Source organism: Vibrio sp. 2-1-2a (assembly GCF_032648565.1).
GTDB classification, from domain to species: Bacteria; Pseudomonadota; Gammaproteobacteria; order Enterobacterales; family Vibrionaceae; genus Vibrio; species Vibrio diabolicus.
On the sequence record NZ_WBOH01000001.1, the window covers coordinates 57672 to 171218 of the forward strand.

Below are 113547 nucleotides of genomic sequence, written 5' to 3' on the forward strand. Positions count from 1 at the left end.
AGCCTTGGACTGTGATTTCTCACACCACGTCATCATTGCCATAAACGGGTCAGACTGGCCGTCTGCCGCGTTTTGAAAATCGATATCCATCCCTTTCGGAATAATGCCGCCCGCATTATGGCCGATGCTCATGACCGCACGAAGCAGTGTTGCCTTTTCTTTCTCGGTTGCTCCCTCTGGGTATTTGCCCAAACGAATAGGCAATCCATAAATTTCGAGAAACTCAGCCAAGTCTCGCACACTGTAGTTTTTAAACAGAAACGGCCACGCCAGAACACGCACCAAACCTCTTCGTGACAAATAGCCACTCTTTGCTTTTGCAGCATGGCTAATCCAACCGAAAGGCTGAAGCGCTGCGCCTTCATAGCTGCCATCGATGAGGCGCAGCTCATCGCGGTTTTCTGGGTGCGTCTTAAACCAAGATGGATCGCGATAGTGCACATTCTCGATGTAATGCGTGCCTTGCTGATAATCCCATTCAATCTCAAGATTGGAGAAACTTTTTAAGGTCGCATCACTAAGATCAAAAATTGCATCCTCAAGCCAAGTGGCATCTTCGAGAACTTCTTGAATCATGTCCGCGTCTCGCTGCTCTGTTGCGGTAGCGTTGCGCGGCGGTTTCACATTCCACTCCACACCCTGCAAGGCCATGCGGCGCTTGCCTATTTCGCTCTGGATATGAGCATCTTTTTCTTCCATATCTTCGGCGAGCTCGCACTGAGCCTTAAGATCGCCTTGTTCGGCATCTCGCATAATGGACGCCAAACGCGCAGGCGTTAGCCCTGATGAAGGGTGGTCGGCGTATTGTCGATGCAGCTGGCCCAACTTAGCATCTGATTTCGTTTGAGGCTCAACAAAAACATCTGATTCAATCGGACGCCCCCAAATATCTACAATGGTTGAGATTCGTTTATTCATAGTCACCATGCCCCGCGTTCAAATGCGTGGTATTCGTCATCTTCGTCAATATCGGCTTTGGCAGGGATAGGGGTAAACTCGATGGCACTGCCTTCCATCCAGCTGGCACGCTCTGCCATTGCCAGAGCAACAGCGAAATCGCCATGCCTCTGCTTACCATCAGAACCCTTTGTTTTGCCTTTATCAATTTTCGGTACGCCGTTGATTACTTGAATTTGGCATAAGTCATCGCGCACATTCTCGTGCCTTGGAATTTCAATATTCTGGCTTTCAAACTGCGCCTTAAGTTTTGGCATCCACTCACGATACCAAGGTTCGTTTAAGTTAACTTGCGCCACCATTTCGGTGCCGTATCTCAAAGCCGCTGACTCTGCCAAATAGCCACCATTGCCCGTTGCATCGAACGCCATGCCACGCTTGCGAGGCAACCTATCCAACAAATAAAAAAGCACTTGCTCTTGGGATTTGTAGGGCATATTTCTCAGCTCTACAAAAAATGGTACGTACTTGGTTAAATCCTTGCGCTGAGCGAGAGGTACAAACTGAGACAAGTCACCCTTGCGCGCAAAGTCTTCGCCGAACGAGTGACTATGACGCGAGTCAAGCCTGTCAATTTCCGGTTGGAGAACAGTGGTGCACCAGTGCTGAATAAAGATATGTCGCGCACCTTCTGGCCACTCCATAAAACCATCTGGCGCCTCTATCTCTAAAATAGGCGCGCCTAGCTTCATTGCAGCCTCAATCAAAACCATAGGGATATATTGACCGCTTGAGGCTTTAGGTACGCAATAATATTCTTCCAGAGCATCCTCTTTTGTTGCCGTGTCTTTGAGCAAGTTCGCCTTCCACTCATCCTCTTTCTCTTGCGTCCATTCCACCTTCTGTATCTGACAAATGCGCTTATACAACCCCTCAGCACAGGCATCGTCGAGCGTTATTGTATGAATGGAGTAGCGCTTACGTCCTGCGCGGCTATCTAGAATGAGTTGATTGAAAAGGTTACCAACGCCGTTATGGGTTGAGATAAGTCGAACTTTAGCACCCCACATCGTGAGTGCGAGCGCCGCTTTTAGCACCTCTGCGAGGCGATCATGAAACGCCGCCTCATCGATGATAACTGTGCCCTGCATACCACGAAGGTTGGAAGGGTTACTTGATAACGCCTGAACCTTAAAGCCCGATTCGAAGTAAATAACAAAGGTGAGGATGTCCTTGTCTTCATTGTTGATAACTTCTTCCTGAACCTCTCCAGCGGCCTTATCAAATATCTTGGCCCAGAGGCCAACTGCATCAATAAATTCGCGCGCCATTTCTTTGTTCGAACCGACATAGAAAACGTTAGAGCCGCCTTCGCCCTTGGCCGCTCCCGCAGTGAGAGATGAGTCCGCCGCCTCGGCAAACGTCAAACCTGTACGCCGCGACTTCTCAGCAATCTTGAGTACAGAGTCATCCGCTATCCAACGCTTTTGATAGCCAAGCAAAAGCTCATCCTTGTCGAACTCAACAAGGATGCCTTCGGTCACTTTGTTTGCATCAGATAACTCAGTCATTAGGCAATCCCTAACAGCTCTGCTTTCAGCATCTTCACTGTGTCAGCCGTCAATCCTGCCTTCTTGGCAACCGCTTCCGTTTTCTCTGCCGCCTCTGCCGCATAGGCAGCGCGGATTTCTTTCTCAACTTTATGACTGGTCATGGAAGCCTGCTCGATACGCTGAACAACAAGAGCTAACTGGTTAAGCGCTTTTGGTGGGATCACTTCTTGTTTCTCATCCGCGTCTTCCATCAAACGCATCGAGGTTTCGAACGCCATCGTGCGCACAAACTCTTGCAGTAACTTACCCACATCAGAGGTTGGTGCTTCTCCAAGTTTTGTGATCCACACTTCCGCAACTTCGCGAGACTGGCGTAATCGTTGGCCCATATCCTCCATGCGCTTTGCATAGCGGTTAAATCCGGTTCGACTGAGTTTGGCATCGTCGGGAAGCCCGGCTTCCTCAATCATCTGATTGACAGCGTCTCGGATATCCTTCTGGGTCATATCACCACTGCGAATAAGCACATTCAGTTGCGCACGAATATCTTCTGGCAGCAGCTCTATTTTTGACTTTCGGTTAACGGACTTCTTCATGGCGGATCCTTACTTAGCGCGAGGGCGTTTTACACCAGGAACGCGAGCTTGTCCGGTTGCGACATCTTCACCACGACCTGTTAGTGTTGCGATTTGGCACTCCGCTACCGTTCGGATCGTGATTAGGCTTTGCTCTTCTAGCCACGCCAAGTGAGTGCGCACAGCATCACGACTAATCTTATGGCCATAAGCATCAAGGCATGAATCAAGGATTGACTCGTTCGCTTCATAGCCGTCCATCTCATGGAGAGAGCGCAAGATCACAAGTCGCTGGTCTTCTTTTAATACATCTTTAAAGGACATATGAACCTCTATTTATCATCGTTTAAACGTTGCTCTAAAAGCAGTTGTGCCAGATGCTCGATGGGTTGGATTTGAGCGCGAAGCTCTTTCATTTCTCCGCGCGCTTCGGAAAGCTCCAGCGTCAGTTTTGTGATCTCTTCTCTGGTAGGCAGTGCATCAACCTGTGCTTTTAACTCGTCCATGTTTCTTTTCACTTGCTCTACATCTTCGCGTTTGGCGTAGGTTTTAGAGAGCAAGATCTGAATGACCTGAACCACAGACAAAACGCCAGCCCACACGATAGGCCACCATGTCTTTACCCAATCGTATTCCATCACAGCTCCTTTCTTGACTGACAACTGACGCAACGAACTGCATTGGGTAATGCTTCGATTCGCTTTGGTGGAACAACACTGCCACAACTTAAGCAGTAACGATTGCCGTCCTCATCTTCGTCTGGCTTTTCTTCAGCCTGGATAGGTCGGTTGGAAATGGCAGCATTTCTAAATAACGTTTCAAGCTCTTGGGCTCTATCAAACTGGTCAGTCATCAGCGCCCCTTGATCATGCTTTTGATAACACCGGACACTTTGTCACCGCTGGATTTCGAGTAAGGCGCAAAACCATCGACGGTTCGCAGGCCAAAATAGGCATACGCGAACGCGCCAATCGTTAATGCGACATAGATGTCAGCGCCATCACCAAAGCCTTTTGCACTTAAAGCCTCAAAGGCAAATACATATAGACACATCATCCAAAAAGAACTTCGAGCAATATCAGGTCGAGTTCGACGAACCCTTTCATCCGTTGCATTATCACCGTTACGAATGGTTAACTGAGTTTGCTCATGTTCTTTCTGCCTATCCTGAAGTGAAAGCTCCTGGCGTCGAGTCACTTCCTTTTGCATTTCCGACTTGATGCGCTCTAACTCAACAAGGCTTTCAGGCGGCAGCTTTTGCATCTCATTAATGAGCGACATTTCCTTTTGCTCTTTGCTCATTCCCAAAGCGCCGTCTACCTGCTCAACCATATCTGCGACTTTGTCTGCGGTTTCACTGCCACCGAACAAAGACGAGATACCACGAATAGCCGCGGGGCCGACTTCCATCGCGAGCTTCGCCGCACCTAAAATTAACGAAAGTGACATGCTTTAAAATTCCTTATCTTAGAAACTAAATCAGCACCTTCCGTTGTTTTTGTTTCCCTCAGGTGCATTGAAATATCGCATGGCGTGACACTATTCCAAGCGGCATTAAAATAGCTTTGTAGTGTCGCGTCATGGCTAAAAAGTGGCGGTTGAGAAGGGACTGGCACACCATCTTGATGCGCTTTCTTCTCAGCATCGAGACGCTTTTCACGACCTCGGATGCTGGCATATTCGCTATTCTTCAACCGCTTAGTCATTACTGAAGCCCCCAAGCCGCGTCGGTTAGGTGAACCAAGCGATTGTGCCAGCCTTCGATAAAGGCAGTTTGGGAGTAATTGTTTTTGAGGATACGCGCATAGAATCGAGCGCGGCGCAGACCGTATCGAGCGCAGAGATATTCAACATCACCACTGTGAACTGCCGCACGAGTATTCGGGCCGACTTTACCATCTGGCTTCGTTCCGCTGATTTCTTGCAGCATACGAATGGCATTAGTCGCACCATGCTGCACTGCCGAATCAAGCGCATACAAAGCGATAGCGCCAGACCATTCAGGACAGTAGGCAGGCTTCCAGTAGTTGGTGTAATAAATTCGGACAATCTTATCGAGCGTAAGAGAAGCGATATCGACACCAGGGAAAGCACGCTTACTGATACCACCCTTAGTTTCACCACCTGGGTCTTTCGGGTTGTTGACGTAGCCCAAATCTGGCTTTGGCGTGCCATCTCGATAAAGTGCGCCTTCCTCGATAAGGATAAAGCGCACTGCATGGCAGAACTCAGGCGTGTAGCCTTTGGTAGAAAACGGAAAGTTTGAAGACATAAAAAAGCACAACCATTAACTGTGACATTAAGAGGATTGTGCTTTTTATTAGATGAAGTGGTGAATTAAGCTGAATTTAGAAAAGCTCTGGTTGCCTTTTCTTTTGCTCTTCGTGGCGCATTATCTTGAGCACATGATAAACATGAAAAACAGAAACGTCATATTTTTTTGCCAGCTCCTCCACGTTCTTGCCGTTAAAGTCATTCCAGATGCTGATTTTTTTAATCTCCGCCTCTAGCTTGCGTCCTTTTGGGACGTAGATAGGGAATCCGCCAAAGTGCTTACAGAACTCACCAAGCAGCTTAACCGCGGATTCTTGGCCCAACTCTCTACGAAACAGTGAATAGATTTGCTTTAGCGTCTCTGGGCTTTTTTTATCATCTTCAATCACGCTTTCAACGGCGTTTAAATCGACATTGTTAAAGCCGAACATATCTAGGTTTTCATCTTCGCTACTCATACCACCCTCCAGATACAAAAACACCCCGCAGAGCGAGGTGTTTGTAGTATAAATCAGGTATCTCCAAGGGCGCATGTTAACACGGACATGGACAATGCAAGCAGAACGCATATACTCAGGATTAATCATTAAGCACCTAACAGCATATCGAGGTCATCATGGCAAAAGTCAAAGTACACACCGCTAGCTTCCCTTATGTAGATATCACAGCCACCAGTGGTAGCCTGTTCATTAAAACGACCCCATTTCAAACAACCGGAGAATGTGTTCTTGGCAGTCGAATCAAAAGCATTGATGCCGCAAGCGAGGAAAGTGTAAAGAAAATTGGTGGAACACTTGGGTGGAGCGTGGTTGGCGGCGCTATTGCTGGCCCTGTAGGGCTTCTTGCAGGCGCTCTGCTGGGCGGAAAAGGAAAGGACGTTACCTTTGTCGCAGAGTTGGATGACGGGCGTAAATTTATGGGGACCGTTGACAATAAGTCATTCACAAAACTGAAAGCTGAATCAATGAGATTCTGAATTGAGAAAAGCCCGCTAGATCGCGGGCTTTTCGTTATTGAGAATCAGGTTTTTTAATAAAGTCATTTTCATAAAACCACGCCAACTTATCGTAACCTGCTGGTCCTGTGCAGTTGTCGTTTGGCGGAACGCGACCGCCAGCAGCAATAATCGCATCACGCATTAGGCGATAGTGCCATTTCTTTAAAGCCTCTAGCACGTAGGTCGCTTGCTCTGAATTAATCCACGCTAACTTTGCCACGCCTTTGCCGTTGATTTGGCTAGTCATGCGTTTTACGTAAGCATCGAGCGCCATGTCGTTGCCATTGCGCAAGAAGCCTTGCTTATTCATAGCTATCCAGATGGCAAGGATCTTCTCGGACTCACAGGCTCTGAATTTCTTTGCCTCCACTTTGTTTTTGTTTACTGGCACAAAGCCCATTTGCTTCATGCGGTCAACCATTTTGCTTAACTTGAAATCGTTCAGGCCTCGCGAACTACGCTGACCTGTGACTTCCTCAAGTAAATCTCGATAAGCTTGATCGCTAAGTTGCAATTCGCGCTTACCGATTTGGACGAGTTTAAGGAGTTTAGACATAGATTAACCCTCAACCATCACAAACCCATTTTCCGAGTCGTTAACACCAGTAATAACCTTGCCATCCTCAGTACGAATAAGTCCGAATCGCTCTGCGTTTTGGATGGCATCTCTAAGCACTTCAAGCGCATGCTCTCTTTCATCCATTTTGAAGCTACCTCTCATTATGCCGACTTTCGGCTTTGCTTATAATCCAACTGACAAGCCTTGCACCAGGTTTGCAGGCCATCGGCTTCACGCGGTGAGAGTGACCAAAACAACGTATCTTGCGGCCAAAACTCCTCGCAGCACGGACAGCGCTTCTGCAATCCAAGCTCTGGATCAACCATTGCTTTTCCTGCATTCAATCGGCGCTCTAGCAAACCCGCTTTCATTAGCGGCGTGTATTCACCGAACATAACAAAACCCCCTTGGCTGCTCATCAGTGCCTAGCAACCACGCTAGACAGACAAGCAAGGCGAACCTTGCTTGTTTCGCTTATTGGTCAGAATTCCAACCGAGTTCTTTTAGCTTGTCGGCAATAGTGCTTTTCTCACCAAGTGGGTCTTGGCCTAGCGACTGCATTCGCTTCGCTTGCTCGAAGTACCAAGCGCTGTTGTCTGGTTTGGTGGTGACTTCCGCTTGCTTGCCTTTGTGCTTGTGCTCATCAACGTGCACGTTATTACGCACGGCAATCGTCTTATAAACCTGTTTTAAATAGTTGTGGTTTGCCAAAGGTTTCGTGTCGTTGTACTGCGCACGCTTCTCACGCAGCTTGCCAACACACTCGACCAAAGCAGACGCCAACACATGATCCGCTTTGTACTCTTCTGTCACTTCACGCAGCAGGCGCAACGTGCGACTTAAAGACAAGTCAGACTTAGCAGGACGGAACAAACTTAAGTAAGCCAACATAGGGCGAGCAACAAAATCGGGTAGGCTCGCCACTTCGCCTAACAGCTCCTTGCCAGACTGGTCTTGAATCAGCGCATCCAAATGGAGATTGGTATGGCAAACCGGGCAACGGGTTAGTTTCATAGTGACGCTCCTAGCTTTGCTGTTTCCGAACCATTTACACCGTGGTTTAGCGTCACGTTCTTAGCTGCTGCATAACCTTTCATTTTTGATTCATTAGCCGCTACACCAGAGCCTTTTGCCTCACGGGCTGAGCATGATGAAAGGCCATCTATATGCTTCTTGAATATTTGAAGCTCTTGTTGTTCTTTATCTGATAGAGCGAACTGTTCAATCTTTCTATAAACACCAATACACCAACCTTCACAAAACTGGTCAGCACGCTTGGTTTTGTTTTGTTTCTTCATTCTTGAACTCAGACTTTCAATGAATTCCTTGCGAGCCTTCATTAACTGGCGTTCTAGAACACAAAAAACATATCCCGCGATTTTTGGTCGCTCATCATGACCAATAAAGACAACTTCCATATTTGTGAATGTAGGTTGTAGGTAATACTCACAGCCAAAGGCTTTAGCTACCGAATGAGCTAACAAACCAAAATATTTGGTTGGTGTTTTAGCTTTCGACTTCGCATCGATAACGTGGTCATTAACACCTGCTAGCTCTGGTGAGTCGCTTTGTATTCCATGTTCTTGCATAAGCTTTTGAGCACGAGATAATGCCAATGCAGCTTCATTTGGATTACTCGATGCAGCGAGCCTCAGAAGCTTTTTGATTTTGTCTAATACCTTTTCTTTCATTCTTCCCATTCCTTCTCATTTCTCGATATTGATTCAATTCTTTTGGCTCTCGGTAGCGGGGTATTTCGCCAATCCCCGCAATACCTATCAGCCCATGCTTCAGCCTCATCTTGACTGCACCGACGGTGCGCCATGATGTATTTAATTAACTTATTAGGCCGCTTCCTCGCTGTCTCGCTCATTGACCATGTCCTCGTACTCTTCACGAACATTGGAACCAAGACGGCCTTGAACAAACTTGAGCGCAGCGATGTAGCCATCTTCAAATGTGTTCTCTGGAAAGGCTGTACCATCGTTCTCGATAAGCGCTTCGGCCATTTCGATTTCGCGCTCTAATGCGTTGTAGCTGTGTGGCGTAGTAAAACAACGTTGCAGTTCGTTACCCATTGATAGCCTCCGATTCCCATGACAATGTTCGCATCATGCGTTGTTGATATTGGCAAAAGTCCGCTCTTGCTTGTGACCAACGGCGGTTAGAACCACTCAGCGCAGCATAAGATGCGCTTTCCCAAAGCTGACTTGCGTAAGAAAACTCGCCAGCCTTTTCTGCTTCTGCGGCCTTAGTCGCAGCATCCATATAGAAACTTGATTCAGGCATGGTGTTCGCCTCCAATTTTCTTTTCATAAACCGTCACGATGTGATTGTTTTTGACAAGGAAGTAAGCGTGCTCACATACGAGAATTCGTTTTGGTCGCCAGCCGTATTCCTTTTTCATGATTCGACGCAATTGGTTTTTGGTTGGGCGGCGCGCCTTTAGCACCGCCCCAATCAAATCCCACTCGTTGCGTCCCGTTCTTTGTTTCCAACGCTCGATAGCGTGAAGGGTGACTCTGATACGTCCATAACGAGTTGGAATTTCCATATTCCGCCTCCGTTATAGCTTCGCGATATCGAGTGCAATCTGCTTATATTGACCGTCGCTTTGTCGCTCATAGACGCGAAGGTATGGCGTTTTACCCACGACCTTGATGGAATCGGCAATCGCATCCATCGCTTCTATCCAGTCTGAATCGTTGATATTGAGCTGGCGTAAAGACAACACCTGGTTGACGTCGATGTTGCCTTGCTTATCCACTCGGAACGCGAGATCAACTAACGCTTTGATTTGATCGCTAGAACCTTCCGACCAACGCTTGATGCACTCATCAATCTTGGCCTTGGCCGCTTGAATGCGTTCGTCAAATACGCGGTGTTCGCCAATGCTGCGCTGCACTTTGTACTTACCGTCGAACGATAGAAGCGTGACGTTTCCTTTGGTCCCGCCATATTTCACATCAAACTCTTGTGCGCTTAGGTCTACGAAGTCTGCAACCTGAGCCATTGAAGAGGCTTTAAACTCAGCCATAACGGTTTGCAGCTGCTTTGCCGCCTCGACGATGTTCGAAACAACATCATCACGCAGAAGGTCGATCTCTTTGATTTGGCTAAGAGGCACCAAGTGACCTTGGGCATTAGTGCGAAAATCGGTTTGTTGGTTTTGGTTAGTGGATGTCATTTTTAAATTCCTGTTTTAACTTTTCATCGAATTCTTTTTTCATTTGGCTTTCATATAGCAATTGCATTGCGTCTTGCATTTTTTCGTAGACCAAATCCTTTACTAAAGAGGCCATCTCGTTCATATCCTCGTTAGTGCATTTTTCGATTTGAAATCCAACAAAGACTCTAGGACCTCTTTCATCACGCTCTTCTTTAAACGTGAAAGTTAGCTTTGCCATTTTCCATTACTCCAAAAAAATAGGTTTGAAAGTAAATGTGCCGTTGTTTTCTATAACTTCGACTCGTTCGAAATTCGCTGTCTTCGAGTCTTCGTATGCAGCAACAATGCTTTCTAAATCCTCTGGGTGTACCTCTTCCTTTTGGTTTAGATAATCAAGCTGCGTTAAAAGAACGCCCTGGTATTCTTTCTTACTGATAGTTCTCATCTTCTTTTCCTTAAAAATTTGCAGGCCGTTGAGCAATCAGCTCTGGCGCGTATGGGTTTAGGTTTTGGGTGATTTGGTAAGCTTCTGGCAGTCCGTTAGATAGCCAACGCACAATGCATCCACTTAAGCGAGCAACGCAGATATCTTCCATCTGACCATTCACACGCTCACGCATCGGAATCGCCTTATGCAGCAACCAAGTTGGCGGCATTTCGATAGTGATGACAGGAATGGCAAGCCCTTTCATCGCAAAGCCAATAATCTCCGAACCTTCACGATTCAAGCGTTCAACGGCATTACTCAACGCGCGGCGCTTTTCTGTTTGATTAAGCATGTGAACCTCCGATGCCAAGAGCCAACCTCCAAAGCCGATCGACTTTGGTCTCTGCTTTGCCACTGCAAACTCGGTGCTGAATAGGCTTAGTTAATGCTTCTTCTATCGACATCCCCATTTGGATAACTCGACTTTCAAGCGTGCCAACCGGAAAGTTATGCGCTTTGGCAATTTGCTTTAATCCGTGAACACCTTTGTAGATGTGTTTGCAACCCGTTGCTTTGGCAGGCCCCTCTGCGACGGCTTGGTCGATGTTCATCTTGAGCGTATGGACTCGGTAGCTCAGACAAGAGAAAGGGATCCCAGTGTGTTTAGAAATGGCAGGCAACCCTTGGATTCCTTTGTAAACGTAAACTGCTTTTCTCATAAATCACCTCATTGCTTTTCATAGCGGTGGCATATCGCAATATGCTCATCCAATTGCTTGCTTTCCGTAGCTGAAAGCGTTCGTTCCTGAGCCACTTTGAGTAATCCAACAACCTTCTCAAATGCCGCTCGATATTCTTGATTAAGCGGAAGCTTTTTCATGGGCTATCCAACCATGGTTGGGTAAATACCTGTTGGCAGCTGGTTCTCTTCTTCCAGCTCTTGTTTGGCCTGTATCGCATGTGCAGGGCAGTAGTGATTACAGTTCGGTACATCAGCAAACCAACCAGTTTCATCCGACTTGTCGAATACCGCATCTTCAGCATCCGCAGGGTCAAAGCACTCCAGCTCAACTTCATTCGCACAGCCGCAGGCATCGCATTTCAACATCGCTTTAAAGGTCATAACCCACCTCACTCATTGGTTTCTAATTCAGCAAATGCCTTACGAAGGACTTGCTCACTAATGCTTCCACCTTTGGCAAACATCGCTGCTAGCTTCAGCGTTTTACTCAGAAGTCGAAGACCACCAGGTCGCTCACTGATTTGCACCATTAATCCGCGTTCGGCTTCACCGTCTACTCGCCATGCATCCGCAATTGCGCGAACGTCAGCCAGTTTGGTTTTATGGATACCGCGTTTCTTCGCGATACGGGAGAACAAGCGAGCAAAGTCTTCATTTCTACGGCCACCCGTAAGCTGCGTATAAACCCTGTTGTTACCGACTAGAACCATGCCAATGCCAGTCTCTTCTTGTAGAATTCGCAGCTCTTCTAGCGTTGGGTAATCAAGGTGATCGGCTTCATCAATAATCACCAAGCCTTCACTACCGACTAAGCGGTTTCGGATAACGCGAGACAACATACCTTTGCGGCGAGGGGCATCATCCAAACCAAGTTCTAACGCCAGTTCATAAAGACACTCGGTGAGGCTTGAACGGCTTGGGCTTGCAGTCACCATCCACACGTTATTGTTGTTGCGCTTGTATTCACGCAGCGTTTCAGACTTACCAACACCAGACGCCCCAAAAATAACCACGATGGATTCAGTCACTTGCGCATAAGTCATATCGTCTGTGATTTGCTTTGCGGTCTGCGTCATCACAAAGCCTGGGTTTACGCTTGGTGTGTTATTGCGTTGCTCTCGCATTCGTAGCCAATTCGCCAACTTTTCAATCATCTTTGATGGGTCAGCCTTGTATGTGCCGCTGAATATTTGGCTTAGCGTTGCTGGCGACACGCTGATCTCTTTTGCCAATTGAGAGTTTGAAATAACTTTCGCTTCGGTTAGCGCGCGTACTTGCATCAATACGTCGGTATGTTTCGCTTCTGCTGCGCCTAGCGTTACAACGTTGTTGTCCATAGTTATTCTCCGTTTATTGAAGGTTTAAATTAGGTTTAAAGGCGGCTCTTCTTACGCTGCTCCATCAAGTAGGCAACGCTCTCGCTAAAGTTCTGTTCGTAATCATCTTCGGCTTCTTCCTCTACCTGAACGCGCGCAACGGTATTGCCAATCGCAACAGGTCGGAAAGGTTCGACGACTTTGGTTTCTGGAATCACTTCTTCTTCAAGCGGCTTCATCATTGCTGCCACTTCTAACGCATCCATTTCGGTTTGCGCTTCTGCCGCAATCTTGTTCGCCTTGGTGAACTGAGTGCGCTTGCGTTTGTGTTCGCGAGCCGCTTGCGTATCGCCAAATCCGACTTTTTCTAAACATTCAGCCGTGCAAACTCGCACACCATTCAACGTGTAGATTTCAATAGCTTCATGCAGTTTTAGAGGATCGAATCGTGCAACGAGCTTTTGCCCGATGTAGTTCATCATTGCGTCTGCGTAGTAACGGTTCTTACGGCCTTTTAAGCTACCGCCAGCATCAAGCGATACGGTGCCATGTCGAGATACGCGAACCGCTTCGGCTTGCAGCATCATCATGTGCAGCTGCTCTTCTGTTGCCTTACGAATTGGTGCAACCTCATAACTGGCATTGAATGCCTGGTTAAAGCTCATGAACCCCTTACAAACTTCGGTATTGCGATTCTCTTTGGCGTTGTACATCTCGACGCCTTTTGCAATGGCAATCAGGAAGTCTTCTGCTTCAATCGCTTTGCTTCCGTAGTTGTCTGGCTTCGCCATTGGGTTTGGACCCGTGTAAGCGCCACGACAAAGAGGGTGCTTATCCACGTACTCTTCTAAACCGCCAACACCAAACGCACGTTCGATAGGCTTCGCCTGACCATGACCTTTTCCAAGAATGACGCTAGACCAGTGCAGCTCTATTCCCATCATTGGGATGATGCCAAGCGGGTCATCTTCTTTAACTTTGAATCGGTAACGGTTTGGCACGCCACCTGTCATCCATTTGTTCGCTGCCGCTCGCGTGTTATCGAGCGTAATTTCTTTAGGAATTCCGTACTTCTCGCATACATCCATCAGTGATAAGCGAATGCTGTCTGTGTTTTCACTGATGTCGCAGCGCCACCCTACGATCTTGCGGCTGTAGACGTCGGCCCAGAACCATGTTTTAGGGCGAATAATTTCGCCATTAAACCAACGCACAAAGACGTTGTGTTGGTAGCCGTCACCGTTGATCCATTCAAGGGCATGCAAACCTTCGACGGAACGTTCCTGCGGTGGGAACATTTGGTGCAGTGCGTGTTGACCTTCGCGCAACATCACACGTTGTTGAATAGGTACTTCATGCTCAAGACGACGGCTCAAACTCTTCAGGCTAGGAATGCTCCAACCGTGGTGCTTGGCTGCGTCTTTTAGTCGTTCATAACTTACTGACATGCTTGGCTGCTCTAGGCATAGGTAGTCAGCTTTGAAAAACTCCCACGCTTCAGGTGTGATAAAAGCAAACTGCTTTGCCTTCTTAACCTGAGCAACTTCGAAGTGCTTCGGCAAAAGAGCTGGGGCCCAATCGCACACGTCAATATCTTTTACCTTTGCCACAGAGCGACGAACGGTTGATAAAGACATATCAAACTGCTCTGCAACATAGTGGTAAGCATCAAGCTTTTTAGTGCCGTTCTTAACCAAAGCATTTACAGCTTGAACCGCTTTCAGTGCTTTCTTGGCTTTCTCTTTGGCTTCGTTATTGGTTTTATCCCAACGCGCCCATAGCGCTTCGCGACAATATTTTTTAGCACCAGTATCTTTTGGCAGTTCAAGAACCTGATCGCCAACTCGTACCTTGCCTTCACGTTTGTAGATGGCTGCTTGGGTAGCAGGAGGAAGAATGCTTATGTGATATTCAATACCTCTTGTTCCCTGTCTTTTTCTCGCTAGCTCTGGTTTGTCCGTTGCTAACTTCTTCAGACACTCACGAGTATTTCGTTCTGTGCTTGGAAGCCCAACGACACCAGCTAGTTCACTTGCGATAAACCACATAGAAAAACCTCCTAGCTTACAGCTCGAAGTGAACGGTAACGGCTAGGCCATAAATCCTCTGGCTTCATGCCAATGGCTTCTGCAATGATTCGTTCACCTTTAGGCCAAGGTGAACGCAACGCATTTGAAAGAGTGTTTTCTCCAAGACCAGCTTCGCGAGAAAGCTGACGGACAGAAAGACCACGTTTCTTAAGAGCAGCAACGATGTCTGCTCGATGCCAATCACTTCCTTCTTGGTTGTTTTTCTGAGAGACTGTTTCGTTATTCATGTTAGTTACTCCAATGAGTTGCCCTGCTTAGTAACTACATTATTTGATCAAAAGGATGAAACGGTCAATAGCAACGGATGATAATTTTTCCCTTGCGTCCGTTAGTCTAGTTGCTTTACTGAGGTTTAATTATGAATAAGAACAATGAAAACAATAACTTAAATGAAACGGATGCAGAAAACACACAAACGGACAAAACATCCGTTTGTGATCGTGATCAACGGATGCTTTGGTTTATAGCTTCTGAAGTCGCTGGGCACGGAGATTTTCCGACGTCTCCAAGATGGACAAGAGAGCACTTAGCTAAACTTGCTGAGGGAAAAGAGCACTTAAAGCGCAGAAGAAAAGGGACGAAAGCGACGGAATATCACATTAGCTTGCTTTCACCAAAGACGCAGAAAAGCCTTGGAGCCAATCATATAACCGAGCTTGAAGAAGATACTTCCGCTTCTTATCTCGATATAAATCTATATAGAGATTTTACTGAGGAGTTCGCCTTAATACCTGGTTATAGAATACAAGTATCAGCAGGGCATGGAGCACTTAACCCAGACCAACTAGAGCCAACCAGACATTTAGCATTTAGACGCAAGTGGCTGAAATACAGAGGTTTTACAGAAAAAGATTTAGCGATAGTTTGGGCAAAAGGTGACAGCATGGAACCAACGATCCACAATAACGATACGTTAGTTGTTCACCTAGGAAGAAACAAACCATCAGATGGTCACATCTACATCTTCAGAAACGGGGATGAGCTATTTGTAAAGCGCTACCAAAGCGCTTTAGGCAGTTGGAGATTGATAAGTGATAACCCGATGTATGAGACAATATCTATTCCTAAAGAGGAACAGCACCAGTTTGAGGTAGTAGGCCAAGTAGTCCACATCGCAAAGGACATCGGCGATTAGAATTTAAATATTTAAACGTTTTTTAAACGCCGAGAAAAGTAAAGTCGTTAGTGTTCAATTTAGTAGGGTAAAACGCATCGAATCAGATTTTATGTTCATTTTGTCCAGTCAGAGACAAAAACAAAGAAGGGCGCAAATTGCGCCCTTCTTTCATTCCATGAGATCCCGTATCTGTTCCAGTAACTCAGCTCGCCTAAATTCCAGCTCACCAAGTTCTTGGTAAAGAGAAGCAAGCTCACCACCTGGCACCGACGACCTTACGGTAGCGCCAAGCGAGCCAGCGGCCTCTTTGACTCCATCTCTTTCCTTCAAAACCTTTTCATACCTTGCTACAGCGCTTCTGCTGGTCTTTATACCAATACTCTTTAGCCAATCAGATATCTCTGTGCATCGACCATACGCATGTTTTCTGATACGATCATCAAGTTCCTCTCTAACCTCATTAGGTAAAGACAGCACAAAATTTTTAGACCCCGTCATACTCTTTCTCCTTTTCAACAAATCCCATTATATCCCGAATTATGGAAAAGTAAAAAATCCGAGTTGATCCGCCAAAATCCCGCCCGATCCATAGGTTCTCATTTTGTTCATTTATCTAGTCTCTATACAACGGGTCTAACGCCAAGTAGCTCCCTGCAGAGGTTTGACGAATACCGCTGCGTATTGTGTCTTCGAGGCTTTGATCCAATAAGTAAGCGGGCAACATGTTTTGTCCGCTCGCGTATTTGTAGCAAATGTAACGTTTTAAGCTGGAACGAATGTACTCTGTCAGCTGTACAACATCTTTCTCTTTTTGGCCCCACTCAACCATGGCTTCCAAGATCACGCGAAGGTTTCGGATGGAAATGTCTTCAGAAACCAAGCGTTGCAAGATTTCCGTCATTTTTTGTAACGGGACAATGCGTTGAGCCTCTTTAACAAGCTCCGAATAACTACCTTCCATCTGCTCCAACAGATAACGCGTCTCCTGAATACCAATAAAGTCTTGTGCGTACTCCTTGAGAACATGAGACAAGTGGTACGTTAAGATTCTGTCGGGTGTGAGAAAGCCGACATGGCTGGTCGTGAGTTTTTGCTCGTAACTTTGTGCCACCCAAATGCTAGAAATACCGGGTAGAAAATCTTCATCTTGCTCATAAGGCACGCCTAATAAATCGATCTGCTCATTCCCTTCTGTCACCAAGAGTTGGTCTTTTACAATTCGTCCTCGTGCAACCGGAACTTCTTGTAACTGAATTAAATATTCGCCATTTTGCATCCCCTCGTTAAAACGCAGGTGGATACCCGGGAAAGGCACGCCGAGGTCGAGATATAGTGCGCGCCTCACCCTTGCTAGCTCTTCATTCAATGCGACCGCTTCCAAGCTTTCCTGAAGGCTCGCGTCAAGATCAATCAAGAGTGGGACCGTCATAGCGAACTCTTCTTGCTCACCTAACTTGCCTTTACTGTTTCTAGATGGGGTTGGTTTGCTTGGCTTCGCTGCTGGTGAACCCGCCCCTTGCGAAACAAAGCTTGATAAGTCGGTACTATCTGATTCAGCCTGTTTTTTCTGTTGATAGAAAAGGAAGAAACCACCACCACCAACCACTGTGGCCAAGACCAGAAAAGTAATTTTTGGAAAACCAGGAATCAGTGCGAACAGCACCAAAAGCACACCGCCAATGAGGAGTGCACGCGGCTGAGCAATGACCTGACCACCAATGTCCGAGCCGAGATCAGAAGAATCTTCATGAGAAACACGCGTCACGATAATACCGGCCGTAATCGCGATAAACAGCGCCGGAATTTGCGATACCAAACCATCGCCAACGGTCAAAATAGCAAACAGCTCAAGCGCTTCAGAAGCACTCATGCCTTTTTGCGTAACCCCGATAGTGACGCCACCTAAGATGTTGACCACAATGATGACCAAACCAGCAATGGAGTCGCCTTTAACGAACTTCATCGCGCCATCCATCGAGCCATACATTTGGCTTTCTTTTTCAATCAGTGATCGTCGGTGCCGTGCTTCGTGTACGTCAATCACCCCAGCGCGCATGTCACCGTCAATACTCATCTGCTTACCAGGCATCGCATCAAGTGAGAATCGCGCACTAACTTCTGCAACCCTCTCCGAGCCTTTGGTGATCACCATAAACTGGACAATAGTAATGATCAGGAAAACAACAATACCGACCACTAAGTTACCGCCCACGACAAAGTTACCGAAGGTATAAACGATTTGACCAGCATCGCCTTGCAGCAAGATCAAACGGGTTGTCGTGATAGATAAAGACAGACGAAACAATGTCGTGATCAGTAGCACCGCGGGAAACGCAGAGAACTCAAGCGGCGTAGTGATGTAAATCGCTAACATAAGCAGCACCACCGCAATACTCATGTTGGTGCCAATCAGCACATCCACCAGCGCGGTAGGCAGTGGCAATATCATCATAAAGACGATCGCGAGCAACATCACAGCAAGCATAATGTCTTTACGTTGCCCTACCTTGTTTAAAATATCGATCAACTTATTCATGTGATTCACTATTTAAAGATTGCAGATAGCGTCGGTGCGCTTGGCGTGCCCCATCGACGTCATTTTGTTTCCAACGAGCTTGGCTTAAGCAAAACCAAAGTCCTGCCGAATCAGGTTTAAGGTCGGATTTTAATAAGTGCTCACATACCTCAACCGCACGGGCATATCGACCACTTTGTAAACACGCCACTGCGAGCGTTTGCATCGCCTCTTTGTGTTGCGGGTCTATCTCTAAAACCGCATCGAGAATAGAGATAGCATGCTCTGGCTTTTGGTATTGAACTTGTAGTGCAGCGTGAACAAGCAACAGTTCAATGTCTTTGGATCTCAACATGTTGGTTAGACCTGGATAAGGAGATTGAGCGCCATAGTGAGGTAACGCTGATCAAGTTGCGTACTTTGTAGAGTTTCGGATGCTTTGATAAAAGAAGCGGAGCCTGAATCCTGTGCAAGAACTTGCAACTGAGCCAACGTTTCATCGAACTGTTGGCGGTACTTTTCTGGACGCAACAATTCTGAGTGCAACAATTTTGGCTTGGTTAACGCGATTAGGTATTGGTCTGAAGGCCTGAGGTCATAGAGCTTCTCTAAATGCGTAGCGACCGCCTGCCCATCAGGAAGTAATTGAAACCGTTCAGGGAAATCGGCCTTAACCTCACTATGAGTAACATGCGTGAAGGCTTCTATGCCTACGTTTAAAGTGCTTACTCGAGTCATGAGGTTGCCACATCGTTATGTAGACGAACCAAAAGCGTAAACGCTTGTTCTAAAGTCGGAAGCGTGACCTCTTCTCCGTTTAACCGCGCGGAAAAAACCAAAGTTTGCTCATCTAACAAACCAGTTTTAATTTCGAAAGGCCAGCCTTGATCGGCATGACACAAACTGAGTGCGCTTTGAATGATGTCACTGGTTTGATGCCAAGATAACGCTTGAGACAACATCAAGAATAGCTGTTCCCCGTGTCGCTCAATATGTAGTGTACCGCTTTGCTCAAAATCCAGCTGCACCCGTCCAGCTGATGAGAAATCGACGGCATCGAGCCCCATTCCTCGGCAAAATTCATTGACGGATGCATCAATCCAACTCATCTTCCCACGCTTCCTCTTCTTCTATATCAATGGCTTCGTCTAGCGCCTTTTGTACCGCTTGTATTAAATTCTGTCGTTGTTCTTCATCGGCGAATACGTCAATAGGGATCGCGCGAACTAACTTGTGGAACTCCCGAAAAAAATCGATTTTTTGTTGTACCGCCGTCAATTCCATTGCGTTAGCGACTTTCCAAATCTCATCACTGCTTACCCATCGCTGCTCTACCAACGCAATCACATCAGCCATCAAATTAGAAACTTGATAAGCCATAACTCGTCCTTTCCGGTTTAAACATTTGGAACAGCTGACTCACGCGATCTTGCAACGTATTCAGAGTTTTGAGTTTTTGCATATCGGACATCAACCACTGCAACTTAACCGAGTCGATACTGCTGCCTTGAACACTAAGATCTGCACTCATGCCTTGCAGCATAAACTCAACAGCGGTCGATACCTCCTGCTCACCAAAGCGCGCCACTACGTCTTGATAAGCGGCGCCGAGCCCTTGATAGCTATGAACGGTATCGCGATAGAAACCGCGCAGCTGGTGCAAAGAGCTAAACTCTTGTTCTTGGCTGTATTCATCAGCAAAGTTTGAGACGCGAATTTCCGTATCAATTTGAGCCCAAGAATCTGGGTTTTGCTCGATTCTCAGAATCGCTTGGTCAATCAGCGCTAGTAGATGTTTACTTTCTGGGCTCGCACTCAAAAACTTTTTAACGGCTTTTAACGCAAGGTATTGATGGCTTTTCTCCTCTGAAAATCCATTCAAATAAGCTTGCAATTGAGCGATGGTCGAGATATTTCCTCCCGCCATTTTTGCAGCCAGATCTTTGATCTTTTGGTTCTTTTCAAGATCAGGGACTTTTCGCAGATAGTCAGAAACGAGTTCGTGCGCTTCATTAACTCGAACGCCACTGTCTTTCACTTTACGCTTGGTCAAATCTTTTTCTGCTTTTTCGGAACCGAGTGAAGTGAGCTCTTCCATCGCATCAAAAAGTGATTGTGTGGCATTGTGAACACGGACCGTTTCACCGCGGTAATTGCCTTTTCGTGAAGCGTCGGTACGAGACGATTCCAACCCGTTTTGGATAGACGCATCAAACTTTGGGTTTGTTGCGATATGATTGTTGATAATACTCATTCACTTGCACTCCTTCCGTACAATACAGGCGAATTATAGGAAGTGCGCTTTCTCGAAGCTGTCAAAATCAGACGTGTTTTTTTAGTGCGTTTTCAGTTTTCTAAAAACTCCCGACTGATATTCACTATAAATACCCCCTCATCCTTTCTATCCTCCCAACATCAATCATTGCGCATATTTTTACCTTGAACGATTTCTCATACATCACTGATATCCAACAATCTGCGATCAGGCAAACTCGTCTGATCCAAATTCGCGGGCGCGTTACGCAAGTAACCGGCACCATCATCAAGGCCGTTGTCCCCGGCGTTCGTGTTGGTGAGCTGTGTGAGTTGCGTAATCCTGATCAAACTCTGTCTTTATTAGCGGAAGTCGTTGGCTTTCAACAGCATCACGCTCTGCTCACACCGTTAGGAAACATGTTTGGGATTTCCTCAAATACAGAAGTTAGCCCAATGGGAAAAATGCATGAAGTCGGTGTTGGCGATCACCTGTTAGGTACAACGCTTGATGGGCTTGGGCGTCCTTTCGATGGTACGCAAAGCCAGGAACCAAGTGCTTGGTATCCGGTTTATCGCGATGCGCCACCACCAATGCAACGTAAACTGATTGAAAAGCCAATCTCTCTTGGGGTTCGATCCATTGATGGACTACTGACCTGTGGTGAAGGTCAGCGCATGGGCATTTTTGCAGCGGCGGGCGGTGGTAAAAGTACCCTACTGGCAAAACTGATTCGATCCGCAGACGTCGACGTGACCGTTCTCGCCTTGATTGGTGAACGCGGACGCGAAGTACGAGAGTTTATTGAGCATGACTTGGGCGAAGAAGGAATGGCCAAATCGGTTTTAGTGGTCGCGACATCCGATCGCCCGGCCATGGAACGTGCCAAAGCCGCTTTTGTTGCCACTTCTATTGCTGAATATTTTCGTGACCAAGGTAAACGCGTGTTACTGCTGATGGATTCTGTAACGCGTTTCGCCCGCGCACAGAGAGAAATTGGACTAGCCGCAGGCGAGCCACCAACACGACGTGGCTATCCGCCTTCCGTCTTTGCCGCTTTGCCAAAGCTGATGGAACGAGCCGGTCAATCTGACAAAGGGTCAATTACAGCGCTGTACACCGTGTTGGTTGAAGGCGACGACATGACAGAGCCTGTCGCCGATGAAACTCGCTCAATTTTAGATGGGCACATCATTCTCTCGCGCAAACTTGCGGCAATGAACCATTATCCCGCCATTGATGTACTTCGATCAGCAAGCCGCGTGATGAATCAAATCGTTGAACCTGATCATCAGGCGTCTGCTGCTCACCTTCGCGAAATGTTAGCCAAGTACGAAGAAGTTGAGCTACTGATCAAAATTGGCGAGTACCAGCATGGGACAGATAGCCGAGCAGATATGGCGATTGCACAAAGTGATGATATACGCGCCTTTTTACGTCAAGGAACGCATGAGCCAAGTGATCTTGATGGTGCTATCGCTCAACTAAAAGGGATGGCGAACCAATGATCGAACGGTTATTAGAAATCAAACAAATTCGAGCTGAACGTGCGGATAAAGCCGTTAAGCGCCAAGAATACCGAGTATCAAATTCGGCAGCACAGGTTCAAAAGGCCGAACGTTCCGTAGCGGACTATCACGTTTGGCGTCAGGAAGAAGAAGAACGACGTTTTGCCAAAGCAAAGCAACACACACTCGTTCTCAAAGAGTTGGAAACATTGAGACAAGAAATCGCGTTGTTGAGAGAGCGAGAAGCCGAGCTTAAACAGCGTGTTGCCGAAGCAAAAAAAGCGCTTGAGTACGAACGTTCGGTACTTAAAGAAAAACAAAAAGAGGCACGGCAAGCCCATAAAACCAAAGAAAAATTCGTTCAGTTGCAACAACAAGAACTCGCGGAACAGTCGCGAGCAAGACAATACCAAGAAGAACTCGAACAAGAAGAGTTTCGCACTGTCGATATTATTTAAAGGTTCATTATGCGCATTACTCCAACAGAAGAAACACCGAATACGCTGTACAAATCAACGCCAGAAAAAAAGCCCTTGGAACGAGAGGTTGAGCTTCAATCACAGTTCGAGCGTGCAATGACGGAGAAACCTAGCAAGGGAAAGGAGTCTATCGTTGCGAATCCCCAAAAAAATCATAGTGGCGAAGAAGACCTACCTCTAAGGCATAAGACATCTCAAGGTCTAGATAAGAAACCTAACCTATCGCACCAAGAAGCCAACGCTGACAAAAACATCCCCACTTTAATAGCTAAAAGTGACGTCGTCACTAAGAGAGACGTAGAGAAATCTCAAGACGACGCAGCAAATAGAGAAGAAATCATTTGCGAAAACAATAAATTGCTTAAACATGATGGAAAACACGAGGGCGACTCAGTTCTAAGCTTTCCTTCTACCAAGCGTGTTGATCCTCACTTTCAAGCTCAAACTTATTTGAAAAATGATAAACCGACGCCGATGGATAAACGTACCTCGCCGGATTATCTCTCTACGCTTGAATCTGGCTTGCTCCCTCAAAGTGCGACAGAGAAAGAGCTCGCTCAAGATGCGATTAACATTGTTGGCTTAACGAAAAAGCAAACTGAAACAGCGCATAATAAACGCGCAACACAGCCGCTACAGAATACAGGCAAACGACCAGACCAAACTGATGGCCTGCCTGAAACCAAGCCTCTTGAAAAAATCGAGACGAAAGTGCCTTCTCAACCCTTTGCAAGTGCAGCAACACAAGGCGATGTCACCCTAAAAAGTTTTGCTCCTCACTCTCAAGCTCATTTGAAAGATGATAAACCGACGCCGATGGATAAACGTACCTCGCCGAATTGTCTCCCTAAGCTTGAATTTGGCTTGCTCCCCCAAAGTGCGACAGAGAAAGAGCTCGCTCAAGATGCAATTAACAATGCTAACTTCACGACGAAACAAACCGAAACGACACACAATAAGCGTGCAACTCAGCGACTACAAGACACAGGCAAACTAACAGACAAAACCGATAGTCGTTCTGAAACTAAATCGCTTGAGAAAATCGAGACGAAAAGCGCAACACTGTCCGGTAAAGCGGATGACGAAAAAGCAGAACCTCAACACCTTGCGAGCGCGGCAACACAAGGCGATGTCATTTTAAAGAGTGTCGCTTCACAGGCTCAGCCGGCCCCTGTACGAGAAGTAAACACGTTACTCCAACAATTGGTGGACAAAATCTATGTTTCTCTGCCAACCGCATCGGACAACAAAGAGGTTCGGCTGTTTCTGAGTGAAGGACAATTAAAAGGTGGCGAAATCCACATCAAGTTGGACGCGCAAGGTTATAGCGTGACGATTCGACAAGAGCATGCCCTTTCCATTATTAGCCAACAAGCTAGACAAGATCTTGCCGAACGCCTAAATCGATTTGGCGGTGATCAGCCACTTCGTCTAGCGATCAGCGAACAAACTCAACAGCTCGATCAACAACAACATGAACAACAACACTCACGCCAGAAACGTAGCGTGTATGAAGAATGGCAAGCGGAGAATGACCTATGACGCCGTTAACGATACCCAAAGTCGATTCAGACAGTATTGCGCTCAGTAATCAACTTTGTGCAAAGCAATGCCATTTCCAAGGGGCTGATGGTCAGAGCGTATCGATTACTGTTTCTCAAATCCCTTCATTTGAAGGATTCCGTTTAACCACGTTGATTGGAGGGCAAACGATCCAAGTGGATTTTTGTCGTGCGCAACTCCAGAAATGGCTTGAGTCTACTCTGAATGCCACTGCATTCGAGTCACTGCCCAACTCGCTCCAGTTAGCACTTTTGAGTTCTCAGATTGAACCGCATAGTGAGGCATTCAAAGCACTATTTGGTCAGTTGCCCATTCTTAGCCAGTTACAACCGTTAGAGTCGAGCCAAGTTCAAGAGCATACCTTGATGTTAACCCTCAATAAACCTAACGGCTCTCTTTGTTTGTGGGTTAGCGAAGGAGCAAACGTGCTGTTGGATGCACTACCAAACAGCGCTGCTCTTCAGGCGCGACATCTCGCTTTACCTGTGTGGTTAAGCCTTGGAAAGACCCATTTAATGTTAAGCGAATTTAATTCGCTCGAACTGGGAGATGTGATCTTTTTTGACGATTGTTATATCGCCCAACAACAAGCCATTTTTCAAGTATCTAACCAGAATCTCTGGCGCTGCCAACTGGATGACCAAATTCTTCACATTATTGAAAAAGAAACCAATATGAATGACGTAAACACTTCAGAAATGTTAACCGACCACCAGCAACTGCCCGTGGAACTCACGTTTGATATCGGCCATCAAACCATCACTCTAGAACAGCTTAACCAGCTTCAGCCTGGGTACGTATTCGAGCTAAACCAACCTGTATCTAAGCCGGTAACATTGCGTGCCAACGGCAAAATCGTCGGTGAGTGTGAACTGGTTAATGTTAATGAGCATTTAGGTGTGCGCGTACTGGAACTGTTTGGTGGCACGCAGGAGCCAGCATGATCCAGTTACCTGACGAGCTCAATCTCATTGTCAGCTTAGCACTGCTGGCACTGATCCCATTTATCGCGATGATGGCGACGTCGTTTGTAAAACTCGCCGTTGTATTCTCACTGCTGCGTAACGCTCTCGGTGTACAGCAAATTCCACCGAACATGGCGCTGTACGGATTGGCGATCATTTTGTCTATTTTCATCATGGCTCCCGTCGGTTTTGAAACCTACGACTACGTAAAGCAGCATGATATCTCCCTCGAAGATTCTGCAAGTGTAGAAGGCCTCATTGAAAGCGGTTTACAGCCTTATCGAGAGTTTTTGAAAAAACATATTCGGGAAACCGAAGCCATATTCTTTACCGATGCTGCGCGCACATTATGGCCTCAAAAGTACGTGGACCGTTTAGAGTCAGATAGCTTGTTGCTGTTGCTGCCAGCGTTTACGGTCAGTGAGCTTACCCGTGCTTTTGAAATTGGCTTTCTATTGTACTTACCGTTCATCGCTATCGACCTAATTGTATCGAATATCTTGCTCGCCATGGGCATGATGATGGTATCGCCAATGACGATTTCCCTCCCCTTCAAATTGTTACTCTTTGTCTTGCTTGACGGCTGGACGAAACTCACTCACGGCTTAGTGCTGAGTTACGGTTAATCACGGAGAAAGTATGCATTCTGCAGAAATCATTCATTTCACGACTCAAGCATTAACCCTAGTTTTGTACTTGTCGTTACCGCCGATTTTAGTCGCAGCGTTGGTTGGTACATTGGTGTCGCTTATTCAGGCGTTAACTCAGGTCCAAGAACAAACGTTGGGGTTTGTGGTCAAGCTTATCGCGGTCATTATTACGCTGTTCATCACAACACAGTGGTTAGGGGCAGAGCTCCACGCCTTCGCCTCGCTTGCCATGGATAAAATTCCTCAAATACGATGAGTTATCACGACTTACACCAGGCTTTATTTTTGTATAGCCTGACGTTACCTCGGTTAATGGCATGCTTCATCTTTTTGCCTATTTTGAGCAAGCAAATGCTAGGCGGCACCATGGTGAGAAATGGTGTGCTTTGCTCACTCGCACTGTTTATATTTCCGATGATTAATCAGCAAAGCTTGCCCGCAGAAACCGACGGTATTTGGCTGATAGTGATTTTGGGTAAAGAGGTATTAATTGGGCTATTGATCGGGTTTGTTGCTGCTATCCCCTTTTGGGCAATAGAAGCGGCTGGCTTTCTGGTCGACAACCAACGTGGTGCTGCCATGGCAAGTATGTTTAATCCAACGCTAGGCTCGCAATCGACGCCAACCGCAGTGTTGCTGACCCAAACGTTGATTACCCTGTTCTTCTCTGGCGGGGGCTTTGTCACTTTTATCTATGCGTTATTCAAAAGCTACACATCTTGGCCGATCGTGGACTTTTTCCCAACCGTTAGTGATGCATGGGTGAGCTTCTTCTACGCACAATTTGAACAGCTTATGTGGCTTGGTGTGCTGATGTCTGCCCCATTAGTGTTGGCAATGTTTCTTGCTGAGTTTGGTCTGGCTCTTATCAGTCGTTTTGCACCGCAATTGAATGTTTTTTTCCTTGCCATGCCAATAAAAAGTGCCATCGCGAGTGTTTTACTGATCGTGTATCTCGGAATAATGATGGATCACTTTGAAGTACAGTTTTACGGCATTACCCGATTCGCAGAACAACTCAATACCATTTGGCAATAACGCTTAGGATTCTTTATGAGCGCAGAAAAAACAGAGCAACCCACCGCAAAAAAATTACGCGATGCTCGGCAGAAAGGTCAGGTAGCCAAAAGCCAAGAAATCGTATCGTCTGCATTAATTTTGGCGCTCATAATTGTACTGTTTGCGTTCGCCGATTATTACATGTCGCACATCTCCGCGCTTATTCTCCTACCAAGTAAGCTTGCTTATCAGGGCTTCCAAGATGCGCTAGTCGATGTCGCTATTGCCATCGCAAAAGAAATTGCCTATCTACTCGCCCCGATTATTCTGGTTGCTGCACTCGTCGCCATCTTTTCCAATATGGGGCAGTTCGGCTTTCTATTTAGTGGTGAATCCGTTAAACCCGACATCAAAAAGATCAATCCCGTCGAAGGTGCCAAACGCATTTTTTCGCTTAAGAGTGTGATTGAGTTTATCAAGTCGATCCTTAAAGTCTCTCTTCTTTCCTGCATTATCTGGGTGACATTACGCGGTAACATCAACGCTTTAATGCAAATTCCAACTTGTGGGTTAGAATGTGTTCCGACCATTACTGGCGTCATGATTAAACAATTAATGATTATCTCTTCGGTAGGTTTCATCGTCATCGCTGCAGCTGATTTTGCGTACCAAAAATTTGACCACACGAAGAAACTCAAAATGAGCAAGGACGAAGTGAAACGTGAATACAAAGAGATGGAAGGCAGTCCAGAAATAAAAAGCAAACGTCGTCAGTTGCACCAAGAGCTACAAGCCTCCAATCAACGCGAAAACGTTAAACGTTCTAATGTATTAGTTACAAACCCAACACATATCGCGGTTGGTCTTTATTACAAGAAAGGCGAAACGCCCCTGCCCGTCATTACCTTGATGGAAACCGATGCGGTGGCCAAACGTATGATCGCAATCGCCAAAGAGGAAGGTGTGCCTGTGATGCAAAAAGTCCCTCTTGCTCGCGCACTATACGCGGACGGCAACGTCGACCAGTACATCCCAAGTGATCTTATTGAAGCAACCGCCGAAGTACTTCGTTGGTTGGCATCATTGGAGTCAGATAAGACGCTGAACTAACATGATTTCGATAGTAAAGGCTATCGTACGAAGAACGGTTATCACTTTTCTATACGTAATGAGATTTTTAAATGTGTCATCCTTCGCTATAGGTTTCAGCATATCGAATTTGCCTACTTTTGCTTGTCTCAATGAAGCACTTGGTTCATGAAAAGTCGTGTTTACTAACGTCAATAGTGGTACTGTACTGGACAGTTTTACTTTCATCTCTAAACCACCTAAAGCTCGGTAAGAAACCACGCCAGCCACAACAAAGGTGGATTTTTGCTTAGGTTGATTTATTTATGCGCATATCTACCGAAAAGAAACGAACTCGAATCATCAAAGTTGCCACTGACCTTTTTATAAAACAAGGTTACAAAGACACATCACTCGATCAAATCGTCGCGATTTGTGGAGGCTCAAAGCAGACGTTATATCGCTATTTTTCGAACAAAGAAGGGTTATTTGTTGAAGTTTTAGCATACAATACCAAAACCAGCTTAGAGTCCGTCTTCCAGCTTGCCGACAAGCAATCGGCGCCTTTACAAGAAACATTGAATGACTTCGCCAAGAAGTACCTAAAAGGTGTATGCTCCAATCCTATGCTATCACTTTATCGGATCGTTTCGGCTGACTTCAACAAACATGATTCCGTACCAAATCAATTCTGGCAGACAGGGCCGCATCGCATTCATCAATACCTCATCGACTTTTTAAAGAGTGAAACTGTCAGCTCACAACTCGATGTTGAAAATGCCGACCTCGCTTGTGAGCAACTACTTGCATTAATTAAACTTGATTACCAGAACATGGCACTAATTGGCTTCGATTTTCCGACAGATGAAGAGTTAGATGCACATACGAAAAAAGCGGTCACCGCCTTCCTAAATCTATACCAAAGATAAACTCACTGAATATAAAAGGGAGCATCATCGCTCCCTTCTTGTTTCTATGGCTTAGTGAATCTCTCGCTTCGCCGCCAGTTTTTTACCGATTATTAAGATTGGCGCGAGAGCAAAGACCGAGATAATAAACATCAATAATGAATTACTCAGTGCGAGAGTGGTCGCCTGCTCTTTGACAACAGAACTAATTTGGCTCATTCCTAATGCCGAATTTGGCAAGTGTCCATGAGTCAGAATCGTACTGCTCAACGCATTTTTATAAACACCAAAAGCATGATTCACATCATCTAGCGTTCGGCCAATCTCTCCAGCAGCTTGTGCACTATGGCTTTGTATTACCCGTGAGAACACGGCACCAGCGATCACACCGCCAATGGTACGAAAGAGGTAGAAATTGGCAATACCTTCTAAGCGCTGCCCGACATTGAAGTACATCAATACTGCAATGGTCACAGACACATTCAATAAGCCGACACCAAACCCACGCAACATCATCGGAACGGACAAAGATTCCGTACCAGCAAAGCTAGGTAACTGACTAAACATATGTACCGAAAGTATAATCATCACCACACCAAACGGGACGACTGCATCCGCTAATGGACGGCGGAAGTAATACACCAGCACACTGACTAGCATACCACCTAGCATGACATAAAATGCCGGTAATTGGGCATATCCAGCATTAAGGTTGTTGTACTGCAACGCCATTTTCAAAAAGCTAGTAAACAACACATTGCTCGCCATAACAGCAAAACCTGCCAAAAAAGCGTTGTACATAAAAACATTAGTTTTCAACTTACTATGCAGCTGTATTGATGCTGTATTTAAAGGACTGGTTTTCACAAAGTAATACACCACTAATAAAGTCAGAGCTGCGGCAATCGAAGAGGCTTTAACAAACCATTCCGAGTCAAACCAGTTGTAATAACTGCCTCTCATCAATAGAAATACAACGATACTTATTGTCAGGGCAAAAACTAAATAAAACCAACAGCCCGACTTAGCTTCGGCCTCGATTTGAATCGACTTAGGATTGTAGATGCATGCAATTACCAAGGCAGAGAAGTACAGCCAAGCCGACACGACACACAACAGTGACCAATCAAAGATTTCGACAATATTGGCCACTACCCAAGGGTAAGCGCCGATCGGTAGCAAGGTTGAAAATACTAGCGTTAAAGCAATAATGGCAGGTAGCCAACGCTGTTCAAAGAAGTGGAGCAAGTAAAGGTTTAATACCACAATTAACATGCTCATAAAAAAGCCACTCGAGAGCCAAGTCAGAGTGAACACCAGTTCTTGCTGTCCGCCCCAGTAAAGTACAAGATTGCTCGCTAGACCTACCAATAAAATGGCATGTAAGAGAATTAACGTACCCAATCTACGCACCAATATTGGTGTGAATATAAAACCTAATACCTGGGTAATCATAAAGCCGACTTTAACCAGAGCAACTTCATCGACAGATAAGCCTGACGTTGCCGCCATCTCATACGATAACTCGGTAAACATCACGGAGTTAATACCAAAAGCAGCAATCGCAAAAAGCGTCAAAATCAGCAGCGGTGAACGTTTTTCCATTGCAGTTAACCTTGTGCCGCGGTCTCGATCGTTACTTCTGCAGACAACCCCGGATAGACTCGTTGACTCAACTCTTGAGGGATCTCTAGCTCAATACGTACTGGTACACGTTGTACTACTTTTACGAAATTGCCTGTCGCATTTTGAGGTGGCAATAAACTAAACTGTGCACCAGTCGCCGGGGTTATCGAAGAAACACGGCCGTGCAATGGATGGTTTGGAAACATATCCAATACTACTTCAACCTCTTGCCCAGGCACAACGTTCTCAAGTTGTGTTTCTTTAAAGTTTGCCTCTATCCAAACATAATCTGGCACCATCACGATGAGCCCCATTCCTGGTTGTACAAACTTGCCGACTTGCACTTGTCTATCTGCCACATAGCCATCGAATGGTGCACGCACCGTGGTTCTTTCCAGTGAAATATTAGCTAGTCGTAAGTTTGCTTCTGCTTTTTTACGCTGTGCTGTCAGTTGCAACTTCTCAGTCATCAATGTGTCGAGCTGTTTTTGCTCAGCAGCTAAGCCCAATTTAGCGGTTTCAAGATTACTGCTTGCTTCAATAGATCGTGTTTTTTGTGCTTCAAACTGATTTTTGCTCACAGATTGCTTTTGTACCAAACGAGAAAGACGTTGAAACTCCGCCGCTTGGTGTTCGGCATTTGCACTCGCGCGGCGAATACCTTGCTTCGCCTGCTCAATTTTCATTAACTGCATATCCGTTTTGATTTGATTTGCAGTAAGCTCAGATTTCGCAACATCTAGTGCTGCTCGAGCAATTTCTTGGTTGGCAATAAAGTCTTCATCATCAATGACAAACAAAGGAGTTCCTTCTCTTACCCACTGGTTATCTTTGACAAAGATTTCGCTTACTTGCCCCCCAACCTCAGGTGAAATGGCCGTAACGTCTGAATGAACATATGCGTTATCCGTCATTACAGTATTCGGCTGGTATAAGGCACAGCCAGCAGCAAATAACGAACCAACAACAAGCGACAAGGCGATAACTTTCTTCTTCATGTTTGAAACCCATTTTATGATTTTTACAAACTGTACTGTACCGTACAGTTTTAGTAAAGACACATTTGATCATTGCCAATCAAAAAGATCAATCTCATTGATTTATCATGAACTTCTTGAGAAAAGTGTTTCGAATGAAAAGAATTAAAATCTAACCATTTGTAATGTAAACAAAAAACACATTTAAACTGAATAAGTAAAGAGAGGACTGCAACTCCCCTACCTTTAATGATGCTTGCTCCCCAACTCGGTGCATCAGGCGCAAACATTTGACTGGCCGAAGTTTTCGAAGCTACCTCACCAATTTTCATTAGCACCTCAATCTGACACATCAACCCAACGATAAGCACAAGCTAGTAGCATTTTCTTCAAACGAATTTGACATCGCCCAATATAGTTGTGTATACAACCATATTGTTCGTTCATGTTATTTGGTGAAATTTTCCATGTCCCAATACAACCATCATCAGTCTCTCGGTCACCTTACGGGGCTTGCTAGTCGTCTGTTTAACCGATTACTCACTACCCGTTTCAAAGATGCTGGTATTGATATGACAGCAGAACAATGGGGTGTCGTGTTGCTGTTACGAAACAACGGTGCCCTTTCTCAAAGTCAGATTTGTGAACTGTTGTACTTAGAAAAATCGAGCGTCAGTCGATCAATTGATGGGCTTGAAAAGCGCGGTTGGACAGAGAGGAAACCTTCGCCAACGGATAGTCGAAGTAAGTTAGTCGTGCTAACAGAAAAATCTTTAGACACCGTTGATACATGTGCAAATATCGCTTCGCTAGTACTGCAAGAAGCCCAACAGAACCTTGCTGATGCCGACCTAGATAACAGCAAACAGCAACTTTCTAGCGTGGTAGCGAACTTACGCAAGCTTAACGGACAAATTTAACTTATCAGCGTACGTTGCGACAGAAGCTGGTTTAACAGTCAGGCTCAACCTTGGAGAAATACGATGACAAAACGCAATGCTTTAATTACAGGTGGCGCTCGCGGAATTGGTGCAGCAACAGCAAAAGCACTCGCTGCAGATGGTTACCGAGTTTTTATCAACTACGTAAATAGTGCTGCGGTCGCGGAAGCGTTAGCTCTAGAAATTCAAGACGCCGGTGGTGAGGCGTACACTTTAAAAGCTGACGTTCGAGATGACGCACAAATACAAGGGATGTTCGACAGCATCGCAAATGAACATGGTGGCGTTGATGTTCTTGTCTCAAACGCAAACATGAGCTTTACCGCTAAACCTTTCACTGAGCAGTCGTGGGAAGAGTTTGCACAAAAGCTAAATGACGAAATGCACGCTGCATATCAAACGGCAAAATTGGCGGTAGAAAACATGAAAGCCAACCAGTTTGGGCGCTTAATTTTTATCTCTAGCACCTTATCAGAAGCTCCTGCACCAAGCTTTATTGCTCATGGTAGTGCAAAAGGTGCACTTGATAGCTTTAGTAAATACCTCGCTCAAGAACTTGGTCCTTTCGGGATTACGTCTAATGTCGTTGCTCCGGGCCTTGTAGAAACAGACGCAACAAAAGGTGCTCCTGAAGAGTTTAAAGAAACCATTCGAATGTTCACACCAACGCAGAAAATTGCCACACCTGAAGACGTAGCAAACACCGTGAGCTACTTGGCAAGTGAAAAAAGCGGACATATCACGGGCACATACAATCCAGTATGTGGCGGCGCCTACCTACCATAGCGCCAAGTGTGCCTCGCACACATACAAAGGCATGTACGCATGCCTTTGTATCTTTAGGTATTGCTTTGCAACGCGCAAGCTTCCTTCATGGGCGGTTTTGTCTGAAGAAAAATAGAAAGTCCTATCTATTTCTTATAATCGGTGTATAGTGAGCTCAGCTCCTAACCGTGAGCTATTGATGAAATATTTAGTTCGAGTCTCTTCTTAGTTTTCTTTCGAGTCATTTCGTTACTCAACTCCTGTAGCAACTTATTCTTTATCTTCCATTAAATAGCCTCAGTTTTGATTTAAATACGAACGAGAGTTAGCTCTCTTAGCATGGTTATCACAACGCGCTGTCTTTACATCGATAGGTTTATAAGGAATTTAACCTTATAAAAACAATCATTAAGCGTCAAAATAAGACATAACGCTGCATAGCCACTTCGTGTATATATCATCACTATTTAGGAATAGTCATTAGCGGTGAAATATATTAATCAGCGCGATGACAATGGAATATTTAGACTTAATTTAAACCATTTTGACTTCGTTATTCCTATAAAAGTAGAGGTTAATTAGATTAACCTTTAATAAACACGCTCTAGAGGAATAAAAATGAGAAAAAAACGAGATAGCTTTCAAAAAAAGAATAAAAAAAGCAATTATGAAGATAAGTTTGAGTTGATGGTAAAAGAATACCACAGCGCAAAAGAAGTATTAGACGCAATGCCAGAAGGTTCGGCTGACTACGACAAGCAAAAAAAGCACTGTGAATCTCTATTTGCTAATGCCGAGCGCTTTTTTAAGCGAAATCAGTAGGCCAATTTAACGCCTAGATAAACATCCGGCAAAACACCATATACGGTAAGGGAGCACCTGCTCCCTTACTTTCAATTAAACCCAACCTTCCGCTAAGTACATCAGTCGCAATTGACTTGGTGAGCCCAGTTTATCTAATGCATCCAACTGAGCGTCACTCAGGTTTGGGCATTTATCAAGGTATACTCGTCCATTTTCGGCATCAAGTGGCAGTTTGTAAGTCAGCTTTTCATTGATTTGACTCGCCTCACCTTTATCGATCGCTCGAACTGCAGGCATGAGCCAATCCCAATCTTCGCCCAACAGCTTTTTAAACGCACTATGAGCAGTTGCCTCAGTTTTACTTGGCGCATCTTCTGGACTTAGCTTCAAGATAGAATCAACGTCAGGGACTAAGTGTTCACCTGGCTCTGATCCCAACATCTTTTTCAACGTTAAGCGAGCAGCTTCCATCTCTTGTGCTTCTTTAGGCGCTTGAGGTGATGTCATCGCCGTGTTCTCTTTAGGTCCAAGGTACGCCATCAATGCGCGTACAGAAGCTGGATCTTGCATGCTGAAGGTAAAGTCTCCTTTGGCATTAGAAACTTCAAGCCTTGGTAAAACACCAGACATCTCACCTTGCATGAGTTGCTCTTTGACTTCCGTATTTAACCCGTATGCTCCAGCTTGGTTCGCAACAAAGCCACCACCACTGATGATGCCAGTCGTGGCAGCCGAACCAATGGCTTCTTTTGCTATCGGCGTAACACCCGCTGTCGCTACGGAGCTCACACCAAAAGTACCCAAACTACCTGTCGCCATGCCCAATGTCGCCCCAACTGCGCCTTCAGCTGATAACATTGCATGACCTTGGGCTAATGTTTGTTGCATCGGCATAGAGAGACGTTGGTCTCGCCCTGGAAGCTGCGAAATTTGCTCCAGCTGATGGTGGTAAGCTTCAGCATCGCCATTGACTGCCGCTTTGTGCAGCTCACGTCCTGTTGAAATTAATAGCCCTACGCCAGGCAAAGCTAGGTTGATGACAGCATTAACGCCAGAACCTTTCAGTTTTTCTTTGCCCACCTGTAACAGTTCGGCGCCAAAACCATCCATTTTCCCCGGGTACTGAGCCTCTAAACTCACCTGCATACGCGGATCTTTGCTGATCGCATCAAACGTATTTTTAAGCTGCTGGTACGTATCGCTGCTCACCTTGACTTCATCCAACAAGCTGACAACTTCTAAGATTTTGCGCTCAGTAAGCGGCTCACCGCGATAACCAGAAGGGCTAACTAATGAGTAAGCTAGCAAGGCAACCTCAGGCTTTTCTTGTTTAAGTAGCGCCTGTTTCAAATCAAGGTGAGTTTTGATGTTTTCTTGGAAAAACTTAGTGTATTTGCTTCTCAACACGCCTTCGTGGATAGAAGCAAACTTGTGACCTTTGTGGAACGTTGAAGGTTCTTTTACCTCACCTCTTTTACTGATCACTCGGTCATCTTTTTGCGCAGCGACTGCACGAAACTGTTCTAGATCAGGTACTGGGCTTTGACTGATTTTTTGCGTTGTATTGACCATTTTTCTCTCCTACACACGAAGTGATTGAACATGAGCTTGTTCATGATTAGGGGTGGTTGGAATCGCTTGATCCAACATTGCAAAACGCGCTTGCCACAATTCAGTCTGTTCAATAACCTCATGAAACCAAGCAGTAAGATTCGTCGTGTTTAGGTGCTCAACGGGTTTACGTCCCGCTAAGACAAGCTGTCGACCATTTGGGGCTAAAGCAAGTGCCAGACTGCCACTACCGATGCCCTGATAATTAGCATGAGCAAGCAGCTCTAAACCTTTTAGTCGTTGTTCGCCCGACTTTTCTAATCCTCCGAAAGTCACGGACAACATTAAATCATCCGTATCTGTCGCGATGAAATACAGCATGTAGCGGTCGTCGACCAGTAGCTGACAGCGTTCATTGTCTTCAAAATTCAGTTCGGGTAACTCATTGAGTTGGCAAAACTCCAAGAGCAGTTGTTGAATCGTGTTCATAACTTTTTCCTTTTGTTTCAATAACTCTATTGAACAACGATTGCAGATTGAACGATGTCGGTAATGGCTTTATTTTTGTCACTTTCTCGTCTTCATTGTGAGGTTTTCCGCAGAAATCTCGCTGTAAAAATGAGTTGTCAGAGTAATAAAAAAGAGCAGCTCAGGGCTGCTCTTTTAATCAAGGTTAGCTGATTAGCATTATGTGGTTTCTCACTTCTTTTGCAGAGTGACTAACCCAGTTTATGGCTATCAAAAATGACTTCTGTTGGCGGGAACATATTCGAAACAGGTGGTCGTTGCGCATCTCCAAACATTGGTGCACCGAATGCGGATGTTGCCCAAGGATCAACAATTTTCACATCCTTACTCCATGTTGATGGATCTTTAATATCACTCCCCTCTTGTCGACCAACCAGTACATAAAGGTGTGTACCTGAATGGCCCTTTTTAAACGCAACCACTTCTACTTTAGGCTCACCTTCAGGTGTGCCTGACATGCCTTGAATCATCTCAGCAGCGGCAGCAAAGGCAAATGTAGTACAGCAGCCGGCTTTCGCGTTTTGTACTGCCTTAGCAATGTTCTGTAGAGTGCTTAATTGCGGTGCGGTTCCTCTTTGTGCTGCAGCTTGAACTCCGTTTGCGGACATAGTCGCTCGTTGATCTTGCATGATTCGCGCTTGATTCGCGTGAAGCGCTTCTAATCTAGGCTTTCCTTTGGTTTCATAAAACTGCGAACCTTTTACACCAAATGTATTTAAGTCTGTGCAGGCAAAATCACCAAGCTTTTGAAGGTTAGTTTTATGTTCGTTGATCAGCGCTACACTCGATGAGGTTTTATTCGCTTTAGAAGAAGAGGCCGCCGTTTGTGGGGCTGGCCAATGTGAGCTCGGACCAGACGACAATCTCTCAAGATTTTTCAGACTACCAAGCGTTAACTTGTTTTCACCGTTCAACACATTTTGCAGCATCAGCTTCGCAACGTCTTTAGGAATGCCCTGCTTCGTGAGCAGATTCACCACAATGTCTTTCGCTTTATTCTGGTGGCTAATACGCGCGCTGACGCTTTTGTTTTTAGGCGCCCCTTCTTTAACAAAAATATCTTTGCCATTATGCGCTCGAACCTCTTTATCGTCAGCTTGATTTTGTGTCGCCAAATGGGACGTTAACTGACTCAACGAATGCATGTGTGATGTATTAATATTGACCATGTTTGATGCCTTAAACCTGAATAAATGCGTGTACGTCTGTTTGGCTAAAATCTACGACCGTATTGTTCTGAAATAACTGAGCCCAAGTATCCACTAGCTCATTCAGTTGAATCATCAAGTTAGCAATGTTGGTGAGTTCACTTTCGGCCGCAATGGCAACCTGAAGAACCACATCTTTAGTGGTTGGATTAACGCAAAACTGCACACCGCCGGTTTCTCGATATAAGAAGTTGTATTCAAGTAAAACTTGAAGTTTGTCTAACGTAATATCCTCTTGTTCTATGTGCAGGTTTTTAGAAATCAACAACTCGCCTTTTTCCTCCACAAGCAGAACATCGACACTGTTATTTTCAGCAAAATGCAGTGACCACATTTGATCGTCATACGCTGTCACGCGCTCAAGGTTCAGCACTTCTCCCAGTTCAGAGAGAAGCATATTAATCTTTCCTGTATCCATGTTGTGTCCTGTCTAATTTAATATACCTAAGTAGCCTCGAAATATATGATGCAGCGAGACGACTTGGGTATAACGGCTTATTTAAATAAGCTCATAAGGATAAGAGCGATTTTATGGCGTGATAGACACAGGAGCTTTATTTAAACGTCTCAATTTTATTGCTATTAGCCGTTTTAGCGAGGTAGAAAAATGAAGAGTAAGTTGGATAAAGAAATAAGAAAAGAGCGGCAATCGCCGCTCTAAAATTTGAATAGAAGAGAAAAATTACTTGATGCCGTGAAGGCTGTTCTCTGCGTTCATAGCTAAAGGATTGAATGAGTCGTTACGAAGTTCTGCTATCGCGTATAGCATGCGTCCCATGCGACCGTTTCCATCGGTGAACCCGTGATACCCAATGACTCCTGCAAACAAGTGTTTACCCAGATCTTTATCCGCCACTGGGTTTTCTTTCAAAAATCCTTCAATGTGCTGCTTTAGCATCCCCTCACCGCCAATACTTGAAGGCAAAGTACCACCCGAAATATTTGGCCCTCGGTAGTCACGTTCAACATCAGGTACCAATCGAGCGTGTAGCTCTTTTAAGTTGTCCATATTCAATAAGTCTTTCCCATTAGACGCGTATTCTTTAAGTAAAGACGTAATGTTTTCGGCATCATTCCCTTTAGAGTTAGAAGCATTAATGATCCACGCCGCAGCTCGTTCGACATTATCGGTGACGCCACTTTTGTTAAACGCGTCCTCTGCCAGTCCTTCAGCGTATACACCTTGGCTTAGATCGGTGCTTGCTAGACCTTCGATATGGCGTTGCGCCGATTTAAGATGCATCACCTCCATATCAAACACCGCTTGCATTTGAGTGATGCTACCTGCTGGATTTTTTTGCGCTGCAGACACACCACCGCCATAGTCTTTTACTACACGTCCAGCAAGCGACTTCGCTGCACTTTCGCCAATCAGTGATGTGAGGTTTTTACCAGAATCGGTTTCTAGCATTGATTCTGTCATTGCTCGCTCCGCTAACTGGTTTAGCTCAGCAGAGTGCGATTGGACCGTTTTGCTATCCAATTTTGCGAATGCATTTAATACATCTGATGCGGTTTTTATGTTTCCATCTTTGAAGAACATTTGTCCATGCTCAACAGAAGAAGCAGCTCGTAAACGCTGAGCTTGGCCTTGCTCATTATCAAATACGGCTTTTGTTAGGGCTTTCGCAACCGATTGTGGGCTGCCTTCGCGAAACAGTTTTCCTGTCGCTTCAAAAAATCGTGCTACCGCACCATTAATAGGATTGGTACGAGTAAATTCTTGGGTCGCTGCGTTGATTTGGTATTCTTTGCCACCAATACTCAGCTTGCCTTCGTTTAGTATCTCGTTGCGAGCTTGCGGCATGGCAGTCTGCAATGCGCTAACACTTCCAAAACTGATCATGTTTTAAACCCTTAATGTGGAAAAATGAGTAGTACTCGTTACCGGTACTTCGGTTGTTTTATTGGTTACTTTTTGCGTGTTCGCACTTTTTAACCATTCGATGAAATTCGCCAATGATTCATCAAGAAAAGAAGCAGTTAACAGTTGCTGGTGCAGGTGTATGAAACCGATGTATCCCGTTTCTGCCTCCCAGAATACCGCTGGAGAGCCTTGCGTTAAGGCATCTTTCATATGTTGATGCAAAACATCATCACTCGGCTTATCGCCTGAAATCAGCCCAATAAGTGTCAGGCGATCTTCTTGTGCGCGAATTGTGATTGCTGTGTTTTGGTCAATGAGTAGATGACAACAATCATCCTCATCAAAAACCAGCGACTCCAGTTGGCAGCGGCTGGCAAAATCTGTCAGTAAAGAAGTTATAAATCCATTAGCCATTCGACTAAATAATCCTATTTTTGTTGTTTTAGAGGCGCTGCTTGGTTGCAACACTTATCACCTAAGCAGCTTTCTTAGGTGTATTCTTAAGGATTTATGGCAGTGAATATTTTAGAAATGGTCGGATTTTTTTTGTTTAAAGGCATTAAAATGAAAAAACTCAGCAAGTACTGAGTTTTTTAAGATTTATTCATGAATCGTAATTTTACGCTCGCTGAGTTGCTTCACCATCGCTTGCTTTAATGCATGCAGCTGTCCATCAATACTGGCGTCGATGATCCCGACTTCAGTTTCCAGAATGCAGCCTCCATTTTTCAAGCGAGCGTCTGCTACCACGTCAACGTAACCGACTTCAGGGTAATCACTCAATACACCAGCCACCTTTTCCCTCACATCAACAACCTGCTCTGGATGGACATGTAAAATGACCTGCTTTTGGTTGCTCACCAATTGCAACGCTTCTCGCACGACGCTCACCGTGGTATCGACATCATCAAAGGTATCGATGATCTTACGTACCGCTTCTAACACCACGCCTGTCATTTTTTCTTCGACTTGCTGATAGTAATCATTACAACGCGCTAGGGTTTCAATCATCGTTTGCGCATTTTCAATCTTGGCTTGTGCGAGACCATCTTGATAACCACGTTGTTTTTCAGTTTCGTAGGCTTGTTGGGCATTAGCAATTATGCTTTCAGCTTTGGAGTTCGCGGCTTCAACTAAGTGTTGCGAATCAAGATAACTGGCATAATCTTTCGCTTTCAGCACCTTTAAGCCAGGTGCCAGCTGCAAGTTGTCTGTTTTTATTTCAACAAATGAAACCATTGGGGAATAACCTGTTTTGCGATTTTTTTTGTGAGTCGATACGCTAGATCTCGCTGATCTTTTGCCAACCAGCTAGCCATTTCCGTACTCTCGCTGAGCTGCTGTTCTAGTTTGAATTGCCAACGCAGGACAATGTCTTCTGGCGAGTTAACTAAAACAAACCTTATCCAGGAGTATCCAAGCGCTTGCATTTTTGCTTCAACAGACCGCTCATCCAATGATTCTGGCAACGGATGTTGCCAACCTTGCGGCCAACTGGATAACAACATCGGCCCGTTTTGAATCAAGAACCGAGCGCCTTCCAATCCAAAGACGTTGTTCAGAACCTGTTTCGGATGTTTTAAAACAACGCCTCGCATTGCCACACAATGTAAAGCTCCGCCCACCATCAATACGAGTTGATTCAACGCATCCGCTGGGAGCAACGCCAAGCTATGGCAAGGTTTGTTAAAAGCCGTCTCTGGAACTGGAGATAACGCCCACTCATTTATGCACCATTGGTTAAACATGGGGTTATCTCTCCAACCTTCAATATTTAATAACCAAGGCTGTTTCTGTTCTATCCAACTTTTATGGATGTATTGGCAAGGCGCGTAGTTAAATTGATGTTGTACCTGCGCGAGTGGTGTTTCTGGTTTAACCACGCTTTGTGTTCCTGCGGCACCAAGTAAAAGTAGCGATATTTGAACCGATAAGCGCAGCTACCAAGAACACCAAAATGGCGATAAGATTATTCGCCGTCTCTTTGGTGACCTGAACCGACAAAATGCTTTTAAATTGATTGTTTTGAGTAGCAACTCGTACCTCTGATGAGGGTACCATCACTACGCTGATTCGATCGTAATTCAACCCCTCAATACTGTTGTTCACCAATAGTTTGATCTGTGGAACATACGAATCAAGCGCAATGTCCGCCGCGTGTTTAATAAACACAGAGGCAGATGCAGGAGTTGGACGCTCTCCTGGACGTAGATCTTGATCTTCCAAAACAACATGAACACGTGCCACCAGCACGCCATCAATCTGTGATAAGGTTGAAGAAAGTTCTTGAGATTTCGCGTACACCAAACGTGCTCGTTCTGCTAATGGCGACGAGATCAAATCGTCTTTGGGAAACACCTCTTTCAATGTAGAAAACTGCTCTCTTGGATACCCTTTTCGCTTCAGCGCGTCTACAGCGAAGGCGATTTGAGAACTGTCTACCATTAACTTGACGGTGTTGTCTTTGTCAGGTTCTTTTGTTGCAACGACACCTTCGGATAATAAGATCGATAACATCTCATTCCCCTCTTTCTGAGTTACGTTGGTGTACAGCTCGGTCTGACAACCCACCAGAAACAACGTGAGCATGATGAAAACCGCTCTCATTTTATTCATCATCACTATTGTGCCTTCAATAAGGTTTCTACGTTTTGTGTGGTTTTACCCACGGTTTTTGCGATCAGCTCTTCTTGAAAAGTAATGCGCGTCAGTGCCCACTGCATTTGCAGTAATTGCGCCGGATCATCACCCACCATCTTCATGTTGTCTTGCAGGTTACTTTTCGCGTTATCGATAGTATTTTTTAACTCGCTGATGTTTTCGAGCAAACCGCCCTCCAAGCCATTATTCGCCTCGGGAACCGACATGGCTTGCTCGAAACGTTCACTTAAACCGTCCTCGACTTGTGCATCCTGCAACTTATCAATGTTGGTTTGCATCACCTCGGTGTACTGCGTGTTTATCATATGTACTCCTAAGACAAATCTAACTTGTGACTATGAGTCACGATGTTTTTCACCATCGCATTTTTTTGGATCATGAAGCTAAGCTCATCACGAACTATGTCCAGTGTTGATGCCATATCAGGTAACGACTTCAACTCAGCCCAGCTGTGCCACAAGGCTTGTTCTTTCTGGGCACCCAGTGGAAAATGCTGCGCCAACATTTCTTTAAGTGCTGCTTTATCGACAGGTGGCTCAGCAATAAGCTGGCCCGAAAAATCCCCTAGCAACTCCTGCTTCAACACCTTTAATAAATCAGCTTGCGGGTGTTCGGTGCCCTTTGCACTCTTCGCCTCATGAAAGGCGTACCACATTGCCTCTCGTTTAACTTGAGGATCGGAGAACGCTTCATTCAACGACGATAAGACGCTTTGTTTACTGACAACGTCTGCGCCTTTTAGTGATTCATACCACGCTTTGATGCCCGCCAGTTTCGCTTCTGTTTTCTCTAACGTCTCTTTTGGAGAGGCGTGTGAAGCTTCCGCTTGCTTGGCATTACGCTCCATGAGCACATTCATCTTATCTTCATCGCTCCGCTCATAATGGCGCGACTCCGATTGGCGCAGAGGTTGTGGTTGAAGAGTTAGATTACTTGAATCAACGATCATCCAAGGTTCCTAATGTCCTGAGAAAAGCTTGCAGCAAATGCTTGGCTTTCTTCGCTTCCCTGTGATGCGAGTTCTACCCAACTTTCCGCTTTGCTCAATAAACCAGCTTTGGCGGAAGCAAGGGCCGCTAAACTGATCAGATCTGGATAGGCGTTGCAAAGTGGTTCGAGCAATTGATGAGCCTCTTCGTACAAGCCTTTATTCATGAGGCTCATTGCACGAATCATCACCACGGTCTCTTCAGAACCAGAGCTTGCTTCAAGGCCGTCCGCAATCGTGTTAGCTTCTTGATGACGATGCATACCGGTTGCCATCAGCGCGATTTCAGCCAGCAATTGGCGCATTTCTCGTTCCATGCTTTATACCTTCTGGAGAATCGACTGCATCACATCTTTAATCGCACGAGTGGTGGTCGCATTGATGTTGTAAACAACAGACCATTTGTTGATCGCGTGCTGAAGTTCAGCCAGCTTAGATGGATCATCGGCGTTTGTTTCTAGGTTCTTGATGGCAGTCGTCACCTCTGTGTTGGCATCTTTCGCTTGTTTTTCTAACTTAGTTTTAACATCATCAAGGTTTACACTGTTACTAGCATCGTAAAATGACATAAGACTTCCTCGTATTTTTTAGTTCGCTTCGTATGATTCAACGACCGCATGTGCGGCGGTGTAAGCTTCATACTGTTTGAGTAGCAATTGGTACTGCTGTGGTGAGCACCCTAAATCCAACTGACGTTTCACCACCGCTTGTGCTTCTAAGAGCTTGCTCTTAATCTTGTGCACTTCCGCACCGTTTTTGTCGTTATTTAAAATTTGTTCAAGATTTGTCATTGTTCGTCTCGCCCTCGTATCCGAGTTCTATTGTTATCACCCGCCCGCCTTTGACCAGCTCAATGCCAGCAGGCGTAACACTGGATATGCGGTAGCCTTGAGGCGTTCTTGCACCAACCATGTAACGAACGTTATCAGTCAGAATCACATATGGAACCTGACCAAAGTTAACGCTACGAAAAGGGAAATCGATGTTGGTGCCTTTACTCACCTTAGGTATGGATTTCAAAACTAAATATGGTTTTTCACCATATTGTTCTCGGAAGTCTCGAGTCACACCGTAAAATCGAGTCGTTTCGATATCATCAAGTTCCCCGCGTACTTCGATGCGATCACCGCTGGTAACCAACTGGACTTTTTTCAGTAGCTCTGCATCCGTCAATAAGGCTTTTAGCGTATCCATGTAGGCACCCGCTCTTTGCAGTTCAACCTTCCACGCTACTAGGCCCGGTACGTCTCGCTCTAAAATTTGCTCAACTTGGTTCCAGCGGCTTGCATCATCGATATAACCCGTCAGTAACAGTGTGCCCGTCTCATCCCCATTTTCGACTTTCACCTGGTGATAGCCGAGGTTTCGCAAAATAAATCGAACCCCGTGACGGATTTCTTCCATCGTTCTTAAGTCACTTTTGTAATTGATACCTAGTACATCAATTCGACCAAGCAGATCGAGTTTCTGAGTTCGATCTTCAACATAGCCTTCCAAAACCGCTTGGCGTGCGGCGGCATTCCATTCCACACGAACGTCGCTAAGTTTGAGCTCGCCTAAGATGTTGCGCACCAAAACAATGGGTTCTGCTTCTGTGACAGTCTCATTATTGTTTCCGTTAGCTTGGCTGTACCACATACCAGCAAAAATGACACTCGGGACAAAACTACAAAGCAAGGCGATGAGCGTTGTTTTTTTCCAGCTAGAGCGTTGTACAGCAACAACAGGTGTATCCTGTTCGCTAGATTCGTCGCTGACGTTACTCACGATTAACGCATCTTCTGCGTACCCCAGTGCGAACTTCACAACGCCTACAGAGACAACGGCATGGCGTGACAGCTCGATCCCATCATCTTCAACAGAGATGTTTTCACCGTTAATATTTGCCTCTTTGCAGCCTCGTAAAATGACCGAGTCTTGCTGGCAAACCAACGTGAAATGGTTAGCTTCGACCCCAGCATCAGACAGCACGAGATCTGCGATAAAGTCGTCACTGCCAAGCACAAGAGCGCCCTCAGGTAAGGTGACTTCAACTCCGGAATGCACGCCTGATAAAATACGAATTTTCCATTGCTGCATCGCGGTTAAGGCTCCTCTGATGGACGCACACACTCACTTTGTGAGTCATCGCATTCCAATACTTTTACACGCCAACCCTTTTGCCCTGTCGGCAATTGGCACTGCGTCAATTGAGACGACTGTTGCTGTGACAATAAGTCTTGCTGATAGCGCTCTGCTTGAGTCTTTGATGTGCAGCTATACACTTCGACGACCGATTTAAATTCAGCACTGTTGTTGGAAATATTGTTGAGCTTGCCAATGCTTGGTCGCAGATCGTACTCATTACCAATCAACACACTATCGCCAATACCATCCACAACGATTCGCGGTTCTAGAATAAACATGCGCACCGTGCGGCGTTTAGTGTTGGTATTACTTCTAAACAATGCACCTAAATATGGGATGTCTCCCAACAGTGGTACTTTACGTAACTGATGACTCACTTCATCTCGATAGACACCACCGATGAGTAAGCTTTGCCCTTGTTTAACCGTCGCTAAGGTGCTGATTTCAGTTTTACGCACGGAAGGAAGGTCGTCGACACCACCATCGGTAATCTTTGCCCCGTCTTCGAGATGAAGGCTCAGATTGATTTCTGGTCGGGCAGCAAACCTGTCACCAACAATACGCGGGACAATTCTCAGTAACGTGCCATACGTGACCTCTTCCAGTGCTGCGGTCTCTTTACCAACCAGCTTGACGTAAAACGTGCTGCTGTTGTTCAGTACCGCTTCGACATTTTCTTGGGTTAACAGTGTTGGTCTTGAAACCACTTGAGCACTGCCTTGAGATTCCAATAATCGGATTTGAGCCAACAGGTAATTCAGATTGGTTGAATCAAGCAAAGACTTAAAATTTTGTCCGCTGCCGAGAGTCACATCACCCGAACTCACATCCCCTGTTGTTTTGATATCAACAATTCGATTATTTCCGACAGACACTCCCGCTCGCCAATCCACGCCTAACTGACTTAAATCGTTGGCACTGATGTCGACAATCGATAACGCAACTTCAATTCTTGATTGCGGTTGGTCCAATTGAGCGACCAGTTTGCGATAGAGCGGTAATCGCGCTTGAGTATCACGAACAATAATCGCATTAAGGCCCGGCTCTGCTTCAACCGTTGCTCCGCCATGAACTGAGGCGGTTTTATTGCTTTTTACAGGCTTATCTGAACTGGTAACTTCTTTGTTCGACGTACTCGTCACTTGAGTTTGAACACCAGACACGACTCGCTTTAAAACCGATGCGATACCAGGAACCGTAATGGTCTGATCTCGATATGCAATTTCTCTATCCGTTGCAGAAGCGTACTTCAAAGGAATTATTTCAACGAATAACTCGTCGGTTGAATTCGATTTCTGCAGCAGGCGCGTTTCTAATGCTTCGGCCGTTTGTACAACTAAGTCGACATAACGTGGAGGACCTGCAAGATAAACCAACCCTTTACTTTCAGCGGCTCTCCACCCATAGCGCGAATCCCACACTCCAGTGGAAATTAACGTGCTTCGTAGCTCTCTGGCGGTCAATAATTCTAATTGGAGTAAACGTGAGCGCGTTTCTGTCGCCTTATAGACATGTAAGACGGCACCATCGAAATACCACATCAAGTTATAGACTTGCGATAAGTAATCGAGGAACTCAGCCGGATCATCAGGAGTAAAACGTCCACTCACTCGATCATTAACTTTGTCACTCACCGAAACCGAAACGCGATAGTTTGCGCCAAAGTTATTCAACAACTCTTTTAATGAGTCGTTATCTGCATAGTATCGAAATGGTTGCTCGGGCCAGTGTAAGTCTGTTGCTTGTGCGAATCCCAACGGAGCAAAGCTCACAGCACACAACAGTATCTTTGTGGCAGCACGTCTGATGTTCGGAAAGACTTTTCGCATCATGGCAACCACACATTATGATTAATCGTGTGGTTCACGCGCTCTTGCTCCAATAATGCCATATAACGCTCACATAGATTAACGTGCTTAGAAAGCAAAGAAGAGAACAGCTCAATCGAACAGTCCTCGATCCTCACTTTGCTTTGTAAAATCAGCTGCTGATCATCATTCGCTGTTAGTACACAGCCATCTTCACGGATTGTTTTTAATGAGAGCTGCATGCAACGTTGTAACGCTTGTTCTTGTTGATAATCTAGATGCTCTTTAAACTGGAAGGGTAAAGCCGCTTCCCATAAAAACCATGATGCGTGTTGTTTGATGGTCAGTGACAACTGATCAACCTCGATGTTGTAAGAGCCATTTTCTGAGGCAATAAAATCCCCTACCTTTAGCGTTTCCGCTAAAGATTTCATCATCTTATCTAACATTTAACGCCCTATTTAAATCTGGCTGAGGTGATTGCAAGCCTGGCCGCACTGGCCGCTTTGAGTGTCAAAATAGTAGTGATCAATATCGCCAACAATTTGCATGCTCTTGAACCACTGCCATACTTTCGCAACCGCATTTTGGTCGTTGTAAACCACATCACATGCATCCCAGACTTCGTTCAGCTCAGGAGCTTCAAGTCGAACTTCCGAACACCACTTTTTCCACTCAGAGATAAACTGAGCAGTCGTAGAAGTGTACTCTGCGAACCCTTTAAGCTCGTCTAGGGACGGTTGCCACTTCTCAATTAACGAACGATGACATTCAATCACTTGCATCTGTTGTTCGCTCAACGTCCCGAGTTGATCTTTCAACTGGTGTTGTTGGCGCTCAATTAAATCGAGTTGCTGTTGTACAAACACCGCACTGGTGTCCTCTCCCAATAGTTTCGACCAATATTCCTTTTGAATATCGAGCTGATTGATAAGCTGTTCCACTTTAATGGAGGCATGCAAAGCGCTTTGATCAACTTGACGGTTAATCCACTCGTTTAGCGATAAATGAAAACAAAGCATCAACGTTTTTGGCACCGCTAAATTGAAGCGAAAACCAAGACGCGCGTTGATGTATTCCAGTCTTTGTTCAAAGGTCACGAGTGTGCGGCTATCACTGAGCTGCGACCCAATTTCCAAAAATAAACGCATGGCGAATCGGTCAAGCGACGCACCGAGCTTTTGATACGTTTTCACCAACTGGCTTGCGCACAGGCTATCGACGACGCTTCTATCCAACAAGCGCTGAAGTAAAGATAACTGTTCATAATTAATGACGCCTTCACTCAACAATTGTCGGTGATTGACGTGCACAACATTGAAATCCTGCGTTGATCTAGAAGCACTTTCATATCGAGCTCCTCTCTGCAAAACAGTCACTTTCCGTTGTGTCACAATGCTGTCTGGAAAAAGCGAACGGCGTCGCCAATGCTGCTTTTTCATTTATGTTCGTCTCCGCACCCCTCTCGAACGATCCAGAAAGAAAGAGGTGTAATAATTTTTAATCGTTCGTTGTTACATGACGCATAATAGAATTTACGCTGATGAGTGACTTTCAAAATTAGTCAGAAAATTTTAGTCCCAAGTCATTTCATTTCGCGATAGCTACTTGATCGTCTCCCGAACGTACACGGCTTGGCGTCGTTCCAAAACGACGGCGGTAACTCTGCGTAAAGTAAGACTGACTAGAAAACCCGGCCTCCATCGCCACATCCACGATGCTCATCTTGCTCGTCAACAGGAGTTTATGAGCGTGCAACAATCGGCGCTCACTGATCCAAGCTCTTGGTGAAATGCCATAGTGCTCATTAAATAGCTCTTTAAAAGTCGTTAAGCTAGCACCAAACTCTTGCGCATAGTCAGTCAACTTCCACTCTTTGAGATAGTGTTGTTCCATAAATCGACGTAACCGTTCCGATGTTCGGTTAGTTTGTTGTGACAGCAACGCATAGAGTGATTCGCCCCCTTTGCCGTGCAGCAAAAGAATGAGTAACTCTTCATATTTTAGGCACATGATCGCATCTGGATACGCCTGTTGCTCAAGCGTCTGCATGCTGGAAAGCACTTGCTCTACGAGTATGTTCAAACCAAAAGTAAACAAGCCAGAACAAACTTTATCTACCTTGGGCAGCATCATCAAAAGATCACTGTGCTTCTGTAATAGCTGACTAACGAGTTCGTTGTCGTAGGTTATAATCGACGCTTTGTATGCCCCGTCTATGGGCGAGTACTCGAATAAGTAATCCCCTTGGGATAGAAACACCCCGTTTTCTGCCGCGACATCGATTGTGCAATCACCTGTTTGAACTCGAAGCTGACCATTGTGAACGACAACAATGTGAGATTGGTCTGAGTGAAATACTTCGTCAGATTTTTCATAGCGGGAAAAACTACGAATTTTTCGCGAGCTCGAGCCGACCTTTTCTGTGTTTAGTTGGCCTGACACATCCATTTTCTACCCTTCATTATTTTGAGTTTCTCAGTACGAGTGTTGAGAAACTTTCAAAGCAATACTTTGATTGTTGTTATTTCTAAGTACTGCTATATCAATTAAAGAAGCAAAGAAAAGAGCATAGAAGTTCATATCACTTACCATACCCCCCGAATAATTAGCGAATATCCTAAGCATTACCCTTACCTAAAGGTAAAAGTTTATCTTAGTAAACTCTGCTGTCCGTCTTTATTATTTTTATCAGATAGCGTTTATTATTAGCCAAAACTTAAATATCATTTCGTTATTAAAGTTTAGGATTTTTGTTATACATTAGAATAAAATTAAATAGATTATGGTATCGTTTATCGAACAAACTGAAATTTCCAAAATCTTAAAATTGTATGTTTTATAGCCTAAAACGCCAAGCCAACGTGTTCAAGGAGCGAGATATAATCATAAAGAATGCTATTTTTGCAACAAGTATAAGTCTAAAAAACAACTGACCCGATGACTTAAACCATGTAATTAATGTTTGTAAAAAACAACAAAACTTTCACAACAGGAAAGAGCAAATCTTTATTTTTAATAATTTAGTAAGGTCTAATTAAATGTAACCGATTACTTTTCATCTGGTTATTTTTTTGGCACGAGTATCAAGTTTTCCTGTTTTCCCTCCACTGAAAATAAATAGTTCTTTTCTTTTTCCGCTACAAGTTCCCCATTCGAGTATAGCTTTCCAATTATCTTCATGTTTCCGTCACCAGCTTGAATCGGTGCAATTAAAAATGAATACTGTACGGGTAATTGAACGCCTTGGTAGTGCTGCAATGCAGATCTAAGACACTGATTTTCAATCACTTTACATATTTCCACATCAAGAGACGTAATCGAAGGTGGAAAGTATCCATCGACAGAAACCCAACCATAGAGTGTCGCCTGACTCTTTGTGTCAAAGCTACCTTCCCTTACAATCGGCACAGATTGACTACATCCACTTAGTAGGAATAGTCCGACAAAACCAGCCCATATAGAATTGTTCATTATGACACCATAAACTTATTTTATAGACTTAGTTCATTTTAATTTCACACAATTCTTTATGTAAAAATATAAAAGATCAACTTATATTTATACTACAAGCGGACAATAAATCGCATTCTTCAACAACACAGATTTAACATTAGATTTAATTTAACTCATAGTGACTGCGCCCTAATACACTTTCAATTAGGTGGGTATATTAGAGAACAAAGATATTTAAATATCTAAGAACAACCACAATATGCATCAGAGCACATTTGTTATCGCTGTTCTATTTAGCTCACCGAAATTAAAAACCAAAATATAATAACAACCGACCAATATTGATAAACACGAAGAGATACATCTAATATTTTCCTTGATAAAATTTCAAAAGGGACTATTCCTATGTCAGCACGCCAAACTATCGATGAGATTTTGCTAAAGTTTGCTCATCAAATAGGCTTGCCTGCACTGCATCTAACGGAAAATGAAGTAAGCTTAGCGTTTGATGATAATCTAAGAGTGCATATCATCTTTCATCCTGAATCGACAACCCTCCAGCTCGAAGCTGAGATTGTTGGTCTTCAAATCGTTAATTCCGATCTCTATCGTTCTTTCCTAGCCTTTAATTATCACTGGCCTGAGCATCAATTATTCTTTAGTTTAGATAATCATCGACATGTACTCTGTTTAAACCGACTTATTAACATTAAGCGACTGGATTATGAGTATTTTGAAACAGCTTTGGCGGAATTGTTGACGCAAAGTGAGTCGTGGGAGTCGTTATTGTCTGCTCATGTCGCCACTGCTGAGGTAGCTCCGATGCCACAAACTTTAGACTTAAGAGTTTAGGTGTCTCTATGTCCAACGACATCCAATCTAAATACACTAACTTACCGGTTCATGAAGTAAAGCAAGCGCAGCAAAGTGATGCTCTGCCACAAGGAACGTTTCATGGCCGCAAAGTGACCCTACTCTCTTCATCAGAAAGCAGTTTGGCTCGAATGAGCTCTAAAAGAGAACTTAGCGAGTGTTTAAACCAGTTTGCGAGTCTTGAGTCTTGTAATCGCGTCTTGGATTTTGATCAGCAGTTTAGTCTTGAAAAGCAAAACACCGCGGTCGAAAAACTACTTGAACGAAAAGTGACCGTAATTCAACGTTCCTGAGCACGCAATATAGATGGGTTCAAAATATAAATTTCACGTATATACACCCTCCCACCCGCAAGCCCATGCAATAAAAAACCCCGAAGGCTCGGGGTTTTGGTTAGTACTGCTTTTTCTTTGTTAACTACTTCATTTAGAAGAAGCCTAGTGGATCAACACTGTAGCTAATCAATAGGTTTTTCGTATTTTGGTAGTGATCCAGCATCATCTTATGTGTTTCACGTCCAATACCTGACTTTTTATAGCCACCGAACGCAGCGTGTGCAGGGTAAGCGTGGTAACAGTTAATCCAGATTCGACCAGCTTCGATATTACGGCCCATACGATATGCGACGTTCGCATCACGCGTCCAAACGCCTGCGCCTAAGCCATATTCGGTGTCGTTCGCGATTTCTAATGCTTCCGCTTCATCTTTAAACTTAGTGATAGCAATCACTGGGCCAAAGATCTCTTCTTGGAAAATACGCATCTTATTGTGGCCTTCCAACATCGTTGGCTGAATGTAGTAACCCTGATTGATTGACTCTGGCTGTTCAGATACACCACCACCAAAGACCACTTTTGCGCCTTCTTCACGGCCGATTTCGAGGTAACTTAAAATCTTATCAAACTGTTCTTGAGAAGCCTGAGCACCAACTTGAGTATCGGTATCGAGCGGGTTACCTTGCTTGATTAACTGCGCACGTTCCGTCAATTTCTCTACAAACTTATCGTAAATCGCTTCATGGACTAATACGCGAGATGGACAGGTACAAACTTCGCCTTGGTTGAAGAAACCAAGTAGCGTACCTTCGATACACTTATCGAGGTACTCATCTTCGTAATCGAAAACATCTGAGAAGTAGATGTTTGGAGATTTACCACCTAGCTCCACTGTCGATGGGATCAAGTTGTCCGCTGCACATTTTAGAATGTGATTGCCAACTTGTGTTGAGCCGGTAAACGCTAACTTCGCAATGCGGTTGCTGGTTGCGAGCGCTTGGCCCGCTTCTGAACCAAAACCATTAACAACGTTAATGACGCCCGGTGGCAGTAGATCTCCGATTTTTTCCATAAGAACCAGAATCGACGTTGGCGTTTGTTCTGCTGGCTTCAATATCACACAACAACCTGCCGCAAGTGCCGGTGCCAGCTTCCAAGCCGCCATCAACATTGGGAAGTTCCATGGAATAATTTGACCAACCACGCCAATCGGCTCCGGGAAGTGGTAGCTTGCGGTGTGCTCATCCAGCTCCGCCGCACTGCCTTCTTGTGCGCGAATACAGCCAGCAAAGTAACGGAAATGATCTACCACCAAAGGTAAATCCGCTGCCAAGGTTTCACGAACTGGTTTGCCGTTTTCCCATGTTTCTGCAACTGCAAGTTCTTCTAAATGCTGTTCGATACGATCAGCGATTTTCAGCAAGATGTTAGAGCGTTCTGTCACACTGGTTTTCGCCCATTTTGCTTTGATGTTGTGTGCAGCATCCAATGCTAAGTTGATATCTGCCTCGCCAGAACGGGCAACTTTACAATACGCTTGTCCGTTGATTGGTGAGATATTATCAAAGTACTCACCGCCCGTTGGTTTTACCCATTCCCCACCGATAAAGTTATCGTAATGCGATTTAAAGTTAACAATGGCATTTTCACTACCTGGCTGTGCATAGATCATAACTCTTCCTTTTGTTTCTCGTTCAATGTGTTATTGCAGTGTCGTATCGCACTGTTCACAAAGAGCATTACGCAAGTCACACGCCAACTACACCACACTTGTTGTTAATTAAATGTAAAACTATGATTACCAAGCGATAACAAACCAAGTGAGCGATGTTTGAGCGGATGTATGGTGTGAACACCAATGTTCAAGTGTTCCAAAATGGCACACCCTCACTGTGACAAAATGGTACAGTCATGGAACTTCAACACATTAGCGATAACAATTGGCTTTCAACTTCATGGATCCGAAGTGAACAGGCGGGTTTAAAACAGCGTCGACGCCCTGAAGATATTCGAGTGACACCAGCGACACTTCAAGATAGGCGTCACCAACTCAACTTCTTATTGGAAACCGTCACCCAGTTTGCTCTCCCGCTGTTTAATCAGCTTTTTGCTCATAGTGACAGCCGCTTAATTCTGACGGATGCCGACGGCGTCATCATCGGCAGTTGGGGACAACCTAAGTTCCGCGAGAAGTTGACCGAAATTGCGTTAAGCTCTGGTGCGTGCTGGCAAGAAAAGGTCAAAGGCACTAACGCGATTGGGACTGCGATAGTTGAAGCAAAACCGGTATCAGTCATTGGCGATCAGCACTTTATCCAACACCATCGTTTTATTAGCTGCTCAGCCAATCCTATTTTCGATCATTTTGGTCATTTGATTGGCGTGCTAGATATCACCAGCGAACAAAAGAAACATGATTTCTCAACGCAAGTGCTGGTACAAAACATGGTTCAGCAAGTTGAAAATCAATTGCTTAACTTGATTCCACAAGGGCATATTCGTGTGGATTTGGCGTGTGAGAAAGGCTTACTGAACAGTGGGTGGCAAGGGATTATCATCGCCAATGAAGATGGACAGATTCTCGCGCACAACCAAGTTGCTTCTCAGCTCCTCGCGCAACAAAACGTCATCGGGCAATCGCTCGACGACATTCTTTCTATCCAAAGTGACGAGCACCCTTTCGTGTTCAAAACAAAGCCGCTGACCGACAAAAAAGTGAAGTCTCGTTCCGTTACCGCTTCCAATGATCTGCATTACGGCGATTCTACTGTCGAACATTGCTGGCAACAAGCCAATCGCGTTATCGATAAAGACATCAGCTTACTGATTCTCGGAGAAACTGGGGTTGGTAAAAATGAGTTTGTGAAAGCGCTACATAAAAACAGCCAGAGAAAAACGGGGCCGTTGGTTTCCGTCAACTGTGGCGCACTACCGAAAGATTTGGTTGAGTCCGAATTGTTTGGCTACGTGGCTGGTGCATTTACTGGCGCAAACAGCAAAGGCTATCAGGGAAAAATTCGCCAAGCGCACAAGGGGATTTTGTTTCTGGATGAAATCGCAGATTTACCCTTGGAAGCTCAAAGCCGCTTGCTGCATGTATTGCAAGATAAAACCGTGCTTCCTGTGGGTTCAAACCAAAGTGTTCAAGTCGATACGCAAATCATTGCGGCCACACATAAAGATATCGAGAACTTGGTTAGCGAAGGAATGTTCCGTCAAGATTTATACTATCGCCTCAATGGTTTGATCATCGAATTGCCTCGCTTTGAAGAACGAGATGATAAGCAACAACTGATCGCAAATATCCACCGACGTCATGCTGAATCTGAACAACAACTTTGCCCTCACCTACTTTCTCTGCTGCTTTCTTACTCTTGGCCAGGAAACTTGCGTGAACTCGATAGTTTAATCAAAGTATCCGCGTTAATGGCGCAAGGTGAAGAAACGTTAGAGCTCGCTCACGTACCGACTCACTTGAGTAAGAAACTCAGCCAAGCTCAAGACGTAACAACCTTTGCCGAACCCACGTTAGAACTGCGTGCAACCGTCGAAGACAAACTGCTCAAAACATATCAAGCCAATCAGGGGAACATCAGCAAAACATCTCGCATGCTTGGCGTCAGTCGAAATACGATTTATAGAAAGCTGAAAAGCCTTGGCATATTGGGTTAATCCATAACCTCAGATACAAAAAGAGCACCTTTGCGGTGCTCTTTCTATTTGAAACCTAGCTTACAGGCCGCCTTGTTGTTGAGCCTGTTTTACTAATGCCTGACGTTGAGTTTCCTTCTCAGAGATCACTTGGTTGTCCTTGTGTATTTCCTGATCCAATTCTGCCGGAATGAAAACAAAGTACTTGTTAAGAATCATCTTAGAACCTCAATTTGTTGTGTTAATCACCTTCTTGGTCAACGTAAACAACACCAGAAAAACACGTTTTACTGGATCCTTGTTGCTGGTTTCAAAAAATAAAGGATGTTCATTTATTAAACATCCTCCATGTGGGCGATAATTATAGGCGTAGTTCAAAGGCTTACCTAGCACTCTTTTTCGCCTTTCTTGCAACCTTAGTTTCATTCTCAAAACTGATGCAATCACGCATATTTAATAAAGTATTGTTAAACAAAGAAAAGTGATGTTCATCGTGACTGATGATGAGGATGAGCTTCCCGGAATTATTGACTTGAAATTACGCCTAGTAAACTCGAAGGCTGCAATAATAGCGTTAAAAGGCCTTAATCTGCACAGCAAAAACTTTGAAGTGATAGACAAATACATTCATATATTTGTAAATCCGTTTATGGATTTGTCTACCAGTTCAATATTTCACCTTTTTTGAGAAATCTTTAGCCGCTTTTTTGTGTGAAACGCCCAAAAAGAACAGACAATCAAAGTGTGGTATATGACCACACTTGTCTATCCCCACTCAGCTTTGGGAGGCGTTTATGAAAAGTAGCAAACTTGGCCATGTGATGTCTTTCAGCAGAATGTTTTCCTTCATTGCGTTTTTGACGGCTACATTCGCATGGATTCTCAGCATGTATGCCCTATTTACTGTTTCTGTAGTAGCTCTTGTGGTCAGCGCAATTCTCTACCTCAAAGACAGGTTTTATCAAAACAAGAAAACGACCACAGAAAAGAGCGCCTAGGCGCTCTTTGAGTTTCATAAAGCCAGACACAAAAAAGGATGCCAATTGGGCACCCTTTTGCTTTTATCCGTTTACTGACTGCGGATTACACGTCGTAAGTTGTAGACGCTGTGTCGCCGCCTGTACCAGTCCAGTTCGTGTGGAAGAATTCACCACGCTCACGGTCGATACGCTCGTAAGTGTGAGCACCGAAGTAGTCACGTTGAGCTTGCAGTAGGTTCGCAGGTAGACGAGCTGTTGTGTAACCGTCTAGGAACGTTAGTGCAGAAGTCGTACATGGCATTGGGATGCCTGCTTCTAGAGACTTAGCCGCCACTTTACGCCATGCTACTAGGCTGTTTTGTAGGATACCTTTGAAGTAATCATCAGAGCCTAGGAATGCTAGTTCTGGATTCGCTTCGTATGCATCACGGATGTTGCCTAGGAACGCGCTGCGGATGATACAACCACCACGCCACATAAGAGCAACGTTACCGTAGTTTAGATCCCAGCCATTTTCGTTCGACGCTTCGCGCATTAGCATGAAGCCTTGAGCGTAAGAGATGATCTTAGACGCTAGAAGCGCTTGACGTAGTGCGTCAACCCACTCTTGCTTGTCACCTTCTACTGGCGTGATGGTCTTACCGAACAGTTTCTCAGCTTCAACACGTTGATCTTTTAGTGCAGATAGGCAACGAGAGAATACTGACTCAGAGATAAGCGTTAGTGGAATACCTAGGTCTAGTGCGTTGATACCCGTCCATTTACCTGTACCTTTTTGACCAGCAGTGTCTAGGATTTTCTCAACTAGAGGCTCACCGTCTTCGTCTTTGTAGCCAAGGATGTCAGCCGTAATTTCAACAAGGTAGCTGTTTAGCTCGGTGTTGTTCCACTCAGCGAATACCGCTTGCATCTCGTCTGCAGACATACCAAGACCGTCTTTCATGAACTGGTAAGCTTCTGTGATCAGCTGCATGTCACCGTATTCGATGCCATTGTGTACCATCTTAACGAAGTGGCCCGCACCGTCGTTACCAACCCAATCACAACAAGGCTCGCCTGCATCAGTTTTCGCAGAAATACCTTGGAAGATAGGCTTAACCGCTTCCCAAGCTTCTGGAGCGCCGCCAGGCATGATAGATGGGCCAAAACGTGCACCTTCTTCACCACCAGATACGCCAGTACCGATGAAGTGGATGCCTTTTTCGCGTAGTGCAGCAACACGACGGTTTGTATCTGGGTAGTTTGTGTTACCACCATCGATGATGATGTCGCCTTTGTCTAGTAGAGGGACTAGCGCGTCGATGAATTTGTCTACCACATCACCTGCGCGAACCATTAGCATCACTTTACGTGGCGTTTCTAGCTTCTCTACTAGTTCTTCTAGAGAGTATGCACCGATGATGTTCGTGCCTTTCGCTGGTCCTTCCAGAAACTCGTCTACTTTGGCAGCAGTACGGTTGTGAGCTACCACTTTGAAGCCGTGATCGTTCATGTTTAGGATAAGGTTTTGACCCATTACCGCTAGGCCAATTACACCGATATCACCTTTCATTGTTTCTCTCCAATTTTGTTTCATTGACGAGCAGCGTTTTAAGCAATTTTTGCTGCTGCGTCCAAATCTAAATACCATTCCGTCAGACCAGATTTCGCTTGAATCTTAGCCGCTGGGTATGGCAGTGCGTGTGCAGGTGAACTGTTGATCTCTTCAACGATGTCCGCTTTTCCTGCACCAAGCACTAAGTAACTGATGCGTTTTGCTGCTTCTAAAACGCGTGCCGTTTTTGACACACGAAGCTGGCCTGACTCAGGATGAGACGCCACAAGAGATAGATTCGCATCATCATAATTGGTTTGGCCAGGGAACAGAGAAGCTGTGTGACCATCTGCACCAACACCTAATAAGATCCAGTCAAACACAGGGGTTCCGTTTTCAGTCGGAATCACCTCTGACATCTCTTTCGCAAAGCGTTCCGCTTCCACTTTAGGGTCATCTTCACCGCGTATACGGTGGATGTTTCCTGTTGGAATGTTTACTTGGCTAAACAGTAGCGCGTTCGCTTCTCCGTAGTTGCTTTCCGCATCGTCAGGTGCGACACAACGTTCGTCACCCCACCAGAAGTGGAGATTTTGCCACTGAATAGAGGTTGCGTAAGCCTCTGAAGCCAACAGTTTGAACAGCATTTTAGGAGTGCTGCCGCCAGAAAGAGAGATGTGAACAGGTCGGCCCATTTCGCTGAACGCTTTCATGTCGTTAGCTAGGCTTTCAACTACCTGCTCTGCTGTTTGGTAGATCTTATGGTTGATCATAGTTCACAGTAATCCGTATCTGTTAAGTTTTTACATGGGAAGCGCCAAGCGCGACCATCACGCTGTAGCAGGTCGTCTGACTCTTTAGGACCCCATGTGCCGCATGCGTACCCGAAGAGGGATTGTGGATCTTGTTTAAAATCTAAAATTGGCTGTACGTACTGCCAACACGCTTCCACCGCATCACTACGTGCAAATAGCGTAGCATCACCATTCAAAGCATCAAGTAGAAGACGCTCATACGCAGTTAGCATTTGCGTTTCTTGTAGGTCAGCGTAATGGAAGTTCATTTTCACTTCTTTCGCTTCAAAACCTGCGCCTGGCTCTTTCAAGCCAAAGCTCATTTGAATGCCTTCGTCTGGCTGAATGCGAATGATCAGCTTGTTTTCTGGTGCGTTTTGACCAAACACTGGGTGCGGTGTTTGTTTAAAGTGGATAACCACTTCAGTCACGCGTGTTGGAAGACGCTTACCAGTACGCACGTAGAATGGCACGCCATTCCAACGCCAGTTGTTAATGTATGCTTTCAAACCGATGTAAGTTTCGGTACGTGAGTCGTCTGCAACCCCCGGCTCTTCACGGTAGCCACGTAGACTTTGTCCACGAACTTCAGAAGCGGTGTATTGACCTAATACTAGATCGTTACGCAGAGCGTTTTCGTCCAAAGGTTTTAAACACTGGAGTACTTTAACGACTTCATCACGCATCGAATCTGCATTGATCTGTGCAGGTGGCTCCATACCCACCATCGCCAATACTTGTAGCAGGTGGTTTTGGAACATATCGCGCACGGCACCCGAGTTGTCGTAGTAACCACCACGCTCCTCTACGCCGAGGAATTCTGCGCCCGTGATTTCAACATAATCAATGAAGTTACGGTTCCAAAGCGGCTCAAACATCGCGTTTGAGAAACGAAGTACAAGAAGGTTTTGTACCGTCTCTTTACCTAAGTAATGGTCAATTCGGTAGATTTGATGCTCTTGGAAGTGCTCGTGAATTTCTTTATCCAGAATACGCGCTGATTCAAGGTCATAACCGAATGGTTTCTCAATAATCAGGCGTTTCCAACCATCTTCTTCTTTGTTTAGGCCGTGTGCTGCAAGACTTGCAGGAATCACACTGTATAAACTTGGTGGGGTTGCTAAGTAGAAAAGCGTATTGCGCTGATCGAAACGATATTCGTCAGCAAGTTGGTCTAAACGAGAAGATAGCTTACTGTAATCTTGTGTGTCAGAAGTATTGATAGCTTGGTAGTGCAGATGGTTAATAAATGCATCAAGCGTTTCTGGCTCAGTCTTTTCCATTTCCTGAAGCGATTTTTTCAGCTTCGCGCGGTAAGACTCATCACTGTATTCAGTGCGACTTACACCCAGAATGGCAAAATTTTCTGGAAGCTGCTTGTTCGCATAGAGGTGGTATAAAGCAGGAATGAGCTTACGGTATGTAAGGTCACCTGAAGCACCAAAAATAACGATGCTGCTGTTTTCTGGTATTACCATCATCTTTCCCTTAAAAACGAGGTACTTATTGTGTGCCCGGATACGGCTAAAGGATGAGCCAACCCTATCAATGGCACCTCAAAATAGAAAATTGGTCTTACCTATTACGTTGATAGGTAAAGTCTATAGGCCCAAAGAACCTCAAGAAGTAGCACTCCCAAATCTGTTGGAAACACGACGTATTAAGGTCATTTAGGTCACTTATGTCTCAAAAGTACACACTGTACTCGCTGGAGGAGAGTCCGACACGGTGCAGTATTGTCTACGACTATTTGATTTACATCAACACTTGCCAGTGCAAACGTTTAAATAAGTTGCACAAAACATCATAAATATTTGTATTTTATGGATAAAAAAAGTTGCACTAACGTAAGACAAAAATTAAGCAAAAACTCTAATATGGACAATCCTTACCCACCCTTGCAATCCATTACAATTTTATTGTGATCTATGTAGCCTGAATTTTATCCTCTCACTCTATTGATAATGATACTCAATTAAAGATAATGAGGATACTATTAATGCGAAAGTAGAATGTCATGAAACCAGGCACAAAGAATCTGCACCCGATAAACCGAATACACTCTGTGCTTGATTACATTCACAACAATCTAGATATCGCACTTAGTGTGGATGAAATCTCGAAAGCAAGCTGCTGGTCACGTTGGCAACTGCAACGCGTTTTCCAGCAACACACTGGCGTATCCGTCGCTCACTATATTAGAGAGCTTAAACTAAGCCTTGCAGCTGAACGCTTAATCCATACATCAGATCGCTCGTTAGATATTGCGATAGAAATGGGGTTTGCGTCTGAACATGCATTTAGTCGAGCGTTCAAAAATATGTTTTCAAAGAGTCCTCGGGATTATCGTAAAGCTCAGCAACTAACGGGCTTGAGGCAACCTTTAACGTTGCGCGAGACACCAGAAGACGAAAATAGACATAAGTGCTTTATCGAAGTTCGAATAGAAACAAAACCTGCTTTTGTGCTTGCTGGTTATCATGAACCTATTTATGGATTGTTTTCCGCAACGCCCAACTTCCAATCCAAAGTGCCCTCTCTGTGGTCACAGCTCTATTCATCTGAAAACCATACTCATCTGGAAAGAAACTATCTTGGTGTGATTGACGTAACAAAAGCGTATTCAAGCAACCAGCAACTCGAGTATTGGGCCGGTTATGAGTACAACTCTGCGTCAAGAACTTCAATATCCAAAGGCTCTACGCAAGAACCAGATCTTCTGGTTGTTCCTGAGCAAACCTACGCAGTGATTACGCACATAGGTAAAGCATTAAATCTAGCGGCGACGCTTGAGTGGTTCATTTTGCACTGGCTCCCCTATTCCAATTATCACGGTATTGATGGCTACGAGTTAGAAGTTTATCCAGAAGACTATGATGTTGAGAGCGAGAACGCCCAAATGCATTACTGGATACCTGTCAAACCGAACGAAGCCATGCCCATTAGATAGAAGCCTAAGCACTTAGGTTCTGGCTTTGCACCAAATTGTTAACTTTTCCTATTTCTTTCGCTATAGAATGCAAACAACAATCATTATCAACAAATAAAAAGTAGTGGAATTAATAAATATGGAAAGTCCGAATCGATTTCATCGTTCTGCGGTTGCAGTCGTGGTATCCGCGCTTATTGCTGGTCACGCCAGTGCCACTGAGAGCACTTCTCAGCACGAAACTATCACAGTACTTGGCGAAACATACCGAAACACTGCAACTAAAACCGTTTTAGAACCGGAAGAAACGCCGCAAGCGATCACGGTAATCACTAAAGATGACATGGACCTGCGCGGCGTAAACTCGGTGAGCGAAGCATTGCGTTACGCGCCTGGCGTAAATACAGAGCTGCGTGGCGGTGCCGTTTCCCGACTTGACCTATTCAATATTCGTGGTTTTATTAACTACACCAACTTTTATGATGGTCTTCCTTTGCTGTACAACGCCTGGAACCTTCAACCTCAGGTCGATTCCGTTGCCCTTGAACAAATCGAGGTTTTTAAAGGGCCAACGTCTGTTCTTTACGGCAATATTCCACCAGGAGGCATGGTCAATATTATCGCCAAGGCGCCTCAGTCAACACCTTCGCACTCTGTCTCGATTAGTACTGGGACTAACAGCCTAAAAGAACTGACGTTCGACACCACAGGACAAATTGGTGATTCTAATGTTGATTACCGTATTATCGGCCTCGCAAAACAGCGAGATGGTCAAGCCGATACGTCTGAAGACGAACGTTATGTCCTCGCTCCATCTTTCAATTGGCAAGCGACAGAAAGCACCTTTGTCAACGTGAATGTTTACTATCAAAATGATCCATCAGCAGGTATCTACACTACCGTGCCCGCGTCTGGCTCAGTGATTGACAACCCACTTGGCTCGATGTCGCCAAGCACTTATTTGGGGGATGAGGACTGGAACACTTACGAACGCGAAGTTCTGATGATGGGTTACAAAGTCCAACACGACTTTAACAACAGTTGGCAATTTCTACAGAATGCCCGCTACATGACCGCCGATGCCTATCAGGAAAACACATATAACGGTGCACTTGAAGCAGATAACCGTACCGTTGGTCGAAATGCTTATTTAACCGATGAAAAGTCCAAATCCTTTGTGATTGACAACCAACTATCTGGCTACGTTAAAACAGGAAATTTTGAACATAACTTATTGTTCGGGCTTGATTATCAGTATCTAGATTCGGATGTAAAATACAAAGATACGCTTGGGTATTCGCTAACTCAGGACATCTTTAATCCTGACCACAACAGCATTGATCGTAATGCACTGAATTTCCAATACAAACAAAACTTAGATATCAAAACGAAGCAAATTGGCGTTTATTTGCAAGATCAAGTTCGTTACGACCAACTTGTAATGATTGCAGGTCTTCGTTGGGATAAATACGATTCAAATACGGACGCCGTGAGCGATTATCTAGGAACAATATCCAACAGCAAGGAAGAGTTAGACGACACCAACGTATCTTTCCGAGTCGGCGGTTTGTATGAGCTCGACTTCGGCTTATCCCCATACCTTACTTACTCCGAGAGTTTTGAGCCAATTGCGGGTGCAGATGCCACAGGCAAAGCGTTTGAACCATCAACCGGGCATCAGTGGGAACTCGGTTTTAAATACGCGCCATTGTCTGGCGATATTTCGGGTAATTTAGCGTTCTTCCATATTACGAAGAAAAACGCGATCTTGACCGATCCGAATAATCCTTATGCACCGAACTATCAAGCGGGCGAAGTGGTATCACAGGGTGTTGAACTAGAGGCAAAGTGGCAAGCCACAGCACAAGCTGATTTCACTCTAGGCTACACGTATACCGATATGGAGATTACCGAAGACAGTTATTACAACCAAGAAGGTGAAACGCCGGTTTGGGTGCCTGAGCAAACGGCCTCTCTATGGGCCAATTACTTCTTTGAAGGAAATCTTTCAGGCCTTCGTACCAGTGCTGGCGTTCGCTATGTCGGAGAAGCACAAATTGATGCACAGAATAGTCAAAAAGTACCGGACTACACCTTGTTTGATTTGGCAGCAAGTTACGATTTCTCAACGGTATCTGAATCAATGAAAGGGGCTAGCGTCACCCTTTCTGCAAGCAATCTATTCGATAAAGAATACTATTCTTGTTACGACAAAAATAACTGTTGGTTTGGCGCTGAGCGCTCTATTGAAGCGAAATTAGAATATAATTTCTAACTCCTCAGCGCGAAAAAGCGATGGTTTGTTTAAAACAAGCCATCGCTTTCATTTCGTATTTAGCATCAAAATCTACGTTACCGTATCACTTTCTTATAGCACCTTTCCGGCCTACCTACCGACCCATAGTTTAAATCAGCCTCTAGTTCACCAGTGCTGATCAGATACTCCAAATAGCGCCTTGCCGTTGTTCGGCTCGCACCAATCTTTTCGCCTGCCTCATCAGCGGTCAGCACACTACCATTTGGGAACAACTCTCTGATCTTATCCAAGGTTACACCATCAATCCCTTTCGGTAATCGGTTCGGCAAGTTGTCTTGATTGGCGTGAGACTGCAGCATTTTATCAACGAGGTTCTGATCCAAACTCTCTGCGATGTCTAGTTGCTGGCGTTGGGACACATACTTTTTCAGTGCGGCATCTAAGCGTGGAAACATCACTGGTTTTAACAGGTAATCGACAACGCCACCTCTCATTGCCTGTTGTAGCGTATCGACATCCCTTGCCGCGGTAATCAAAATGACATCACACGTTTGGTTGTTCGCACGTAATGTATTGAGTATCTCAAGCCCTGTTCCATCAGGAAGGTATACATCCATCAACAAGAGGTCTGGCTTAAGAATATCGAGTTGCATTTCCGCTTCAATTCTCGTGGTCGCAATGCCGACCACTTCCAAGCCTGCCAATTGGCTTAAGTATTTGTGGTGCAGCTCAGCAATAGCCAGATCATCTTCAATGATCATTACGCGAGTCGCCATACTCATAATTGTTCTTCCTTGGGTAAATACACCGTTATTCTTGTTCCATAATTTGTGTTGGGCATCATCTCAACATGGCCGTGATATCGAGTAGCCAACTGGTTGACAAGATGCAATCCTACCCCCCGATTTTGACGAGATTTCGTCGACACCCCTTTTTTAAATAGCACCTGCGGCTCTATATCGCTTGGTAAACCACAACCTTGATCTATCACCTCAAGTATCACTTCATTTCCGTAATCACTCACTGACACATCGATATTTCTGCGCTCCGATGCGACATTCGATTCATCACGAATCGAGGTTAACGTTGCGTCGAAAGCGTTATCAATTAAGTTGCCCAGAATGGTGACAAGGTCTTCCGAATTTAACCACTCAGGCAGAGGCTCCAAACGACTGCCTTCTTCAACCACCAGCTGTAAGCCTAACTCGCGAGCACGTTCTGTTTTTCCAAGCAACATACCAGCAATTAACGGGTCTTTAACGGTGTCTCTTAAAAATTCGATCATCGCTTGATAGTGTGCGGTTTCTTGCCCAATTAACTTTTGTACGGCATCCAGCTCACCCATCTGAACTAACCCGCTAATGGTGTTTAGCTTATTTCGATGCTCATGGGTTTGCGAACGTAATAAATCTGCATATTCTTTGGTTTGTGATAACTGCTCGGTTAGGTCGTTGATTTCATCCCTTAAACGGAAACTCGATACTGCCCCCACTATTTTTCCATCCACATAAATTGGCGAACGGTTTGCGATCAGACGTTTATGATTAAGGAATATCTCAATATCATGATCTTCCTGTCCGGTTTCTAGCACCGTATATAAGTCACTATCGCGTAACGTCTCAGTCAACGGTTTATTAAGAGCTGCCTCTCTATCAATACCGAGAATCTGACAGGCGCTACGATTGATCGAGCGAAGTATCCCTTGGGCATCAATACTTAACACGCCTTCTTTAATGGTACTCATCGTCACTTCTAATTCGCCGTACAACCGCCCTATCTCTTCAGGCTCGAACCCCAAAATGGCGCGCTGAAACTTTCTCGACGCATAATTGGATACGATGGCATTAGCGACAACAACTACGATGACCATGAAGATCAAAAAAGCCAAAAATGGCTCGATGCGGTCTTGCAGCCGGTCGAGCAAATAGCCAACCGAAACCACACCAATGATGTCCCCTTGCTCGTCAAAAATCGCAGCTTTACCACGAACTGAATAACCTAACGACCCCTGAGCTGTCGAGACATAAGACAACCCCTGCTCTAGCGCTCGACGATTGTCACCACCTCTCATTGGCTTACCCAACCGCTCATCAACGGGGTGGATTAAGCGCACTCCCTCGTGATCGCCAATAACGATGAATGCAGCACCGATGGCTTCGGTTAATTCTCGGAAACGAAGTTGGTATGGCTGGGGATTTTGGGTTACGACCATTTCGCGAACAACGGCGGAGTCTGCTAAAAAACGGGCAACACCCAGTGCTTTTTCTCCCATTTCTTGCTCTTGATTGATTTTGAGATAAGTGAATCCTGCAGCGACAAGTAATAGAAGTTCTATCAACCCCGACAGCGTCATAATAATGAGCATTCGCTTACGAAAGCTGATCGTTTTCCAACTCATTGATACATCCTTATGATTCACTCCCAAGCGATTACGTTAACACTCAGTTAACAGCATGGCTTTGTTGCGGTGATAAATCTGTGAGGAAGGCAAGCAAACCGCAGAGTTTACGGTTAATTAATCGACGAGCTGAAACATAAAATTACAACCATTCACCAAATTTAGCATTCCTCTCTGATACTCAATTCCATACATAAATTGCCCTTTAAAACATGATCGTGATCACATCGATTTTAGCGGTTTTTGAGGCGTTTTTAGACTTTCCAACGTATAATTTTTAATCAACGAAACCATTGAGAGTTTCGGTTAGAAAGCAGTGAAGCTGGAAGTCTATTAAAAGCTCAACATTGATGTCAGTGATTTGGACACAAATAAAACAAAACACAAATACTGACTATATGACAAACACTTAGACACCATCTGAAAACTGGAAAACTATAAACAGAGGTGCATTTATAGTTAGAAGGAACACCAAACATGGAACGCGATACCTTTGGAATATGCCTGAATAAGGCGATGCTGTCAGAGAATATGTATTCAACGTTTACACACGTCAGGGCTTATGAAAAAAACGGAGGCGGTACTTCTGATCTCAAGGTCCTGTTATCGTTCCCTCAAATGAGTGGAAAAGACCTATTGAATACGATGCGAGGTTCTCGTCAGCTTGAGTGGAGAGCAGAGTTTCACTGTCCATATACGAAGTAAACTTGTAACATCTCCCGCGCCCAGCACAAACATAACTGGGCGCATACTACTACCCAATTTCCCCTCCTACTTAACACCAAGTTACGAATCCTTTATATTAGAGCTTATACTCTACGACAAAGCAGCCATTATGAAAAAAACAGGAAAGTTTTGGATACTGGGCTTACTTAGCAGCTCGATTTCCCTTGCCTGTCATGCGGCACCGATCACTTTTGATACCGCATGGCAGCTATTGCTAGAAAACAACTATTCTCTTAAAGCTCAACGCTCAAACGTCGAGAATTACCAATACCAAGAGAGTGCCACCAGCAATCTCAACTTACCTCAGGTTACCATTGGCGCGAATTACACGCGTTTAGATACCGATATCACGCTGTCGGGAAAACAGATCCTAGACAGCACAGGAACACACATTAACGTACCTCCTGCTTTTCAACCTATTTTTGGTGCCTTAGCTAATACCACTTCGACCATAACCGAACGCGATATTTTCTCTTCGTCTATTCGTGCCATTTGGCCAATTTTTACTGGTGGTCGTATTTCTGCTGCTCAATCAGCAGCAGAAGGCAAAACAGATGAGGCTAAAAGCCAGCTTCTAATGGAACAACAAGCGCGCTTTGAAGATTTGTCGAAGTACTACTTTTCTGTCGTGCTGGCAAAGGAAGTACTCGCAACGCGGCAAGCGGTTGAAGCTGGACTAAAAAAGCATAGAGATTTTGCCATTAAGCTTGAAGAGCAAGGACAAATCGCACACGTTGAGCGCCTGCAAGCCGAGGCTTCTTTAGATAAAGCATCTGTAGAAACACGTAAAGCCGCTAGCGATTTGAGTATCGCTCAGGCCGCATTAGGTAAATTACTCGCACAAGATGACGCCGTAGAGCCCGCTGAATCTTTGTTTATCAACGACAGTCTTCCTCCTCTTACCGCTTTTGTCGATCAAACGTTGCTTACCTATCCGGGGTTAGACCTTCTGAGCGCTAAACACAAACAAGCCTCTAGCTTAATCAAAGCAGAAAAAGGGAAATACTATCCTGAAGTTTACCTTTACGGCGACTACAGCTTGTATGAAGACGATTCTCTCGCAAGCCAAATGAAGCCTGACTGGTTAGTTGGTGTTGGTGTCAGCATTCCACTGATTGAATCATCAGGGCGAAGCGAAAAAGTCAAAGCCGCTCAAAGCGTCGTCTCACAGGTCGACTCATTAAAGTCCCAAGCCAAACAAGACTTATCGCTGTTAGTCCAAAAGACATACTTGGAGGCTCAGCAAGCCATTGATGAAGTACAAGGGCTCGCATCTAGCATTGAACTCGCTAACGAAAACCTGCGCTTGCGTGAAAAAGCATTTACTCAGGGTCTGTCGTCTTCTCTGGATGTTGTGGATGCACAACTTTATGTCGCGAGTATAGAAACACAACGTTCAGCGGCACGTTTCCGCTATTTAATATCTTTAACCAAACTACTCGCATTGAGCAGTGAAATGAACAGCTTCGAACAATATCAAAATACCGCTTATATCCCTGCTTCAACATCCAAAGAGGTGAAATAAATCATGGCAGCTAAATCACTAAAACCCGTTTTACTCTCACTTTGTGCTTTGGGTGTTGTCTCTTGGGTTGGCTATCAATTTTACCAAGCCTATCAACCGGAACCGATCCGCTTACAGGGATTAATTGAAGCCCAGCAATACAGCATTTCCTCAAAAGTTCCAGGGCGTATTGATGAGGTCATGGTCCGTAAAGGCGACGATGTAGAGAAAGGTCAGCTTATTTTTACCCTTCATAGTCCTGAAATTGAAGCGAAGTTAGAACAAGCAAAAGCAGGTGAAAAAGCGGCGGACGCCTTAGCTCAAGAAGCTGAGAAAGGCGCACGTGAGCAACAAATCCAAGCAGCAAAAGATCAGTGGATGAAAGCCAAAGCCGCTGCGAATTTAATGGAAAAAACCTACAATCGCGTGAATAACCTCTATAAAGATGGCGTGGTTGCAGAACAAAAGCGCGATGAAGCTTTAACTCAATGGCAAGCAGCGAAATACACAGAAAGTGCCGCGTTTCAAATGTACGAAATGGCAAAAGAAGGCGCGAGAAGTGAAACCAAAGTAGCTGCGGCGGAAAAAGCGCGCATGGCATCAGGTGCCGTAGCGGAAGTAGAAGCGTATGCGAAAGATACTCAGATCTACAGCTGGTTTGACGGCGAAGTCTCTCAAGTTCTACTTCAAAGTGGTGAATTAGCACCTCAGGGCTTCCCGGTTGTTACTGTGATAGATACAGAAGATGCCTGGGCGACAATTAATGTGCGTGAAGATTACCTTCAACACTTTAAAAAAGGAGCAACCTTTGATGCCCATTTGCCTGCCTTAAATAAAAATGTTGAGTTCAAAGTAACGCATGTTGCCGTTATGGGTGACTTTGCAACGTGGAGAGCAACCGATGCTTCTCAAGGTTTTGATCTTCGTACCTTTGAAGTAGAAGCTCGTCCAGCTCAACCCGAACCTGAACTGCGTATGGGAATGAGTGTTGTCGTTGAACTTTAATCACAACCACTAGGTTAATGCTATGACGATTAAGATTTCACAGCGGCATATCTTACGACGAGATAAGTGGTTGCTTTCGTGCCTTACTTGGATACCGATTTTGCTCGCGGTGATGATTTGGGGAGTGTTCTCTGCGGGCATTGCCCGGGATCTGCCAATCGGTGTGGTTGATCTACAACATTCCCAACTTTCTCGAAAGCTCATTCAATCTTTGGATGCGTCGTCGAGTCTGGCTGTTAACTATCACTACACCAGTGCAAGCGAAGCAAAAAATGCGATGATTGAAGGCGATATCTACGCTTACGCGGTCATCCCATCTAAGTTCGATCAGGATATTCTCCAACACCGCCAACCTCAACTTTCTGTCTTTTACAACAGTCAGTACATTTTGGTAGCGAAATTGATCAACTCTGCCGTTGCGCAAGCACAAGGCTATTTCGATGCTCAGGTTGAAGTAATGAGCAACTTGGCTAAAGGTAACACCACAACGTTAGCGGCGGCTGGACAGGCTGTACCCGTGTCGACACAAATAACCGCATTATTTAACCGTAACAATAACTACGCACAATTTTTGGTAACGGCTATCGTGCCAGCCATTTGGCAAATATGTATTGTAGTAAGCACTATTTTGATTCTTACCGCGCACTTTCGCATTTATGGTGGAAAGAATGGCTTTGCATTTTTGGGCAAAAAGCCATACGCCAAGCTCACTTCCCTATTAAGTCAGTACATTCCGGTCTTTATGGCGCAAGGTGCGTTGTTCTTGTATTGGTTTTATTCCGTGCTTGATTGGCCAATGGAAGGCAGTTTTGTGGTTATGCTACTAGCACAATTGGTGACGGTTATCGCCTGTATCATTATGGGAGCGTTGTTCTTCTTCTTGTCGATGGATCCTGCACGTGCGATGAGTTTTGCTGGCGCGTTTACGGCTCCAAGTTTCGCGTTCATGGGAATTACATTCCCAGTTTCTGACATGAACACGCTCGCTTATGCATGGCGTTCATTATTGCCGATTACCCATTACATTGAAGTGCAAGTGAGTCAAGCAAGCTATGGAGCATCGGCCGCACAATCTTTAAGCTCGCTATGGCCTATGATTGGCTACGTTGTGCCCCTGCTCATTACCGCAGCCTTGATGGGTAAACATCGAACAGCTTCATCAACACGCCAAGCGAAGGAGGCGGTATGACATTGTGGCAACTGATTAAAGCGGAACTGAAGGCCGTTCTAACCAATCCAGTCGTTACGTTGACCGTTTTTGGTGGTGTCGTATTTTACTCGTTTTTATACCCTTTGCCTTATGCACAACAAACGCCTCGTGAACAACCAATCGCGATTGTTAATTTAGATGGTAGTCAGACGAGTTTAAAGCTGGAACGTATGGTTGATGCCACTCCACAAGTCAACGTAGTTACTCGACTTCATACGATTGTCGATGCAAAACAAGCATTTTTACAACGAGAGATCACCGGTTTTTTAGTCATACCAGAACACTTTTACAAAGACCTCATGTTAGGTAAAAGCCCGACTCTAGCCTACGCTGCGGACGCCTCGTATTTTCTCGTGTACGGAACCGTGGTAGAGGGATTGGCCCAAGCGGGAGGCACATTAGGGGCCCAAGTGAAAGTCAGTAAAATGGTGATAGATGGTGTGCCCATGAGTATGGCTAGCCATAATTACTCTGCTATTAAGCTTAATATGAAACCGACGTTCAACCCAACCATGGGTTACATCGAATACGTAGTGCCAGCAGTATTTGTTCTGATTTTACAACAAACGTTGATCATGGCGGTTGGATTACAAACGGGAACACAGCGTCATGGTCGTGGCTACTGGTCTCAAGTATCAACGGGATCGCTGCTACTTGTGAGAACGTTAGTATTTGTGGCAATTTATTATTTACTCGGCGCTTATTATTTTGGTTTTAGCTTCGAACGTTTAAGCGTAAACCATATCGCCAACGCGGGCGAACTACTGACCATGTTGTTCCCGTTCTTTTTAGGTTGTTGCGGACTAGGCTTCTGGCTAGGTTACTTACTACCTAGGCGTGAACTGGTCACCTTAGTCGTCCTCGTGAGCTCTATGCCGCTCATTTTCTTGGCTGGCTTTATTTGGCCAGTTGAAGCTATTCCTGCTCCCCTACTATGGATTGCTGATTTAAGCCCAAGTACTTGGGCGATCAAAGCTTTCTTAGCGCTAAACCAAATGGGGGCAACCTGGCAACAAGTCGCTCCACATTGGACGGCACTTTGGGCACTCACCGTGCTTTGGGGTAGCGTTGCGTACTGGATTGCTAAGCGCAATAACAAGCCAGTTGTAACAGAAAGTCTAAGTTGATTTCTCTCTACAGCTCAAAGATATAATCACAAATCAAAAACCTGATGGACGATCTGAGGGGCGAAGTATCGCCCCTTTTTTTGTATTTGAGCACCTCACAATCTCAGATTGAAATTAACTTTAATCAAGGATTCAGCCGATAAATAACTCTAAGCGCCCGTAACAAGTTTGCAGCAGATTTATAACCAATAATCACAAAAGCCCGCACCAGCTTAACGTGCAAAAATCAACCACCTTTATTAACATCGTTTTTTGCAGTTTATCGAATAATACCTTTCCTATACCGTAATTTTCGAGCGTACCAATAGCTGTTTTATCAGCGTTTTCATAAGAAGTACGACGCTCTAGTGAAAGTCGAAAATCGCGTTAAAGGAAGTTATTATGAAAAGTCTTATCTCAGTGAGTGTTTTATCTATATTGTCTTTCGGTGCCCATGCTAAGCGTCAATCCAGTGAACCCATCAAGGTCATCGAACCCATTACTGAGATCGACTGTAAAAATATTGAATTGGGTAAAACGCTATGGTTTGAGCCTTGGCTGTCGACGTCGAACATCATTTCTTGTGACTCTTGCCATAACATCGCGAAAGGTAGTGTTGATAACTTATCAAGCTCAATTGGTTCCCAATGAACCATTGGCCCGATTAACTCACCTACGGTGTTTAATTCAGATTTGAATTTCGTGCAGTTTTGGAATGGACGAGCAAAAGATCCGCAATAGGGCCTGCGGCTTGCTGGTCGACACTCTTCAATCTATCCCTCAATATTGCGAGTGGTTTCAGCAAATCCATGGAAGCGACAACATAACCATTGATAACGTAACCGATGCTATCGCGGCATTTGTACGCCAAACGCGCCATTTGATTTATGGTTGAAAGAGAACACACGGTGCGCTCACCAAAGCACAGGTTGAAGGCTATCAACTGTTTAAACCGCTTGTCATCGCAGACCATTAGCTAGTGGAAAAATGTATCAAAAAATAGGGTTGGTGAAGCCATTTGCCACAGACACCCCAAATGTTGACCGCAAAGCCATTAGTTCGTATTAAAAGTCCCATCCTTACGTAACGTAGAATTCACCTACCCGTACTTCCATGATGGCTCAGTTTGTAATCTTCAGGAGGCGGTAGAAATGCTAGCCGATCTGCAACTTGGTCAAAAGCTAACGAAAGAATAGTCCACCAAAATCACTGAATTCTTACGTTCTCTAACAGGTGAGCAACCACGAATCACTTTACCCCACTTACCACCATCCCCCCCATGAAACTGCAAGGCCGAATATTTAAGATTTGCTCTATCTAATTGAAACTAATGGCATTCAGTAGGCAACATTTAAACGCTTTGTCTAACCAATATATGGAAAGGTACTGGTTCTTGGGGAATCTACAATCACCATCATCAAAGCATGTCCCTACTAGTCGAAAGACCTTGTAGAGCCGCAGAATGGATTTATTGCAAACCTATCACTTTCTTGCTCTTTTTTTAGTGGCAACTAGCTATGAAGAGGGAAGCCCCCCTTCATGGCTAGACAAAAAATAAACTAAGCCACATTAACCGATTTAGTTAAACTATTGCTCTGAAAGAATTCATCATGTAATGCGCAAATCGCACGCTGATATTCTTTATCACCCACTACGAACTGAACGTTTACATTTCTCATTGATGAGTGAAGTGCAACTGGCGTTACGCCATTGTTCATCAAAGAAAGTACACCTTTCGCCAGTGTCTTGTTGGTGTCAATTTGAGAACCGATGGCTGAAATCAGCGCGACCATACGGCCTTTAATCGACGCATTCGGATAGCGTTTTTCAGCTTTATACAACACTTTGTTCAAGCTATCAGTACTGCCACCTAGATAGTAAGTAATAGAGTTCGCGTTCATCTCTTTACCAACTAAACTTACGCGAGCATCAGAGATAATTTCCATTAATTCGTAGCTAACGTTATCAGCTTTTCCCACCATCGCTTGGTCAAACAAATGCAGTGCGAACACCTTTTCTTTACCTGCGATAATTTCGACTTTGTCTTCTTCTGGGCGGTAGCTTGAAGAGATCAAAGTGCCTTCGTGTTCAGGTTCAAATGTATTTTTAATCTGTAGCTCAATACCACTCTCACGTAAACCTGCGGCTGCATTTGGGTGAATCGCTTCCATGCCAAGGTTAGCAAGTTGGTCTGCTACATCATAGTTTGTACTACCAATTGGCAAAACTTTTTCAGGACCAACAACACGCGGGTCTGCAGAGCTCAAGTGGTACTCTTTGTGAATTACCGCTAAATCCGCTTTTGTTATCGCTGCAATTCGGCTAAATGTCATCTCACTATAACCTCGGTCATAAGTGTGCATTAGGCCTTCCTTACAGTAAGCATAACCTGTAACGATTGGCAGTTCTTTTGACACATCGATATCAGCAAACGCATCACTGATCGATTCATCAAGGCTTCTTGGCGCTTGATTGTCCCAACCGGACAGGTCAACGAACTTAGCGTTAATACCCATATTTTTTAGTTTCAGTGCCGTGTTGTAAGCACTGTGCGCCTCACCGATAGACGACAGAAACTCTCGAATTTGAGGCAAATACTGACGTAGCGAAAACTGACCGTACTGACACGTTTCTAAAATGTTCGCAATACAGTTTTTTGCTTCAGCAATACGTGAGCGAATGAATTTGTCTGCACGGATACGATTCATTGGGTCCGCGAAAATATTTTCATTTGTGAGCAGCATACGGCTTTCTACATATGCTAGCGCTTCTTCCCATTTGTCATCACGCTTCGCGATAAGCTGATAAACACCTGGCTTACTGGTTTTTTTACATTCGAGTAGCGCGTCGGTCATACCGCCGTATGCAGAGACGACAAAGATACGATTGTATGGCGATTTAGGACGAAGAATAATGTTGTCGAGAACAGCATCAAATGCTGTCATTGATGTACCGCCGATTTTTTCTACGGTAAATGTCATGATAAGCCTTTTTTGATTGGTAACTTTAAAAGAAAAAAGAAGAGATAGTTGATCGTGGGGCGACAAGCACCCCACCTCTATCTTTTAGTCAACGAGAGGATAAACACCATTTTCATCGTGCACTTCAGCGCCGGTAATTGGTGGGTTGAATACACACGCCATTACCATTTCTTTGTTCTTATAAGCTCTCAAGTAGTGCTCATCGTGTTTATCAAGGATGTATAACGTACCCGGTTTAATCGGGTAAGTTTCTCCACCAACGACTTCAATTTCACCTTCACCGCTCATACAAAAAACCGATTCTAGGTGATTTTGATAGTGAATGTGTGTTTCAGTACCTTCATAAATCGTAGTAATGTGGAAAGAAAAACCCATGTTGTCATCTTTCAACAACATACGGACACTTTCCCAGTTATCTGAAACCACACGTCGCTCACTGTTGCGACACTCATCGAGTGTTCTGACGATCATAATTAATAATCCTTATTAAGATGCTTGTTTGAAATGTTTCGCAGCGATGGTTTCCACTGCACTTTCAAAGATGCTTAGTCCTTGGTCTAATTCTGACTCGCTAATCGTAAGTGGGCAGAAGAACTTAACGACTTCGTCGTCAGGGCCAGCTGTCTCAATTACCATTCCGTTTTCGAAACAGTTTTTCGCGATTTCAGATGCCATATCACCGTTGATACACTCAATACCAACCATCATGCCGCGACCTTTTTTCTGCACAAACATTTGTGGGAAGCGACGAACGCAGCGATCAATAACAGCACTTACTTTGTCTGAACACTGCTTGATGTGTGTTTCAAAATCATCATTTGCCCAATAAATTTCTAATGCTTTCGCCGCGGTAATAAATGCATGGTTGTTACCACGGAACGTGCCGTTATGCTCACCTGGCTTCCACTGGTCTAGCTCTGGTTTGAGTAGAACGACGGCCATTGGTAAACCGTAACCACCGATCGATTTCGATAGCGTCACGATATCTGGTTGAATACCTGACGGCTCAAAGCTAAAGAAAGTACCTGTACGTCCGCAGCCTGCTTGAATGTCATCGACAATCACAAGAATGTCGTTGGCTTTACAGATTTTGCTCAAACGTTGTAACCACTCGTTTGAAGCTGCATTTAAACCACCCTCGCCCTGCACAGTTTCAAGAAGTACAGCGGCTGGTTTATCCATACCTGCAGAGTTGTCGTTTAGCATGGTTTCGAACAATGCTAGACCATCAACGCCAGCGTAACCTTCAAATGGAATACGAGTGACGTTACTTAAGCTAGAACCGTTACCTTGTCTGTGATGCTGGTTACCCGTTGCAGCCAGTGCGCCAGCTGTACAACCGTGGAAACCGTTGGTAAATGCAACGACGCTGTCGCGACCTTTTACTTTTTTCGCTAACTTAAGTGCTGCCTCAACGGCGTTAGTACCAGTTGGGCCAGTAAACTGGACTTTGTAGTCCAAGTTTCTTGGTTTAAGGATGTAAGTATCCAACGCTTCAAGAAACGATGCTTTCGCTTCTGAGTGCATATCCAAACCGTGAGTAATACCGTCCATCTCAATGTACTCAAGCAGTGCTTGCTTAAGTACTGGGTTGTTATGGCCGTAATTTAGAGATCCCGCTCCAGCAAGGAAGTCTAAGTATCGTTCACCTTGTTCTGTTTCCAGCCAGCAGCCTTTCGCTTTACGAAAAACGACTGGGAAATTGTTTGAATATGAGCGTACGTTGGATTCCTGCTTTTTGAAAATATCCATGATGAGACCGTTTTTAATTCCTATTGTTTGAGGATTATTTGAGAGGAATGCGATACAAATATTCTGTATCGTGTTTGCCTTTAAAGTGGGCTTCTTCATCCAAAAATGTGCTTACTTGGCCAGAGTTGCCGTTCATCGCATCTAACTTTTTGAACAATGCCCAAGAGGCTTTATTATCTTCCGTGATGGTAGTTTCTACCGATTTAACACCGCCCAATTCCTCTCGGGTGAGAAGTTCTTTCAACATACGGAATGCTAAACCGTGACCTCTAAAGCGAGGTGAGACTGCAACTTGCCAGACAAATAAAACGTCTTGCTCGTCTGGTTTCTGATAACCGGAAATGAAACCTGCGATTTCGCCTTTTTGCTCAACCAAAATACTGGTTTTGCTGAAATGCGTAGACTGTAGGAAATTGCAATAAGATGAGTTCATGTCCAATGGAGGACAGTCTGCAATTAAGCTGTAAATGTCGTCACCATCAGAGATTTTAGGCTCACGAAAAATCCATTTTTTACTTGAGTCTTCTCCAATCTCTGGATAAAGAACCCAAGGTGCTGATGTGATCATGTGGAAATACATATCCTTTGAGGTCTAATTAAATTTCCTTTTTATTATGGGCATTCCTCGCGACTAAAAATCAAATAATCCGCCTTTTTATCGATATTTTTGTGATATAGATCACAATAATATGCCATTTAACCAAATCTTAAAATAGTTCGAGGTCTAATTTATTAAAAAATCACTTAAAGAATAAGTATAAAAAACGAACAGAAAAAACAGTCCTCCATGGTCTTCATTTCTCAGCAAAAATTCAAAAATAAAAAAAAGCGGCATGCTTTCGCATGCCGCTTTATTCAAATATTTAACTGCTGATGTTGGTTATTTCGATTTCTTCTTAGAAACCGCTTTTGGACGAGGTTCATCCATCAGGCCTTTTACTAGGGAAACCGTTGCAACAAGCAGAACAATCGTAAATGGTAGGCCTGTGGTCACGGCCATTGCTTGAGCTGCCGCTAGGCCACCACCAAGCATCAATGCAATCGCAACTAAGCCTTCAAACGTACACCAGAACACGCGTTGAGGCGTTGGCGCATCGACCTTACCGCCCGCAGCAATAGTATCAATAACCAGTGAACCAGAGTCTGAAGAGGTAATGAAGAATACCACCACCAAAATAATACCGACGAAAGATGTAATTTCAGCTAGAGGCATCACATCTAACATGGCAAATAGTTTTAACGGTAATTCCGCGTTGAACACGGCTTCATAACCATCGCTCACGTATTGGCTTATAGCGTTACCACCAAAAGCGGTCATCCATAACACACAAACAGAAGAAGGGATAAGGATAACGCAAATAATGAACTCACGAACTGAACGACCACGAGATACACGCGCAATGAACATACCTACAAATGGTGACCAAGAAATCCACCAAGCCCAGTAGAATGCTGTCCAACCTTGAGAATAGTTTACGTCTTCTCGTCCAAATGGCATTGATAGGGCAGGAATATTAGCCACATATGACACTATATTTTCGAAGAAACCCGTTAAAATCGCGATCGTCGGGCCGACAACAATAACGAAAAGCAGTAAAAGCGCAGCGAGACCCATGTTGATCTCAGATAAGATTTTCACGCCTTTGTCTAGTCCCGCAACAACTGAGATTAAAGCGAGAGCGGTGATGCCAATAATCAATAGTACCTGCGTAGTATTCGTCATTGGAACATCAAATAGGAAGTTCAAACCCGTTGCGGCTTGAGACGCACCGTAACCTAGGGACGTTGCCAGACCAAAAACTGTCGCTACAACAGCAAGAATGTCGATAATGTGACCAGTCCAACCCCATACACGCTCACCAAACAGTGGGTAAAAAATGGATCGCATGGTAAGTGGTAAGCCTTTGTTAAACGAGAAAATCGCCAAACCAAGGGCCAATAGCGCATAGATTGACCACGGATGAAGCGCCCAGTGGTAAATCGTCGCCGCCATGCCTAGTGCAGATGCAGCACTTGCATCGCCTTCTGCACCACCTAGAGGGGCCCAGTCAGTACGAACACCATTCTCAACGTTTACGCCACCAATAGCAGAACTAAAATGAGACATAGGTTCTGATACACCAAAGAACACCAGACCGATACCCATACCTGCTGCAAAGAGCATTGCCAGCCAACCCGCATAGGAATAATCTGGCGTCGCTTCTGTACCGCCGATTCGTACCCGACCTAGCGGTGTAAAAATCAACCCAACACAGACAATGACAAAAATATTACCAGATGCGAGAAAGAACCAATCCAAATGGTGTAACAAACCCGCTCTTAGATCTGCGAAAAACGGCTCTACCTGTTCTCGAAATAATAGTGTTACTACAACAAATAGGATGATTGCTAAACCAGAAATTGCAAAAACACGGTTATGAATATCAAGGCCAAACGGGCCTACTTTTAACGCGACGTTATCCTGACCAATTTGATAGTCAGTGTCTATCGCGTTTACCTTTCCATCGGGGCGTTGAATGCCACCGTTATTATCGGTGCTCACGGATAATCTCCTTAAAAATACGTGACCAAATTTAAATTACTTTCGTCGGAGTTTGAGTGATGAAACCTCCCATCACTACCAAGCACATGTTCAAAAAACATAGTTCTTATAAGCGGTTACTCAGTCCGCCATCATAATCGCAAAGCCCCCTACCTTTCATTGCATTTTATTGTCTTCATCATAAACAACGCTTATTGCCAAATCGAAGAGATTGGCATGCTTCGATTAAAATGATATTGCAACTGTGCTTGAAACAGTTCAGCAGTTGCCAGCGCATCGGTCAAAGCATGATGAGGTTGATAAGCAGGAAGGCGATACCTTTCACGAGCATGCCCCAGCCTGACAGAGCCTGGCTTCTTACCTTTTAACTTATTGAATAGGCCACTGCATTCACGGCGCTGTATCGCGTGTTCAATGTCTAGCGTATCGACAACGGGAAACTGTATCCCCTCCCCAATGCTATTTAGCAACGCGTTATTAAAAAACTGCCTTTCGATATTTTTATAATGAACAAGCACAACTTTGCCTGACAGCGCATCCAATATTTCCCCTAAAATGTGGGTTAATTGGGGCGCGTTTTTGACTTCAGAATCAGTGATGCCATGAATCACAACTGACTCTTCGTTTAACTCACGATTAGGGTTAACAACCCAATGCGCAGAGCCACTACATTGAACACGATCAATAGTAAACGGCACAAGTCCAATCGTGAGAATTGCATCCTCTTCCGCATTCAAACCTGTCGTTTCAAAATCTACCGAGACAAATGGCACTTCCTCAACTGGGGTTTCCCCATTAACCATCGGTGTCGAGTAATAACGTTTGAGCCTCTCGTCTCTTGCTTCTTTCGCGAGCTGTTTGAATAACGTTGACCACTCTGGCGTCCGAGACGTATCCAACAACGGCTGATCTTTTTCTGCATTTTTTGAGAACCACATTATTTGCTACTTCTCTGGTATCGGAACTTGATGAAGTTCTGTGCATTACTAAGGATTTGGAAAGCAGCTTTTAAGTTTCGGCGCTCAAACTCTGACATGTTCTCTGGCTCAATGTTGTTATCTGGTTCATCTCCATTTTCGATATCGAGTGCTTGATGACGAATTCGAACCATGTAGATCAATTCCATTGCATCCCTCAAGTCCATTCCTCGACCTTTAGGTAAAATGCCCGCATCATTGATATCGTCTAAACGGTCGAACGAGTTTTGCGAACGGGAACCAATTGCTAATGAATGTACTCGAATCAAATCTGCCAATGGCGCAGTACCTCTTCTTTTCAAGTTAATAGAATTGCGGTGACGACCATCTTTCTCCATAACAAAATCTTTGAAGAAGCCCAATGGCGGTGTACGACGTATCGCGTTGTAAGCCATACATGCAAGGAAGCGGTTGTTTCTTTTCGCGCGCCTAACAATAAAGCTGCTTAATTGTTCCGCCCACTTCACTCGCCCATGAACACCTAATAAATCAAAAAAGATATTACTGTTTAACAACCTTTCAGGAGTTGGGTTATCTATCCAGTTGCCAAAGCACTCCTCCCACTCCGCTCGGGTTTTTCGCCACTCTGGATTGGTTGCCATAATGTCGCCAGTACAGTAAGCATAGCCGCATGCTGCTAAACCATCACAAACAAATTTGGCAAACTTTTCAAAGTACTCCCCGTGCATCTCAACATCATAACTGTTGTCGAGAATAAGGGCGTTGTCTTGGTCCGTTACAATTAACTGCTCATCCCTGGCCATCGATCCCATAGCGACCAAACAATACGGAATTGGCGCAGGGCCAAGCTCTTGCTCTGCTAATTCAGCCAAACGCTGTTTAAAGCTACTACCAATTACCGACATGGCTCGACCAATCATATGAGCGTTGGCATCTTCATTCACCATTCGTACAAAGCAGTCTTTCACTTGTTCAGAAACTTGCTTGAGATCTTCAACGCTGGTTTGTTGGAAGATGGAGCTAACGAGTAACAAACTGTTTTGAGATTCATAACGGACAATATCCGTCATGCCAATAATTCCTATCGGCTTTTTATCTTTTAAAATAGGGAGATGGTGCACGTTGTAGCGCAACATGGTTAACATGGCTTCAAAGACATAAGCGTTGTAATCCAGAGACACCACGTCATAACTCATGACCTCACTCACTGGGATATTGGTATCAATGCCCTGAGCTAATACGCGAATACATAGATCGCGATCAGTCAATATTCCAAGTAGTTGTTCATCATCTTCTTCTGTGAGTTCTTCTGCTGGGCGAACAATAAGCAAAGAGGTGACATTTTCCTCCGCCATCAGTATCGCGGCTTCTTGAATCGATGCCGTCGCCTCCAACGTTACCGGATCTCTCGCTAAGATCTTACGTGCCTTGGCAGTGGTAAAGTCATTGCTTTCTGAGCGGCTGGATATTGCGCTTCGCAAACGCGCGCTGTCTTCCAGTTCCATATAGTCAGCAAAGTTTTCAAACTCATCACAAAGCTCGTTGAAAATATCCTCCGGAATACAGTAAACCAAGGTGTCTTCTATCGCTTTGGCAGGCATACGCACACGGTTGTTCATTAACAAACCCATCTGTCCAAACAGTCCACCAGCGTCAATCCTGTTATAGAGTTCGCCTTTACGTCGGTAGATCTCCACAGCGCCGCTTCTCACCATATATAAGTCGCGGATCGTGTCTCCAAAATTGAGTATCTCTGTGCCTTGCCGAAAGTATGCAACCTCGGCATTTAGAGCGATCTTTTTTAACTGCTCTTCGGGTAGATCATCGAAAGGTGGGTACTGACTAATGAAGTTGAGCACTTCTAACTGTTCGGCTTCCATCTTTTATTCCATACGTTGCCTAAACTACAGCGATAAATATCACCAAGATTGAAATCAATCAATGAATAAATCTAAGAATAACAACACCTAACCTAGTTCGCAGAATAAAACTCCAACCAAAAATTAGAGCTCTAATGTTTTTAAATGTAGACCTCTAATCTATTTCTCCTTATAGCTATGCAGATGGGCTGAGTTGAAATGTACTAAAAACTTCAAAATAAATTCAAACCAATGTCATGGAAAAGTTAAGCGAAGACAAAACCAATCGTAAATATCTATTTTTGTTAATAAAAACACTATTTAACCACACCACCTTCATTGTTTATTGTATGCACATAAAATCCAATTAACCGAACCCCATTCGTTGAAAGTTGAACTAAAATTAATTAGAGTACAAATCGTTAAACAGTTATAAACACACAAAAAAGGACAGATAACATGGATCCCATACTGGAAGTTAAGGGACTGTATAAAGTGTTTGGAGAAGACCCAGAAAGAGCCTTCTCGCTTATCGAAAAAGGTATCGATAAGGACGGTATTTTTGAACAGACAGGTTTAACAGTCGGCGTAAACGATGTATCTCTCACCATTAACGAAGGTGAAATTTTCGTAATCATGGGGCTTTCTGGTTCGGGAAAATCTACTCTCGTTCGACTCCTAAACCAACTCATTGAGCCAACGAAAGGCAGTGTTTATCTCAAAGGGAAAGATATTGCCCATATCTCTGAAGACGAACTTCGAGACGTTCGTCGCAACAATATCTCAATGGTTTTCCAAAGTTTCGCGCTTATGCCTCACATGACGGTGATCGAAAACGCTGCATTCGGTTTAGAACTTGCTGGCATTGATGTTAATGAACGTCAGAAAAGTGCCCTTTCCGCCTTGGAAAGAGTTGGCTTAGACCCTTATGCAGAATCTTTCCCTGACGAGTTATCCGGTGGTATGAAACAGCGCGTGGGTTTAGCAAGGGCATTGGCTTGTGACCCAGACATTCTATTAATGGACGAGGCGTTTTCCGCTTTAGACCCATTAATCCGTTCTGAGATGCAGGATGAGCTTATTCGTCTACAAAACGATGACAAACGCACAATTGTCTTCATATCTCATGATTTGGACGAAGCAATGCGTATTGGTGATCGTATCGCCATCATGCAAAACGGTGAGGTTGTTCAGGTTGGCACACCTGATGAAATATTGCACAGTCCAGCAAATGATTATGTCGAAGCGTTTTTCCGCGGCGTAAACATCGCAAGTGTCTTGACAGCAAAAGATATCGCTCGAAAGAAGCCAGCCGCCGTCTTTAAGAAATCGGAAAATGATGGCCCAGGCTCCGCGATGCAGATTCTGATGGATCATGACCGTGATTACGGCATTGTCGTCGATAAATCTAGCCGATATTCCGGCATCGTGTCTCTTGACTCACTACGTTTGGCTCACAAAGAAAACCGCTCTCTAGCCAGTGCTCAATTGACGGATGAAGTCACTCTTCAGCCAGAGCAGTCAATCAATGACATTTTGGGGCTAGTTGCAGGCGTTCCTTATGCCGTACCTGTCGTTGATGAGCAAGGTACTTACTTTGGTGTCGTGACTAAATCACGTCTTCTACAAACACTAGATAAGGATTAACACGATGTCTTCAGAGCAAACTAACAATGATCCCTGGTCGAATACCGCTCCTGCACAAGATGATCCTTGGTCACAAGGTGTAGGTGCTGACGCTGCCCCAAGTAATGACTGGTTAAGCTCAGAAACTGTAGAGCAAGCGCCATTCGACATTATGAACCCATTCCAAGATGCGGTTCTACCACTTGATAGCTGGGTAGAATCGGGATTGAACTGGTTGGTGGAACATGGTCGCCCTGTTTTCCAAGCAATTCGAGTTCCAATCGACTTTATTCTTACCTCGTTTGAAACTGCTTTGGTGTCCACACCTGCGCCCATCATGGTACTCATTTTATTTTTGCTGGCGTGGCAGTTTTCCAATGTAAAACTCGGTTTTTCAACACTTGTATCCCTTGTTTTTATCGGCCTAATTGGTGCGTGGTCACAGGCGATGACAACGCTCGCACTGGTTTTAACCGCCGTCTTCTTCTGTTTGCTTATCGGGCTACCGATGGGGATATGGTTGGCGAGAAGCCAAACCGCAGCCAAATTTGTTAGACCAATACTCGATGCAATGCAAACGACCCCCGCGTTCGTTTATCTAGTGCCAATCGTTATGCTATTCGGTATTGGTAACGTTCCTGGAGTTGTAGTAACCATCATTTTCGCACTGCCTCCCGTTGTGCGCCTGACTATTTTAGGGATTCAGCAAGTACCTGAAGAGCTGATCGAAGCGGGCCACTCTTTCGGGGCAAACAAAAAACAGATGCTTTACCGCATCCAATTGCCATTGGCGTTACCAACGATTATGGCAGGGGTAAACCAAACCTTGATGCTTTCACTTTCTATGGTAGTGATCGCTTCAATGATTGCGGTTGGCGGCTTGGGCCAAATGGTACTCCGTGGTATCGGCCGACTTGATATGGGTCTTGCTGCAGTCGGTGGCTTAGGCATCGTAATTCTTGCCATTTTATTAGACCGTATTACCCAAGTATTAGGGGTTAATGCGGGTAACACCAAGCTTCGCTGGTATCACACAGGTCCTGTTTCATACCTATTAAAACTGAAAACAAAGACGAACCAAGACGATCTAAAACTTAGGAGAAACATCAATGAATAATTCATGGAAGAAAGCGCTCTCTGTTGGAGCTCTAAGTACTATCGCATTTTCAACTTATGGTGTGGCAAGCGAACTACCGGGTGAAGGTGTGACTGTTCAGCCAGTTCAATCAACCGTTGCAGAGGAAACGTTTCAAACATTGATCGTAAACCGTGCACTTGAAGAGCTTGGTTACGATGTAAAACCAACTAAAGAAGTGGATTACAACGTAGGCTATACCTCTATTGCTAAAGGCGACGCTACTTTCTTAGCAGTAGGTTGGTTCCCTCTTCACGCCGATAAGTACACAATGTCTGGCGGTGATGATAAGTTTTTCCGCAAAGGTCAATATGTAAGTGGTGCTGCGCAAGGTTACTTGATCGATAAAAAAACCGCTGAAAAATATGGCATCACAAATATTGGTCAATTAAAAGATCCAAAACTGGCGAAACTTTTCGATGCCAACGGTGACGGTAAAGCGGACTTAACAGGTTGTAACCCAGGTTGGGGTTGTGAAATGGTCGTTGAGCATCAGTTGGATGCATTCAAGCTTCGTGACACAGTAACGCACAACCAAGGTAACTACGCTGCGATTATCGCTGACACGATTTCTCGTTACAAAAAAGGCGATCCGATTCTTTACTACACTTGGACACCTTACTGGGTAAGTGGCGTCTTAGTTCCGGGTAAAGATGTTGTTTGGTTAGAAGTGCCATTCTCTTCACTTCCTGGTGAGCGTAAGGACATCGACACCACACTAGAGAACGGTAAGAACTACGGCTTCGAGATGAACTCTATGCGCATCGTTGCGAACAAAGAGTTTACTGAAAAGAACCCAGCAGCAGCGAAGCTGTTTGAAATCATCAAGCTAAACATCAATGATGTTAGTGCGCAGAATATGATGATGAGCCAAGGTAAGAACAGCTCAGCAGACATCGAGTCTCATGTAAATGGCTGGATTAAAGCGAACCAGAAAAAGTTCGACGCATGGGTAGACGAAGCTAAAAAAGCAGCCATGTAATCGGCACGACCATTAAAATACGTGACACCTAACTTTAGAGCCAACCGATCACATCGGTTGGCTCTAATTTTATTCACCGTAGTAAAAAGGATTGCAACAATATGGAGCCCTGCTCCCAAGTATTTTCTTAAAGTTTCTACTTAATTTCATTCCTTAAGAGTTTCTTAAGTTTCGCGTTTTATTTTGTTGATAACCAATCAAACAAAGGAAGCGCTCATGAAACACCATGCACAAATTTCTGCAGATGGCTTTACTTTAGACATCGTCTATCCAATGCATCCGCTTTGGAGCCAAGTTATCGAGCATGTTTCTCAGCGTTATCAAGAAGCATTCTTTGCCGAGCTCAAACAGTTTATGCCGGCGTATTTAACCCTCATTGACGGCGGTCAAATTATTTCCGTATGCGGCTTTCGCATCGCCGAAGATGAACCTTTGTTCCTTGAACAGTATTTAGAAGACGACGCCCAAAAGCTGGTTTCTAACGTATTTAACTGCGACGTAAAACGTTCGAACTTAGTGGAGTTTGGTCACTTGGCATCTTTCGCTAAGGGCATGTCATCTCTGCACTTCTACCTGATCGCAGAAATGCTGGTCAATCTCGGTTTTGAATGGTGCATCTTCACCGCGACAGATCCACTTCACGCCATGATGGCGCGCCTAGGATTGGAGCCTCATATCATCGCGCAGGCCGATCAAAACAAAGTCCCCGATGCCGAGTCCACTTGGGGGGCGTACTACGAACATCAACCGCGTGTGTTAGCTGGCAATTTGCAAAAAGGACTCGAACGTCTTCGATTAGTCCAAGAAAGAAAACGCAAACAAGCCTAGATAGAAAAGTAAACGTCGTTAAAACCGCAAACACAACCAGAACAACTTGGTTAAACACCACGCCAGAATATAGGTGACGTATGAATATTCTCCTGGATGCCATTACAAAATGGGCAAAAACGACACCAGATCGAGTAGCACTTGTCGGCTACGAAGCGAATCAAACGGTTGAACTGACTTACTCTGAATTGTTAAACAAGATCGAACTCGTTGCCGCCGAGCTTATTGCACAGAACATCAAAGCACTCGCGCTACGCGCAGAAAACAGCATCGATTGGGCCATTGTTGATTTGGCGGCGATGGCGGTAGACATAGTCGTTGTACCTATTCCGACTTTTTTCTCTGATGCACAAGTTGAACACACATTAGAGCAATCAGGCGTCGATGCTTTAGTCGGCGATTGGCAAGCATGGTTGGCTTCTCATCCTAAGCAAAGCTTTAACCAGCAAGACCATTCGTTTTCCATTGCAAATTTGCCTTTGCTGCGTCGTAACCAGTTGGGAGATGAAGATACACAGGTAGCTTATCTACCAGAAACCGGAAAAATCACATTTACGTCTGGCTCGACTGGTCAGCCTAAAGGCGTGTGTTTAAGCAATGATCATTTGTGTTTGGTGGCGAAATCGCTCGCCGACGCAGTAAACAGCGCGGCGCACTCACACTTAGTGCTGCTTCCGTTATCGACGCTTCTCGAGAACATAACCGGCGTTTATGTTCCACTCATGTTGGGCGTGACGTCATATATTTTACCCGGAGAGCAAACCGGCCTACTCGGTTCGAGCCAATTCGAACCGGGTTTGTTTGCACAAGCATTAGCGACCATCAAACCAGAAAGCTTAGTGCTAACACCGGCTTTATTGCTTGCGCTCATTCAGATCGCGAAACAACAGCCCTCTCTTGTGGATTCTCTAAAATTTGTCGCCGTTGGCGGCGCAAGAGTGTCGTCGCAACTGATTAACACCGCGCATGCGCTGAACATCCCTGCGTTTGAAGGTTATGGCTTGTCTGAATGTGGCTCCGTCGTTTGTTTGAATATACCAGCCGCATTTAAAGCAGGAACGTGTGGCAAACCACTTCCCCACGCTCAGATTCGTATCGCGGAAGATGGTGAACTGCTCGTCAAAGGCAACGTTGCTCTTGGTTATTTGAATGAGCCGTTTACTCAAGAATGGTTAGCAACTGGCGACTTAGCCCAAATCGACGCGCAAGGTTTTGTCACTTTCTCGGGGCGCAAGAAGAACCTTATCGTCACCGCGTATGGCAGAAATGTCTCACCGGAATGGATTGAATCAGAAGCGTTGGCGTTTTTGCCGATGACGCCACTAATCGTTACGGGCGATAGCCAACAAACATTATGCGCTGTCATTGCCAATAGCGAAGACGTCGAAGCAAAGGTTCATACATTAAACCAAACCCTACCCGATTACGCTCAAATCCGAACCTTGTTGCTACTTGACAACCCACGAGCCATCTCTGGTTGGTACACGGATAACGGCAAGCTCAAACGAAATCAAATCGAACATGATGTGGCTCAGTTATTCGCGAGCACAACGCCTGAATTAACGCTGCAAGCGCAAAAGATCCAACGCATCGATTTGCCCTTCCAGCAACACATTACGTCTTTCCAAACTGCATCTTAGTTAACGGCTTCTTAAGGAGAAGGTTATGACTTTATTTTTCGAACAACTCAAACAAAGCACTGCCGCTGCTCAACAAGCAATGTTAACTGCGCCAGTCATCGCAGACGTTCAACAAGGCAACATTTCCAAAGATATGTATATCGCCTTTCTAACCCAAGCTTACCATCACGTTAAGCACACTGTTCCCTTGCTGATGGCGTGTGGAGGCCGACTATCTGGCGAATACGAATGGGTACGAGATGCCATTGCCGAGTACATCGAGGAAGAGAAAGGCCATCAAGAATGGATTTTAAATGACATCAAAGCGTGCGGCGGCGATGCCGAAGCAGTGCGCAACAACAAAGATGTAGGTCAAGTAGGTGCACCGATTGAACTGATGGTTTCCTACCTTTACCACAACATTGACCGCCACAACCCACTCGCGCTGTTTGGCATGGTGTGGGTATTAGAAGGCACCAGCGTCGGTATTGGTGGCCAAATGGCAGAAAAAATCCAGTCAACGTTAAGCCTACCGCCTTCAGCAATGACTTACCTAATTTCACACAGCGTGTTAGACCAAGATCATCTGAAATTTTTTGAATCACTGATGAACAAAATCACCAAAGTGGAAGATCAACAAGTCATCATCGACTCTGCAAAAATGGTGTTTGCACTGTACGGACAAATGCTGCGCTCTTTGCCTTCTTTCTCAAACCAACAAGCGGCGTGAGGTGAAGCATGATCATTAACAACAGCACCATTCTCCTGACAGGCGCAACGGGCGGAATTGGGCAATCCATCGCGCAAGAGTTGGCAAAACGCGGAGCCAGCCTCATTCTTGTTGGGCGAAACGAAGAGAGCTTGCAAACACTACAGCGTGAACTGCCAAATCCAGAACGTCATGACGTAGTCGTTGGAGACATCACCTCATCAGAAGGATTAACAGCGATTAAAGATCGAGCGCGTCAACATCAAAAAGTGGACGCACTGATTAACAATGCGGGCAGCAACGATTTCTCGTTGTTAAGCCACAAACGACCAACGCAGATTGCAGACGAAATCCAACTCAATCTCGTTGCGCCGATGCTGCTGTGCCAATCCGCGTTAACGTGGTTAAAGCAGCCTGGGGTGATTCTCAATATAGGTTCCACATTCGGCTCAATTGGCTACCCAGGCTATACCTCCTATTGCGCGGCAAAAGCGGGGTTGCACCGCTTTACCGAATCGCTCGACAGAGAGCTGTTCGCAACCGGAATCCGTGCGCTGTATTTGGCACCAAGGGCGACAGAAACCTCACTCAATAGTGATGCCGTCAATGAAATGAATCGACAACTGGGTAATAAAACGGACTCACCGCAAGTTGTAGCCGATCACGTTGTCACCATGTTGGAAAAAGAAATTTCCGCGAAATGGATTGGTTGGCCAGAAAAGCTTTTTGCGCGCATCAATCAACTGCTTCCAAGCGTGGTTTCTTCTGCGATTCGTAAGCAGCAAGAAACCATTCACCAATACGTAAACCGAGTCAGTCACTGAAGAGGACATAGACGATGAATACCAAACAACTATTTTGCGCTTTGACGGTTTGTTCAACGTTAGCTTCGACCGCTGCGTTGGCAAGTAATACTCCACTGCAACAGGTTCAAAAGAAATGGGCGGAATGTCAGTACAGCACACCCGATGGAGACGAAAAGGAACAATGCTTCCATCGCGCGATTGCCAAAACCAGTATTTATCTCGACAGAGAACCGGGCAATCCCGAACTCACTGTTTGGCTGGCAATCAATAAAGCATCGCTGGCTGGTGCTCAAGGTGGCTTGGGTGCACTATCACTCGCCAAAGAAGCCAAATCTTTACTCGAAGGAGTAATCGCAACTTCACCGCAAGCGCTTGATGGATCTGCATACACCACTTTAGGTTCTTTGTATTACAAAGTTCCGGGGTGGCCAATTGGCTTTGGTGATGACGATAAAGCCGAAGAAATGTTGAAAAAAGCGTTAGAGATCAATCCAAAAGGCATCGATCCGAACTATTTTTATGGAGACTTCCTTGCAGAAGAAGGTCGAGACAAGGAAGCGAAAGTGTATTTGACTCGCGCAATGCAGGCGTCACCTCGCCCTGACCGACCTTTGGCGGATAAAGGTCGAAAACTGGAAATTAAAGCGACTCTTGGGAGTTTGAAATAATCCATGCGCTTATTACTCGTAGAAGATGACAAACTACTCGGTCAATCCATGGTGACTTCATTAAGTCGCCATGGGTACACCGTGGATTGGGTGGAAAAAGGGTCTGGCGTGACTAGCGCACTCAAAACAGAAGCGTTCACTGCAGTGATTTTGGATCTCACTCTCCCCGATATCGATGGATTGGAAGTTCTGCGTAATATTCGCAAAGGCGGATTTAAGCTCCCAGTGATGATACTTACCGCACGAGACGACATTCGCGATCGCGTTCAAGGCCTCGACGGCGGCGCAGATGACTACCTCGGAAAACCGTTTGCACTCGAAGAGTTGCTCGCTCGCTTGCGTGTGTTGATTCGCCGTCAATCCGGTAGTGCAGAAGAAATCATTCAAGTTGGACAGTTATCTTTATCCTTATCGGAACAAAGCATTCGCTACGATGACGAGCCGCTTAAACTCACACGCAATGAATTTAAAATCCTCACCAGTTTGATGACGAACGCCGGACGCGTGCAAAGTAAGGAGCAATTGCAACAATCACTGCACGGCTGGGATGACGGTTCAAGCGACAACGCTATCGAAGTTCATATTCACAATTTGCGTAAAAAAGCGCCCAAAGTGGTCATTAAAAATATTCGCGGTGTGGGGTACATTCTTGAAAGATAAGAAATCGTACTCGATCAAACGTCAGTTAACTCTATCAGTAGGCGTGTTGGTAAGTGTTCTCTTACTCATCTCACTTTATTTCAGTTTCCAATCTGCGAAGCACGAGGTCGAAGAAGTTTATGACGCTAGGCTTGGACAATCCGCAAAATTAATGTTGCTGACGCTCTCAATTTCAACGGAAGAGAGGACTCTCGCTAACCATCGAGAATTATTTAATGAGTGGATGGAAAACATTGAGTCAATGTCAAAGTCTGACGATGACTATGTCACAACGTTCGGCCACCCTTATGAACAAAACTTGGTTTTTCAATTCTATCGAGACAACACACTGCTCTGGAGCTCTGATCAAACCTTACACGCACTCTCTACGTCCTTTGATAATAACGGCTACGCTGATATCGTAAAAGACGGTACACAATGGCGTACATTTCAGATTTCACTGCCACAAACAAAACATGATAATGAATACGTCGTGGTTGCAGAAAAATACAAGATACGTAAAGAGATCATCCACGAAATTGCCCTATCCACATCAATAGAACAATTGCTGACACTACCAACTTTGTTGCTTTTGCTGTTTTGGTTGATCGATAAACATTTCCGACCGATTAACGACCTGCGCACCGCCATCACACAAAGAAACGTACACCGATTAGATCGCATTCATGTAAAAGACAACACCGTTGAACTCGCACCACTTGTCGATTCGCTCAACTCTCTCCTCTCGGAACTAGAGTTAGCCTGGCAAAGAGAGAAACGCTTTACACGTGCTGCAGCGCATGAACTAAAAACCCCACTAACAATCCTTCGTCTTAACGTAGAAAATGCACTTGAAAGTAATGATCCGGAGCAACTGAGAGGAGATTTACACAACATTTTGCAAGGCATTGAACGCACTGACCGCCTTATCCATCAGCTACTGACTTTAGCTAAAGTAGATAGCTTATCAGAACGTGTATTCGACACCGTTGAGCTAACCCCTTTGTTGCAAACCGTTGTTGCTGATTTGGCACCGTTAGCATTGAAGCATAAGCAAGACATCAGTTTATCATCTTCCAACATCGCTATATCCGGTGATCGAATGTTGTTAGAGGTGTTATTTCGTAACCTCGTCGATAATGCGATTCGTTACTCCGGCGAGCACAGTGACATACAAGTCAGCGTCACTGAGAACAATAATACAATCAAAGTCTTAATTTCCGATACTGGCCCAGAAATCCCGAAAGAAACTCGTGAAAGAATCTTCGAACAGTTTTATCGGGGTCATTCTGAACATGGCGACGGTGCAGGTTTAGGGATGTCAATTTGCAAAGACATTACAGCACTACACCGTGCAACACTTGAGCTCATTCCCAGAGAAAATAGTAGGAATACGTTTGTCGTCACTTTCCCAAAGTGCTAACAAAAGCGATACAGACCATAACCTGTTTAATTTATGTTCCAGCCGAACATGAGCTTCATTCCACACTTACATAGACATACCAACACTTACACTACTCGACCATAAACCCACATTATAATTCACGTTTATTTCACGCTTGCTTTGTTAAAAACAACACAACATAACAATTAAACTATTCGAATAAATATGAAAAACTTATCTAAGGGCTCTGTGTGGGGGCCTTTGCAGCCAATTGCTGCTTTTTCTTTGTTTTCACTTATATTTTTGTCTATCTCACGCGTTTTGCTCGCCTTTTGGCAACTTGATCGAATTGACTCTTTCAACGACTTAATTTACATCCTAGGCCAAGGCTTACGCGTAGACATTGCAACACTGTGCTGGTTATTCATCCTCCCTGCACTGCTTTCTGCCCTAATGCCATTAAACGGCAAGATTGGGCAATGCTGGAAATGGATATTGCGCATATGGATGGTTTTAGGGCTTTGGATTCTCGTGTACATGGAACTGGCAACGGCACCATTCATTCAAGAATATGACCTACGCCCAAACCGTCTGTTTGTGGAATACCTTATCTATCCGAAAGAGGTCATGGGCATGCTTTGGACTGGCTATAAGTTAGAGCTGTTTATTGGCGCGTTAGGCACGGCATTAACTCTAGTTTTGGGTTGGAAGTGGAGCAAAAAACTGACCGACAATGCACAGCAGATCAACTGGAAGTGGCGCCCACTATTAGCCATTTTTGTTGTGCTTCTTGGTGTTGCAGGCGCACGCTCGTCTTTAGGCCACCGCCCACTAAACCCAGCCATGGTGGCGTTTTCTAACGATCCACTGCTAAACGACTTAGCATTAAATTCATCTTACTCACTGCTGTTTGCTGTCAACAGCATGAAGTCAGAAAAAAGCGCAGAGCAGTTCTACGGCAAGATGGATAATCAAAAGATGCTGGAGCTAGTTCGCGCTTCGTCAAAAAAGTCCGACTTTGATCCAACATTGCTTCCAACCATGAACAGTAACCCCGCGACTTACCATGGTAAACGTAAGAACTTAGTGATCTTGCTACAAGAGAGCTTAGGAGCGCAATTTGTGGGTTCTTTGGGTGGTCTACCTCTTACGCCAAACCTGGATGAACTCATGGCTGAAGGTTGGCAGTTCACGCAAATGTACGCAACGGGTACTCGTTCTGTTCGTGGTATCGAAGCCGTAACCACGGGTTTTCCACCATCCCCTTCTCGCGCAGTGGTGAAACTAAGCAAAAGCCAAACAGGCTTCTTTACCATCGCAGACTTACTCAAAGCACAAGGCTATCACACGCAATTTATTTATGGCGGTGAAGCAAACTTCGATAACATGAAAACCTTCTTCTTCGGTAATGGTTTTGATCAAATCGTCGAAGAAGATGATTACAATAACCCAAGCTTTGTTGGCTCTTGGGGGGTCAGTGATGAAGACTTATACAACAAAGCAAACGAAGAGTTTGAACGCCTTTCAAAAAGCGACAAACCTTTTTTCAGCTTAGTTTTTACGTCAAGCAATCACAGTCCTTATGAGTATCCGAAAGGTAAAATTGAGCCATACGATTCCGAACACATGACGCGTAATAACGCGGTAAAATATTCAGATTACGCTTTGGGTACGTTCTTTGACAAAGCGAAAAACTCATCCTACTGGGATGATACTATTTTCATTGTCATTGCAGACCACGATGCCCGCGTGTCTGGCGCTAACTTGGTTCCAGTTAAGCACTTCCACATTCCTGCATTGATCATTGGTAAAGACATTCAACCACGTAAAGATGACCGTATCGCAAACAGCATAGATATGCCGCCTACGCTGTTGTCTCTTATTGGCGTAGACGCCAAAACGCCGATGATTGGTCGTGACTTAACGAAACCACTGGCTCGCAAAGATGAACGCGCAATGATGCAATACGACAAAAACTTTGGTTATTTAACGCGTGACAACCTAGTTGTGCTTTCTCCTGGTGAAAAAGTATCGACCCTGGCGTACGACTTTGAAAGCCAAACCATGAAGCCGCTAGAAGTCGATGAATCCGTTATTGAACGCGCAAAAGCAAACGCATTGTTTGCATCTAAGGCGTATCAAAACAACTGGTACGCTTCGAAACGTACCAACTAATATCCGCTGATTCAGTGAAAAGGGAGCCACTGGCTCCTTTTCTTTATTCTGTAAGACTCTTCACTCTTAGAGTACATGGAGGAACGCACACTTTGTATCTAGAAAATCATAGTTCATATGTAGAGAATGAACTTTTCAGGATTGTGTTCGATGACTAAGGCCAACACGTAAACAACGAGGCTTGTTGATATCAAGCCAAACAGAAAGCTGACCCGAAATACTATCGTTGTTATCGTGATAAAACCATAGGCAAATACACCACTATTAATCATAGCGTACAAGTTATCCAGACCAAAACTTGGTAAGGGTGCGCTAATAAATAGGAGTGAAAACATCATAATATTTGAAAATTTTTTAACCCAACTTGGTTTTTGTAGATAAAAACCCGAAATAGAAAAGGACAACAACAGCAATGGCACTAACCCATAATAAGTAAATTTGTAATATGGCGTAATCCAATCTGAACTCTGGTTTAAGAATAGTATTATGCAAGTAACAATGGTCGATGATAACGCTAAAGAAAAACACTTTGTTCCTTTGTAAGGTTTGTCTTCAAAGTTAAATAACTTAAAAATTCCCACTGCAATACCAAGAACAACCCATGCAAATGTCACTAGCTGTAAAAATGCGATCTCTTCGCGGATGGCAAAAAAGCCAAAGTAAATAGCATGATAAAAAGACCAAACCATACCAATTGGTAAACCCAAGGAGAGTTTTTCTAGGAGAATTTCTGACTGCTCTTCGTAATGAATAGTCCACCATACTAGTGCGACATAAGCGAGCAACACACCAAAAATGACAACATATTGCGCTTCTGAGATACTGATAATCATTGGAACTAAGGCTAGGGTTAAGCCAATGATAACAAATAGAATCTGGTAACAAATCGCGGGTAATGTGCAAATAAGTCGCCAAAATACCCTACCGATATCTTGAAGAAGTTCGTAGGTTTGAGCGATAAAATAAGCAACAGCAGCGATAAGAAGCAACACTCCACATAGTTTCATCAGGTTAACTAAGTTAAATAGTTTCACCCAGTCACTGCTTTCTTCGGCTTGCTTCAGTTCTTTTTGAGCGTCATCAATGTGAGCGAGTTCCAATAAGGCATTTTTTCTGTCTTCGTTTTCGAGAAAGTGTCCAAACTCTTGGTTTGCTTCACTCTCCGTTATCACTCCATTTTTGTAAAGAAGATAGATAGTTGAAAGGCTCACTCTTTCTATTTCTGTAAGATCACGAATTTTTTCTTTATTATTAATTTCATTGATAGCTAAAATTTGACTTTCTTTCTTTTCTATATTTTTTGCTGAAATACTTAATGAGCATGTAACACAAAAAATAATAATTAACAGTGAAATAATCGTTTTACACATATGAACGGGATTGCTTTTGACAAGGAAATGTCGAGAAGATAAATGGAATCAAATACAAAGCAAACGATATGTTCATATGCTCGATCCTGAGCCAATAAAATTGAAAGTGATACTTCTCACTATTTCAAACAAGGTACTTTAACTTGGTCTACTGACAAAGCCTGTCTTACCCTTCCGTTAGATTCAACCTCATACTTCTAGTAAATTGAGATACAGACCATGCTAACTATCAATTCATTCGTCCTCTATGTTGAGGACATCCACGTAAGCCAAGCTTTTTACTCGAAACTGTTTGATTGTGAGGTCACGTTTTTGTCTCCAACATTTGCTTCTATGCCACTCGCAAATGGCTTAAAAGTGTCACTCAAGCAAAGTGATGTTCTTTCCCCTTCCAGCGACATCAAAGGTGGTGGCACCGAGTTATCATTTGCAGTGCGCAACCGCCATACGTTAGAGCACGTTTACAACCGTTGGAAAAACATGGGCGTTGAGTTTGCTCAACCACCAATGACTTCGGTGTATGGCTTAAATTTTGTGGCTACCGATCCGGATAAACATCGCATTCGCGTTTTCATTAGTGAATAAAAATGCGTTAAAAATGCTTTTTACCCATTCCCAATGTGACTTCAATAAATTAGACTCAGGGAAACATCAAAAGCTGCGTAGTATATAAGAAGGAATGCCCATGAGCTCAAGTATGATCCTTAGCGAATCTCTAATCGAGAGTGGAAGAGATATCCCCCTCAAAGAACTGCTTTATGCAAAGCGCGTGCTGGATAACTACATGGCGGTAGCAAAAGAGAGCAGCCCACTTGAGCTGTTGACAGAGATGAAATCGGCAGCAAAGCAAGTGGAATACTTTACCACTACGAGTAACCCGTGTGAGGCTCGTAATGTCATCAGTCAGATGATTGAAAAAATCGACACCGCGGAATCTTTTGAGTCGTTCAAGGCTTTAGCAGGCAAGCCCTCACTAGCTCTCAATGAACTGATTGAAGATCGCGCCCAACTGATTAAACATGAGCGAGAATTGCTGCTTGCTTCAGGCTATGACGCCTCGCGTATCTAAGAATAAACGCTAGCTCCCGAGTTTAAAGCTAGCAACGAAAAAGGAGCTCTTAAAGAGCTCCTTTTACTTTCCAAAATCAGGTATAAAAGATCTAGAGGCCGATATCTTCAGTTATTGCTTTGATTTGCTTGAGATCCATTTTATAAACTTCAATCATTTGATCGACCTGACTTAGTCGTGAATTGGCTTCATCGTGTTTATCACACGCGTCCGATTTCACGTCCCAAGATTTACCTTCCAAAAATACATCACACTCTTTTTTGAGTTTCTCGATCTTAGGCAATAATTTCGCCCTTTCTTTCTCTAGAGACTCCAATTCTTGCGAAATTTTCAGCTCTTTTTGAAACACCTCGCGTGATCGTTCAAAGATAGTCGCTTGCATATCCGCTTGACGACTCAACTTCTCATTTTCCGACTTCGTCGTGTTGATCTTATCTGCCTGTTGTTTCAATTGAGACTCTAGCGACAGGTTAACTTTCTCGGCCTCAGTCAATTGCTTTTGTAACTTCTTAAGCGCTTTCTCGTGCGCTTCATCTTTCGCAGCGAGCAGTTCAGTGACTTTATCTTGTATTTCTTGGTCGAGCGCTTCTTCGCGCACTTTTACTTGAGACACCAACTTCGTTTTATCTTGCGTCAACGCTTGGTATTTTTCTTCTAGCACATGATAAGTCGATTCCCACTTGTTCGCAGTGACAATCGATCCAACAAGGCCACCAAATGCCAAGCCTAATACCGCAGCAATCGCGATATAGATATGAGTACGTTTGTCACGCTCTTCAATGACAACAACGTCGTCTTGTTCTTCCATCTTGTTCTGAGAACTCACCGTATACTACTCCAAGGACTCTTTTACTTTGCTAGCGGATCAATTCCGCAAACATAATCGATGCTGTATAAATCAGAAAGGCGCCAATTAATGTTATAACGGTCGCTTTTTGGACTTTTTCATTGGTTCGATAACGAAACAGCACAAATGCTACTGCAATCAACACCGCAATGGCTAATAATCTGGTCATACCGCCTCCTTGTCCACTCATGAAAAACTGCCTAGGTCCATAGACGGTTTCACAAAGATTTATTGTAACTCATTTATACGCCCCATAAGGTCAACTTAGCGTAGATTTTAAAATAAGTGCTTCGATTTTAATCAAATTTGTGTTCTCAATTGAATAACTTATACCGTAATAATCGAAACATATTTATCGTTCTGAAGTGTGTTCTTGGTTCTATTCCCTAGCCCAATGAGTTTTGTTTATGCAGTTGCTCACACAAAAAACTTGGTAAACATAGCTTCGTGAAAATAAGTGGGGTTATTTCGTTGAAAATAAATTGATATAGGGTGTTGAAATGGACCAAAAACATGATAGAGTTCACACGTTAATGATGACCAGCATCATTAACTAACCTTTACTCATTTAATTGAGTAATTGTTCCGATGAAGACTGCAGGAGAGTGGTTATTAATCAAATTGTAACATTTGATTAGCATAACTCGCCGAAGAATTAACTATTTCAGGTGCTACCTAGGTAGCGGGGACTGTAGTTGGAGGAACCTCTGGAGAGAACCGTTAAATCGGTCGCCGAAGGAGCAAGTCTTGCACTCACGCAAGGTGAAACTCTCAGGCAAAAGGACAGAGGAGTGGAAAGTTACAACCTAACTATTTTGCTTGGCCTTCCCGCCTACAACCAATAGCTTAGTTCTTTTAGAGATCATTGATCTCGTCCTTTCCCTCTTCTCCTTATTAGTTGTTTTATTAAGGGGAAATCATGAACGACCTACAATCTTTACTACAAACCATCGATAATTTTGTCTGGGGTCCACCACTGCTTATTTTGCTAGTGGGTACCGGTGTTTACTTCACTTTTAGCCTCGGCTTGATCCAGTTTAAACATCTCCCAACAGCGCTAGCGATGGTATTCAGTAAAGATAAGTCATCTGATAAACAAGGTGACGTTTCTAGCTTTGCAGCACTTTGTACTGCGCTCTCAGCAACGATTGGTACTGGTAACATTGTTGGTGTTGCCACCGCGATCAAACTTGGTGGACCAGGTGCCCTATTCTGGATGTGGCTCGCCGCCCTTTTCGGAATGGCGACTAAATACGCCGAATGTTTGTTAGCGGTTAAATACCGAAGAGTAGATGATAAAGGCCAAATGATTGGTGGCCCGATGTACTATCTGCAATACGGTGTTGGCTCAAAAACCCTCGCGATCATGTTTGCAGTGTTTGCTTTGGGTGTTGCTTGTTTTGGTATTGGTACGTTTCCACAAGTAAACGCGATTCTGGATGCAAGTGAGATATCTCTCGGTGTTGAACGTGAGCTCTCTGCCTTTGTACTAACTCTTTTGGTTGCTTTCGTGACTTTGGGTGGTATCAAATCCATTGCTAACGTTGCAGGAAAAGTGGTTCCTACCATGGCTGTATTTTATGTGTTGGCGTGTCTAAGCGTGATCATCATGAATGCAGACCAATTAGTCAACGCCGTTGAATTAGTGTTGGTCTCAGCATTTACATCAACAGCAGCGACTGGCGGTTTCTTAGGTGCAAGTATCATGCTGGCAATCCAATCAGGTATCGCTCGTGGCGTATTCTCAAACGAATCTGGTTTGGGTAGCGCGCCTATGGCAGCAGCGGCAGCGAAAACAGACTCTTGTGTGAAACAAGGCCTGATTTCAATGACAGGTACCTTCTTTGATACCATCATCATTTGTACCATGACGGGCCTAGCGTTGATCCTTACTGGCGCATGGCAAAGCGACTTTTCTGGTGCAGCAATGACGACTCATGCCTTTGCGGTAGGTTTGAATGCGGATACATTTGGCCCAATGCTGGTGTCAATTGGTTTGATGTTTTTTGCATTCACAACCATTCTTGGATGGAACTACTACGGTGAGCGTTGCGTTGTGTTCCTCTTTGGTACAAAAGCGGTGCTTCCTTATAAGCTGATTTTCGTTGGTTTGGTGGCATCAGGCGCGTTCCTCCATCTAGACATGATTTGGCTACTCGCCGATATCGTAAATGGTCTGATGGCGATTCCTAACCTAATCGGTTTGATCGCACTGCGTCACGTCGTGCTGGCAGAAACCAAGCTGTTCTTTAGCTCAGCATCGCAATCTGATGAAATTGAAGCAGTAAAAGCTTAGTGACATGACAAGTGTTCAGTAATGAACCGTCAATCGCTGAAAGTAAATTGGAAATGGTAAAAACATAAAGCCCGCTGGTATTCAGCGGGCTTTATTTTATCTTAAGTTAAGCGGTTAATCTCTCAACCATTGATGCTCAACCTTTTCTCCACGTTCTTGAAAAAACTTCGCATTTTTTTGCTTGAATTGATCCGACTTCAGCTCTGATAGCGGCCAGTCTGAAAACGCCTCTGTTACGAACGAATCTCCAACCCCAACTTCAATCGATTCAAGATGCTTCCCGATGTAGCGATAAAAGTAGCTCTGCCCCAGTGCATCACAAACCATCGGCACATGTCTCATGCGTTGATGGTTGACGGATACTGAAGCCCAAGTTGTCGTTTTAGGTTCGCAGCTTTGCTCTTTTACAACATCAACTTCAAATTTATTGTCCATTGTTGTCGAGACAAAAACGACAATACCGTCATTCATATACACACGTCGAAGTAATAGCTGTTTCGTGTCTTGAGTTCGCGTCTGTTGTATTCCATTGGAAAATGGCTCGAAATAGCCCCAGTGCCAAGACCAGGTCATGCCACGTTGCGCAAACTGTACCTGTGGCCATGTCTGCCAAACAATGGCACCAACCACGCCAGTAATAAACACAACGAGCAATATCAAAAGGTGGTAAATATTGCGCATTACACGGGCTTTTCAATCAATAACTTTACGCCAAGTGCGACTAAGACAGCGCCCGTCGCCCCTTCCATCCACTTCATAAAGCTTGCATTCTTTAACAGGCTCTTAGCTGAGTTAAGTGCGCCAGCCAAACCACACTGCCAAACCATCGCAATAATAAAGTGCACGGATGCCATCATCATTGATTGAAGCAAAGGAGAACCTTCTGGATTCACAAACTGTGGCAAGAACGCCAAGTAGAAAACTGCCGTTTTTGGGTTCAAGACGTTAGAAAGAAAGCCCTCTCTAAAAGAGCGTTTGCCATTAAACACTTCATGAACCTGCTCAGTCACTGACAAACCATTCTTCGACGACATCAGGGCTTTTAAACTGCTCAGACCAAGCCAAATAAGATAAGCTGCACCAATCATTTTTACGATTTGGAACAACTCTGCAGATTGCGCCAGAATGGCCGAAATACCAACCGCTGAAAAGAAAGCATGCACAAATAAGCCAAAGCAAATCCCTAAACTGGTTGTACATCCGTCTTTTAAACCCGCGCGACTGGTATTACGGATAACAAGGGCCGTATCTAAACCCGGCGTTAGCGTTAAAATAGTGATGGCAATAATAAATGCCTCAAAATTCAAGATATCCATATTATCGTGATAATTAATTGTTAATCCGTCATCAATACCGTCAATCCACGAGATTCGCAAGCTTCTTTTTTAAGAGAGCTATACAACTGAGTGAATTTATGGACAATGAGTGACGATTAATTGTTAATTATTAGTAAATTAACGCAGGTTGTTTCGTGCAACTCGACGTAAAGGACCCGTTATCGGGTGTTTAGGGAAAGAACAAAAGAATAAGAGTAGTCACATGAAAGCATTTACAAAACTCATTGAACATTCCAAAAAAGTGGCAAACTTTGAGCACCTCTCTGCCATCATAGGTTGGGACCAAGCAGCGGTCATGCCATCTGGTGGCGCTGAAGCACGCTCCAATGCTATGGCAGAGCTTGATGTACACATCCACTCATTGATGACTCAGCCACACTTGGGCGAGCTTTTCGCTCAGGCAGAAGAAGAGACGCTATCTGCGAGTGAAAAGTCCATCCTACGAGAAATGAAACGTGAATGGCAACAAGCTAACTTGCTACCAGAATCATTAGTTCAAGCTCAATCTCTTGCTGGCTCCAAATGTGAGCATGCATGGCGTACGCAACGAGGAGAAAATGACTGGTCTGGCTTTGAAAAGAACTGGGCAGAAGTCGTCAAGCTATCGCAAGAAGAAGCGCAAATTAGAGCCGAAGCAAACGGCACAACGCCTTACGATGCCATGCTTGATATTTATGAACCAGGCACAACGTCTGCATCGTTAGACACGCTTTTTGCTGACGTAAAAACGTGGCTACCTTCCTTGATAGACGAAGCGCTTGAAAAACAGCAATCAGACAACATCTTATTGCCAACTGCGCACTACCCTGCGGAAAAACAAAAAGCGCTGGGACTGGAAGTCATGAAGCTACTTCAATTCGATTTTGAACACGGTCGGCTTGATGAAAGTGTCCATCCATTTTGTGGCGGTGTGCCAACAGATGTGCGTATTACAACACGTTATGATGAAAGCGAGTTTGTCCAATCATTGATGGGGATCGTCCACGAAACTGGCCATGCCCGATACGAGCAAGGGCTACCAAAAGATTTAGCAGGAACGCCAGCTGGTCAAGCCCGCTCTATGGGAATTCATGAGTCACAATCGCTCTTCTTTGAAATGCAAATAGGACGAAACAACGCATTTATCGACCACCTTGCTCACATGGCTTCCAAGCATTTTTCTGGGGATGAATTTGAAAAAGACAATCTAGCCAAAATCTACACTCGCGTAGAGAAAGGCTTTATTCGCGTAGATGCGGACGAATTAACATACCCTGCCCACGTTATTCTTCGATATGAGATTGAACGTGATCTTATGAACGGTGCCATCAAGCATACAGACGTACCAGAGCTCTGGAACGAAAAAATGAAAGCGTATTTGGGGCTCTCAACGGAAGGGAATTTCAAAAACGGTTGTATGCAGGACATTCATTGGACGGATGGAAGTTTTGGATATTTCCCGTCTTACACTCTCGGTGCGATGTACGCAGCCCAGTTCATGGCCGCAATGAAGCAAACAGTAGATGTGGACGCGGTTATTCGCTCTGGCGATCTGACGCCGATATTCCATTGGCTGTCGAAGAACATCTGGAGTAAAGGCAGCTTATTAACAACAGATGATCTCGTAAGAGAAGCAACGGGTGAAACACTAAATGCTAAGCACTTCCAAGCGCACCTAAAAGGCCGCTACCTGTAAATAGAAAAAGAATAGAACGTAAAAGCCCAAGGTTCGTATGTTCCTTGGGCTTTTTTAGGCTCTTTCTATACTATGCCAAGCTAGGGATAAGCCTTGGCTTGTACAAACAATCCTCGCCTTCAGGTCTGGTTTTAAAACGGCGGTGAAGCCACATATATTGGCTCGGACTTGCCATGATTGATGTTTCAACTATCTTATTCACGAAAACTGCCGCACCTTGAGGATCTTCTTTCGGGAAACCGTTGACTGGCGCACTAATCGTCAAGGTATAGTGTCCGTCTTTTCCTCTTACCATCGTAAAAGGCACAATGGCACAATCTGTCGAATCAACCAGCAGACTTGTACCTGTCGTCGTGCAAGCATTTTTAACGGCAAATAATGGCGCAAACGTCGAGCGTCGGTTTCCATAATCATGATCCGGTGCATACCAGACCCGCTCACCCGTTCTAAGCGCTTCAAGCATGGCTTTAACGTTCTTGCGATCAATAAGCGTACGATTAGAGCGAGAACGTCCCTTGTATTGAAAGTAATCAAAACACGGATTGTTGTTTGGGCGATAAACACCAGTGCCAGACTTTTTAATGCCAAAAGCACGAGCACCTAACTCTAAGTTCATCGAGTGTACGGCCAACATTAATGCCCCCTTGCCTGATTTTTCTAAAGCCTCGAGGTGCTCCATTCCTTTTATCGTAACGTGTTTGTTTACCCGTTTATCAGGCCAAAACCATGCCATCGCGGTCTCAAATAGCGCAATACCTGTATTGTCGATATTGTCTTTTAAAATTGCTTCGCGTTGGCATTCTTCCATCTGAGGAAAGCAAAGCTCAAGATTGCGTCTAATCGTAACTTGACGTTTTTTCATGATTCGCATGGCTAAACGGCCAATGCCACGTCCTAATGCTAACTGAACTTTGAAAGGAAGGAGACTGAGTAAGTACATCACGCTGATGATAATTAAGGTTCCCCAGTAACGAGGCAAAAGAAATTCAGCCTTGAATTCAGGCTTTTGGTATTTATTCATGTGAGTATTGTCAGATGTGCCCATCTATAAGTGATAAAAACAATGATAATGGACTGCACTTTTATCATTGATAGCGCTAATAACATAAATTAAAGCGCGCGGATTCTATGGTTCTTCGACACACTACACAATAAGAACTTTGCAGAAATATGTAGGGGGATGAAAAAGCAGCAAAGATGAATCACCACGTTAACATCGATTGGAGTGATTAATCTACCACACCTTCATAAAGTTTGGACAAACATAACTTTGTGTTTTCAATGCGCTAGATAATGGTGTTTTTTTAACCCCATAATGCAGCTATCATGAAAATAACAATAAACATGATAACCATTACCCTGAATAAGTAAGACAACTTTCCGGTGCCACCTTTTGGCGCTTGGTTACAGCATCCCATTGTGTTTCTCCATCGTTTCATTTCGATATGGCGTTAATGTACTCCTTGACCTTAGGGGAAAGTCAAACCTTTACCTAAAGGTTCTAATTTATCGCTATAAGTGTTTATTTATCCGACATATCACTCGTTTATATCCCATGGAAATAAAGCGCGTTGTTTTCAGCTCATTTTCGGATAAATACATACCGTTTTTCGCTATATACCCACTATTTATGAGGAATCTACAATACGCGAGTCTTACTTGTAGCACGCTACTTTTACAACCTAGAAGTTGTGCGCTCATCCATTAAAGGTATCGAATGAGCAATATCGTTAAATCCGCCGTTAAATTGAGTGTTTTCTCTATCATCATGATTACCGTAACTTCGGTCGACAGCATAAGGAACATTCCTGGGGCGGCTTTGTTTGGTAGCCATGCCATTTCTTTCTTCTTACTTGCTGGACTCTGTTTTTTTGTCCCTACAGCGCTAGTGTGTGCTGAGCTAAGTACCACTTATCCAAAGCAAGGTGGTGTATATCTTTGGGGCAAAGAAACACTAGGGCCAAACTTTGGCTTTGCCACCGTGTGGTATCAATACGCTGAAAATATTGTTTACTATCCACCGTTAATTTCATTCATTGTTGCCACGGGGGCCTACCCTTTTTTCCCAGACCTGGCGCAAAACAACATGTTTATGTTGGTGATGATTAATGTGATTTTTTGGGCGTTAACTTTAGTTAATATCTTTGGCTTGCGCCTCTCTTCCCTGATTACAAATGTATTCGGCACCCTAGGTTTGATATTTCCGATTCTATTGATTATCGGATTAGGCGGGTACTGGGCGTATACCCATCCTGGTGAGTCTCATATCTCGCTTCGCCACGTATCTGACTGGTTGCCGGACCTTTCTCAAGATGGGATCGGAGCGGGTTTTACTGCGGTAGTTCTGTCACTTACAGGCCTTGAAATCACGACCTCTTATGCAAGCGAAGTCGAAAATCCGCAAAAAGCCTATCCCAAAGCTCTGCTGATCTCCACAATCTTAATCTTGGTTTCTCTGACGGCGTGCTCACTGTCCATTTCTTCGGTCGTCTCAAGTGACCATTCTAGTTTGAGCGAAGGAGTGATACTTGCCTTCAAAGCTTTTTTTGATGATCTGCACCTCTCATTCCTGCTGCCTGTCATTGCCCTTGCTATTGTTTTTGGCACGCTTGCAAGCCTGAATAACTGGATAATCGCCCCGACTAAAAGTCTGCATGTTGCCGCAAAAGATAGTTTCATGCCGATGTCGCTCGCCAAAGAAAACCGCAACCAAGCTCCCGTCTCATTGTTGCTCTTGCAAGGCGCGATTGTTAGCGTGCTCTCTTTGGTTTTCATTTTTGTTCCAAACGTCAATCAAGGCATGTGGCTATTGAATATCCTGATGACTCAGCTCTATATGGTGATGTACATCTGTATTTTTGTTAGCTTTTTGGTCTCACGCTACAAACACGCAGATATTGAGCGCCCATTTCGAATTGCGGGCGGAAAAATAGGAATGTGTTTAGTGGCAGGATTAGGCTTGATGAGTTGCTTGGTGACGATTGTTGTATCTTTTGACGTACCAGCAGGAATTAGCGCAAAAACTGGGGCATATGCACTGATATTAGGGTTTATCACATTTAGCCTCCCAGCGTTCGCCGCCGTGATGTATCGCAATCGAAAACATCGTCAACAAAGCAAAATTCTTGAGGTACTAGTAAGTTAACTATTGGATTGACATTAAAAAGCCGCAGCAATTTCTCGCTACGGCTTTTTATTTGGCATCACAAGTTGTGTTAGTTATCCGTGTCCTACAGTCTTGGATAACAGGTTAACAATCATCACACCAGTGAGGATAAACCCAATGCCAACAAGCGCCGGCAAATCTAGCCGCTGTCCATAAACAAAGTAGCCAACCGTCGCAACTAAAACAATACCCGCCCCACTCCATATGGCGTAAACAACCCCAACAGGCATCGTTTTTACCGTGACGGAAAGCAAGAAGAAAGCAATGCCGTAACCAATCAGAACGACTGTACTCGGCATCATTTTCGTAAATTGCTCTGTTTTGGGAATATAGGAAGTGGCAATCACTTCACATACAATCGCGATCGACAGCGCCAACATTGGCGGCATAGAGACAAGCATTTTGAACATAAGGCATTAACGCTCAACAGAAATGTAACCGACAACACGTCCGGATAATTAGGTCGCGCATTATACCAACTCATCTCTCGATGGAATACCTCTTACTCAAGCAGCTTCAAAATGCAGGATTCACAGCGTGATCACTTGAATATAGAGACATTCACACGCCATCGCTTTCACTCACTTCTTGATGAGTAAGCGACAAGCCTGCTTTTTGGTGCTGCCGAGCAATTTCAAAGTAGATGTGCATATCAATTGGCTCTGGTGTATTGAGTAGCATCTTGCCCACTTCTCGTTGAAAGTGACCATAATTACCTAACTCATCCGTCAGCCCTAGCTGCTCGTAAGAAGCTTCATTGGCAAACATTCCATAGGCATACTGATAATGACTTAGATCCTTGCTCTTATCATGACCAAGCTCTTGAAGGGCTTGATCAATTTCTTTCGGCGTATAAGTATCTTTATCGCCAAACAAGCGCAATAGTACGCTAGGAACCTCTTGAGCGATGCTCTGAATTTTTGTCTTTCTTTTAAAAATACCGAACATAATGTCCTCCACTGACGATGTTTCCAAATACACACTTTAATGCATATTGGTGAGCTGATTGTTTTTAGTATGGCTCATTAATCTGAGACTTCCTTACAACGAAGTCACTTTCGCATATTAACGTGATCACATAATTACCAGCAAATAGTACGACCAGCGTTTCAAACATATCTCATCAGAAACTCCGCTCTAGTCACAATTGTGTGACAGCTTCGAGCTCGGTTTACCATAATGTAAAGAGTAGATTGAAAAGTCATATTTCGTATCGACATCTAAACTTAATTAAGTTAGCTTTAGAAGTATAGACGTCTAGATTGACTATACTTAGGGAGAGAAAGTCGTGCCAATTAGAATTCCAGATCAATTACCAGCTACCGATGTGCTAAGGACAGAGAACATCTTCGTAATGAGTGAAACGCGTGCTGCGAGTCAGGAAATACGTCCTTTACGAGTGCTGATCCTGAATCTGATGCCAAAAAAAATAGAAACTGAAACTCAGTTTTTGCGTCTACTCTCAAACAGCCCATTACAAGTCAATGTCGAGTTATTGCGCATTGATAACCGCCCAAGCAAAAATACGCCAACCGAACATTTGGATACTTTTTATCGTCAATTTGAAATGGTGAGAGATAAAAATTTCGATGGCATGATCATTACTGGTGCGCCACTAGGTTTGGTTCAATTTGAAGATGTCATTTATTGGGACCACCTAAAAACCATCATGGAATGGGCAAAAGATCATGTGACATCGACTCTTTATGTCTGCTGGGCAGCACAAGCAGGGTTGAAGTTGCTCTACGATCTACCTAAAAAAACGCGTAAAGAAAAACTTTCAGGCGTGTACCATCACCAGATTCATCATCAATTCCATCCTATGTTACGTGGGTTTGATGACACATTTTTAGCGCCTCATTCACGCTATGCCGACTTTTCACCTCACTTTTTAGAAGAACATACCGACTTAGACATCCTAGCCACATCGGATGTTGCAGGTGTTTACTTAGCTACAACAAAAGACAAGAGAAATGTGTTTGTTACTGGGCATCCTGAATACGATTCGCATACCTTACATAACGAATATGTCCGCGATTTAAGCGAAGGCATGGAACCAGCCATTCCCGTCAACTACTATCCAAACAACAATCCTGATAATCCACCAATTGCCAGTTGGAGAAGTCATGGACATCTCCTCTTTTTAAACTGGCTGAACTACTGCGTTTACCAGCAAACACCTTATGATCTTGATCACTTCAGTGAAGACGCTTTTACTAAAGACGATTAACCTCAAAGCACGCAAACAAAGCGCTTATGATGCCTAAATGTAATATGTGAACCAAGCCGCCATATGGCGGCTTTTTCATACCAGTTTGCAAACCTGATCGCATAGTGTTTTTTCCTCCATAGGCTTTTGCTACGTAATTCATATCATGCTGGGAGATTCAGGGATGTAGGGACAAAGAATGAAAACAACAAAGCTCGGTGCACTACTATTAATCTCTCAGTTTGCACTTGTGGGCTGCGTGACGGTGAAAGAAGATGGTAGCCCTGTCGTTAAAGCCGATCCTGTAGCAATGGCAGAATCACGTATCGCACTTGGCCTAGGTTATTTAGAAGGCGGCAATATGATTCGCGCGCATGATAACTTGCAACAAGCCTTAACCCACGCACCTCAATACTATCGTGCTCAGTTATCGATGGCTCACTACTATGAAACGGTTGGTGAAGATGCTAAAGCCGAGCAAATGTATAAACGTTCTCTACGCCAACACACCAAAAACGGTAACGTGCTCAATAACTACGGCACCTTTCTTTGCAAGCGGGGTGACTTCGAGAAAGCCGATCAAATGTTTAATCGAGCCATTGAGCAACCTTATTACTATCTCATTCCGGCCAGTTATGAAAACGCCGCATTTTGCGCGTTGAAGTCACAAGATAAAGACAAAGCGAAATACTACTTCGCCCGAGCTATTGATCATGACCCTCATAGGCCAAAATCTATTTTGCAGCTAGCCAAGCTAGAAATTGATAGCGGCAATTACACTGAAGCCAGAATTCGATTAATGAGATTTAATCAAATGTATGGCGTTAAGAAACCCTCTTTACAGCTCATGATTCAACTTGAACGTGCAGCAGGTAATGAAGCACTCGAGAAAAAATATCAAAAGCAATTGGAGAGGTTTTCTTAACACGACATCATGATAAAGAAGGTGTACTCGCTCACAGACACTACTGAACTTGACTAAGAATCCAGTGAATTAAAACCCACGGTGAAACATTCATCCTGTACATAAACTTCAAATTCGGTACTATTTGAACGGAATAAGTGACCAAGTCACGTTATAAAAGTGCGCTAGTAAAACGAAATTTGTACATCATACTGTTTCTACTATTGATTTGGGGCGCATTGATAAATGCTAAATATTACTGACATGCACCAGAAGGAAGTTGAAGCCGGATGAAACCTGCCTGCACTCTGTTATCACTCACTTTGCTGAGTTCGCCTTTTGTCGTCAGTGCACAAGAAAATATTGAAAAAACATTCACGTTTGGCATTGTTTCCAATAAAGCTCAAAGCAAAATCAAAAAGTCGGCGCCTTTCACGCAGTACGTGACCAATGGTTTGGCTGAATACGGATACACCAAGGGTGCTGTAAAAGTATTTAAAAATTATCGCCAGCTCGCGGTGGCACTTGAAAATGGCACCGTTCAAATTGCAACAGCCACCCCCTTCAATGCAATGACCCTCGAGGCAGAGTCTGGTAGCCAAGCCATTGCCATACGCTGGAAAAAAGGTTTACAAAAATATCATACGGTATTCTTTACCCACAAAGAGAGTGGTATCGAGTCGATTTCTGACCTGCGCGGAAAAACACTTGTTTTTGAAAAGCGTACATCCACCAGCAGCTATTACTTACCCGCTATTACACTGCTTAATCAAGGGGAGAAATTAGAATACCTCCCCTCCTCCGATGACAAACCAGCCAAAGACAGTATTGGATATTTATTCCTTGACGAGCACTTGGCTCAATCGAATGAAATCAACCTGTCAGTATGGGTGTATAAGCAGAGAGTCGCAGCAGGAGCGTTCAGCAATTTCAATTGGAGCAACCCTAAAGATCTTCCAGAAAGCATGAAAGGCAAACTAACGATTTTCGCTCGCTCGGTAGAAATACCTAGAGACTTAATTCTCGCCTCTCCGACCTTAAGCCAAGATCAGCAACATAAAATCACGTCAATATTGCTCGGTATGGAGGCATCTCAGCAAGGTGCCCTAGCACTTAAACAGTTCCAAAACACGAAAAAGATCACCGCTCTAACGCCAGAAATGTCCGCGTCCTTAAATACCGTTCGAACATCTATTCACTTGTTACCGAAGGTGGATTGATGTTCCATAAACTCTCACTCGAAACTAAATACATTTGCTCGACCATTTTTGTTGTCCTGTTTGTCGTAGTGATAAACCTCGTACTATATATGCATGGTTACGATACGTACTCAAATAACTTAACCCGCCAAATCACCGAGAACTCACAAGAAAAAACAGAGTCTTACGTCAAGCAAAAAGGATTGGTTTACGCAGAGTTATTATCAAAGCAACTTTTTGACCCACTCTATACGGATAATATCAGCCAAGCATACGAGCAGATTAAAGCAACATTAAGCCAACCAGATGTCTCGAAGATACACGTTGTTGATAATGAAGGGCTAATCTTTCACGACGGTACGACTCAGCTGAGTATGTTTGCCCAGCCTCATTACCGTTCTCGCTTTATTTTAAAAGCAATAGAAGAGTCTAGAATTCTCATTTCTTTTTCTAAACATCAATTAGAAATTGCGGCACCGATTCAGCAATCGAATATCACACTGGGCGCGGTGTATCTTGAACTCAACCTAGCACATCTATTAGAAGAGAAAGAACAAAACATTGCGCAAGTACAAGCGCTTACCTCAAACGATAAGCAAAAGATGTTTAACTTGCTGCTCACGATCAGTGCGATATCCGTTCTGCTCGGAAGTGCCATCGCGTATGCTTTGGGTCGCTCATTAATAAAACCACTCAAACAACTTAAAGAACAATTTACAGAGTCAAATACTCAAGCACTGCCAATCACTGATATAAAAAGTAAAGATGAAGTGGGTGATCTTATTTCGGCGTATAACAAAATGTCGAACAAAGTGAACCGATACACAAGCCGGGTGGAGTTCATGGCGTATCACGACATTCTTACCTCCCTGCCTAACCGAGAAAAGTTGCTCATTGATATCCAAAAGCAAATAACGAACCGCAGATCTCCCTCACTCGCGGTTGTTTTTATTGATCTGGATGACTTTAAACATATTAACGATAACTACGGGCATAGCATCGGAGATAAATTGCTAGGTCATCTCGCCTCAGAACTTCAAGGTCGTTTGCCGAGTTACTTCCAGCCTCTTTACCGTCTTTCAACCATCGTAAGCCGAGTCGGCGCTGACGAATTTGTGCTGGTCTTTCCATGCAAAGACAGCCTCCACGCTAGAGAAAAAGCGGACGATATTCATCGCCAATTGCTTTCTCCTTTTAATTTGGAAGAGAACGATATTCAAATTACGGCAAGCCTTGGAGTCGCGGTGTATCCGGAATTTGGCTCAAACGCAGAGTCTCTTTTACAACTCTCCTCACTGGCGGCGCAAGAATCTAAACGACGCGGCAAAGATATCATGACGATATACGATTCCGCGTTTGATGAGACCGTGAAGCAACGCTTATACATAGAAAAGGAACTGCGCCGCTCAATACGTGATTTATCTCAGTTCGAGCTTTGGTATCAACCCCAGTTCGACCTCAACACCTACCAGTTGATTGGTGTCGAAGCATTGGTTAGGTGGAATCACCCAGAGAAGGGTTATATCAGCCCAGAATTATTTATCCCGATTGCAGAACAAAGTGACTTAATTTTAGAGCTTGGTGAATACCTCATCGAGACAGCAATTAGCCAGCGAGCACAATGGGCGGGTCATTTCACTGCTGATTTTCATATCGCATTAAATTTGTCTCCTAGGCAGATCTACCGCCAAGATTTAAGTCAGCTCTTTTCGAAATATTTACAACAATATCAAGTCCCCCCTCAAACCATTCATGTTGAAGTGACAGAGTCTCTGTTTATTGATGATATTGAGAAAGCGCAGTACGTGCTCAAAAAATTACAAGCTAACGGCGTAGAAGTGTGGCTAGATGATTTTGGAACTGGGTACTCAGCCCTCGCCTACCTACAACAAATGTCGTTTGATGGGCTTAAAATTGACCGTTCATTTATCGCTCAAATCCAAAAAAATGAACAAGATGATTCATTAGTCCGTGCGATTATATCCATGGCTCATAACCTAAGAATGAGAGTGGTAGCTGAAGGCATAGAAACCCAGACCCAACTAACAAGGATGGAATCGCTTCACTGCGACGTTGTTCAAGGCTTTTTCTTGGGTAGACCGGTGCCGGCAGAAGAAATCATAGAGTTTGAGCAACAACGCCAAGCAATAGATGACTCAACCGCCAGCAACTATGCTTAACTGAATAATTTATCGCGTTCATTGAATTAAAGGGGATTCGTTCTGCAATATTGGTCACACTTCGCCATCTCGCAAGTATGAATTTCCTCTTAAAATCTAACATTTGAGATAGGTAAACTACACTTTTCATATCAACTCTTTGGATATGGAAACGCGTGTGGTCGGGATATTTGCTTGGAACAACCTGTCTGTAAAGCAGAAACTTTTTGGATTGGTCCTACTACCAATCTTATTGTTATTGCTTCTTGCAGGTAAACATGTACAAAACCTCTCTATCCAAGCTCAAGAACTTCAAAAAGCACAGCTCTTCTCCCAATATATAGATCGTGTTTCCTCACTGTATTATTTGACGAGCGATCCAAGGGTCGCGAATAACGCTCAAGAAACCCGCCAGCTCGTTCAAACTTTACAAGATACAGCTTCACCTGTTTTTGGCGACAATGCCGATATATTAAATCAGCTCACGAATTTCGAAGAAGCAACACTGTCAATGCTCTCGTCCAATAATACAGAAGATAAGTTAGATGCTGCTGAGTGGCGTGCCGACACATTCAAAGAGATTCTTTTGAGTTTGGATAGAGTCTATTTCAGCCATGTAAGTTATGAAACCAATACTCACCTCTCCTCATTGATGCAGCTTGAGTGGTTAATGTTTTGGTCAACAGAAGAGCATAGACTCAGCAAATACTTAGTGGAATCTACAGAGCAGGGGCAGATTTACGATCCAGCTATCCAAGCCAGTATCCAATCATTAATCCAGAACCAACAACTGCTGTTCGAACGCTTTGTCACACTTAATGCGAATAAGCAGCAAGTCAACCTCCTCATCGAAACCTTTACCGATAATGTCTTTGCTAAAAGCCAAGCATTTCGAGCCAATTTGTTGCAGCCATCAAACCTTAGAGTATTGACACCCACTCAAATAGATGACGGGTTATCTGCGCTTTATAAACGCTTAAGTTTATTACGTAACGTTGATGACCAGATGGAACAGCAACTTATTAAGGATATATCCAAGACGATCAGTGAAACAACACAGCACCGCATTGGCTTCATTGCGCTAATGAGCCTCGTGACATTGCTGGTTGTGAGTTTGACACTGAGGTTAGTGCGCAAAGTCACTGGCAACTTGAATTTAGTCCTCGAATTCCTAAGTCGAGACACTTACGAAGAGGACAACAATGAAAACTCACCACTGACAGAGTTGACCAAAGGGAAAGATGAGCTCAGTAAGTTTGCTAAAGAGGTAAAAAAACTGAGTTACGAACGTGAGCAGTCAAGACAAAAGTTAACTCAAGCCAAAGAAGATGCTGAAAAGGCGAAAGATGATGCCATCGAGGCAAGCAAAGCCAAAAGTAGCTTTCTGGCGAATATGTCTCATGAGATTCGAACCCCGTTAAACGGCGTTATTGGCATTTCAGAAGTTTTGTCAGACACGCCGCTAACGGCGACACAGCGTGATTATGTCGACACGATAG

The 113547-nt window shown here is 44.4% G+C and carries 125 protein-coding genes, 1 other RNA gene, 2 pseudogenes and 1 riboswitch (2 of these 129 running past the window's edge); of the genes and pseudogenes, 47 read left to right on the top strand and 81 right to left on the bottom strand.

Annotation, left to right across the window (positions count from 1 at the left end; genetic code table 11):
- The 10 genes from F7Y48_RS00265 to F7Y48_RS00310 all read right to left on the bottom strand — a co-directional run.
- A protein-coding gene (locus F7Y48_RS00265; protein ID WP_316679362.1) for a DUF935 domain-containing protein crosses the window boundary here: on the bottom strand, positions 1-918 show its 5' portion. 660 nt of this gene lie to the left of the window's left edge; 918 of the gene's 1578 nt are visible here — the first part of the coding sequence; it begins with the start codon at positions 916-918; the stop codon falls past the left edge of the window.
- A 2-nt stretch (positions 919-920) separates the two neighbouring features.
- Positions 921-2468, bottom strand: coding sequence for a terminase large subunit domain-containing protein (locus tag F7Y48_RS00270; RefSeq protein ID WP_316679364.1), 1548 nt, complete (start codon positions 2466-2468; stop codon positions 921-923).
- Positions 2468-3046 carry a DUF3486 family protein gene (locus F7Y48_RS00275; RefSeq protein ID WP_264402705.1) on the bottom strand — a complete coding sequence of 193 codons (579 nt, stop codon included), beginning with the start codon at positions 3044-3046 and terminating at the stop codon, positions 2468-2470. The genes F7Y48_RS00270 and F7Y48_RS00275 overlap by 1 nt, the downstream gene beginning before the upstream one ends.
- Positions 3047-3055: 9 nt before the next feature.
- On the bottom strand, positions 3056-3349 hold the full coding sequence (locus tag F7Y48_RS00280) for a winged-helix domain-containing protein (RefSeq protein WP_062853640.1): 294 nt from the start codon (positions 3347-3349) through the stop codon (positions 3056-3058).
- Positions 3350-3357: 8 nt separating this feature from the next.
- Positions 3358-3663, bottom strand: a complete 306-nt coding sequence (locus tag F7Y48_RS00285; RefSeq protein WP_206955174.1) for a DUF2730 family protein — start codon at positions 3661-3663, stop codon at positions 3358-3360.
- The gene (locus F7Y48_RS00290) at positions 3663-3878 is read right to left on the bottom strand and encodes a TraR/DksA family transcriptional regulator (RefSeq protein WP_062853642.1); all 216 of its coding nucleotides are present in this window, start codon (positions 3876-3878) and stop codon (positions 3663-3665) included. The genes F7Y48_RS00285 and F7Y48_RS00290 overlap by 1 nt, the downstream gene beginning before the upstream one ends.
- Positions 3878-4474, bottom strand: a complete 597-nt coding sequence (locus tag F7Y48_RS00295) for a hypothetical protein (protein ID WP_206955172.1) — start codon at positions 4472-4474, stop codon at positions 3878-3880. Before F7Y48_RS00295 ends, F7Y48_RS00290 begins: the two co-directional genes overlap by 1 nt.
- Positions 4459-4731: a hypothetical protein gene (locus F7Y48_RS00300; protein WP_136677189.1), complete on the bottom strand. Its 273-nt coding sequence runs from the start codon at positions 4729-4731 to the stop codon at positions 4459-4461. Before F7Y48_RS00300 ends, F7Y48_RS00295 begins: the two co-directional genes overlap by 16 nt.
- Positions 4731-5297: a glycoside hydrolase family 108 protein gene (locus tag F7Y48_RS00305; RefSeq protein WP_316679378.1), complete on the bottom strand. Its 567-nt coding sequence runs from the start codon at positions 5295-5297 to the stop codon at positions 4731-4733. Before F7Y48_RS00305 ends, F7Y48_RS00300 begins: the two co-directional genes overlap by 1 nt.
- A gap of 76 nt (positions 5298-5373) precedes the next feature.
- Positions 5374-5886: a Mor transcription activator family protein gene (locus F7Y48_RS00310; protein WP_316679380.1), complete on the bottom strand. Its 513-nt coding sequence runs from the start codon at positions 5884-5886 to the stop codon at positions 5374-5376.
- A gap of 29 nt (positions 5887-5915) precedes the next feature.
- Between F7Y48_RS00310 and F7Y48_RS00315 the strand changes: the two genes are divergently transcribed.
- On the top strand, positions 5916-6275 hold the full coding sequence (locus F7Y48_RS00315; protein WP_102586088.1) for a hypothetical protein: 360 nt from the start codon (positions 5916-5918) through the stop codon (positions 6273-6275).
- A 34-nt stretch (positions 6276-6309) separates the two neighbouring features.
- On the opposite strand, the gene F7Y48_RS00320 is transcribed toward F7Y48_RS00315, so the two are convergent.
- The 19 genes from F7Y48_RS00320 to F7Y48_RS00410 all read right to left on the bottom strand — a co-directional run bounded on the left by F7Y48_RS00320 (position 6310) and on the right by F7Y48_RS00410 (position 14826).
- A complete protein-coding gene (locus F7Y48_RS00320) occupies positions 6310-6852 on the bottom strand; it encodes a regulatory protein GemA (RefSeq protein ID WP_316679383.1) in 543 nt (180 codons plus the stop codon).
- A 3-nt stretch (positions 6853-6855) separates the two neighbouring features.
- Positions 6856-6999, bottom strand: a complete 144-nt coding sequence (locus tag F7Y48_RS00325; protein ID WP_206955237.1) for a hypothetical protein — start codon at positions 6997-6999, stop codon at positions 6856-6858.
- A gap of 17 nt (positions 7000-7016) precedes the next feature.
- The gene (locus F7Y48_RS00330; RefSeq protein ID WP_206955248.1) at positions 7017-7250 is read right to left on the bottom strand and encodes a hypothetical protein; all 234 of its coding nucleotides are present in this window, start codon (positions 7248-7250) and stop codon (positions 7017-7019) included.
- A gap of 10 nt (positions 7251-7260) precedes the next feature.
- Positions 7261-7331, bottom strand: an RNA gene (locus F7Y48_RS00335) — hammerhead ribozyme type II.
- Positions 7330-7869, bottom strand: coding sequence for a hypothetical protein (locus F7Y48_RS00340; RefSeq protein ID WP_316679385.1), 540 nt, complete (start codon positions 7867-7869; stop codon positions 7330-7332). Before F7Y48_RS00340 ends, F7Y48_RS00335 begins: the two co-directional genes overlap by 2 nt.
- The gene (locus F7Y48_RS00345) at positions 7866-8546 is read right to left on the bottom strand and encodes a DUF2786 domain-containing protein (RefSeq protein WP_136677184.1); all 681 of its coding nucleotides are present in this window, start codon (positions 8544-8546) and stop codon (positions 7866-7868) included. Before F7Y48_RS00345 ends, F7Y48_RS00340 begins: the two co-directional genes overlap by 4 nt.
- 153 nt (positions 8547-8699) lie before the next feature.
- Entirely contained in the window at positions 8700-8933 is a 234-nt protein-coding gene (locus F7Y48_RS00350) for a hypothetical protein (RefSeq protein WP_316679388.1), read from the bottom strand.
- A complete protein-coding gene (locus F7Y48_RS00355) occupies positions 8926-9144 on the bottom strand; it encodes an ANR family transcriptional regulator (protein ID WP_065870369.1) in 219 nt (72 codons plus the stop codon). The genes F7Y48_RS00350 and F7Y48_RS00355 overlap by 8 nt, the downstream gene beginning before the upstream one ends.
- The gene (locus tag F7Y48_RS00360; RefSeq protein WP_062853654.1) at positions 9137-9409 is read right to left on the bottom strand and encodes a hypothetical protein; all 273 of its coding nucleotides are present in this window, start codon (positions 9407-9409) and stop codon (positions 9137-9139) included. Before F7Y48_RS00360 ends, F7Y48_RS00355 begins: the two co-directional genes overlap by 8 nt.
- Before the next feature lie 12 nt (positions 9410-9421).
- A complete protein-coding gene (locus F7Y48_RS00365; RefSeq protein WP_086371278.1) occupies positions 9422-10042 on the bottom strand; it encodes a DUF3164 family protein in 621 nt (206 codons plus the stop codon).
- Positions 10029-10262 carry a hypothetical protein gene (locus F7Y48_RS00370; protein ID WP_086371277.1) on the bottom strand — a complete coding sequence of 78 codons (234 nt, stop codon included), beginning with the start codon at positions 10260-10262 and terminating at the stop codon, positions 10029-10031. The genes F7Y48_RS00365 and F7Y48_RS00370 overlap by 14 nt, the downstream gene beginning before the upstream one ends.
- Before the next feature lie 6 nt (positions 10263-10268).
- Positions 10269-10469, bottom strand: coding sequence for a hypothetical protein (locus F7Y48_RS00375; RefSeq protein ID WP_316679394.1), 201 nt, complete (start codon positions 10467-10469; stop codon positions 10269-10271).
- A gap of 10 nt (positions 10470-10479) precedes the next feature.
- Entirely contained in the window at positions 10480-10803 is a 324-nt protein-coding gene (locus tag F7Y48_RS00380; protein WP_316679396.1) for a hypothetical protein, read from the bottom strand.
- The gene (locus F7Y48_RS00385; protein WP_316679398.1) at positions 10796-11170 is read right to left on the bottom strand and encodes a hypothetical protein; all 375 of its coding nucleotides are present in this window, start codon (positions 11168-11170) and stop codon (positions 10796-10798) included. The genes F7Y48_RS00380 and F7Y48_RS00385 overlap by 8 nt, the downstream gene beginning before the upstream one ends.
- An 8-nt stretch (positions 11171-11178) precedes the next feature.
- Complete coding sequence (locus F7Y48_RS00390) at positions 11179-11331, bottom strand: hypothetical protein (protein ID WP_153993905.1); 153 nt, start codon at positions 11329-11331, stop codon at positions 11179-11181.
- 3 nt (positions 11332-11334) lie between these two features.
- Positions 11335-11574, bottom strand: a complete 240-nt coding sequence (locus F7Y48_RS00395) for a hypothetical protein (protein WP_062853659.1) — start codon at positions 11572-11574, stop codon at positions 11335-11337.
- A gap of 8 nt (positions 11575-11582) precedes the next feature.
- Positions 11583-12530: an AAA family ATPase gene (locus F7Y48_RS00400; RefSeq protein ID WP_069537639.1), complete on the bottom strand. Its 948-nt coding sequence runs from the start codon at positions 12528-12530 to the stop codon at positions 11583-11585.
- Between the two features lie 35 nt (positions 12531-12565).
- Positions 12566-14557 carry a transposase domain-containing protein gene (locus tag F7Y48_RS00405; protein ID WP_316679404.1) on the bottom strand — a complete coding sequence of 664 codons (1992 nt, stop codon included), beginning with the start codon at positions 14555-14557 and terminating at the stop codon, positions 12566-12568.
- A gap of 11 nt (positions 14558-14568) precedes the next feature.
- The gene (locus F7Y48_RS00410; protein ID WP_062853662.1) at positions 14569-14826 is read right to left on the bottom strand and encodes a transcriptional regulator; all 258 of its coding nucleotides are present in this window, start codon (positions 14824-14826) and stop codon (positions 14569-14571) included.
- A gap of 131 nt (positions 14827-14957) precedes the next feature.
- Between F7Y48_RS00410 and F7Y48_RS00415 the strand changes: the two genes are divergently transcribed.
- Entirely contained in the window at positions 14958-15734 is a 777-nt protein-coding gene (locus F7Y48_RS00415; RefSeq protein ID WP_316679408.1) for a S24 family peptidase, read from the top strand.
- 150 nt (positions 15735-15884) lie between these two features.
- Here the strand turns inward: F7Y48_RS00415 and F7Y48_RS00420 are convergent, their stop codons facing one another.
- The 7 genes and pseudogenes from F7Y48_RS00420 to sctW all read right to left on the bottom strand — a co-directional run bounded on the left by F7Y48_RS00420 (position 15885) and on the right by sctW (position 20485).
- Positions 15885-16214, bottom strand: a complete 330-nt coding sequence (locus F7Y48_RS00420) for a DUF3486 family protein (protein ID WP_258669406.1) — start codon at positions 16212-16214, stop codon at positions 15885-15887.
- Positions 16215-16344: 130 nt separating this feature from the next.
- Positions 16345-18261 (bottom strand): annotated as a pseudogene (gene sctV, locus F7Y48_RS00425) (type III secretion system export apparatus subunit SctV); the annotation flags it as partial.
- Positions 18245-18586, bottom strand: coding sequence for a type III secretion system chaperone VscY (gene vscY, locus F7Y48_RS00430; RefSeq protein WP_005395110.1), 342 nt, complete (start codon positions 18584-18586; stop codon positions 18245-18247). The pseudogene sctV and the gene vscY, both read right to left, overlap by 17 nt.
- 5 nt (positions 18587-18591) lie before the next feature.
- Complete coding sequence (vscX, locus tag F7Y48_RS00435) at positions 18592-18969, bottom strand: type III secretion system protein VscX (protein WP_005377246.1); 378 nt, start codon at positions 18967-18969, stop codon at positions 18592-18594.
- Entirely contained in the window at positions 18966-19340 is a 375-nt protein-coding gene (gene sycN / locus F7Y48_RS00440) for a type III secretion chaperone SycN (protein WP_012841776.1), read from the bottom strand. Before sycN ends, vscX begins: the two co-directional genes overlap by 4 nt.
- Positions 19327-19611, bottom strand: a complete 285-nt coding sequence (locus tag F7Y48_RS00445) for a TyeA family type III secretion system gatekeeper subunit (RefSeq protein WP_012841775.1) — start codon at positions 19609-19611, stop codon at positions 19327-19329. Before F7Y48_RS00445 ends, sycN begins: the two co-directional genes overlap by 14 nt.
- The gene (gene sctW, locus F7Y48_RS00450) at positions 19592-20485 is read right to left on the bottom strand and encodes a type III secretion system gatekeeper subunit SctW (RefSeq protein WP_005395115.1); all 894 of its coding nucleotides are present in this window, start codon (positions 20483-20485) and stop codon (positions 19592-19594) included. Before sctW ends, F7Y48_RS00445 begins: the two co-directional genes overlap by 20 nt.
- Positions 20486-20670: 185 nt before the next feature.
- Here sctW and vscN point away from each other — a divergent pair, with 185 nt between their 5' ends.
- From vscN to F7Y48_RS00495, 9 genes are all read left to right on the top strand, one after another.
- Complete coding sequence (gene vscN / locus F7Y48_RS00455) at positions 20671-21993, top strand: SctN family type III secretion system ATPase VscN (protein WP_316679424.1); 1323 nt, start codon at positions 20671-20673, stop codon at positions 21991-21993.
- Positions 21990-22451, top strand: a complete 462-nt coding sequence (locus F7Y48_RS00460; protein ID WP_316679426.1) for a type III secretion protein — start codon at positions 21990-21992, stop codon at positions 22449-22451. The genes vscN and F7Y48_RS00460 overlap by 4 nt, the downstream gene beginning before the upstream one ends.
- A 9-nt stretch (positions 22452-22460) precedes the next feature.
- Positions 22461-24014: a type III secretion system needle length determinant gene (locus tag F7Y48_RS00465; RefSeq protein ID WP_316679428.1), complete on the top strand. Its 1554-nt coding sequence runs from the start codon at positions 22461-22463 to the stop codon at positions 24012-24014.
- The gene (gene sctQ, locus F7Y48_RS00470; RefSeq protein ID WP_046874924.1) at positions 24011-24979 is read left to right on the top strand and encodes a type III secretion system cytoplasmic ring protein SctQ; all 969 of its coding nucleotides are present in this window, start codon (positions 24011-24013) and stop codon (positions 24977-24979) included. The genes F7Y48_RS00465 and sctQ overlap by 4 nt, the downstream gene beginning before the upstream one ends.
- Positions 24976-25626, top strand: a complete 651-nt coding sequence (vscR, locus tag F7Y48_RS00475; protein WP_005377232.1) for a SctR family type III secretion system export apparatus subunit VscR — start codon at positions 24976-24978, stop codon at positions 25624-25626. Before sctQ ends, vscR begins: the two co-directional genes overlap by 4 nt.
- A 13-nt stretch (positions 25627-25639) precedes the next feature.
- The gene (gene vscS / locus F7Y48_RS00480; protein ID WP_152814910.1) at positions 25640-25906 is read left to right on the top strand and encodes a SctS family type III secretion system export apparatus subunit VscS; all 267 of its coding nucleotides are present in this window, start codon (positions 25640-25642) and stop codon (positions 25904-25906) included.
- The gene (gene sctT, locus F7Y48_RS00485; RefSeq protein ID WP_137282056.1) at positions 25903-26688 is read left to right on the top strand and encodes a type III secretion system export apparatus subunit SctT; all 786 of its coding nucleotides are present in this window, start codon (positions 25903-25905) and stop codon (positions 26686-26688) included. The genes vscS and sctT overlap by 4 nt, the downstream gene beginning before the upstream one ends.
- Positions 26689-26703: 15 nt before the next feature.
- Positions 26704-27759: a SctU family type III secretion system export apparatus subunit VscU gene (vscU, locus tag F7Y48_RS00490; protein WP_048626449.1), complete on the top strand. Its 1056-nt coding sequence runs from the start codon at positions 26704-26706 to the stop codon at positions 27757-27759.
- Between the two features lie 284 nt (positions 27760-28043).
- Positions 28044-28646 carry a TetR/AcrR family transcriptional regulator gene (locus F7Y48_RS00495; RefSeq protein WP_053807479.1) on the top strand — a complete coding sequence of 201 codons (603 nt, stop codon included), beginning with the start codon at positions 28044-28046 and terminating at the stop codon, positions 28644-28646.
- A 51-nt stretch (positions 28647-28697) separates the two neighbouring features.
- On the opposite strand, the gene F7Y48_RS00500 is transcribed toward F7Y48_RS00495, so the two are convergent.
- Genes F7Y48_RS00500 through F7Y48_RS00510 form a run of 3 tightly spaced genes read right to left on the bottom strand, consistent with a single transcriptional unit; the run spans position 28698 to position 31560 of the window.
- Positions 28698-30230 carry an MFS transporter gene (locus F7Y48_RS00500; protein ID WP_316679663.1) on the bottom strand — a complete coding sequence of 511 codons (1533 nt, stop codon included), beginning with the start codon at positions 30228-30230 and terminating at the stop codon, positions 28698-28700.
- A gap of 5 nt (positions 30231-30235) precedes the next feature.
- Positions 30236-31249 (bottom strand): HlyD family secretion protein, encoded by a 1014-nt coding sequence (locus tag F7Y48_RS00505; RefSeq protein ID WP_104974067.1) that lies wholly within the window; start codon positions 31247-31249, stop codon positions 30236-30238.
- Between the two features lie 50 nt (positions 31250-31299).
- Complete coding sequence (locus tag F7Y48_RS00510) at positions 31300-31560, bottom strand: hypothetical protein (RefSeq protein ID WP_301615485.1); 261 nt, start codon at positions 31558-31560, stop codon at positions 31300-31302.
- A gap of 135 nt (positions 31561-31695) precedes the next feature.
- Between F7Y48_RS00510 and F7Y48_RS00515 the strand changes: the two genes are divergently transcribed.
- The 3 genes from F7Y48_RS00515 to F7Y48_RS00525 all read left to right on the top strand — a co-directional run bounded on the left by F7Y48_RS00515 (position 31696) and on the right by F7Y48_RS00525 (position 33756).
- Positions 31696-32148 (top strand): MarR family winged helix-turn-helix transcriptional regulator, encoded by a 453-nt coding sequence (locus F7Y48_RS00515; RefSeq protein WP_005395130.1) that lies wholly within the window; start codon positions 31696-31698, stop codon positions 32146-32148.
- A 63-nt stretch (positions 32149-32211) separates the two neighbouring features.
- Positions 32212-32955: an SDR family NAD(P)-dependent oxidoreductase gene (locus F7Y48_RS00520; protein ID WP_258431680.1), complete on the top strand. Its 744-nt coding sequence runs from the start codon at positions 32212-32214 to the stop codon at positions 32953-32955.
- Between the two features lie 597 nt (positions 32956-33552).
- Positions 33553-33756, top strand: a complete 204-nt coding sequence (locus F7Y48_RS00525) for a hypothetical protein (protein ID WP_005395134.1) — start codon at positions 33553-33555, stop codon at positions 33754-33756.
- Between the two features lie 75 nt (positions 33757-33831).
- Here F7Y48_RS00525 and F7Y48_RS00530 read toward each other — a convergent pair whose 3' ends face one another.
- The 20 genes from F7Y48_RS00530 to F7Y48_RS00625 form a co-directional block, all read right to left on the bottom strand.
- Positions 33832-35310, bottom strand: a complete 1479-nt coding sequence (locus F7Y48_RS00530; protein WP_316679666.1) for a CesT family type III secretion system chaperone — start codon at positions 35308-35310, stop codon at positions 33832-33834.
- Between the two features lie 9 nt (positions 35311-35319).
- On the bottom strand, positions 35320-35778 hold the full coding sequence (locus tag F7Y48_RS00535) for a CesT family type III secretion system chaperone (RefSeq protein ID WP_005395137.1): 459 nt from the start codon (positions 35776-35778) through the stop codon (positions 35320-35322).
- Positions 35779-36008: 230 nt separating this feature from the next.
- On the bottom strand, positions 36009-36986 hold the full coding sequence (gene vopR, locus F7Y48_RS00540; RefSeq protein WP_048626458.1) for a type III secretion system effector VopR: 978 nt from the start codon (positions 36984-36986) through the stop codon (positions 36009-36011).
- 10 nt (positions 36987-36996) lie between these two features.
- A complete protein-coding gene (locus F7Y48_RS00545) occupies positions 36997-37443 on the bottom strand; it encodes a type III secretion system chaperone (RefSeq protein WP_031780449.1) in 447 nt (148 codons plus the stop codon).
- A 264-nt stretch (positions 37444-37707) separates the two neighbouring features.
- Positions 37708-38871 (bottom strand): VopS family T3SS effector adenosine monophosphate-protein transferase, encoded by a 1164-nt coding sequence (locus F7Y48_RS00550; RefSeq protein WP_316679667.1) that lies wholly within the window; start codon positions 38869-38871, stop codon positions 37708-37710.
- A 3-nt stretch (positions 38872-38874) separates the two neighbouring features.
- Positions 38875-39360 (bottom strand): CesT family type III secretion system chaperone, encoded by a 486-nt coding sequence (locus F7Y48_RS00555; protein ID WP_254048144.1) that lies wholly within the window; start codon positions 39358-39360, stop codon positions 38875-38877.
- 132 nt (positions 39361-39492) lie between these two features.
- Positions 39493-40131 carry an HrpE/YscL family type III secretion apparatus protein gene (locus tag F7Y48_RS00560; RefSeq protein WP_005395149.1) on the bottom strand — a complete coding sequence of 213 codons (639 nt, stop codon included), beginning with the start codon at positions 40129-40131 and terminating at the stop codon, positions 39493-39495.
- Positions 40110-40775, bottom strand: coding sequence for a SctK family type III secretion system sorting platform protein VscK (gene vscK, locus F7Y48_RS00565; RefSeq protein WP_114322286.1), 666 nt, complete (start codon positions 40773-40775; stop codon positions 40110-40112). Before vscK ends, F7Y48_RS00560 begins: the two co-directional genes overlap by 22 nt.
- On the bottom strand, positions 40768-41514 hold the full coding sequence (gene sctJ, locus F7Y48_RS00570) for a type III secretion system inner membrane ring lipoprotein SctJ (RefSeq protein ID WP_086012989.1): 747 nt from the start codon (positions 41512-41514) through the stop codon (positions 40768-40770). Before sctJ ends, vscK begins: the two co-directional genes overlap by 8 nt.
- Positions 41514-41858, bottom strand: coding sequence for a SctI family type III secretion system inner rod subunit VscI (vscI, locus tag F7Y48_RS00575; RefSeq protein ID WP_005377202.1), 345 nt, complete (start codon positions 41856-41858; stop codon positions 41514-41516). The genes sctJ and vscI overlap by 1 nt, the downstream gene beginning before the upstream one ends.
- 8 nt (positions 41859-41866) lie before the next feature.
- Complete coding sequence (locus F7Y48_RS00580; RefSeq protein ID WP_253645085.1) at positions 41867-42502, bottom strand: YopR family T3SS polymerization control protein; 636 nt, start codon at positions 42500-42502, stop codon at positions 41867-41869.
- A complete protein-coding gene (locus tag F7Y48_RS00585) occupies positions 42499-42858 on the bottom strand; it encodes a YscG family type III secretion system chaperone (protein WP_047009830.1) in 360 nt (119 codons plus the stop codon). Before F7Y48_RS00585 ends, F7Y48_RS00580 begins: the two co-directional genes overlap by 4 nt.
- 3 nt (positions 42859-42861) lie before the next feature.
- Complete coding sequence (gene sctF / locus F7Y48_RS00590) at positions 42862-43110, bottom strand: type III secretion system needle filament subunit SctF (protein WP_047009831.1); 249 nt, start codon at positions 43108-43110, stop codon at positions 42862-42864.
- 18 nt (positions 43111-43128) lie between these two features.
- A complete protein-coding gene (locus F7Y48_RS00595; protein ID WP_012841766.1) occupies positions 43129-43332 on the bottom strand; it encodes an EscE/YscE/SsaE family type III secretion system needle protein co-chaperone in 204 nt (67 codons plus the stop codon).
- Complete coding sequence (gene sctD / locus F7Y48_RS00600; RefSeq protein ID WP_316679669.1) at positions 43319-44620, bottom strand: type III secretion system inner membrane ring subunit SctD; 1302 nt, start codon at positions 44618-44620, stop codon at positions 43319-43321. The genes F7Y48_RS00595 and sctD overlap by 14 nt, the downstream gene beginning before the upstream one ends.
- A 5-nt stretch (positions 44621-44625) precedes the next feature.
- Entirely contained in the window at positions 44626-46500 is a 1875-nt protein-coding gene (gene sctC / locus F7Y48_RS00605) for a type III secretion system outer membrane ring subunit SctC (protein ID WP_395205866.1), read from the bottom strand.
- On the bottom strand, positions 46497-46925 hold the full coding sequence (locus tag F7Y48_RS00610) for a YscB family type III secretion system chaperone (RefSeq protein WP_074191269.1): 429 nt from the start codon (positions 46923-46925) through the stop codon (positions 46497-46499). Before F7Y48_RS00610 ends, sctC begins: the two co-directional genes overlap by 4 nt.
- 12 nt (positions 46926-46937) lie before the next feature.
- Complete coding sequence (locus tag F7Y48_RS00615; RefSeq protein WP_152814876.1) at positions 46938-47918, bottom strand: T3SS regulon anti-activator ExsD domain-containing protein; 981 nt, start codon at positions 47916-47918, stop codon at positions 46938-46940.
- 148 nt (positions 47919-48066) lie between these two features.
- The gene (locus F7Y48_RS00620) at positions 48067-48927 is read right to left on the bottom strand and encodes a helix-turn-helix transcriptional regulator (RefSeq protein WP_048626466.1); all 861 of its coding nucleotides are present in this window, start codon (positions 48925-48927) and stop codon (positions 48067-48069) included.
- A gap of 615 nt (positions 48928-49542) precedes the next feature.
- Positions 49543-49950, bottom strand: coding sequence for a YscW family type III secretion system pilotin (locus F7Y48_RS00625; protein ID WP_316679674.1), 408 nt, complete (start codon positions 49948-49950; stop codon positions 49543-49545).
- Between the two features lie 387 nt (positions 49951-50337).
- Between F7Y48_RS00625 and exsC the strand changes: the two genes are divergently transcribed.
- Together exsC and exsE2 are read left to right on the top strand one after the other, a co-directional pair.
- On the top strand, positions 50338-50784 hold the full coding sequence (gene exsC / locus F7Y48_RS00630) for a type III secretion system regulatory chaperone ExsC (RefSeq protein ID WP_005397386.1): 447 nt from the start codon (positions 50338-50340) through the stop codon (positions 50782-50784).
- Between the two features lie 8 nt (positions 50785-50792).
- Positions 50793-51098, top strand: coding sequence for a T3SS regulon translocated regulator ExsE2 (gene exsE2 / locus F7Y48_RS00635; RefSeq protein WP_005397379.1), 306 nt, complete (start codon positions 50793-50795; stop codon positions 51096-51098).
- Between the two features lie 133 nt (positions 51099-51231).
- Here exsE2 and F7Y48_RS00640 read toward each other — a convergent pair whose 3' ends face one another.
- A complete protein-coding gene (locus tag F7Y48_RS00640; protein WP_237309603.1) occupies positions 51232-52752 on the bottom strand; it encodes an aldehyde dehydrogenase family protein in 1521 nt (506 codons plus the stop codon).
- A 239-nt stretch (positions 52753-52991) separates the two neighbouring features.
- Between F7Y48_RS00640 and F7Y48_RS00645 the strand changes: the two genes are divergently transcribed.
- Positions 52992-54752 (top strand): sigma-54-dependent Fis family transcriptional regulator, encoded by a 1761-nt coding sequence (locus F7Y48_RS00645; protein WP_258507878.1) that lies wholly within the window; start codon positions 52992-52994, stop codon positions 54750-54752.
- Positions 54753-54812: 60 nt separating this feature from the next.
- Here the strand turns inward: F7Y48_RS00645 and F7Y48_RS00650 are convergent, their stop codons facing one another.
- Positions 54813-54950: a hypothetical protein gene (locus F7Y48_RS00650; RefSeq protein ID WP_012841759.1), complete on the bottom strand. Its 138-nt coding sequence runs from the start codon at positions 54948-54950 to the stop codon at positions 54813-54815.
- Positions 54951-55525: 575 nt separating this feature from the next.
- Here F7Y48_RS00650 and F7Y48_RS00655 point away from each other — a divergent pair.
- Positions 55526-55729, top strand: coding sequence for a hypothetical protein (locus F7Y48_RS00655; RefSeq protein ID WP_005397371.1), 204 nt, complete (start codon positions 55526-55528; stop codon positions 55727-55729).
- Between the two features lie 85 nt (positions 55730-55814).
- Here F7Y48_RS00655 and gnd read toward each other — a convergent pair whose 3' ends face one another.
- The 3 genes from gnd to zwf are packed head-to-tail and all read right to left on the bottom strand — an operon-like array spanning position 55815 to position 59517.
- Positions 55815-57263, bottom strand: coding sequence for a decarboxylating NADP(+)-dependent phosphogluconate dehydrogenase (gene gnd / locus F7Y48_RS00660; RefSeq protein WP_005397369.1), 1449 nt, complete (start codon positions 57261-57263; stop codon positions 55815-55817).
- A 38-nt stretch (positions 57264-57301) separates the two neighbouring features.
- Positions 57302-58018, bottom strand: a complete 717-nt coding sequence (pgl, locus tag F7Y48_RS00665) for a 6-phosphogluconolactonase (RefSeq protein WP_316679675.1) — start codon at positions 58016-58018, stop codon at positions 57302-57304.
- Positions 58015-59517, bottom strand: a complete 1503-nt coding sequence (gene zwf, locus F7Y48_RS00670) for a glucose-6-phosphate dehydrogenase (RefSeq protein WP_005397367.1) — start codon at positions 59515-59517, stop codon at positions 58015-58017. The genes pgl and zwf overlap by 4 nt, the downstream gene beginning before the upstream one ends.
- A gap of 539 nt (positions 59518-60056) precedes the next feature.
- On the opposite strand from zwf, the gene F7Y48_RS00675 reads away from it, so the two are divergent.
- Both F7Y48_RS00675 and F7Y48_RS00680 read left to right on the top strand, forming a co-directional pair.
- Complete coding sequence (locus F7Y48_RS00675; RefSeq protein ID WP_256899029.1) at positions 60057-60989, top strand: AraC family transcriptional regulator; 933 nt, start codon at positions 60057-60059, stop codon at positions 60987-60989.
- A gap of 118 nt (positions 60990-61107) precedes the next feature.
- A complete protein-coding gene (locus tag F7Y48_RS00680; RefSeq protein ID WP_316679678.1) occupies positions 61108-63243 on the top strand; it encodes a TonB-dependent siderophore receptor in 2136 nt (711 codons plus the stop codon).
- Positions 63244-63320: 77 nt separating this feature from the next.
- Here F7Y48_RS00680 and F7Y48_RS00685 read toward each other — a convergent pair whose 3' ends face one another.
- Positions 63321-64007, bottom strand: a complete 687-nt coding sequence (locus F7Y48_RS00685; RefSeq protein ID WP_114322274.1) for a response regulator — start codon at positions 64005-64007, stop codon at positions 63321-63323.
- Positions 64004-65623, bottom strand: a complete 1620-nt coding sequence (locus F7Y48_RS00690) for a sensor histidine kinase (protein WP_316679679.1) — start codon at positions 65621-65623, stop codon at positions 64004-64006. Before F7Y48_RS00690 ends, F7Y48_RS00685 begins: the two co-directional genes overlap by 4 nt.
- Positions 65624-66100: 477 nt before the next feature.
- Here F7Y48_RS00690 and F7Y48_RS00695 point away from each other — a divergent pair, with 477 nt between their 5' ends.
- From F7Y48_RS00695 to F7Y48_RS00720, 6 genes and pseudogenes are all read left to right on the top strand, one after another.
- Positions 66101-66328 (top strand): hypothetical protein, encoded by a 228-nt coding sequence (locus F7Y48_RS00695; RefSeq protein ID WP_005377125.1) that lies wholly within the window; start codon positions 66101-66103, stop codon positions 66326-66328.
- 130 nt (positions 66329-66458) lie between these two features.
- Positions 66459-67874 carry a TolC family protein gene (locus tag F7Y48_RS00700; protein ID WP_258507886.1) on the top strand — a complete coding sequence of 472 codons (1416 nt, stop codon included), beginning with the start codon at positions 66459-66461 and terminating at the stop codon, positions 67872-67874.
- Positions 67875-67877: 3 nt separating this feature from the next.
- Positions 67878-68858, top strand: a complete 981-nt coding sequence (locus F7Y48_RS00705) for an HlyD family secretion protein (protein WP_258507889.1) — start codon at positions 67878-67880, stop codon at positions 68856-68858.
- 22 nt (positions 68859-68880) lie between these two features.
- Complete coding sequence (locus F7Y48_RS00710; protein WP_258507891.1) at positions 68881-70047, top strand: ABC transporter permease; 1167 nt, start codon at positions 68881-68883, stop codon at positions 70045-70047.
- Positions 70044-71195, top strand: a complete 1152-nt coding sequence (locus F7Y48_RS00715) for an ABC transporter permease (protein ID WP_258507893.1) — start codon at positions 70044-70046, stop codon at positions 71193-71195. The genes F7Y48_RS00710 and F7Y48_RS00715 overlap by 4 nt, the downstream gene beginning before the upstream one ends.
- Positions 71196-71576: 381 nt before the next feature.
- Positions 71577-72479 (top strand): annotated as a pseudogene (locus F7Y48_RS00720) (cytochrome-c peroxidase).
- A 254-nt stretch (positions 72480-72733) separates the two neighbouring features.
- Here F7Y48_RS00720 and F7Y48_RS00725 read toward each other — a convergent pair.
- The 7 genes from F7Y48_RS00725 to F7Y48_RS00755 all read right to left on the bottom strand — a co-directional run bounded on the left by F7Y48_RS00725 (position 72734) and on the right by F7Y48_RS00755 (position 81267).
- A complete protein-coding gene (locus tag F7Y48_RS00725; protein WP_005393366.1) occupies positions 72734-74155 on the bottom strand; it encodes an aspartate kinase in 1422 nt (473 codons plus the stop codon).
- A gap of 84 nt (positions 74156-74239) precedes the next feature.
- Complete coding sequence (locus F7Y48_RS00730) at positions 74240-74626, bottom strand: ectoine synthase (RefSeq protein ID WP_005393369.1); 387 nt, start codon at positions 74624-74626, stop codon at positions 74240-74242.
- 15 nt (positions 74627-74641) lie between these two features.
- Positions 74642-75907: a diaminobutyrate--2-oxoglutarate transaminase gene (gene ectB / locus F7Y48_RS00735; RefSeq protein ID WP_005393371.1), complete on the bottom strand. Its 1266-nt coding sequence runs from the start codon at positions 75905-75907 to the stop codon at positions 74642-74644.
- 34 nt (positions 75908-75941) lie between these two features.
- Positions 75942-76475 carry a diaminobutyrate acetyltransferase gene (gene ectA, locus F7Y48_RS00740; RefSeq protein ID WP_005393379.1) on the bottom strand — a complete coding sequence of 178 codons (534 nt, stop codon included), beginning with the start codon at positions 76473-76475 and terminating at the stop codon, positions 75942-75944.
- A gap of 312 nt (positions 76476-76787) precedes the next feature.
- A complete protein-coding gene (locus F7Y48_RS00745; protein ID WP_005393381.1) occupies positions 76788-78449 on the bottom strand; it encodes a BCCT family transporter in 1662 nt (553 codons plus the stop codon).
- 191 nt (positions 78450-78640) lie between these two features.
- Complete coding sequence (locus F7Y48_RS00750; protein WP_258507895.1) at positions 78641-79387, bottom strand: 3'-5' exonuclease; 747 nt, start codon at positions 79385-79387, stop codon at positions 78641-78643.
- Complete coding sequence (locus F7Y48_RS00755) at positions 79387-81267, bottom strand: DUF294 nucleotidyltransferase-like domain-containing protein (protein ID WP_006741594.1); 1881 nt, start codon at positions 81265-81267, stop codon at positions 79387-79389. The genes F7Y48_RS00750 and F7Y48_RS00755 overlap by 1 nt, the downstream gene beginning before the upstream one ends.
- A gap of 438 nt (positions 81268-81705) precedes the next feature.
- On the opposite strand from F7Y48_RS00755, the gene proV reads away from it, so the two are divergent.
- The 11 genes from proV (at position 81706) to F7Y48_RS00810 (ending at position 93817) form a co-directional block, all read left to right on the top strand.
- Positions 81706-82893, top strand: a complete 1188-nt coding sequence (proV, locus tag F7Y48_RS00760) for a glycine betaine/L-proline ABC transporter ATP-binding protein ProV (RefSeq protein ID WP_258507897.1) — start codon at positions 81706-81708, stop codon at positions 82891-82893.
- A 4-nt stretch (positions 82894-82897) separates the two neighbouring features.
- Positions 82898-83989 (top strand): glycine betaine/L-proline ABC transporter permease ProW, encoded by a 1092-nt coding sequence (proW, locus tag F7Y48_RS00765; protein WP_005393390.1) that lies wholly within the window; start codon positions 82898-82900, stop codon positions 83987-83989.
- On the top strand, positions 83982-84989 hold the full coding sequence (gene proX / locus F7Y48_RS00770; protein ID WP_005393392.1) for a glycine betaine/L-proline ABC transporter substrate-binding protein ProX: 1008 nt from the start codon (positions 83982-83984) through the stop codon (positions 84987-84989). Before proW ends, proX begins: the two co-directional genes overlap by 8 nt.
- A 216-nt stretch (positions 84990-85205) precedes the next feature.
- On the top strand, positions 85206-85817 hold the full coding sequence (locus F7Y48_RS00775; protein WP_104971637.1) for a thermostable hemolysin: 612 nt from the start codon (positions 85206-85208) through the stop codon (positions 85815-85817).
- A gap of 80 nt (positions 85818-85897) precedes the next feature.
- The gene (locus F7Y48_RS00780) at positions 85898-87457 is read left to right on the top strand and encodes an AMP-binding protein (RefSeq protein ID WP_258507901.1); all 1560 of its coding nucleotides are present in this window, start codon (positions 85898-85900) and stop codon (positions 87455-87457) included.
- Positions 87458-87482: 25 nt separating this feature from the next.
- Entirely contained in the window at positions 87483-88166 is a 684-nt protein-coding gene (locus F7Y48_RS00785) for a TenA family transcriptional regulator (RefSeq protein WP_258507903.1), read from the top strand.
- A gap of 8 nt (positions 88167-88174) precedes the next feature.
- Positions 88175-88969, top strand: a complete 795-nt coding sequence (locus F7Y48_RS00790; RefSeq protein WP_258507904.1) for an SDR family oxidoreductase — start codon at positions 88175-88177, stop codon at positions 88967-88969.
- A gap of 14 nt (positions 88970-88983) precedes the next feature.
- A complete protein-coding gene (locus F7Y48_RS00795; RefSeq protein WP_258507905.1) occupies positions 88984-89619 on the top strand; it encodes a tetratricopeptide repeat protein in 636 nt (211 codons plus the stop codon).
- A 3-nt stretch (positions 89620-89622) separates the two neighbouring features.
- A complete protein-coding gene (locus tag F7Y48_RS00800; protein ID WP_316679696.1) occupies positions 89623-90279 on the top strand; it encodes a response regulator in 657 nt (218 codons plus the stop codon).
- The gene (locus F7Y48_RS00805; RefSeq protein ID WP_258507907.1) at positions 90269-91681 is read left to right on the top strand and encodes a sensor histidine kinase; all 1413 of its coding nucleotides are present in this window, start codon (positions 90269-90271) and stop codon (positions 91679-91681) included. Before F7Y48_RS00800 ends, F7Y48_RS00805 begins: the two co-directional genes overlap by 11 nt.
- Before the next feature lie 186 nt (positions 91682-91867).
- Positions 91868-93817 (top strand): LTA synthase family protein, encoded by a 1950-nt coding sequence (locus F7Y48_RS00810; protein ID WP_258507909.1) that lies wholly within the window; start codon positions 91868-91870, stop codon positions 93815-93817.
- A 113-nt stretch (positions 93818-93930) separates the two neighbouring features.
- Here the strand turns inward: F7Y48_RS00810 and F7Y48_RS00815 are convergent, their stop codons facing one another.
- Positions 93931-95187 (bottom strand): MFS transporter permease, encoded by a 1257-nt coding sequence (locus F7Y48_RS00815; RefSeq protein ID WP_316679697.1) that lies wholly within the window; start codon positions 95185-95187, stop codon positions 93931-93933.
- Between the two features lie 219 nt (positions 95188-95406).
- Here F7Y48_RS00815 and F7Y48_RS00820 point away from each other — a divergent pair, with 219 nt between their 5' ends.
- Both F7Y48_RS00820 and F7Y48_RS00825 read left to right on the top strand, forming a co-directional pair.
- Positions 95407-95772 (top strand): VOC family protein, encoded by a 366-nt coding sequence (locus F7Y48_RS00820; RefSeq protein ID WP_256954937.1) that lies wholly within the window; start codon positions 95407-95409, stop codon positions 95770-95772.
- A gap of 100 nt (positions 95773-95872) precedes the next feature.
- Positions 95873-96256, top strand: a complete 384-nt coding sequence (locus tag F7Y48_RS00825) for a hypothetical protein (protein ID WP_012841882.1) — start codon at positions 95873-95875, stop codon at positions 96254-96256.
- Positions 96257-96347: 91 nt separating this feature from the next.
- Here F7Y48_RS00825 and F7Y48_RS00830 read toward each other — a convergent pair whose 3' ends face one another.
- On the bottom strand, positions 96348-97082 hold the full coding sequence (locus F7Y48_RS00830) for a chromosome partitioning protein ParA (RefSeq protein WP_316679698.1): 735 nt from the start codon (positions 97080-97082) through the stop codon (positions 96348-96350).
- Between the two features lie 31 nt (positions 97083-97113).
- Complete coding sequence (locus F7Y48_RS00835; RefSeq protein ID WP_005377784.1) at positions 97114-97272, bottom strand: hypothetical protein; 159 nt, start codon at positions 97270-97272, stop codon at positions 97114-97116.
- 528 nt (positions 97273-97800) lie between these two features.
- Positions 97801-97900: riboswitch (glycine riboswitch) on the top strand.
- Positions 97901-98022: 122 nt separating this feature from the next.
- Here F7Y48_RS00835 and F7Y48_RS00840 point away from each other — a divergent pair.
- Positions 98023-99399 (top strand): sodium:alanine symporter family protein, encoded by a 1377-nt coding sequence (locus F7Y48_RS00840; RefSeq protein ID WP_316679699.1) that lies wholly within the window; start codon positions 98023-98025, stop codon positions 99397-99399.
- Between the two features lie 114 nt (positions 99400-99513).
- Here F7Y48_RS00840 and F7Y48_RS00845 read toward each other — a convergent pair whose 3' ends face one another.
- Together F7Y48_RS00845 and F7Y48_RS00850 are read right to left on the bottom strand one after the other, a co-directional pair.
- Complete coding sequence (locus tag F7Y48_RS00845; protein ID WP_005393418.1) at positions 99514-100080, bottom strand: hypothetical protein; 567 nt, start codon at positions 100078-100080, stop codon at positions 99514-99516.
- Positions 100080-100715, bottom strand: a complete 636-nt coding sequence (locus tag F7Y48_RS00850; RefSeq protein ID WP_005393419.1) for a LysE family translocator — start codon at positions 100713-100715, stop codon at positions 100080-100082. Before F7Y48_RS00850 ends, F7Y48_RS00845 begins: the two co-directional genes overlap by 1 nt.
- Before the next feature lie 223 nt (positions 100716-100938).
- Between F7Y48_RS00850 and F7Y48_RS00855 the strand changes: the two genes are divergently transcribed.
- Positions 100939-102411, top strand: coding sequence for a carboxypeptidase M32 (locus tag F7Y48_RS00855; RefSeq protein ID WP_182036546.1), 1473 nt, complete (start codon positions 100939-100941; stop codon positions 102409-102411).
- A gap of 70 nt (positions 102412-102481) precedes the next feature.
- Here F7Y48_RS00855 and F7Y48_RS00860 read toward each other — a convergent pair whose 3' ends face one another.
- A complete protein-coding gene (locus F7Y48_RS00860; RefSeq protein ID WP_258507932.1) occupies positions 102482-103432 on the bottom strand; it encodes an LpxL/LpxP family Kdo(2)-lipid IV(A) lauroyl/palmitoleoyl acyltransferase in 951 nt (316 codons plus the stop codon).
- A 696-nt stretch (positions 103433-104128) separates the two neighbouring features.
- Here F7Y48_RS00860 and F7Y48_RS00865 point away from each other — a divergent pair.
- Positions 104129-105556: an APC family permease gene (locus tag F7Y48_RS00865; RefSeq protein ID WP_316679700.1), complete on the top strand. Its 1428-nt coding sequence runs from the start codon at positions 104129-104131 to the stop codon at positions 105554-105556.
- Positions 105557-105630: 74 nt separating this feature from the next.
- On the opposite strand, the gene F7Y48_RS00870 is transcribed toward F7Y48_RS00865, so the two are convergent.
- Together F7Y48_RS00870 and F7Y48_RS00875 are read right to left on the bottom strand one after the other, a co-directional pair.
- Complete coding sequence (locus F7Y48_RS00870; protein ID WP_065646842.1) at positions 105631-105966, bottom strand: DMT family transporter; 336 nt, start codon at positions 105964-105966, stop codon at positions 105631-105633.
- A 172-nt stretch (positions 105967-106138) separates the two neighbouring features.
- Positions 106139-106525, bottom strand: a complete 387-nt coding sequence (locus tag F7Y48_RS00875) for a DUF6559 family protein (protein ID WP_012841885.1) — start codon at positions 106523-106525, stop codon at positions 106139-106141.
- 340 nt (positions 106526-106865) lie between these two features.
- Here F7Y48_RS00875 and metA point away from each other — a divergent pair, with 340 nt between their 5' ends.
- The 5 genes from metA to F7Y48_RS00900 all read left to right on the top strand — a co-directional run.
- Positions 106866-107807, top strand: coding sequence for a homoserine O-succinyltransferase MetA (gene metA, locus F7Y48_RS00880; protein WP_316679701.1), 942 nt, complete (start codon positions 106866-106868; stop codon positions 107805-107807).
- A 178-nt stretch (positions 107808-107985) separates the two neighbouring features.
- The gene (pilW, locus tag F7Y48_RS00885) at positions 107986-108711 is read left to right on the top strand and encodes a type IV pilus biogenesis/stability protein PilW (RefSeq protein ID WP_053807335.1); all 726 of its coding nucleotides are present in this window, start codon (positions 107986-107988) and stop codon (positions 108709-108711) included.
- A gap of 269 nt (positions 108712-108980) precedes the next feature.
- Positions 108981-109910, top strand: a complete 930-nt coding sequence (locus tag F7Y48_RS00890) for a phosphate/phosphite/phosphonate ABC transporter substrate-binding protein (protein WP_316679702.1) — start codon at positions 108981-108983, stop codon at positions 109908-109910.
- Entirely contained in the window at positions 109910-112069 is a 2160-nt protein-coding gene (locus tag F7Y48_RS00895) for a GGDEF domain-containing phosphodiesterase (protein ID WP_258507937.1), read from the top strand. The genes F7Y48_RS00890 and F7Y48_RS00895 overlap by 1 nt, the downstream gene beginning before the upstream one ends.
- A 157-nt stretch (positions 112070-112226) precedes the next feature.
- On the top strand, positions 112227-113547 hold the 5' portion of the coding sequence (locus F7Y48_RS00900) for a response regulator (RefSeq protein ID WP_395205868.1). 1847 nt of this gene lie beyond the right edge of the window; 1321 of the gene's 3168 nt are visible here — the first part of the coding sequence; it begins with the start codon at positions 112227-112229; the stop codon falls past the right edge of the window.

Excerpts from the sequence above, each read along its gene's own strand:
- F7Y48_RS00270 (WP_316679364.1), bottom strand. The coding sequence starts at position 2,468 with ATGACTGAGTTATCTGATGCAAACAAAGTGACCGAAGGCATCCTTGTT.
- F7Y48_RS00275 (WP_264402705.1), bottom strand. The coding sequence starts at position 3,046 with ATGAAGAAGTCCGTTAACCGAAAGTCAAAAATAGAGCTGCTGCCAGAA.
- F7Y48_RS00280 (WP_062853640.1), bottom strand. The coding sequence starts at position 3,349 with ATGTCCTTTAAAGATGTATTAAAAGAAGACCAGCGACTTGTGATCTTG.
- F7Y48_RS00285 (WP_206955174.1), bottom strand. The coding sequence starts at position 3,663 with ATGGAATACGATTGGGTAAAGACATGGTGGCCTATCGTGTGGGCTGGC.
- F7Y48_RS00290 (WP_062853642.1), bottom strand. The coding sequence starts at position 3,878 with ATGACTGACCAGTTTGATAGAGCCCAAGAGCTTGAAACGTTATTTAGA.
- F7Y48_RS00295 (WP_206955172.1), bottom strand. The coding sequence starts at position 4,474 with ATGTCACTTTCGTTAATTTTAGGTGCGGCGAAGCTCGCGATGGAAGTC.
- F7Y48_RS00300 (WP_136677189.1), bottom strand. The coding sequence starts at position 4,731 with ATGACTAAGCGGTTGAAGAATAGCGAATATGCCAGCATCCGAGGTCGT.
- F7Y48_RS00305 (WP_316679378.1), bottom strand. The coding sequence starts at position 5,297 with ATGTCTTCAAACTTTCCGTTTTCTACCAAAGGCTACACGCCTGAGTTC.
- F7Y48_RS00310 (WP_316679380.1), bottom strand. The coding sequence starts at position 5,886 with ATGATTAATCCTGAGTATATGCGTTCTGCTTGCATTGTCCATGTCCGT.
- F7Y48_RS00315 (WP_102586088.1), top strand. The coding sequence starts at position 5,916 with ATGGCAAAAGTCAAAGTACACACCGCTAGCTTCCCTTATGTAGATATC.
- F7Y48_RS00320 (WP_316679383.1), bottom strand. The coding sequence starts at position 6,852 with ATGTCTAAACTCCTTAAACTCGTCCAAATCGGTAAGCGCGAATTGCAA.
- F7Y48_RS00325 (WP_206955237.1), bottom strand. The coding sequence starts at position 6,999 with ATGGATGAAAGAGAGCATGCGCTTGAAGTGCTTAGAGATGCCATCCAA.
- F7Y48_RS00330 (WP_206955248.1), bottom strand. The coding sequence starts at position 7,250 with ATGTTCGGTGAATACACGCCGCTAATGAAAGCGGGTTTGCTAGAGCGC.
- F7Y48_RS00340 (WP_316679385.1), bottom strand. The coding sequence starts at position 7,869 with ATGAAACTAACCCGTTGCCCGGTTTGCCATACCAATCTCCATTTGGAT.
- F7Y48_RS00345 (WP_136677184.1), bottom strand. The coding sequence starts at position 8,546 with ATGAAAGAAAAGGTATTAGACAAAATCAAAAAGCTTCTGAGGCTCGCT.
- F7Y48_RS00350 (WP_316679388.1), bottom strand. The coding sequence starts at position 8,933 with ATGGGTAACGAACTGCAACGTTGTTTTACTACGCCACACAGCTACAAC.
- F7Y48_RS00355 (WP_065870369.1), bottom strand. The coding sequence starts at position 9,144 with ATGCCTGAATCAAGTTTCTATATGGATGCTGCGACTAAGGCCGCAGAA.
- F7Y48_RS00360 (WP_062853654.1), bottom strand. The coding sequence starts at position 9,409 with ATGGAAATTCCAACTCGTTATGGACGTATCAGAGTCACCCTTCACGCT.
- F7Y48_RS00365 (WP_086371278.1), bottom strand. The coding sequence starts at position 10,042 with ATGACATCCACTAACCAAAACCAACAAACCGATTTTCGCACTAATGCC.
- F7Y48_RS00370 (WP_086371277.1), bottom strand. The coding sequence starts at position 10,262 with ATGGCAAAGCTAACTTTCACGTTTAAAGAAGAGCGTGATGAAAGAGGT.
- F7Y48_RS00375 (WP_316679394.1), bottom strand. The coding sequence starts at position 10,469 with ATGAGAACTATCAGTAAGAAAGAATACCAGGGCGTTCTTTTAACGCAG.
- F7Y48_RS00380 (WP_316679396.1), bottom strand. The coding sequence starts at position 10,803 with ATGCTTAATCAAACAGAAAAGCGCCGCGCGTTGAGTAATGCCGTTGAA.
- F7Y48_RS00385 (WP_316679398.1), bottom strand. The coding sequence starts at position 11,170 with ATGAGAAAAGCAGTTTACGTTTACAAAGGAATCCAAGGGTTGCCTGCC.
- F7Y48_RS00390 (WP_153993905.1), bottom strand. The coding sequence starts at position 11,331 with ATGAAAAAGCTTCCGCTTAATCAAGAATATCGAGCGGCATTTGAGAAG.
- F7Y48_RS00395 (WP_062853659.1), bottom strand. The coding sequence starts at position 11,574 with ATGACCTTTAAAGCGATGTTGAAATGCGATGCCTGCGGCTGTGCGAAT.
- F7Y48_RS00400 (WP_069537639.1), bottom strand. The coding sequence starts at position 12,530 with ATGGACAACAACGTTGTAACGCTAGGCGCAGCAGAAGCGAAACATACC.
- F7Y48_RS00405 (WP_316679404.1), bottom strand. The coding sequence starts at position 14,557 with ATGTGGTTTATCGCAAGTGAACTAGCTGGTGTCGTTGGGCTTCCAAGC.
- F7Y48_RS00410 (WP_062853662.1), bottom strand. The coding sequence starts at position 14,826 with ATGAATAACGAAACAGTCTCTCAGAAAAACAACCAAGAAGGAAGTGAT.
- F7Y48_RS00415 (WP_316679408.1), top strand. The coding sequence starts at position 14,958 with ATGAATAAGAACAATGAAAACAATAACTTAAATGAAACGGATGCAGAA.
- F7Y48_RS00420 (WP_258669406.1), bottom strand. The coding sequence starts at position 16,214 with ATGACGGGGTCTAAAAATTTTGTGCTGTCTTTACCTAATGAGGTTAGA.
- vscY (WP_005395110.1), bottom strand. The coding sequence starts at position 18,586 with ATGTTGAGATCCAAAGACATTGAACTGTTGCTTGTTCACGCTGCACTA.
- vscX (WP_005377246.1), bottom strand. The coding sequence starts at position 18,969 with ATGACTCGAGTAAGCACTTTAAACGTAGGCATAGAAGCCTTCACGCAT.
- sycN (WP_012841776.1), bottom strand. The coding sequence starts at position 19,340 with ATGAGTTGGATTGATGCATCCGTCAATGAATTTTGCCGAGGAATGGGG.
- F7Y48_RS00445 (WP_012841775.1), bottom strand. The coding sequence starts at position 19,611 with ATGGCTTATCAAGTTTCTAATTTGATGGCTGATGTGATTGCGTTGGTA.
- sctW (WP_005395115.1), bottom strand. The coding sequence starts at position 20,485 with ATGAGTATTATCAACAATCATATCGCAACAAACCCAAAGTTTGATGCG.
- F7Y48_RS00460 (WP_316679426.1), top strand. The coding sequence starts at position 21,990 with ATGATCGAACGGTTATTAGAAATCAAACAAATTCGAGCTGAACGTGCG.
- F7Y48_RS00465 (WP_316679428.1), top strand. The coding sequence starts at position 22,461 with ATGCGCATTACTCCAACAGAAGAAACACCGAATACGCTGTACAAATCA.
- sctQ (WP_046874924.1), top strand. The coding sequence starts at position 24,011 with ATGACGCCGTTAACGATACCCAAAGTCGATTCAGACAGTATTGCGCTC.
- vscR (WP_005377232.1), top strand. The coding sequence starts at position 24,976 with ATGATCCAGTTACCTGACGAGCTCAATCTCATTGTCAGCTTAGCACTG.
- vscS (WP_152814910.1), top strand. The coding sequence starts at position 25,640 with ATGCATTCTGCAGAAATCATTCATTTCACGACTCAAGCATTAACCCTA.
- sctT (WP_137282056.1), top strand. The coding sequence starts at position 25,903 with ATGAGTTATCACGACTTACACCAGGCTTTATTTTTGTATAGCCTGACG.
- vscU (WP_048626449.1), top strand. The coding sequence starts at position 26,704 with ATGAGCGCAGAAAAAACAGAGCAACCCACCGCAAAAAAATTACGCGAT.
- F7Y48_RS00495 (WP_053807479.1), top strand. The coding sequence starts at position 28,044 with ATGCGCATATCTACCGAAAAGAAACGAACTCGAATCATCAAAGTTGCC.
- F7Y48_RS00500 (WP_316679663.1), bottom strand. The coding sequence starts at position 30,230 with ATGGAAAAACGTTCACCGCTGCTGATTTTGACGCTTTTTGCGATTGCT.
- F7Y48_RS00505 (WP_104974067.1), bottom strand. The coding sequence starts at position 31,249 with ATGAAGAAGAAAGTTATCGCCTTGTCGCTTGTTGTTGGTTCGTTATTT.
- F7Y48_RS00510 (WP_301615485.1), bottom strand. The coding sequence starts at position 31,560 with ATGAAAATTGGTGAGGTAGCTTCGAAAACTTCGGCCAGTCAAATGTTT.
- F7Y48_RS00515 (WP_005395130.1), top strand. The coding sequence starts at position 31,696 with ATGTCCCAATACAACCATCATCAGTCTCTCGGTCACCTTACGGGGCTT.
- F7Y48_RS00520 (WP_258431680.1), top strand. The coding sequence starts at position 32,212 with ATGACAAAACGCAATGCTTTAATTACAGGTGGCGCTCGCGGAATTGGT.
- F7Y48_RS00525 (WP_005395134.1), top strand. The coding sequence starts at position 33,553 with ATGAGAAAAAAACGAGATAGCTTTCAAAAAAAGAATAAAAAAAGCAAT.
- F7Y48_RS00530 (WP_316679666.1), bottom strand. The coding sequence starts at position 35,310 with ATGGTCAATACAACGCAAAAAATCAGTCAAAGCCCAGTACCTGATCTA.
- F7Y48_RS00535 (WP_005395137.1), bottom strand. The coding sequence starts at position 35,778 with ATGAACACGATTCAACAACTGCTCTTGGAGTTTTGCCAACTCAATGAG.
- vopR (WP_048626458.1), bottom strand. The coding sequence starts at position 36,986 with ATGGTCAATATTAATACATCACACATGCATTCGTTGAGTCAGTTAACG.
- F7Y48_RS00545 (WP_031780449.1), bottom strand. The coding sequence starts at position 37,443 with ATGGATACAGGAAAGATTAATATGCTTCTCTCTGAACTGGGAGAAGTG.
- F7Y48_RS00550 (WP_316679667.1), bottom strand. The coding sequence starts at position 38,871 with ATGATCAGTTTTGGAAGTGTTAGCGCATTGCAGACTGCCATGCCGCAA.
- F7Y48_RS00560 (WP_005395149.1), bottom strand. The coding sequence starts at position 40,131 with ATGGTTTCATTTGTTGAAATAAAAACAGACAACTTGCAGCTGGCACCT.
- vscI (WP_005377202.1), bottom strand. The coding sequence starts at position 41,858 with ATGATAAACACGCAGTACACCGAGGTGATGCAAACCAACATTGATAAG.
- F7Y48_RS00580 (WP_253645085.1), bottom strand. The coding sequence starts at position 42,502 with ATGATCGTTGATTCAAGTAATCTAACTCTTCAACCACAACCTCTGCGC.
- F7Y48_RS00585 (WP_047009830.1), bottom strand. The coding sequence starts at position 42,858 with ATGGAACGAGAAATGCGCCAATTGCTGGCTGAAATCGCGCTGATGGCA.
- sctF (WP_047009831.1), bottom strand. The coding sequence starts at position 43,110 with ATGTCATTTTACGATGCTAGTAACAGTGTAAACCTTGATGATGTTAAA.
- F7Y48_RS00595 (WP_012841766.1), bottom strand. The coding sequence starts at position 43,332 with ATGACAAATCTTGAACAAATTTTAAATAACGACAAAAACGGTGCGGAA.
- sctD (WP_316679669.1), bottom strand. The coding sequence starts at position 44,620 with ATGCAGCAATGGAAAATTCGTATTTTATCAGGCGTGCATTCCGGAGTT.
- sctC (WP_395205866.1), bottom strand. The coding sequence starts at position 46,500 with ATGATGCGAAAAGTCTTTCCGAACATCAGACGTGCTGCCACAAAGATA.
- F7Y48_RS00610 (WP_074191269.1), bottom strand. The coding sequence starts at position 46,925 with ATGTTAGATAAGATGATGAAATCTTTAGCGGAAACGCTAAAGGTAGGG.
- F7Y48_RS00615 (WP_152814876.1), bottom strand. The coding sequence starts at position 47,918 with ATGAAAAAGCAGCATTGGCGACGCCGTTCGCTTTTTCCAGACAGCATT.
- F7Y48_RS00620 (WP_048626466.1), bottom strand. The coding sequence starts at position 48,927 with ATGGATGTGTCAGGCCAACTAAACACAGAAAAGGTCGGCTCGAGCTCG.
- F7Y48_RS00625 (WP_316679674.1), bottom strand. The coding sequence starts at position 49,950 with ATGAACAATTCTATATGGGCTGGTTTTGTCGGACTATTCCTACTAAGT.
- exsC (WP_005397386.1), top strand. The coding sequence starts at position 50,338 with ATGTCAGCACGCCAAACTATCGATGAGATTTTGCTAAAGTTTGCTCAT.
- exsE2 (WP_005397379.1), top strand. The coding sequence starts at position 50,793 with ATGTCCAACGACATCCAATCTAAATACACTAACTTACCGGTTCATGAA.
- F7Y48_RS00640 (WP_237309603.1), bottom strand. The coding sequence starts at position 52,752 with ATGATCTATGCACAGCCAGGTAGTGAAAATGCCATTGTTAACTTTAAA.
- F7Y48_RS00645 (WP_258507878.1), top strand. The coding sequence starts at position 52,992 with ATGGAACTTCAACACATTAGCGATAACAATTGGCTTTCAACTTCATGG.
- F7Y48_RS00650 (WP_012841759.1), bottom strand. The coding sequence starts at position 54,950 with ATGATTCTTAACAAGTACTTTGTTTTCATTCCGGCAGAATTGGATCAG.
- F7Y48_RS00655 (WP_005397371.1), top strand. The coding sequence starts at position 55,526 with ATGAAAAGTAGCAAACTTGGCCATGTGATGTCTTTCAGCAGAATGTTT.
- gnd (WP_005397369.1), bottom strand. The coding sequence starts at position 57,263 with ATGAAAGGTGATATCGGTGTAATTGGCCTAGCGGTAATGGGTCAAAAC.
- pgl (WP_316679675.1), bottom strand. The coding sequence starts at position 58,018 with ATGATCAACCATAAGATCTACCAAACAGCAGAGCAGGTAGTTGAAAGC.
- zwf (WP_005397367.1), bottom strand. The coding sequence starts at position 59,517 with ATGGTAATACCAGAAAACAGCAGCATCGTTATTTTTGGTGCTTCAGGT.
- F7Y48_RS00675 (WP_256899029.1), top strand. The coding sequence starts at position 60,057 with ATGAAACCAGGCACAAAGAATCTGCACCCGATAAACCGAATACACTCT.
- F7Y48_RS00680 (WP_316679678.1), top strand. The coding sequence starts at position 61,108 with ATGGAAAGTCCGAATCGATTTCATCGTTCTGCGGTTGCAGTCGTGGTA.
- F7Y48_RS00685 (WP_114322274.1), bottom strand. The coding sequence starts at position 64,007 with ATGAGTATGGCGACTCGCGTAATGATCATTGAAGATGATCTGGCTATT.
- F7Y48_RS00690 (WP_316679679.1), bottom strand. The coding sequence starts at position 65,623 with ATGAGTTGGAAAACGATCAGCTTTCGTAAGCGAATGCTCATTATTATG.
- F7Y48_RS00695 (WP_005377125.1), top strand. The coding sequence starts at position 66,101 with ATGGAACGCGATACCTTTGGAATATGCCTGAATAAGGCGATGCTGTCA.
- F7Y48_RS00700 (WP_258507886.1), top strand. The coding sequence starts at position 66,459 with ATGAAAAAAACAGGAAAGTTTTGGATACTGGGCTTACTTAGCAGCTCG.
- F7Y48_RS00705 (WP_258507889.1), top strand. The coding sequence starts at position 67,878 with ATGGCAGCTAAATCACTAAAACCCGTTTTACTCTCACTTTGTGCTTTG.
- F7Y48_RS00710 (WP_258507891.1), top strand. The coding sequence starts at position 68,881 with ATGACGATTAAGATTTCACAGCGGCATATCTTACGACGAGATAAGTGG.
- F7Y48_RS00715 (WP_258507893.1), top strand. The coding sequence starts at position 70,044 with ATGACATTGTGGCAACTGATTAAAGCGGAACTGAAGGCCGTTCTAACC.
- F7Y48_RS00725 (WP_005393366.1), bottom strand. The coding sequence starts at position 74,155 with ATGACATTTACCGTAGAAAAAATCGGCGGTACATCAATGACAGCATTT.
- F7Y48_RS00730 (WP_005393369.1), bottom strand. The coding sequence starts at position 74,626 with ATGATCGTCAGAACACTCGATGAGTGTCGCAACAGTGAGCGACGTGTG.
- ectB (WP_005393371.1), bottom strand. The coding sequence starts at position 75,907 with ATGGATATTTTCAAAAAGCAGGAATCCAACGTACGCTCATATTCAAAC.
- ectA (WP_005393379.1), bottom strand. The coding sequence starts at position 76,475 with ATGATCACATCAGCACCTTGGGTTCTTTATCCAGAGATTGGAGAAGAC.
- F7Y48_RS00750 (WP_258507895.1), bottom strand. The coding sequence starts at position 79,387 with ATGTGGTTCTCAAAAAATGCAGAAAAAGATCAGCCGTTGTTGGATACG.
- F7Y48_RS00755 (WP_006741594.1), bottom strand. The coding sequence starts at position 81,267 with ATGGAAGCCGAACAGTTAGAAGTGCTCAACTTCATTAGTCAGTACCCA.
- proV (WP_258507897.1), top strand. The coding sequence starts at position 81,706 with ATGGATCCCATACTGGAAGTTAAGGGACTGTATAAAGTGTTTGGAGAA.
- proW (WP_005393390.1), top strand. The coding sequence starts at position 82,898 with ATGTCTTCAGAGCAAACTAACAATGATCCCTGGTCGAATACCGCTCCT.
- proX (WP_005393392.1), top strand. The coding sequence starts at position 83,982 with ATGAATAATTCATGGAAGAAAGCGCTCTCTGTTGGAGCTCTAAGTACT.
- F7Y48_RS00775 (WP_104971637.1), top strand. The coding sequence starts at position 85,206 with ATGAAACACCATGCACAAATTTCTGCAGATGGCTTTACTTTAGACATC.
- F7Y48_RS00780 (WP_258507901.1), top strand. The coding sequence starts at position 85,898 with ATGAATATTCTCCTGGATGCCATTACAAAATGGGCAAAAACGACACCA.
- F7Y48_RS00785 (WP_258507903.1), top strand. The coding sequence starts at position 87,483 with ATGACTTTATTTTTCGAACAACTCAAACAAAGCACTGCCGCTGCTCAA.
- F7Y48_RS00790 (WP_258507904.1), top strand. The coding sequence starts at position 88,175 with ATGATCATTAACAACAGCACCATTCTCCTGACAGGCGCAACGGGCGGA.
- F7Y48_RS00795 (WP_258507905.1), top strand. The coding sequence starts at position 88,984 with ATGAATACCAAACAACTATTTTGCGCTTTGACGGTTTGTTCAACGTTA.
- F7Y48_RS00800 (WP_316679696.1), top strand. The coding sequence starts at position 89,623 with ATGCGCTTATTACTCGTAGAAGATGACAAACTACTCGGTCAATCCATG.
- F7Y48_RS00810 (WP_258507909.1), top strand. The coding sequence starts at position 91,868 with ATGAAAAACTTATCTAAGGGCTCTGTGTGGGGGCCTTTGCAGCCAATT.
- F7Y48_RS00815 (WP_316679697.1), bottom strand. The coding sequence starts at position 95,187 with ATGTGTAAAACGATTATTTCACTGTTAATTATTATTTTTTGTGTTACA.
- F7Y48_RS00820 (WP_256954937.1), top strand. The coding sequence starts at position 95,407 with ATGCTAACTATCAATTCATTCGTCCTCTATGTTGAGGACATCCACGTA.
- F7Y48_RS00825 (WP_012841882.1), top strand. The coding sequence starts at position 95,873 with ATGAGCTCAAGTATGATCCTTAGCGAATCTCTAATCGAGAGTGGAAGA.
- F7Y48_RS00835 (WP_005377784.1), bottom strand. The coding sequence starts at position 97,272 with ATGACCAGATTATTAGCCATTGCGGTGTTGATTGCAGTAGCATTTGTG.
- F7Y48_RS00840 (WP_316679699.1), top strand. The coding sequence starts at position 98,023 with ATGAACGACCTACAATCTTTACTACAAACCATCGATAATTTTGTCTGG.
- F7Y48_RS00845 (WP_005393418.1), bottom strand. The coding sequence starts at position 100,080 with ATGCGCAATATTTACCACCTTTTGATATTGCTCGTTGTGTTTATTACT.
- F7Y48_RS00850 (WP_005393419.1), bottom strand. The coding sequence starts at position 100,715 with ATGGATATCTTGAATTTTGAGGCATTTATTATTGCCATCACTATTTTA.
- F7Y48_RS00855 (WP_182036546.1), top strand. The coding sequence starts at position 100,939 with ATGAAAGCATTTACAAAACTCATTGAACATTCCAAAAAAGTGGCAAAC.
- F7Y48_RS00860 (WP_258507932.1), bottom strand. The coding sequence starts at position 103,432 with ATGAATAAATACCAAAAGCCTGAATTCAAGGCTGAATTTCTTTTGCCT.
- F7Y48_RS00865 (WP_316679700.1), top strand. The coding sequence starts at position 104,129 with ATGAGCAATATCGTTAAATCCGCCGTTAAATTGAGTGTTTTCTCTATC.
- F7Y48_RS00870 (WP_065646842.1), bottom strand. The coding sequence starts at position 105,966 with ATGCCGCCAATGTTGGCGCTGTCGATCGCGATTGTATGTGAAGTGATT.
- F7Y48_RS00875 (WP_012841885.1), bottom strand. The coding sequence starts at position 106,525 with ATGTTCGGTATTTTTAAAAGAAAGACAAAAATTCAGAGCATCGCTCAA.
- pilW (WP_053807335.1), top strand. The coding sequence starts at position 107,986 with ATGAAAACAACAAAGCTCGGTGCACTACTATTAATCTCTCAGTTTGCA.
- F7Y48_RS00890 (WP_316679702.1), top strand. The coding sequence starts at position 108,981 with ATGAAACCTGCCTGCACTCTGTTATCACTCACTTTGCTGAGTTCGCCT.
- F7Y48_RS00895 (WP_258507937.1), top strand. The coding sequence starts at position 109,910 with ATGTTCCATAAACTCTCACTCGAAACTAAATACATTTGCTCGACCATT.